84 protein-coding genes and 1 other RNA gene (1 of these 85 only partly in view) are annotated in these 96,382 nt (G+C 61.5%); 45 read left to right on the plus strand and 40 right to left on the minus strand.

The features are described from left to right. Window positions 1–5 carry the 5' end (the start) of a GNAT family N-acetyltransferase gene (locus G7025_RS01260; RefSeq protein ID WP_181076029.1) on the minus strand. The gene continues 1,120 nt to the left of window position 1, outside the view, so only the first 5 of its 1,125 coding nucleotides appear in the window; the start codon lies at window positions 3–5; the stop codon falls past the left edge of the window. Between the two features lie 283 nt (window positions 6–288). Here G7025_RS01260 and G7025_RS01265 point away from each other — a divergent pair, with 283 nt between their 5' ends. Beyond that, window positions 289–1,611 carry a putative porin gene (locus G7025_RS01265; protein ID WP_181076031.1) on the plus strand — a complete coding sequence of 441 codons (1,323 nt, stop codon included), beginning with the start codon at window positions 289–291 and terminating at the stop codon, window positions 1,609–1,611. 107 nt (window positions 1,612–1,718) lie between these two features. Here G7025_RS01265 and G7025_RS01270 read toward each other — a convergent pair whose 3' ends face one another. The 4 genes from G7025_RS01270 to hrpA all read right to left on the minus strand — a co-directional run bounded on the left by G7025_RS01270 (window position 1,719) and on the right by hrpA (window position 7,886). Further along, window positions 1,719–1,964, minus strand: coding sequence for an anti-sigma factor family protein (locus G7025_RS01270; protein ID WP_181076033.1), 246 nt, complete (start codon window positions 1,962–1,964; stop codon window positions 1,719–1,721). Beyond that, window positions 1,958–2,572 (minus strand): RNA polymerase sigma factor, encoded by a 615-nt coding sequence (locus tag G7025_RS01275; RefSeq protein ID WP_181076035.1) that lies wholly within the window; start codon window positions 2,570–2,572, stop codon window positions 1,958–1,960. Before G7025_RS01275 ends, G7025_RS01270 begins: the two co-directional genes overlap by 7 nt. A 17-nt stretch (window positions 2,573–2,589) precedes the next feature. Next, window positions 2,590–3,711: a beta-ketoacyl-ACP synthase III gene (locus G7025_RS01280; protein WP_181076037.1), complete on the minus strand. Its 1,122-nt coding sequence runs from the start codon at window positions 3,709–3,711 to the stop codon at window positions 2,590–2,592. A gap of 263 nt (window positions 3,712–3,974) precedes the next feature. Next, window positions 3,975–7,886: an ATP-dependent RNA helicase HrpA gene (gene hrpA / locus G7025_RS01285; protein ID WP_181076038.1), complete on the minus strand. Its 3,912-nt coding sequence runs from the start codon at window positions 7,884–7,886 to the stop codon at window positions 3,975–3,977. Here hrpA and G7025_RS01290 point away from each other — a divergent pair. Then, entirely contained in the window at window positions 7,836–8,582 is a 747-nt protein-coding gene (locus G7025_RS01290; RefSeq protein ID WP_181076040.1) for a hypothetical protein, read from the plus strand. The two genes, hrpA and G7025_RS01290, sit on opposite strands and share 51 nt — an antisense overlap. A gap of 91 nt (window positions 8,583–8,673) precedes the next feature. Here G7025_RS01290 and aceK read toward each other — a convergent pair whose 3' ends face one another. Beyond that, window positions 8,674–10,395, minus strand: coding sequence for a bifunctional isocitrate dehydrogenase kinase/phosphatase (gene aceK, locus G7025_RS01295; protein ID WP_181076042.1), 1,722 nt, complete (start codon window positions 10,393–10,395; stop codon window positions 8,674–8,676). A gap of 204 nt (window positions 10,396–10,599) precedes the next feature. On the opposite strand from aceK, the gene G7025_RS01300 reads away from it, so the two are divergent. The 3 genes from G7025_RS01300 (at window position 10,600) to G7025_RS01310 (ending at window position 13,993) form a co-directional block, all read left to right on the plus strand. Beyond that, entirely contained in the window at window positions 10,600–11,496 is an 897-nt protein-coding gene (locus G7025_RS01300) for a DMT family transporter (RefSeq protein WP_181076044.1), read from the plus strand. Between the two features lie 66 nt (window positions 11,497–11,562). Continuing rightward, window positions 11,563–12,354: a CPBP family intramembrane glutamic endopeptidase gene (locus G7025_RS01305; protein WP_181076045.1), complete on the plus strand. Its 792-nt coding sequence runs from the start codon at window positions 11,563–11,565 to the stop codon at window positions 12,352–12,354. A gap of 73 nt (window positions 12,355–12,427) precedes the next feature. Further along, the gene (locus tag G7025_RS01310) at window positions 12,428–13,993 is read left to right on the plus strand and encodes a methyl-accepting chemotaxis protein (RefSeq protein WP_181076047.1); all 1,566 of its coding nucleotides are present in this window, start codon (window positions 12,428–12,430) and stop codon (window positions 13,991–13,993) included. A gap of 80 nt (window positions 13,994–14,073) precedes the next feature. On the opposite strand, the gene G7025_RS01315 is transcribed toward G7025_RS01310, so the two are convergent. Then, complete coding sequence (locus tag G7025_RS01315; RefSeq protein ID WP_181076049.1) at window positions 14,074–14,766, minus strand: alpha/beta family hydrolase; 693 nt, start codon at window positions 14,764–14,766, stop codon at window positions 14,074–14,076. 78 nt (window positions 14,767–14,844) lie between these two features. Here G7025_RS01315 and ccoN (G7025_RS01320) point away from each other — a divergent pair, with 78 nt between their 5' ends. From ccoN (G7025_RS01320) to G7025_RS01405, 18 genes are all read left to right on the plus strand, one after another. Continuing rightward, entirely contained in the window at window positions 14,845–16,269 is a 1,425-nt protein-coding gene (ccoN, locus tag G7025_RS01320; RefSeq protein ID WP_181076051.1) for a cytochrome-c oxidase, cbb3-type subunit I, read from the plus strand. Between the two features lie 10 nt (window positions 16,270–16,279). Then, entirely contained in the window at window positions 16,280–16,888 is a 609-nt protein-coding gene (gene ccoO, locus G7025_RS01325) for a cytochrome-c oxidase, cbb3-type subunit II (RefSeq protein ID WP_181076053.1), read from the plus strand. Window positions 16,889–16,891: 3 nt separating this feature from the next. After that, entirely contained in the window at window positions 16,892–17,098 is a 207-nt protein-coding gene (locus G7025_RS01330; protein ID WP_003175459.1) for a cbb3-type cytochrome oxidase subunit 3, read from the plus strand. Then, on the plus strand, window positions 17,095–18,042 hold the full coding sequence (gene ccoP, locus G7025_RS01335) for a cytochrome-c oxidase, cbb3-type subunit III (RefSeq protein ID WP_181076055.1): 948 nt from the start codon (window positions 17,095–17,097) through the stop codon (window positions 18,040–18,042). The genes G7025_RS01330 and ccoP (G7025_RS01335) overlap by 4 nt, the downstream gene beginning before the upstream one ends. Before the next feature lie 370 nt (window positions 18,043–18,412). Further along, complete coding sequence (gene ccoN / locus G7025_RS01340; RefSeq protein WP_181076057.1) at window positions 18,413–19,855, plus strand: cytochrome-c oxidase, cbb3-type subunit I; 1,443 nt, start codon at window positions 18,413–18,415, stop codon at window positions 19,853–19,855. Beyond that, window positions 19,855–20,463 carry a cytochrome-c oxidase, cbb3-type subunit II gene (gene ccoO, locus G7025_RS01345; RefSeq protein WP_181076059.1) on the plus strand — a complete coding sequence of 203 codons (609 nt, stop codon included), beginning with the start codon at window positions 19,855–19,857 and terminating at the stop codon, window positions 20,461–20,463. The genes ccoN (G7025_RS01340) and ccoO (G7025_RS01345) overlap by 1 nt, the downstream gene beginning before the upstream one ends. 6 nt (window positions 20,464–20,469) lie before the next feature. After that, window positions 20,470–20,655, plus strand: a complete 186-nt coding sequence (locus G7025_RS01350) for a CcoQ/FixQ family Cbb3-type cytochrome c oxidase assembly chaperone (RefSeq protein ID WP_016775513.1) — start codon at window positions 20,470–20,472, stop codon at window positions 20,653–20,655. Continuing rightward, window positions 20,652–21,614 (plus strand): cytochrome-c oxidase, cbb3-type subunit III, encoded by a 963-nt coding sequence (ccoP, locus tag G7025_RS01355; RefSeq protein WP_181076061.1) that lies wholly within the window; start codon window positions 20,652–20,654, stop codon window positions 21,612–21,614. Before G7025_RS01350 ends, ccoP (G7025_RS01355) begins: the two co-directional genes overlap by 4 nt. A gap of 178 nt (window positions 21,615–21,792) precedes the next feature. After that, on the plus strand, window positions 21,793–22,047 hold the full coding sequence (locus G7025_RS01360) for a type II toxin-antitoxin system Phd/YefM family antitoxin (RefSeq protein ID WP_181076063.1): 255 nt from the start codon (window positions 21,793–21,795) through the stop codon (window positions 22,045–22,047). Then, window positions 22,047–22,457 carry a type II toxin-antitoxin system VapC family toxin gene (locus tag G7025_RS01365; protein ID WP_181076065.1) on the plus strand — a complete coding sequence of 137 codons (411 nt, stop codon included), beginning with the start codon at window positions 22,047–22,049 and terminating at the stop codon, window positions 22,455–22,457. The genes G7025_RS01360 and G7025_RS01365 overlap by 1 nt, the downstream gene beginning before the upstream one ends. A gap of 207 nt (window positions 22,458–22,664) precedes the next feature. Beyond that, the gene (ccoG, locus tag G7025_RS01370) at window positions 22,665–24,080 is read left to right on the plus strand and encodes a cytochrome c oxidase accessory protein CcoG (RefSeq protein WP_181076067.1); all 1,416 of its coding nucleotides are present in this window, start codon (window positions 22,665–22,667) and stop codon (window positions 24,078–24,080) included. Between the two features lie 30 nt (window positions 24,081–24,110). Continuing rightward, on the plus strand, window positions 24,111–24,650 hold the full coding sequence (locus G7025_RS01375; protein ID WP_181076069.1) for a FixH family protein: 540 nt from the start codon (window positions 24,111–24,113) through the stop codon (window positions 24,648–24,650). 128 nt (window positions 24,651–24,778) lie between these two features. Continuing rightward, window positions 24,779–27,229: a heavy metal translocating P-type ATPase gene (locus tag G7025_RS01380; RefSeq protein ID WP_181076071.1), complete on the plus strand. Its 2,451-nt coding sequence runs from the start codon at window positions 24,779–24,781 to the stop codon at window positions 27,227–27,229. Window positions 27,230–27,251: 22 nt separating this feature from the next. Beyond that, the gene (gene ccoS / locus G7025_RS01385; RefSeq protein WP_181076073.1) at window positions 27,252–27,470 is read left to right on the plus strand and encodes a cbb3-type cytochrome oxidase assembly protein CcoS; all 219 of its coding nucleotides are present in this window, start codon (window positions 27,252–27,254) and stop codon (window positions 27,468–27,470) included. Continuing rightward, window positions 27,463–28,146, plus strand: a complete 684-nt coding sequence (locus G7025_RS01390; RefSeq protein WP_181076075.1) for a sulfite exporter TauE/SafE family protein — start codon at window positions 27,463–27,465, stop codon at window positions 28,144–28,146. Before ccoS ends, G7025_RS01390 begins: the two co-directional genes overlap by 8 nt. Window positions 28,147–28,247: 101 nt before the next feature. Then, entirely contained in the window at window positions 28,248–29,630 is a 1,383-nt protein-coding gene (gene hemN / locus G7025_RS01395; RefSeq protein WP_181076077.1) for an oxygen-independent coproporphyrinogen III oxidase, read from the plus strand. A 129-nt stretch (window positions 29,631–29,759) separates the two neighbouring features. After that, entirely contained in the window at window positions 29,760–30,494 is a 735-nt protein-coding gene (gene fnr / locus G7025_RS01400; protein ID WP_181076079.1) for a fumarate/nitrate reduction transcriptional regulator Fnr, read from the plus strand. An 81-nt stretch (window positions 30,495–30,575) separates the two neighbouring features. Beyond that, a complete protein-coding gene (locus G7025_RS01405) occupies window positions 30,576–31,124 on the plus strand; it encodes an adenine phosphoribosyltransferase (protein ID WP_181076081.1) in 549 nt (182 codons plus the stop codon). Window positions 31,125–31,323: 199 nt separating this feature from the next. Here G7025_RS01405 and recR read toward each other — a convergent pair whose 3' ends face one another. The 4 genes from recR to dnaX form a co-directional block, all read right to left on the minus strand. Further along, a complete protein-coding gene (gene recR, locus G7025_RS01410; protein WP_014719453.1) occupies window positions 31,324–31,926 on the minus strand; it encodes a recombination mediator RecR in 603 nt (200 codons plus the stop codon). A gap of 66 nt (window positions 31,927–31,992) precedes the next feature. Continuing rightward, complete coding sequence (locus tag G7025_RS01415) at window positions 31,993–33,027, minus strand: NADP-dependent oxidoreductase (protein WP_181076083.1); 1,035 nt, start codon at window positions 33,025–33,027, stop codon at window positions 31,993–31,995. Window positions 33,028–33,159: 132 nt separating this feature from the next. Beyond that, the gene (locus tag G7025_RS01420; RefSeq protein WP_017527493.1) at window positions 33,160–33,498 is read right to left on the minus strand and encodes a YbaB/EbfC family nucleoid-associated protein; all 339 of its coding nucleotides are present in this window, start codon (window positions 33,496–33,498) and stop codon (window positions 33,160–33,162) included. A 44-nt stretch (window positions 33,499–33,542) separates the two neighbouring features. After that, window positions 33,543–35,588 carry a DNA polymerase III subunit gamma/tau gene (dnaX, locus tag G7025_RS01425; protein WP_181076085.1) on the minus strand — a complete coding sequence of 682 codons (2,046 nt, stop codon included), beginning with the start codon at window positions 35,586–35,588 and terminating at the stop codon, window positions 33,543–33,545. Window positions 35,589–35,721: 133 nt separating this feature from the next. On the opposite strand from dnaX, the gene G7025_RS01430 reads away from it, so the two are divergent. After that, on the plus strand, window positions 35,722–36,483 hold the full coding sequence (locus tag G7025_RS01430; protein WP_181076087.1) for a substrate-binding periplasmic protein: 762 nt from the start codon (window positions 35,722–35,724) through the stop codon (window positions 36,481–36,483). Window positions 36,484–36,537: 54 nt separating this feature from the next. Further along, entirely contained in the window at window positions 36,538–36,909 is a 372-nt protein-coding gene (locus G7025_RS01435; RefSeq protein WP_181076089.1) for a VOC family protein, read from the plus strand. Here the strand turns inward: G7025_RS01435 and G7025_RS01440 are convergent. Next, entirely contained in the window at window positions 36,883–37,782 is a 900-nt protein-coding gene (locus G7025_RS01440; RefSeq protein WP_181076091.1) for a DMT family transporter, read from the minus strand. The genes G7025_RS01435 and G7025_RS01440 overlap by 27 nt on opposite strands. A gap of 102 nt (window positions 37,783–37,884) precedes the next feature. On the opposite strand from G7025_RS01440, the gene G7025_RS01445 reads away from it, so the two are divergent. Together G7025_RS01445 and G7025_RS01450 are read left to right on the plus strand one after the other, a co-directional pair. After that, window positions 37,885–38,748, plus strand: a complete 864-nt coding sequence (locus G7025_RS01445; RefSeq protein ID WP_181076093.1) for a LysR family transcriptional regulator — start codon at window positions 37,885–37,887, stop codon at window positions 38,746–38,748. Between the two features lie 75 nt (window positions 38,749–38,823). Then, entirely contained in the window at window positions 38,824–39,735 is a 912-nt protein-coding gene (locus G7025_RS01450) for a DUF2167 domain-containing protein (protein ID WP_181076095.1), read from the plus strand. Window positions 39,736–39,793: 58 nt separating this feature from the next. Here the strand turns inward: G7025_RS01450 and G7025_RS01455 are convergent, their stop codons facing one another. The 10 genes from G7025_RS01455 to G7025_RS01500 all read right to left on the minus strand — a co-directional run bounded on the left by G7025_RS01455 (window position 39,794) and on the right by G7025_RS01500 (window position 53,488). Further along, a complete protein-coding gene (locus G7025_RS01455) occupies window positions 39,794–40,390 on the minus strand; it encodes a hypothetical protein (protein WP_181076097.1) in 597 nt (198 codons plus the stop codon). A 1-nt stretch (window position 40,391) separates the two neighbouring features. After that, a complete protein-coding gene (locus tag G7025_RS01460) occupies window positions 40,392–41,438 on the minus strand; it encodes an N-acetylmuramidase family protein (RefSeq protein ID WP_181076099.1) in 1,047 nt (348 codons plus the stop codon). 156 nt (window positions 41,439–41,594) lie between these two features. Continuing rightward, the gene (locus G7025_RS01465) at window positions 41,595–43,556 is read right to left on the minus strand and encodes a hypothetical protein (RefSeq protein WP_181076101.1); all 1,962 of its coding nucleotides are present in this window, start codon (window positions 43,554–43,556) and stop codon (window positions 41,595–41,597) included. Window positions 43,557–43,615: 59 nt separating this feature from the next. Beyond that, window positions 43,616–44,044 (minus strand): hypothetical protein, encoded by a 429-nt coding sequence (locus G7025_RS01470; protein WP_181076102.1) that lies wholly within the window; start codon window positions 44,042–44,044, stop codon window positions 43,616–43,618. 172 nt (window positions 44,045–44,216) lie between these two features. Continuing rightward, window positions 44,217–44,313: signal recognition particle sRNA small type (gene ffs / locus G7025_RS01475), an RNA gene on the minus strand. Between the two features lie 147 nt (window positions 44,314–44,460). Further along, a complete protein-coding gene (locus G7025_RS01480; RefSeq protein WP_181076104.1) occupies window positions 44,461–45,627 on the minus strand; it encodes a zinc-binding metallopeptidase family protein in 1,167 nt (388 codons plus the stop codon). 105 nt (window positions 45,628–45,732) lie between these two features. After that, a complete protein-coding gene (gene ligA, locus G7025_RS01485) occupies window positions 45,733–48,099 on the minus strand; it encodes an NAD-dependent DNA ligase LigA (RefSeq protein ID WP_181076106.1) in 2,367 nt (788 codons plus the stop codon). Between the two features lie 85 nt (window positions 48,100–48,184). Next, a complete protein-coding gene (zipA, locus tag G7025_RS01490; RefSeq protein WP_181076107.1) occupies window positions 48,185–49,045 on the minus strand; it encodes a cell division protein ZipA in 861 nt (286 codons plus the stop codon). Between the two features lie 292 nt (window positions 49,046–49,337). Further along, window positions 49,338–52,826 carry a chromosome segregation protein SMC gene (gene smc, locus G7025_RS01495; protein ID WP_181076109.1) on the minus strand — a complete coding sequence of 1,163 codons (3,489 nt, stop codon included), beginning with the start codon at window positions 52,824–52,826 and terminating at the stop codon, window positions 49,338–49,340. 2 nt (window positions 52,827–52,828) lie between these two features. Then, on the minus strand, window positions 52,829–53,488 hold the full coding sequence (locus tag G7025_RS01500) for a GntR family transcriptional regulator (RefSeq protein ID WP_181076111.1): 660 nt from the start codon (window positions 53,486–53,488) through the stop codon (window positions 52,829–52,831). Window positions 53,489–53,767: 279 nt separating this feature from the next. Here G7025_RS01500 and xdhA point away from each other — a divergent pair, with 279 nt between their 5' ends. From xdhA to guaD, 4 genes are all read left to right on the plus strand, one after another. Beyond that, window positions 53,768–55,216: a xanthine dehydrogenase small subunit gene (gene xdhA, locus G7025_RS01505; protein ID WP_181076113.1), complete on the plus strand. Its 1,449-nt coding sequence runs from the start codon at window positions 53,768–53,770 to the stop codon at window positions 55,214–55,216. Further along, complete coding sequence (gene xdhB / locus G7025_RS01510; RefSeq protein WP_181076115.1) at window positions 55,209–57,608, plus strand: xanthine dehydrogenase molybdopterin binding subunit; 2,400 nt, start codon at window positions 55,209–55,211, stop codon at window positions 57,606–57,608. The genes xdhA and xdhB overlap by 8 nt, the downstream gene beginning before the upstream one ends. A 117-nt stretch (window positions 57,609–57,725) precedes the next feature. Then, window positions 57,726–58,568, plus strand: a complete 843-nt coding sequence (gene xdhC / locus G7025_RS01515) for a xanthine dehydrogenase accessory protein XdhC (RefSeq protein WP_181076117.1) — start codon at window positions 57,726–57,728, stop codon at window positions 58,566–58,568. Between the two features lie 7 nt (window positions 58,569–58,575). After that, entirely contained in the window at window positions 58,576–59,880 is a 1,305-nt protein-coding gene (gene guaD / locus G7025_RS01520; RefSeq protein WP_181076119.1) for a guanine deaminase, read from the plus strand. Window positions 59,881–59,956: 76 nt separating this feature from the next. Here the strand turns inward: guaD and G7025_RS01525 are convergent, their stop codons facing one another. Next, window positions 59,957–60,721, minus strand: a complete 765-nt coding sequence (locus tag G7025_RS01525; RefSeq protein WP_016979279.1) for a GntR family transcriptional regulator — start codon at window positions 60,719–60,721, stop codon at window positions 59,957–59,959. Window positions 60,722–60,946: 225 nt separating this feature from the next. On the opposite strand from G7025_RS01525, the gene G7025_RS01530 reads away from it, so the two are divergent. Then, on the plus strand, window positions 60,947–62,134 hold the full coding sequence (locus tag G7025_RS01530; RefSeq protein WP_181076121.1) for a benzoate/H(+) symporter BenE family transporter: 1,188 nt from the start codon (window positions 60,947–60,949) through the stop codon (window positions 62,132–62,134). 102 nt (window positions 62,135–62,236) lie between these two features. On the opposite strand, the gene G7025_RS01535 is transcribed toward G7025_RS01530, so the two are convergent. Beyond that, the gene (locus tag G7025_RS01535; RefSeq protein ID WP_090400317.1) at window positions 62,237–62,581 is read right to left on the minus strand and encodes a YggL family protein; all 345 of its coding nucleotides are present in this window, start codon (window positions 62,579–62,581) and stop codon (window positions 62,237–62,239) included. A gap of 238 nt (window positions 62,582–62,819) precedes the next feature. Here G7025_RS01535 and dacB point away from each other — a divergent pair, with 238 nt between their 5' ends. Beyond that, entirely contained in the window at window positions 62,820–64,280 is a 1,461-nt protein-coding gene (gene dacB / locus G7025_RS01540; RefSeq protein WP_181076123.1) for a D-alanyl-D-alanine carboxypeptidase/D-alanyl-D-alanine endopeptidase, read from the plus strand. Between the two features lie 73 nt (window positions 64,281–64,353). Here the strand turns inward: dacB and G7025_RS01545 are convergent, their stop codons facing one another. Both G7025_RS01545 and rlmKL read right to left on the minus strand, forming a co-directional pair. Continuing rightward, window positions 64,354–66,741, minus strand: a complete 2,388-nt coding sequence (locus tag G7025_RS01545; RefSeq protein WP_181076125.1) for a sensor domain-containing diguanylate cyclase — start codon at window positions 66,739–66,741, stop codon at window positions 64,354–64,356. A gap of 142 nt (window positions 66,742–66,883) precedes the next feature. Continuing rightward, window positions 66,884–69,148: a bifunctional 23S rRNA (guanine(2069)-N(7))-methyltransferase RlmK/23S rRNA (guanine(2445)-N(2))-methyltransferase RlmL gene (gene rlmKL / locus G7025_RS01550; RefSeq protein ID WP_181076127.1), complete on the minus strand. Its 2,265-nt coding sequence runs from the start codon at window positions 69,146–69,148 to the stop codon at window positions 66,884–66,886. 530 nt (window positions 69,149–69,678) lie between these two features. On the opposite strand from rlmKL, the gene rmf reads away from it, so the two are divergent. Then, a complete protein-coding gene (gene rmf / locus G7025_RS01555; RefSeq protein WP_002553055.1) occupies window positions 69,679–69,894 on the plus strand; it encodes a ribosome modulation factor in 216 nt (71 codons plus the stop codon). Window positions 69,895–70,017: 123 nt separating this feature from the next. Here the strand turns inward: rmf and G7025_RS01560 are convergent, their stop codons facing one another. From G7025_RS01560 to sctC, 5 genes are all read right to left on the minus strand, one after another. Next, the gene (locus G7025_RS01560) at window positions 70,018–71,046 is read right to left on the minus strand and encodes a quinone-dependent dihydroorotate dehydrogenase (RefSeq protein ID WP_181076129.1); all 1,029 of its coding nucleotides are present in this window, start codon (window positions 71,044–71,046) and stop codon (window positions 70,018–70,020) included. Between the two features lie 90 nt (window positions 71,047–71,136). Further along, window positions 71,137–71,595: a transglycosylase SLT domain-containing protein gene (locus tag G7025_RS01565; protein ID WP_181076131.1), complete on the minus strand. Its 459-nt coding sequence runs from the start codon at window positions 71,593–71,595 to the stop codon at window positions 71,137–71,139. After that, window positions 71,588–71,977 (minus strand): winged helix-turn-helix domain-containing protein, encoded by a 390-nt coding sequence (locus G7025_RS01570; protein ID WP_181076133.1) that lies wholly within the window; start codon window positions 71,975–71,977, stop codon window positions 71,588–71,590. Before G7025_RS01570 ends, G7025_RS01565 begins: the two co-directional genes overlap by 8 nt. A 154-nt stretch (window positions 71,978–72,131) precedes the next feature. Further along, window positions 72,132–72,386, minus strand: coding sequence for a FliM/FliN family flagellar motor switch protein (locus tag G7025_RS01575; RefSeq protein ID WP_181076135.1), 255 nt, complete (start codon window positions 72,384–72,386; stop codon window positions 72,132–72,134). Continuing rightward, window positions 72,373–73,824 carry a type III secretion system outer membrane ring subunit SctC gene (gene sctC / locus G7025_RS01580; protein WP_375139318.1) on the minus strand — a complete coding sequence of 484 codons (1,452 nt, stop codon included), beginning with the start codon at window positions 73,822–73,824 and terminating at the stop codon, window positions 72,373–72,375. Before sctC ends, G7025_RS01575 begins: the two co-directional genes overlap by 14 nt. Before the next feature lie 246 nt (window positions 73,825–74,070). On the opposite strand from sctC, the gene G7025_RS01585 reads away from it, so the two are divergent. From G7025_RS01585 to cobA, 5 genes are all read left to right on the plus strand, one after another. Beyond that, complete coding sequence (locus G7025_RS01585) at window positions 74,071–75,297, plus strand: CmpA/NrtA family ABC transporter substrate-binding protein (protein ID WP_181076137.1); 1,227 nt, start codon at window positions 74,071–74,073, stop codon at window positions 75,295–75,297. 13 nt (window positions 75,298–75,310) lie between these two features. Next, entirely contained in the window at window positions 75,311–75,886 is a 576-nt protein-coding gene (locus G7025_RS01590; protein WP_181076139.1) for an ANTAR domain-containing response regulator, read from the plus strand. A gap of 208 nt (window positions 75,887–76,094) precedes the next feature. Continuing rightward, window positions 76,095–77,306 carry a nitrate/nitrite transporter gene (locus G7025_RS01595; RefSeq protein WP_181076141.1) on the plus strand — a complete coding sequence of 404 codons (1,212 nt, stop codon included), beginning with the start codon at window positions 76,095–76,097 and terminating at the stop codon, window positions 77,304–77,306. Then, window positions 77,306–78,976: a bifunctional protein-serine/threonine kinase/phosphatase gene (locus tag G7025_RS01600; RefSeq protein ID WP_181076143.1), complete on the plus strand. Its 1,671-nt coding sequence runs from the start codon at window positions 77,306–77,308 to the stop codon at window positions 78,974–78,976. The genes G7025_RS01595 and G7025_RS01600 overlap by 1 nt, the downstream gene beginning before the upstream one ends. 20 nt (window positions 78,977–78,996) lie before the next feature. Then, complete coding sequence (cobA, locus tag G7025_RS01605; RefSeq protein WP_181076144.1) at window positions 78,997–79,740, plus strand: uroporphyrinogen-III C-methyltransferase; 744 nt, start codon at window positions 78,997–78,999, stop codon at window positions 79,738–79,740. Between the two features lie 59 nt (window positions 79,741–79,799). Here cobA and G7025_RS01610 read toward each other — a convergent pair whose 3' ends face one another. The 8 genes from G7025_RS01610 to ppsA all read right to left on the minus strand — a co-directional run bounded on the left by G7025_RS01610 (window position 79,800) and on the right by ppsA (window position 87,898). Then, window positions 79,800–80,780 carry an OmpA family protein gene (locus G7025_RS01610; RefSeq protein WP_181076146.1) on the minus strand — a complete coding sequence of 327 codons (981 nt, stop codon included), beginning with the start codon at window positions 80,778–80,780 and terminating at the stop codon, window positions 79,800–79,802. A gap of 107 nt (window positions 80,781–80,887) precedes the next feature. Beyond that, window positions 80,888–81,478 carry an RNA polymerase sigma factor SigX gene (gene sigX, locus G7025_RS01615; protein WP_003193286.1) on the minus strand — a complete coding sequence of 197 codons (591 nt, stop codon included), beginning with the start codon at window positions 81,476–81,478 and terminating at the stop codon, window positions 80,888–80,890. An 87-nt stretch (window positions 81,479–81,565) separates the two neighbouring features. After that, window positions 81,566–82,390: a mechanosensitive ion channel family protein gene (locus G7025_RS01620; protein WP_181076148.1), complete on the minus strand. Its 825-nt coding sequence runs from the start codon at window positions 82,388–82,390 to the stop codon at window positions 81,566–81,568. Window positions 82,391–82,394: 4 nt separating this feature from the next. Next, on the minus strand, window positions 82,395–82,640 hold the full coding sequence (locus G7025_RS01625; protein WP_005790375.1) for a hypothetical protein: 246 nt from the start codon (window positions 82,638–82,640) through the stop codon (window positions 82,395–82,397). An 86-nt stretch (window positions 82,641–82,726) separates the two neighbouring features. Continuing rightward, window positions 82,727–83,722: a zinc transporter ZntB gene (locus G7025_RS01630; RefSeq protein WP_181076150.1), complete on the minus strand. Its 996-nt coding sequence runs from the start codon at window positions 83,720–83,722 to the stop codon at window positions 82,727–82,729. A gap of 25 nt (window positions 83,723–83,747) precedes the next feature. After that, window positions 83,748–84,239, minus strand: a complete 492-nt coding sequence (rraA, locus tag G7025_RS01635; protein WP_181076152.1) for a ribonuclease E activity regulator RraA — start codon at window positions 84,237–84,239, stop codon at window positions 83,748–83,750. A gap of 187 nt (window positions 84,240–84,426) precedes the next feature. After that, window positions 84,427–85,416, minus strand: a complete 990-nt coding sequence (locus G7025_RS01640; protein ID WP_181076154.1) for an alpha/beta fold hydrolase — start codon at window positions 85,414–85,416, stop codon at window positions 84,427–84,429. 106 nt (window positions 85,417–85,522) lie between these two features. Further along, window positions 85,523–87,898 carry a phosphoenolpyruvate synthase gene (ppsA, locus tag G7025_RS01645; protein WP_181076156.1) on the minus strand — a complete coding sequence of 792 codons (2,376 nt, stop codon included), beginning with the start codon at window positions 87,896–87,898 and terminating at the stop codon, window positions 85,523–85,525. Between the two features lie 177 nt (window positions 87,899–88,075). Between ppsA and ppsR the strand changes: the two genes are divergently transcribed. Beyond that, window positions 88,076–88,894 carry a posphoenolpyruvate synthetase regulatory kinase/phosphorylase PpsR gene (gene ppsR, locus G7025_RS01650; protein WP_003193298.1) on the plus strand — a complete coding sequence of 273 codons (819 nt, stop codon included), beginning with the start codon at window positions 88,076–88,078 and terminating at the stop codon, window positions 88,892–88,894. 97 nt (window positions 88,895–88,991) lie between these two features. Here the strand turns inward: ppsR and G7025_RS01655 are convergent, their stop codons facing one another. After that, on the minus strand, window positions 88,992–90,416 hold the full coding sequence (locus G7025_RS01655) for an aminotransferase-like domain-containing protein (RefSeq protein WP_181076158.1): 1,425 nt from the start codon (window positions 90,414–90,416) through the stop codon (window positions 88,992–88,994). A gap of 160 nt (window positions 90,417–90,576) precedes the next feature. Between G7025_RS01655 and G7025_RS01660 the strand changes: the two genes are divergently transcribed. Genes G7025_RS01660 through G7025_RS01680 form a run of 5 tightly spaced genes read left to right on the plus strand, consistent with a single transcriptional unit; the run spans window position 90,577 to window position 96,071 of the window. Next, a complete protein-coding gene (locus tag G7025_RS01660; RefSeq protein ID WP_181076180.1) occupies window positions 90,577–91,470 on the plus strand; it encodes a DMT family transporter in 894 nt (297 codons plus the stop codon). Window positions 91,471–91,508: 38 nt separating this feature from the next. Further along, window positions 91,509–93,371 (plus strand): molybdopterin-synthase adenylyltransferase MoeB, encoded by a 1,863-nt coding sequence (moeB, locus tag G7025_RS01665; RefSeq protein ID WP_181076159.1) that lies wholly within the window; start codon window positions 91,509–91,511, stop codon window positions 93,369–93,371. 24 nt (window positions 93,372–93,395) lie between these two features. Beyond that, window positions 93,396–94,310, plus strand: a complete 915-nt coding sequence (locus G7025_RS01670) for a PLP-dependent cysteine synthase family protein (protein ID WP_181076181.1) — start codon at window positions 93,396–93,398, stop codon at window positions 94,308–94,310. 37 nt (window positions 94,311–94,347) lie between these two features. Then, window positions 94,348–95,340, plus strand: coding sequence for a serine O-acetyltransferase (locus tag G7025_RS01675; protein ID WP_181076160.1), 993 nt, complete (start codon window positions 94,348–94,350; stop codon window positions 95,338–95,340). Between the two features lie 2 nt (window positions 95,341–95,342). Further along, complete coding sequence (locus G7025_RS01680) at window positions 95,343–96,071, plus strand: alanyl-tRNA editing protein (RefSeq protein ID WP_181076162.1); 729 nt, start codon at window positions 95,343–95,345, stop codon at window positions 96,069–96,071. The last annotated feature ends 311 nt before the right edge of the window (window positions 96,072–96,382 follow it).

Raw genomic sequence — 96,382 nt, forward strand, 5'->3', positions numbered from 1 at the left:
GGCATCGGCATCCTCACTACATCATGGCGTGAAAGCCTGGCGAGTATCGCCTATCGCCAGCATCGATACACGCCCGAATCGCCGGACAAGGCTCTAAACCGATAGTTCCGCGCTCGATTCATTTGTCATCGACATGACATCACTTTGCCACCGCTCCGTCATAAACCATCGCGATACTGACGCCTGTTTTTAGAGCACCTGGTTCTAGCAGGTGGTTACTTTTCCGTCCGTCATCGGTCGGTTGTGTCCTGGATGGTTTGCCATCCCTCCTCACTTTCGGAGATTGATATGCGTCTTGCTTCCACTAAAACTGCGGCGGTCCTGTGCGGCGGCCTGTTGCTGGCCCTGAGTGTTCCGGCCAGCGCCGCAGTCGACGCTAAATTGCTCGACATGCTCAAGGCCAACGGCCAGATCACCGCGGCGCAGTACACCGAACTGCAAACCGAGTTGGCCAAAGACCAGAAAGAACAGCAGATCGCACGGCAAGCTCAACAAGAGACCAACGAACAGATCGCGGCCACCGCCAAAAAGACCAACGATTTGAGCGTGTTCGATCAGAAGCTGGCGTGGGCAGCCAAGACGCAATTCAAGGGTGATGTGCGTTTCCGCCAGGAAACCATCAAGATCGACGGCGAGCCCAACAACGGTGGCCGCGACAAGGATCGTCAGCGTATCCGTGCCCGTCTGGGCGCCTACACCGAGATCAACCCGCAAGTGGACACCGGTATCCGTATCGCCACCGGCGGCGGCGACGACGCCCGCTCCACCAACCAGGATCAGGATGGCTACTTCGACAAGAAGTCGATCTGGCTGGACCTGGGCTACATCGACTACCACCCTGACCAGATCAAGAACCTGCACGTAATCGGCGGCAAGATGCTGCAACCGTGGGTCAATATGGGCGACGTGATCTGGGATAGCGACATCAACCCTGAAGGTTTGGCGCTGACCTACAAGTATCCTCTGGGCAGCAGCGCCGAGCTGTTCGGCAGCATCGGCAACTACAACCTCAAGGACAACGTCGACGGCGACGGCGTGCAGTTCCGTCACGACCTGCGCCTGACCGCCGGCCAGTTGGGCTCGCGTATCTCGCTCACCGACAACCTGAAACTGACCGTGGGCGGCAGCGTCTACGCGTACAAGAACGATGAAGACAGCCGCTGCACCACGACCACCACGCCGTGCGCGCTGGCGGTCAACGGTAACTCGGCCAACGAAGAGTTCCGCCTGTACGAAGGTTTCAGCCAACTGGACATCGGCGGACTGGCTGTACCGCTGTCGCTGTACGGTCAATACGTGAAAAACAACGACGCCTCCACCGATCAGGACACCGCCTGGCTGCTGGGTGCCAAGTCCAAGGTGTTCGGTTTCAACCTGGACTACAACTACCGCGACACCCAGCGTAACGCCGTGGTCGGCGCCTTCACCGACTCGGACTTCGCCAACGGCACCACCGGTTCACGCGGCCATAAGTTCAAAGTGGGCTACGACATCGACAAGAACTTCGCCGTCGGTGCCACCTACTTCCTGACCAAAGCGGATTTCTCCAGCCGTACCCAGCGCGACGCCGACACCAACACCCTGCAGTTGGATGCCGAAGCCAAGTTCTGAAGCTAAGCGTTGTACACCTTGGGCCAGGAAGGCCTGAGGTGGTTGTCACAGTCTGGCGTGGGCGGGGCGATCCCCATCATCCGTTCGGCTCACCCACGCGAGCCTGGTTATTTCCCGTCTTTCTGGTCTTTGCGCCGCTCGTCAGCGAGCCGCTGCGCCAAGGCATCCACATCCGTGACCGGCGCATCAGGCATGATTTTCAAGGTCGCCTGCATCAGGCGCATCTGCCGGATAAAGCGACGGCAGTTCGGGCAGAACATCAAATGATGACGCACCAGCAGGCGCTCGCGAAAGGTTAATTGCCCATCGAGATAGTCACTGGAACGCGCCACTTGTTCTTTACAGGTCAGCATTCGCCGGTTTCCTCAAAATGCTCCACCGTGGCGAAGACTTTAAGCCGTGCCCGATGCAACAGCACTCGCACATTGGAGAGCGAGAGGGACAGCAAATTACAGATCTCCTCCAATGCCAGGCCCTGACGCTCGCGCAACACCAGCACGCTGCTTTGCAGCTCGGACAAACTGAGCAACGTATGTTCCAGGCAGTCGCGCAGTTCGTCCTCCGTGAGTAAAGCCTCCGGTGTGTCCTGGTGCCAGGCGTAGGGGGCGACGGCCCAGTGACCGTCATCGGGGCTGAAACGGTCATCGCCGATGGTGCCATGGGGCGAGGGCAAATCGTCGAGCAGCACTTCCCGACGATTCTGCTTGTAGCGGCCCTTGGCGGCGTTGGCCGTAATGGTCAGCAACCAGGTCTTTAAGCTGGAGCGTCCTTCGAACTTGCCGAGGTTGCGCACCACCGCCAGCCAGGCGTCCTGCACGATTTCATCGGCGTGGCGCTGGCCGACGATGGCATACGCCACCGCCCGCATCGCACTTTGATAGGTGCTGACCAGCTCCTTATAGGCACGCTGCTCGCCCTTGAGCAGGCGCTCAAGCAGGTGAGCGTCGTCCGCGGCTGCCATAGATGACCTCGGTGTTATCAACGTTTGCGCAGAATGACACTGCCGATCGAATAACCCGCGCCAAACGAGCTGAGCACCGCGACGGAGCCCTTGGGCAAATCGTCCTGGTAGGTGTGAAAGGCAATCACGGAACCGGCCGAACTGGTATTGGCGTAGGTGTCGAGAATCACCGGCGCCTCTTCCACGGAGGCTTCACGGCCCAACAGTTTCTTCACGATCAGGTGGTTCATGCTCAGATTAGCCTGATGCAGCCAGAAGCGCTTCACATCCGCCACATTCAGTTGGTTTTCTTCCAGATGTACACCAATCAGCTCAGCGACCATCGGGCACACATCGCGGAACACCTTGCGACCTTCCTGCACGAACAGTTTGTCCGGCGCGCCGATGCCTTCAGGCGCCGCGCGATTGAGGAAGCCGAAGTTGTTGCGGATGTTATTGGAAAACTTGGTCAGCAATTTGGTGCTCACCACCTCGAACTGATGCTCGGACGTGGCCAGGTCGGCGCGCTCCAGGATCACCGCCGTGGCTGCATCACCGAAGATGAAGTGGCTGTCGCGGTCACGAAAGTTCAGGTGGCCGGTGCACACTTCCGGGTTGACCATCAGGATCGCCCGCGCCTGCCCCAGCTGGATGCTGTTGGCGGCGTTCTGGATGCCGAACGTGGCGGAGGAACAGGCTACGTTCATATCGAAACCGAAGCCCGCAATACCCAGGGCTTCCTGGACTTCGATGGCGATGGCCGGGTAAGCGCGCTGCAGGTTGGAGCAGGCGACGATCACGCCGTCGATGTCGGCGGCGGTCTTGCCGGCGCGCTGCAGAGCCTGTTCGGCGGCGCCGACGGCCATCTGGCAGAGCACCGACCACTCGTCGTTGCTGCGCTCGGGGAGGCTTGGGGCCATGCGCTGAGGATCGAGAATGCCGTCCTTGTCCATCACGAAGCGGCTCTTGATACCCGATGCTTTTTCGATAAAGGCCGCGCTGGATTCGGTCAGCGCCTGCACATCACCGCGCTCGATGGCCTCGGCGTTGTCGCGGTTGAACTGATGCACGTAGGTATTGAAAGACTGCACCAGCTCTTCGTTGGAGATGCTGTTGGCCGGGGTGTACAGGCCAGTGCCGCTGATGACGACGTTATGCACGGTCGTTCCTCTAAATCTGTCAGGCAGAAGATATTGGTACCGTCGTACCAAACTGTAAGTAGTCCGATTCCGCACTGCGGACACCAAACTGGCATCGCTTTATTCCATCGCGTCGCAGACTTTTGCGACGATCCCGGCATTTATAGCGGCGAAGTTTGCCACAAACCCAGGGATTTGGCGTCATCTGCCAGATGGTTTCACCATGAGAGGGGACACGCACCCTCTCATATATTGGTCTGCCTGCCTGGATAACGAGAAAGAGATCAGGCCTCGACCAGGCTCCACTGCTTGCTCAATCGCTTGTCGGAAATCGGCACCTTGGTTCCAAGCTGTTGGGCAAACAGTGACACGCGGTATTCCTCCAGCCACCAGCGGTACAGCTCAAGTTGCGGGTCGCGCTTGCCTTCCTGGGTGTGTTTGTTCAGGCGGTTCTGGTACTGCATCCACAGGCCGCTGAGTTCGCCGCTCCACACCCGGTCTTTCTGTACCTGGCTGGGCAGCTTCTCCAGGCGCAGCTCGATGGCCTTGAGGTAGCGCGGCAGTTCCTTGAACCATTGCGCCGGGGTTTCGCGCACGAAGCCTGGGTACACCAGGTTGCTCAATTGCTGCTTGATGTCATTCAAGGCCACCGCCTGGGCCAGGTCGATCTTGCCTTTGAAGCGCTTTTGCAGGCCATGCCAGAGCTTCAGCACCTCAAGGGTCAGGCGCGCCAGGCGCTCGGCGTGCTCGGTCCAGCCGCCGCGCTTGCGGTCGGCCAGCGCTGCCAGGCCGGCACCGTCACGCGGCAGGCTGGTTTCGCCTTCCAACACACAGGTGTCGAGGCTGGCCAGCAGGATGTCCTCGACCAGCGCGTCGACACGCCCCAGTTCACGGTACATCAGGCCCAACTCGGTAAGACCGGGCAATTTGCCGCGCAGGAATTTGGCCGGTTCCGCCAGTTGCTGCATCAGCAGGCGCTGCAACGCCCGACGGTGCTGGAATTCAGCCTCGGCGGCGGTCGAGAAGCGCCCTTCCTTGACCGTGCCATTCTCTTCCACCAGGGCCGGGTACACCGTCATCGACAGCCCGGCGATGTTTTGCTGGGTCTTCTCGGCCACCGCCGCAAACACCTTGGCCTCCACGGGTTGCTGGCTCTTCGCGGTCTGCGGCACGGCCAACGCGGCCTGGCTGGCTTCGGCGAAGCGTGCGGTCAGTTCGGCCAGGTCACGGCCCTCGCCTAGGAACTTGCCCTGACCGTCGACCACTTCCAGGTTCATCTTCAGGTGATTCTCCACCTGCTGCGCCGCCTCGGCCCAGGCTTCGTCGCTGACCCGAGCGCCGGTCATACGCAGCAGTTCGCGCCCCAGTGCCTGGGGCAATGAGCCCTGGCCGAATTCGATGCGCTGCAGCGCAGCCTTGACGAAGTCCGGCACTGGCACAAAGTTCTTGCGCAGGGCCTTGGGCAGGTTGCGCACCAGCGCGATGCACTTGGCTTCGATCATCCCGGGCACCAGCCACTCCAGGCGTTCGGCGGGCAACGCCGGCAACAGCGGCGCCGGCACGCGCAGGGTCACGCCGTCGCGCGGATGATTGGGTTCAAAGTGGTAACTCAAAGCCAGCGCCAGATCGCCCAGGTGCAGGGTGTCGGGATAATGCGCGGCGGTGACTTCACTGGCCTCGCGGGCCAGCACGTCCTCTTCGCGCATGATCAGCAATTGCGGGTCTTTCTGGCTGTTGATTCTGTACCAGCTGTCAAAGGTCGCAGTCTGGTGGATCTCCGCCGGCAAGCGCGCATCGTAGAAGGCGTACAGGGTTTCTTCGTCGGCCAGGATATCGCGGCGGCGGGCCTTGGCTTCCAGTTCGTCGAGCTGTTCCAGCAAGCGCTGGTTGGCGCTGAGGCACTTGGCGCGCGACTGAATCTCACCGCGCACCAGGCCTTCGCGGATAAACAATTGCCGAGAGACGACCGGGTCGACCGGCCCGTAATGCACCGGCCGGCGGCCGACCACGATCAGCCCGAACAGGGTGATCTGCTCAAACGCCACCACTTGGCCGCGCTTCTTCTCCCAATGCGGCTCGAAGTGGTTTTTCTTGATCAGGTGCCCGGCCAGCGGCTCGATCCAGTCGGCGTCGATCTTGGCCACCATGCGTGCATACAGCTTGGTGGTTTCCACCAGTTCGGCGGTCATCAGCCACTGCGGGCGCTTTTTGCCGATGCCCGAGGACGGGTGAATCCAGAAGCGTCGCTGACGCGCGCCCAGGTAATCGCCGTCCTCGGTTTTCTGGCCGATCTGGCTGAGCAGGCCGGACAGCACGGCCTTGTGCAGTTTGGGGTAGTCCGCCGGTTCTTTATTAAGGCTCAGCTGCATGTCGCGGCAAATCAGGCTCAACTGGCGATGAGAATCGCGCCATTCGCGCAGGCGCAGGTAGTTGAGGAAGTTCTTGCGACACCAGTTACGCAGCGGGCTGGCCGTCAGCTCCTGGCGCTGCTCTTCAAAACCGCGCCACAAATTCACCAACCCGGCGAAGTCCGAGTCCGGATCCTTCCACTGCGCGTGGGCCTGGTCGGCGGCCTGCTGGCGCTCCGGCGGCCGCTCGCGCGGGTCCTGGATCGACATGGCGCTGGCCACGATCAGCACTTCCTGCAGGCTGCCAAGCTTGGCCGCTTCCAGCAACATACGCCCCATGCGCGGGTCCACCGGCAGGCGCGCCAATTGCCGGCCGAGCGGCGTGAGCTGGCTGTTGCGGTCCACCGCCGACAATTCCTGCAGCAGGTTGAAACCGTCGCTGATGGCCTTGCCGTCCGGCGGTTCGATAAACGGGAAGTCGGTGATTTCGCCCAGGCGCAGGTGCAGCATCTGCAGGATCACGGCGGCGAGGTTGGTACGCAGGATCTCCGGGTCGGTAAATTCCGGGCGACCGTTAAAGTCCTCTTCGCTGTACAACCGCACACAGATACCCGGCTCAACCCGGCCGCAGCGACCTTTACGCTGGTTGGCGCTGGCCTGGGAAATCGCCTCGATCGGCAGGCGCTGCACCTTGGCGCGGTAGCTATAGCGGCTGATGCGCGCGGTGCCGCTGTCGATCACGTAGCGAATGCCCGGTACGGTCAGCGAAGTTTCCGCGACGTTGGTCGCCAGTACCACGCGCCGACCTGGATGTGACTGGAAAATCCGCTGCTGTTCGGCGGGCGACAGACGCGCGTACAGCGGCAGGATCTCGGTGTGCTTGAGTTGGGCCTTGCGCAGCATGTCGGCGGCGTCGCGAATTTCGCGCTCGCCCGGCAGGAACACCAGGACATCGCCGGGGCTGCGGCGCTCGCTGCGCTCATAGGCGGCGATTTCATCGAGGGTGGCGAGGATCGCCTGGTCCACGGTCAGGTCATCCTCGACGCGGTTGCCCTCCTCGTCCTGCTCCAGCGTCAGCGGGCGGTACCAGGTCTCCACCGGAAACGTGCGGCCCGACACTTCGACAATCGGCGCATCGTCGAAGTGCTTGGAAAAGCGCTCCAGATCGATGGTCGCCGAGGTGATGATGACTTTCAGGTCCGGGCGGCGCGGCAGCAGGGTCTTGAGGTAGCCGAGCAGGAAGTCGATGTTCAGGCTGCGTTCGTGGGCTTCGTCGACGATGATCGTGTCATAGCGTTCCAGGTAGCGGTCGTTCTGGGTTTCCGCCAGCAGAATGCCGTCGGTCATCAGTTTGATCAGCGTGTTGGCGTCGCTCTGGTCTTCGAAACGCACCTGGTAACCGACCAGCGCGCCCAGGGGCGTGGCCAGTTCTTCGGCAACGCGGCTGGCCACGCTGCGCGCAGCGATCCGGCGAGGCTGGGTGTGGCCGATCAAACCGTACTGGCCGCGACCGATCTCCAGGCAGATCTTCGGCAACTGGGTGGTCTTACCCGAACCGGTTTCGCCGGCGATGATCAGCACTTGATGCGCTTGCAGCGCGGCCTTGATCTCATCGCGCTTGGCGGCAATCGGCAGGCTGTCGTCATAGCGGATCACCGGCAGGCTGGCGCGCCGCGCTGTCACCTGGGCACAGGATGCCTGCATGCGCGCGACCCACTGCGCCAACTTTTCCTCGTCGGGTTTCTTGCGCAACTCAAGCAGTTGCCGACGCAAGCGGTGACGGTCGGCGAGCATGGCGTGATCGAGGTTTTTGAGCAGTTGGTCGATAGTGGGCGCTTGTTCAGTCATCAGGGCGGCAAGGGTCTTTTGGGTGAGGCAGGTGAGACCTGCGCAGCGTCGGTCGATGGAATGCGGGGGATTGTCGCAGATTTTGAGACGTCAGGAGATGTTGCATCACATTGCAATCCCTCGTGCCTGACCTGGCAGCGATTTTTACTACAGCTCCTTGTATTACTTTCGCACTACCCAAAAGCGGAAGTCCGATTTGATGGGTGGAATACGCAGGTTTCAATAGATTGCCGGGTATATCTGAATACCAAAACACTATCACTGAAAACGGAGCTTATTATGCCAATAGACCGTATGTCTTCCTCCCGCGACGGCGGCTATGGACACTCATTTGCGGTAAAGCACCAACGTACACCCGACAGCATGCCGCAAGGCGCATCGGCAGCCTCTTCCGGCTCGTGGAAGACAATTGAAACCTTAAAAAGTCTTCCCACCGACTTTCCCGCGACCAACTTCGATCGAAGCTCCGTTGATAGACCTATAGGTTTACTACAGAGAAAAATTGAACTGCAGGACAAGGGGCTTCCAACCAAAAATATTGACAACGCTTACAAGGAGTCGATGAACCAGCTCTATCAGGCAACTTCTAAAAGCCAGAGCACTTCGTCCAACGAAACCGACAGAAATCGTTTGAGCAACTGGAGTGACAAGCTGCTGGAAACTAACAAAAACACGCCCTTTCTGGCCAAAAAGTAAACTCGCCTCCTACTACCCTCAACTACTGGCAATTTTATAATTGCCGGTAGTTTGGGATAGCGCGCTCCAGAATTTGCTTAACGACCGTTGCTCAAGATATTTCTCCCCACCTGCGCCGGTACGGAAACACATCGATCACCTTGCCCGCGCGAATCGCCTCCTGCAGGCCTTTCCAGTAATCGGCGTTGTACAACTCGCCATGCAATTCATCGAACAGCTTGCGCTGGCCGGCGTCGGCGAACAGGAACGGCGGGAATTCTTCCGGGAACACATCCAGCGGACCGATGGAATACCAGGGTTCGCTGGCCATTTCGTCTTCGGGGGTGCGCGGCGCGGGTATGTGACGAAAGTTGGCCTCGGTGAGAAAGCAGATTTCGTCATAGTCGTAGAACACCACACGGCCATGGCGGGTGACGCCGAAGTTCTTGAGCAGCATGTCGCCGGGGAAGATGTTCGCGGCCGCCAACTGCTTGATGGCCAGGCCGTAGTCTTCCAGGGCTTCGCGCACCTGGGCATCGTTCGCGTTTTCCAGGTAAAGATTAAGCGGGGTCATGCGCCGTTCGGTCCAGCAGTGGCGGATCAGCACGGTGTCGCCCTCCACTTCGACGGTGTCGGCGGCGACCTCCAGCAGTTCGGCCAGACAGTCGGGGTCGAATTTGCTCAACGGAAAGCGAAAATCGGCGAACTCCTGGGTATCGGCCATGCGCCCGACGCGGTCGACGCTTTTTACCAGCCGATACTTCTCAATTACCGTGGCGCGGTTGACGTTCTTGGACGGCGAGAAACGGTCCTTGATAATTTTGAACACCGTATTGAAGCCCGGCAGGGTAAACACGCTCATCACCATGCCGCGCACGCCGGGAGCCATGATGAACTGATCGTCGGTGCTCGCCAGGTGGTTGATCAATGCGCGGTAGAACTCCGACTTGCCATGCTTGTAGAACCCGATCGAGGTGTACAGCTCGGCGATGTGCTTGCCGGGCAGGATGCGCTTTAAAAAACCGACGAACTCCGCCGGCACCGGCACATCCACCATGAAGTAGGAGCGGGTGAACGAGAAGATGATCGACACCTCGGCCTCGTCGGTGATCAATGCGTCGATGCGGATGCCCTGGCCTTCACGGTGCAGCAGCGGGATCACCAACGGCCATTGCTCGTCGCGGGTATAGATGCGCCCCACCAGGTAGGCCCCTTTATTGCGGTAGAGCACCGAGGAAAACAGCTCGACTTTGAGGTCCGGGTCTTTGCACACCCAATCCGGCAGGTTTTCCCGCAGTTGGGCTTCGAGCCTGCGCAAGTCGGCCGCCAGGTCGGCGTAGGGCTCGCTGAACCGGAAGTCCTCAACGATCTGCCCGAGCATCTCGCCAATCTGCCCGGCCGGCGCGTAGACGCGGGTTTGCGCCGCTCGTGCGCGCCGCAGGCTGGGCCGGGTGGTGTGGATAAACATGCAGCCGTCGCTGATCAAGTCATGGCTGAACAGGCCGCAGAAGATCGAGTTGTACCAGGTCTCGGACAACTCATCGTCGAAGCGCAGATCGATCAGGCCGATATAGGCGCTTTTCACCAGGGGCCACAGGTCGATGTCCAGCAGATCGCCGGCATCGAACGCGGCGCGCAGACGCGCGGTGACTTCACCGACCTTTTCTTCATACAGATTGATACGCGCCGCCGATGCCGCCTGGCCCAGCTGCCACTGGGCCTTTTCGAACCGCTCGCGGGCACCGTCGGTGATCCGCCGAAAATGTTCGCGGTAATCGTCGAAGCCTTCGAGGATCGTACGGGCGATGGCGAGGGCGGGCGTGGGTTGCGACATGCGGGAAACCTCGAACGGGCATCTGGAAGCCCTTGAGCTTAGCCAGTGCGCGAACCCAGGAGAAGAAGGTTTTTTGCGGCGCGGGTCCGCCCCATGCAAACCCTGCATCCGCCATGGAGCGGCTTTACCTCGCCCAGCAATCAGGGATTGTGTCAGGCAGGCCTCTGGGCAACACTCGCCGGCTTATTGGCGTAGGAGTTTTCCGTGAGACCTGTCGACACCCTGTACCTGCTGGGGCTGGCCGCTATCTGGGGCGCGAGCTTTCTGTTCATGCGCATCATCGCGCCGGAAATCGGTACGCTGCCGACTGCATTTTTTCGCGTGTCGATCGCCGCCGCCGGGCTGCTGGTGATGTTGGCCGCGATGCGCGTGAAATGGGATTTCCACGGCAAATTCTGGACTGTCCTGCTGCTGGGGGTGATCAATTCCGGGATCCCCGCGACGATGTACTCGGTGGCCGCCCAAGTCCTGCCGGCCGGCTATTCAGCGATTTTCAACGCCACTACGCCGCTGATGGGCGTATTGATTGGCGGCCTGTTTTTCAGCGAACGCCTGACCTTCTCGAAAATCGCCGGTGTGTGCCTGGGCCTGATGGGCGTGGCCGTGCTCACCCGCGCCGGGCCGATGGCATTCGACCTGCCCTTGCTGATGGGCGCCCTCGCCTGCCTGCTGGCCACCACTTGCTACGGTTTTGCCGGTTTCCTGGCACGCCGCTGGCTGGATCAACGCGGCGGCCTGGACAGCCGCCTCGCCGCCCTGGGCAGCATGCTCGGCGCTAGCTTGTTTCTGTTACCCCTTTTCGCCGTCAGCGCGGTGTATCAGCCTCCGGCCAGTTGGGGTGGCTGGCGGGTCTGGGTATCGTTGCTGGGCTTAGGGTTGGTGTGTACGGCGTTGGCCTACGTGCTGTACTTCCGCTTGCTGACGGCCATCGGTCCAGTGCGTTCGATGACCACCACGTTCCTGATCCCACCGTTCGGGGTGCTGTGGGGCGCGTTATTACTGGATGAACCCCTGTCGATGGCCCACCTGTATGGCGGGGTGTTGATTGCGGGCGCGTTGTGGCTGGTGCTGCGCGTAGGGAGGCGGGCCAAGACCTTGTAGCCAGGTTTCATGCGGGTTGCAGGGATGCTCGCTATAATGCCGCCCGTTTTTTTCAAGGATCTTCCCATGCTGACATTGCCCTGGCTGTACCTGGCACTGCTTTCCATCGGTTATGTAACAGCCCTGGCTTACGGCCAACTCGGCGCGCTGGCGGTTGTATCAGTCGCCCTGTTGTGGTTCGCCGGCTATGCCGTGCGCCGGCAACGCGCACCCTGGGCGCGCTACGTGGGCCATGGTTTGTTTATCGTAGTGGCGCTGGGCCTGGCGATGCACTGGCTGCCCGGTTTCTACAATGGTCGCGGGATCGACCCGCAGCGCTTCACCCCCGATGCGGTGCCGTTCTCGATGTACTTGAACCAGGACAAACCCCTCATCGGCTTCTGGCTGCTGCTGGCCTGCCCCTGGATCGTGGCCCGGCGTGCGTTGCGCCTGTCGATCTGCGTCACCGCCCTGGCCTTGACCCTGACCGCCATCGCGGCCCTGGGCGGCGCGGCCCTGCTCGGTGTCATCAGTTGGGCACCGAAATGGCCGGACCAGGCCTGGCTGTGGGTGCTCAATAACCTGCTGCTGGTCACGCTGGTGGAAGAAGCGCTGTTCCGTGGCTACATTCAAGGCGGCTTGAGCCAACGGTTCCAGCACCTGCCCTACGGCGATAACCTCGCACTGCTGCTGGCATCACTGTTGTTCGGCCTGGTGCATGTGGGCGCGGGGTGGCACTGGGTGCTGCTGGCGAGCATCGCCGGGGTCGGCTACGGCCTGGCTTTCCGGTTTGGCGCCCTGGGCGCGGCAATTGCCACGCATTTTGGCTTGAACCTGCTTCACTTCGGGTTGTTTACGTATCCGATGCTGGCCGGCTGATTGTTGCAAAAATAAGTTAAATAAACCTCCGTGCCGGTCGATACCCCCTGAAAGCCTTGCGGATTGAACAATCATGCGTAATAACCAACCCGTTACCCAGCGCGAACGTACCTTCCCCGCTCAGCAACGGTTGATCTCCACCACGGATGCCAAGGGCGTGATCACTTACTGTAACGACGCGTTTGTCGAAATCAGTGGGTTCAGCCGTGAAGAACTGCTGCGCGCCCCGCATAACCTGGTGCGTCACCCGGATGTACCGGCGGCTGTATTCGCGCACATGTGGTCGACGCTCAAACAAGGCTTGCCATGGATGGGCATTGTCAAGAATCGCTGCAAGACCGGTGATCACTACTGGGTTAACGCCTATGTAACGCCGGTCTTCGATGGCAACCAGGTGATCGGCTACGAATCGGTGCGGGTCAAACCCACCGCCGAGCAGATCCGCCGGGCCGAAGCGCTCTATCAACGCATCAACCAGGGCAAGTCGGCGATCCCACGTCGCGACAAATGGCTGCCGGTGCTGCAGGACTGGCTGCCGTTTATCCTGGTAAGCCAGTTGAGCTTTATGATCGGTGCGTGGCTCAACTCCCATTGGGGCTTCGCCCTGGCCGCCGCACTGTCGGTGCCGTTGGGCCTGCTGGGGCTGAGCTGGCAACAGCGTGGCCTCAAGCGCCTGCTGCGCCTGGCCGAGCAGACCACCTCCGACCCGTTGATCGCGCAGATGTACACCGACAGCCGTGGCGCCCAGGCGCGCCTGGAGATGTCGATTCTCAGCCAGGAGGCACGCTTGAGGACATGTCTGACGCGCTTGCAGGACACTGCCGAGCATCTCAACGACCAGGCGGCGCAATCCAACACCCTGGCGCACAACAGCTCCAGCAGCCTGGAACGCCAGCGTGTGGAAACCGAGCAGGTGGCCACCGCCGTCAACCAGATGGCCGCGACCACCCAGGAAGTCGCCAGCCATGTGCAACGTACTGCCGATGCCACGCAGGAAGCCAACCGCCTCACCGGTCGTGGCCGCGATATCGCCGGGGAAACCCGCGAGGCGATTCAGCGCTTGTCCACCGCCGTGGGCGAAACCGGCGTGACCGTGACCCAACTGGCCAAGGACAGCGACGAGATCGGTGGTGTGGTCGACGTGATCAAAGGCATTGCCGACCAGACCAACCTGCTGGCCCTGAACGCGGCCATCGAAGCGGCGCGCGCCGGGGAAATGGGTCGCGGCTTCGCAGTGGTGGCCGACGAGGTGCGTCAGCTGGCGCAACGCACCACCGAGTCCACCGGACAAATCCATGCGTTGATCGCCAAGCTGCAACAAACCGCCAGCGCGGCCGTGCAGACCATGGACGCCGGGCATCGCCAGGCCGAAGAAGGCGTGGCGCGGGTGATGGAAGCGGATCAGGCGCTGGTGGGTATCAGCGAGGCGGTGGCGCACATCACCGACATGACCAGCCAGATCGCCGCCGCGACCGAGGAGCAAAGCTCGGTGGCCGAAGAGATCAGCCGCAATATCAGCACGATTGCGCTGCTGGCCGATCAAACCTCGGAACAGGCACTGAACTCGGCGCAACTGAGTGAGGAGCTGACTCATACAGCTAACAGCCAGTATTCCTTGGTCGAGCGTTTCAACCGATAGACCGCTATCGGGGTGTAGAACCTTCCTGCATTTTGATTGTGAGTACATCAAGTGTGGGAGGGGGCTGCCCCCGATAAGCCTTAACAGGCACCGAGAAACCTGCCCACCCGCACCGCCGCAGCCTCCAGATGCTGCTCATGACTGAACCCGGAAGCCTTCAATGGCTTCAAGTCATGATCCCCCGCCACCAGCCACATCACCTCGATGCCCGGCGATAACGCATAACTCTCTACCGCGGCCCGATTGCCCAAGGCATCGCGCTCACCCTGCACGATCAACGTCGGCGTCTTCAGCTCGGCCAAATGTTCGACCCGGGGTTTCTGCGGTTTGCCTACCGCGTAGAACGGGTACCCCAGGCACACCAGTGCGTCGGCGCCCAACTCGTCGGCCAACAGGCTGGCCATGCGCCCGCCCATGGACTTGCCGCCAACAGCCACGGCCCCAGCGACATGACGTCGCACCTCGGTGTACACCTCGCGCCAGGCCTGCAGCAATGTCGGCGCCGGGTTTGGCGGGCGTTTTCCACCGTCGATGCGACGCTGGGCCATATACGGAAATTCGAAGCGCAACACGCTCACGCCATGCCCGGCGAGGCGTGCAGCCATGTCGTTCATGAAGGGTGAGTCCATCGGAGCGCCGGCGCCGTGGGCCAGGATCAGCGTCACCGGCCGCCCCGCCGCCGTGTTCGAGGCGACATCCCAGAGCCAGCCGCGTTCCCGCACACACTGCGCCCATTGATCCCCGTCAATACTGGCCTTGTGCTCTTTGCCCATGCTTGCCTCGCTATTCAGTCTGCCTATAACTCCAGCCCAAGTGCCGCTCTGCTTGGGTTGAACCGTGGATGGGGAACCATGAACACTACTTTAAGTACCGCCTATAACTACAAGGTGGTCCGCCAATTCGCCATTATGACGGTGGTGTGGGGCATCGTCGGCATGGGGCTCGGGGTTTTTCTCGCTGCCCAATTGGTCTGGCCTGCGCTCAACTTCGACTTGCCCTGGACCAGCTTCGGCCGCCTGCGCCCGCTGCATACCAACGCGGTGATCTTCGCGTTCGGTGGCTGTGCGCTGTTCGCCAGCTCCTTCTACTCCGTGCAGCGTACCTGCCAGACCCAGCTGTTCGCGCCGAAAATCGCTGCGTTCTGCTTCTGGGGCTGGCAACTGGTGATTCTGCTGGCCGCGATCAGCTTGCCGCTGGGCTACACCAGTTCCAAGGAATACGCCGAGCTGGAATGGCCGATCGACATTCTGATCACCATCGTCTGGGTGGCTTACGCCATCGTGTTCTTCGGCACGGTGATGAAGCGCAACACCAAGCACATCTACGTCGGCAACTGGTTCTTCGGTGCGTTCATCATCACCGTGGCGATCCTGCATATCGTCAACAACCTGGAAATCCCGGTCAGCCTGACCAAGTCCTATTCACTGTACGGCGGTGCGACGGATGCCATGGTGCAATGGTGGTACGGGCACAACGCAGTAGGCTTTTTCCTCACCGCCGGTTTCCTCGGCATGATGTATTACTTTGTGCCCAAGCAAGCCGAGCGTCCGGTGTATTCCTATCGCCTGTCGATCGTGCACTTCTGGGCATTGATCACCCTGTATATCTGGGCCGGTCCGCACCACCTGCACTACACCGCGCTGCCGGACTGGGCACAGTCGCTGGGCATGGTGATGTCCCTGGTCCTGCTGGCGCCAAGCTGGGGCGGCATGATCAACGGCATGATGACCCTCTCGGGCGCCTGGCATAAGTTGCGCAGCGACCCGATCCTGCGCTTTTTGGTGGTGTCCCTGGCGTTCTACGGCATGTCGACCTTCGAAGGGCCGATGATGGCAATCAAGACCGTCAACTCGCTCTCCCACTACACCGACTGGACCATCGGCCACGTACACGCCGGCGCCCTCGGCTGGGTGGCGATGATCTCCATCGGCGCGCTGTACCACATGATCCCGAAAGTCTTCGGTCGCGAGCAGATGTACAGCCTTGGCCTGATCAACGCGCACTTCTGGCTGGCCACCATCGGCACCGTGCTCTACATCGCCTCGATGTGGGTCAACGGCATCGCCCAGGGCCTGATGTGGCGTGCGATCAACGACGATGGCACCTTGACCTACTCCTTCGTCGAAACCCTGGTGGCCAGCCACCCAGGCTTCATCGTGCGGCTGGTGGGCGGTGCGGTATTCCTCAGCGGCATGTTGCTGATGGCTTACAACACTTGGCGCACCGTGCGTTCGGCACAGCCTGCCGAAGTTGCCACCGCCGCGCAGATGGCCTGAGGAGTCGATGATGAAACACGAAACGATTGAAAAAAACGTCGGCCTGCTGATGCTGCTGATGGTGCTTGCCGTAAGCATCGGCGGCCTGACCCAGATCGTCCCGCTGTTCTTCCAGGACGTGACCAACAAGCCGGTCGAAGGCATGAAGCCCTACACCGCGCTGCAGCTGGAAGGCCGCGACATCTACATCCGCGAAGGCTGCGTGCAGTGCCACTCGCAGATGATCCGCCCGTTCCGCGCCGAGACCGAACGCTACGGCCACTACTCGGTGGCCGGTGAAAGCGTGTGGGACCACCCGTTCCTGTGGGGCTCCAAGCGCACCGGGCCGGACCTGGCACGCGTCGGCGCGCGCTACTCGGACGACTGGCACCGTGCGCACTTGTACAACCCGCGCAACGTGGTGCCTGAGTCGAAAATGCCGGCCTACCCGTGGCTTGTCACGGCCCAGGTCGACAGCAGCCACACCGAGACCAAGTTGAACGTAATGCGCACCCTCGGCGTGCCATACACCGACGACGACATCAAGGGTGCCGTGGCCAGCCTCAAGGGCAAGACCGAGATGGACGCACTGGTGTCGTACCTGCAAGTGCTCGGCACTGCCATCAAGAGCAAGAGGTGAGCCATGGGATTTGAATTCGATGCGGGCACCATCCGCGGCCTTGGCACGCTGGTCGTCGCCATCGCTTTTATCGGCCTGTCGCTGTGGGTGTTCAACAATCGGCGCAATGCGGAGTTCGAGCAGGCGCGCCTGCTGCCGTTCGCCGATGAGCCCACCGCCACCCCATCCGACGCTCAAGAAGAGCCTGCAATAAGGAGCACTCGGCCATGACCCTGTTCTGGAGTACATGGATCTGCGTACTGACCCTCGGCAGCCTGATCGGGCTGACCTGGCTGCTGATCGGCACCCGCAAGGGCGAGACCAAGGGCAGTGTCGACCAGACCATGGGCCACGCCTTCGATGGCATCGAGGAATACGACAACCCGCTGCCCCAGTGGTGGTTCATGCTGTTCGCCGGCACCCTGGTGTTCGCGGTCGGCTACCTGATCCTCTACCCGGGCCTGGGCAATTGGAAAGGCGTGCTGCCGGGCTATGAAGACGGCTGGACCTCGGCCAAGGAGTGGGAGAAGGAGATGGCCAAGGCCGACACCAGGTTCGGGCCGATCTTCGCCAAATTCGCAGCGATGCCCGTGGAAGAAGTGGCCAAAGACCCACAGGCGCTGAAAATGGGCGGCCGCCTGTTCGCCTCCAACTGCGCGGTGTGCCACGGCTCGGACGCCAAGGGCGCGTATGGCTTCCCGAACCTGGCCGACAACCTGTGGCGCTGGGGCGGTTCGGCCGAGGCGATCAAGGCCACCATCATGAATGGCCGCCACGCAGCAATGCCGGCCTGGGGTGAAGTGCTGGGCGAGGACGGGGTGAAAAACGTCGCGGCCTATGTGCGTCATGACCTGGCCAAGTTGCCGCTGCCGGCCGACAGCGCCGCCGATCTGGCCGCCGGCCAGGCCACCTTCAATACCACCTGCGTCGCCTGTCACGGCCCGCAAGGCCACGGTGTGGAAGCCATGGGCGCGCCTAACCTGACCGAGCCCGGCGGCTTTATCTACGGCACCAGCCTGGCGCAACTGCAGCAGACTATCCGTCACGGCCGCCAAGGCCAGATGCCCGCCCAGGAAACCCTGCAGGGCAATGACAAGGTGCATTTGCTGGCGGCTTACGTGTACAGCCTGTCCCACAACGCTGATGGCGCAAAGCCAGAAAGCCAGGCGCAATAAGCGCTGACGGCCGCCCCTCCCGGGGCGGCCCTTTTTTTACCGGCGGCGGTTCCTGACCGAGCCGCGCGACCAAGTGTCGCACCCCTCTCAGGCAAACCTTTCCCCTCCTCCCATTCGGGTCTACGCTTGCTTGCACAGTGGACCGATCCTGGTGTGCGCGACGAGCAGCGTTGCGACCCGCAAATTTTCCTGTCCACTCGATCAGCTTTCGATTTCGGATTTTGTCCTTACGCTAAATATGGAAAGGGCGCAGAATCTGGCGTGGAACGCATTGATACAGGTCAGCCATTGCGTTGCAATGACCCCTCGCTTTCTACATACTTGCGGCCGATTTTTACCTATAAAAAAACCTAAACCGTGGAACCTTAGAATGAGCACAGCAATCAGTCCGACTGCTTATAACTATAAGGTAGTCCGCCAGTTCGCCATCATGACGGTGGTCTGGGGGATCCTTGGCATGGGGCTCGGGGTGTTCATCGCCTCGCAACTGGTCTGGCCGGAATTGAATTTCGACCTGCCCTGGACGACCTTCGGTCGCCTGCGCCCGCTGCACACCAACCTGGTGATCTTCGCCTTCGGCGGATGTGCATTGTTTGCCACCTCCTACTATGTCGTGCAGCGAACCTGCCAGACGCGACTGATCTCCGATAGCCTCGCCGCCTTCACCTTCTGGGGTTGGCAAGCGGTCATCATCGGCGCCATCGTCACCTTGCCGCTGGGTTACACCACCACCAAGGAATACGCCGAGCTGGAATGGCCGATCGCGATTTTGCTCGCCATCGTCTGGGTGACCTACGCAGTGGTGTTCTTCGGCACCATCGTCAAGCGCAAGACCAAGCATATCTATGTGGGCAACTGGTTCTACGGTGCCTTCATCCTGGTGACGGCGATGCTGCATATCGTCAACCACGCCTCGTTGCCGGTCAGCCTGTTCAAGTCCTACTCGGCCTACGCCGGTGCAACGGACGCGATGATCCAGTGGTGGTACGGCCACAATGCCGTAGGTTTCTTCCTGACCACCGGGTTCCTGGGGATGATGTACTACTTCGTGCCCAAACAGGCCGAACGCCCCATCTACTCCTATCGCCTGTCCATCGTGCACTTCTGGGCGCTGATCACCCTGTACATCTGGGCCGGCCCTCACCACCTGCACTACACCGCGCTGCCGGACTGGGCGCAGTCCTTGGGCATGGCCATGTCGATCATCCTGCTGGCGCCAAGCTGGGGCGGCATGATCAACGGCATGATGACCCTCTCGGGCGCCTGGCATAAGTTGCGCACCGATCCGATCCTGCGCTTTTTGGTGGTGTCGCTGGCGTTCTACGGCATGTCGACCTTCGAAGGGCCGATGATGGCGATCAAGACCGTCAACTCGCTCTCCCACTACACCGACTGGACCATCGGCCACGTACACGCCGGCGCCCTCGGCTGGGTGGCGATGATCTCCATCGGCGCGCTGTACCACATGATCCCCAAACTGTTCGGCCGCGTGCAGATGCACAGCGTCGGGCTGATCAATACGCACTTCTGGCTCGCCACCATCGGCACGGTGCTTTACATCGCTTCGATGTGGGTCAACGGCATCACCCAGGGCTTGATGTGGCGTGCGATCAACGATGACGGCACCCTCACCTACTCCTTCGTCGAAGCGCTGCAAGCCAGCCATCCGGGTTACATCGTCCGTGCCCTGGGCGGCGCGTTCTTTGCTACCGGCATGCTGTTCATGGCCTATAACGTCTGGCGCACCGTGCGTGCCTCCGACCCGGCCGAAGCCGAAGCCGCCGCCAAGATCGCCGTTGTGGGAGCCCACTGATGAAGCATGAAGTCGTCGAGAAGAATATCGGCCTGCTGGCCTTCTTCATGGTCATCGCCGTGAGTATCGGTGGGTTGACCCAAATCGTTCCGCTGTTCTTCCAGGACGTGACCAACAAACCGGTCGAAGGCATGAAGCCGCGCACCGCCCTAGAACTGGAAGGCCGCGACGTCTATATCGCCAACGGCTGCGTGGGCTGCCACTCGCAGATGATCCGCCCGTTCCGCGCCGAAACCGAACGCTACGGCCACTACTCGGTGGCCGGTGAAAGCGTGTGGGACCACCCGTTCCTGTGGGGCTCCAAGCGCACCGGCCCGGACCTGGCCCGTGTCGGCGGGCGTTACTCCGATGACTGGCACCGTGCGCACTTGTACAACCCGCGCAACGTAGTGCCTGAGTCGAAAATGCCGGCGTACCCGTTCCTCGTGGAAAACAAGCTCGACGGCAAGGACACCGCGAAGAAGATGGAAGTCCTGCGCACCCTGGGCGTGCCCTACACCGACGAAGACATCGCTGGTGCAGCCGCTGCGGTGAAGGGCAAGACCGAAATGGACGCATTGGTGGCCTACCTGCAGGGCCTGGGCACCATCATCAAAAGCAAACGGTGATTCTTCATGGATATCGGGATGATTCGCGGCCTGGGCACCGTTGTGGTGATGGTGGCCTTTATCGGCCTGGCGCTGTGGGTGTTCAGCCCCAAGCGCAAGTCGGAGTTTGACGACGCAACCATGCTGCCCTTTGCGGATGACCCCGAAGCCATCAAGCACGTCGAGCAAGCTTCTAGGAGTAACAAAGAATGACTACGTTCTGGAGTCTGTACGTCACAGTCCTCAGTCTGGGTACCATCTTCGCCCTGACCTGGCTGCTGCTGTCGACCCGCAAGGGCCAGCGCGCCGAGCAAACCGACGAAACCGTCGGCCACTCGTTCGATGGCATCGAGGAGTACGACAACCCGCTGCCCAAGTGGTGGTTCATGCTGTTCGTCGGCACCATCGTCTTTGCCCTCGGTTACCTGGTGCTTTACCCGGGCCTGGGCAACTGGAAAGGCCTGCTGCCGGGCTACAACTACCTCGACAACGACAAACAAACCCCTTTCGCCAACGGCCAGACCGGCTGGACCGGCGTACACGAATGGGAAAAGGAAATGGCCAGGTCGGATGCCAAGTTCGGGCCGATCTTCGCCAAATTCGCGTCGATGCCGATTGAAGAAGTCGCCAAAGACCCGCAAGCACTGAAAATGGGCGGCCGCCTGTTTGCCTCTAACTGCTCGGTGTGCCACGGCTCCGACGCCAAAGGCGCCTATGGCTTCCCCAACCTGACCGACGCCGACTGGCGCTGGGGCGGCGAACCCAACACCATCAAGGAAACCATCCTCAAAGGCCGCCACGCGGTGATGCCAGGCTGGGCCGAAGTGATCGGCGAACAAGGCGTGGCCGATGTGGCCGGCTTTGTGGTGACCAAACTCGACGGGCGCAAATTGCCTGAAGGCGCCAAGGCCGACGTGGCCAACGGTGAAAAACTCTTCGCCGCCAACTGCGTGGCCTGCCACGGCCCTGCCGGCAAAGGCACCCCCGCCATGGGCGCGCCCGACCTGACTCATCCCGGCGCGTTCATCTACGGTTCGAGCTTCGCTCAGTTGCAGCAAACCATCCGCTACGGCCGCCAGGGCCAGATGCCTGCACAGGAGCAACTGCAGGGCAACGACAAGGTGCACTTGCTCGCGGCGTATGTTTACAGCTTGTCACAGAAGCAGGATTAGAACTCAAGCCGCAAGCGACACGAGAAAAGCCCCGTACAGCGAACGCTGGCGGGGCTTTTCTCGTTCAAGATGCAGCGATAACTCAAACGACGCTCTACCCCTTGTGGCTTGCCGCTTGAAGCTTGCCACCGGAGAGTAGTAACGTAACTACATTCACCCCGACAAGTGGGAGGCCCCCATGACCATCACGACCATTTCCAGCCGCGAATTCAACCAAGACACAAGTGGTGCCAAAAAAGCCACCCGCCAAGGGCCGGTTTTTATCACCGATCGCGGCAAGCCTGCCCATGTACTGCTAAGCATTGAGGACTATCAGAAACTGACAGGGCTCAATGCCGACATCGTTGACCTGTTGGTGATGCCGGAAGCGGCAGAGATCGACTTCGAAACCGAACGTGCCGTGATCACTCATCGACCCGTGGACCTCTCTTGATGTATCTACTCGACACCAACGTCATTTCTGAACTTCGTAAACCCCAGGCTGATGCAAACGTGGTCGCCTGGGCCAAAAGTGTCATTGCTCCGCGTCTGTTTATTTCGGCAATCACCTTGAAAGAATTGGAAACCGGGGTCTTGCGTATGGAGCGGCGAGACCCGGCTCAGGGGAAAGTGTTGCGAACCTGGCTCAAGCGTCATGTGATACCCGCTTTCGATGCCAGAATTCTGCCGGTGGATGCAGCCGTCGCGCTGCGTTGTGCGCACCTGCATGTGCCGGACCAAGCGAACGAAAGCGATGCATTGATTGCCGCGACCGCTCTGGTCCATGGGCTCACAGTTGTCACGCGCAACGTCAGCGATTTCAAATCCAGCGGCGTTCCACTGATCAATCCGTGGGACGAATGACCGCCTAACCGATAGGAACCGTCCATACTTCCCAAGTCAATTGATCCAGATCATGTACACCATCAATTGATTTCCCCCAACGCGACCAAAGGTCGCACCCTTGACGTACCATCGGGGGCGTATCATTACGCTACTGCAACACCCCTAATTTGACCGCGGTTGGCACGTACTGGCCGAGGCAAATCTCCACCGCCGTGGGATGCAATGATGAGCGACCAAATACCGGTACATGACGTTACCCCGCCTGCCAAACATTCGAGCCAGACGGTCGATCTCTACGCCGCGCGCGAGAAAATCTACACCCGCGCCTTCACCGGCCTGTTCCGTAATCTGCGTATGCTCGGCGGTGCCGGACTGTTCCTGCTGTACTTCGGCACAGTGTGGCTGAACTGGGGCGGTCACCAGGCCGTATGGTGGAACCTGCCGGAACGTAAGTTCTTTATTTTTGGTGCCACCTTCTGGCCCCAGGATTTCATCCTGCTGTCGGGCATCCTGATCGTCGCCGCGTTCGGCCTGTTCTTTATCACCGTGTACGCCGGGCGTGTGTGGTGCGGCTATACCTGCCCGCAAAGCGTGTGGACGTGGATCTTCATGTGGTGCGAAAAAGTCACCGAAGGCGACCGCAACCAGCGCATCAAGCTCGACAAAGCGCCGATGAGCGCCAACAAATTCCTGCGCAAGTTCAGCAAGCACAGCCTGTGGCTGATCATCGGTTTCGTCACCGGCATGACCTTCGTGGGTTACTTCTCGCCGATCCGCGAATTGGTATTCGACTTCTTCACCGGCCAGGCTGATGGCTGGTCGTATTTCTGGGTGGGCTTCTTCACCCTGGCCACCTATGGCAATGCCGGCTGGCTGCGCGAGCAGGTGTGCATCTACATGTGCCCGTATGCGCGGTTCCAGAGCGTGATGTTCGACAAGGACACCCTGATCGTCTCCTACGACCCGCGCCGTGGCGAACTGCGTGGGCCGCGTAAAAAGGGTGCGGATTACAAGGCCCAGGGCCTGGGCGACTGCATCGACTGCACCATGTGCGTACAGGTCTGCCCGACCGGCATCGACATCCGTGACGGGCTGCAGATCGAATGCATCGGCTGCGCGGCGTGCATCGATGCCTGCGACAACATCATGGACAAGATGGAATACCCGCGCGGCCTGATCAGCTACACCACCGAACATAACCTGTCCGGTCAGAAGACCCACAAGCTGCGCCCTCGCCTGATCGGCTACGCACTGGTATTGCTGGCGATGATCAGCCTGCTGGTCACAGCGTTCTTCATGCGCTCGCTGGTGGGCTTCGACGTCAGCAAGGACCGCGTACTGTTTCGCGAAAACGCCGAAGGTCGCATCGAAAACGTCTACAGCCTGAAAATCATGAACAAAGACCAGCGCGACCATACCTACGTGCTCGATGCCGACGGCCTGCCGGACCTCAAGCTGCAGGGCCGACGCGAAATCAAGGTGGCCGCCGGGGATATCGTGAGCATGCCGGTGGAACTGTCGAGTGCGCCGGAACAGGTGCCGTCGAGCACCAACGAGGTGACGTTCATCCTCAAGGATGCCGATGACCCGAGCATTCACGTCGAAGCCAAGAGCCGATTCATCGGCCCCCAGGTTCGTTAACCAATACGCCGTTAGACAGAGAGCAGAACAATGCCCGCAGCCACTGCCGCAAGCCCTTGGTACAAGCACCTCTGGCCCTGGATCATCATCGGGATCCTCGCCTGCTCGGTGACCTTGACCTTGTCCATGGTGACGATCGCGGTGAACAACCCGGACAACCTGGTCAACGACAACTATTACGAGGCCGGCAAAGGCATCAATCGTTCGCTGGACCGCGAACGGCTGGCCCAGACCCTGCAACTGCGCGCCAAGCTGCACCTGGACGAACTGACCGGTGAGGTCGAGCTGAACCTCATCGGCTACAGCAACCCCAACACCCTGCAGTTGAGCCTGATTTCGCCGACCCAGCCGGAGAAAGACCGCAAGATCAACCTGACCCGCAGCGACAGCGAACCGGGCCGTTACCTGGGCCAGGTCACCGACAAGGTCGAAGGCCGCCGCTTCGTGGAATTACTCGGCACCGAGGGTGACCGGACCTGGCGCTTGTTTGAGGAGGAAGAGGTCAGCCACGACAAGGATTTGCTGTTGGGTGATGAGCCGTTGCAGGGCGCCGAAGACCTGAAGAAGTAACTTGATTGATCGTTCCCACGCTCCGTGTGGGAATGCAGCCCGTGACGCTCAGCGTCACAAAAGCGGACGCGGAGCGTCCAGCGAGGCGTTCCTACGCAAAGCGTGGGAACGATCTGCGGAACTAAGCCATGACCAGCCCAACCCCCTGCTACCACTGCGCCCTGCCCGTGCCGCCCGGCAGCCGGTTCACCGCCCGGATCCTCGGCGAGCGCCGCGAACTCTGCTGCCCCGGTTGCCAGGCGGTGGCCGAAGCGATTGTGGCCGGGGGCCTGGAAAGCTATTACCAGCATCGCAGCGAAGCCTCGGCCAACCCCGAAGCGCTGCCGGTGCAACTGGTAGAGGAGTTGGCGCTGTATGACCGCGCCGACGTGCAAAAACCCTTTGTGCGCCATGACGGCGAACTGGCCGAAACCACCCTGCTGATGGAAGGCATCAGTTGCGCGGCCTGTGGCTGGCTGATCGAAAAGCATCTGCGCAGCCTGCCCGCCGTGGCCGAGGCGCGACTGAACTTGTCCAACCATCGTTTACAGGTCCGCTGGGCCGATGGGCAGCTGCCGTTGAGCCAGGTGCTCGGCGAACTGCGCCATATCGGCTACGCCGCCCATCCGTATCAAGCGGACCGCGCCGCCGAACAACTGGCCAGCGAAAACCGCCTGGCCCTGCGCCAACTGGGTGTAGCCGGGTTGCTGTGGTTCCAGGCGATGATGGCAACCATGGCCACTTGGCCGGAATTCAATATTGATCTAAGCCCGGAGCTGCATGTGATCCTGCGCTGGGTGGCGATGTTTCTGACAACCCCCATTGTGTTCTACAGCTGCGCGCCGTTCTTCAAGGGGGCACTGCGCGACCTGCGTACCCGCCACCTGACCATGGACGTGTCGGTGTCCCTGGCCATTGGCGGGGCCTATCTGGCCGGAATCTGGACCGCGATCACCGGTGTCGGCGAGCTCTATTTCGATGCGGTGGGCATGTTCGCGCTGTTCCTGCTGGCCGGGCGCTACCTGGAGCGGCGAGCCCGCGAACGCACGGCTGCGGCCACTGCACAGTTGGTCAACCTGCTGCCCGCCTCATGCCTGCGCGTGCAAAGCGACGGCCAGAGCGAACGCATTCTGCTCAGCGAACTGGCCGTGGGCGATCGGGTCCACGTACAGCCGGGCGCGGTGCTGCCGGCGGACGGGGTGATCCTTGACGGTCAGTCCAGCATCGACGAATCGCTGTTGACCGGCGAGTACTTGCCGCAGGCGCGCCAGGTCGGCGATAGCGTCACCGCCGGCACCCTCAATGTCGAAGGCGCGTTGACCGTTGAAGTACGCGCCCTGGGCCACGACACCCGACTGTCCGCCATCGTGCGCCTGCTGGAGCGGGCCCAGGCCGAGAAGCCGCGCCTGGCCCGGATCGCCGACCGTGCCGCGCAATGGTTCCTGCTGGGCTCGTTGATCGCCGCCGCGTTGATCGGCATGCTGTGGTGGCAGCTGGATGCGTCGCGAGCCTTCTGGATCGTGCTGGCGATGCTGGTAGCGACTTGCCCGTGCGCGCTGTCCCTGGCCACCCCGACAGCCCTCACCGCCGCCACCGGCACCCTGCACAAACTCGGTCTGCTGCTGACCCGCGGCCATGTGCTGGAGGGCCTGAACCAGATCGATACGGTGATTTTCGACAAGACGGGCACCCTCACCGAGGGGCGCCTGGCGCTGCGCGCGATTCGTCCCTTGGGCACGCTGGACAGCGACGCCTGCCTGGGCCTGGCCGCCGCCCTGGAAAACCGTTCCGAACACCCGATCGCCCGTGCCTTCGGACGCGCGCCGCTGGCCGCCGACGAAGTGCTCAGCAGCCCCGGTCTCGGCCTGGAGGGGCGTGTGGGCGAACGCCTGCTGCGCATCGGCCAGCCGGGGTTCGTGTGCGAACTCAGCGGCTGCCCGCTGCCCGCCTCGCCGGACGCCGCCGGGCAATGGCTGTTGCTCGGCGACAGCCAAGGCCCCCTCGCCTGGTTCGTGCTCGACGACCGCCTGCGCAGCGATGCACCGGCCTTGCTGCAGGCTTGCCAGGCACGTGGCTGGCGCACTCTGCTGCTGTCGGGGGACAGCTCGCCGATGGTCGCCAGCGTCGCCCTTGAACTGGGTATCGACGAGGCCCACGGTGGCCTGCGTCCCGACGACAAGCTGCACGTACTGCAACGCCTGCATCAGGAAGGCCGCACCGTGCTGATGCTCGGCGATGGCGTCAACGATGTGCCGGTACTCGCCGCCGCCGATATCAGCGTGGCCATGGGCTCGGCCACCGACCTGGCCAAGACCAGCGCCGACGCGGTGCTGCTGTCCAACCGCCTGGACGCCTTGGTGCAGGCCTTCAGCCTGGCGCGGCGCACCCGACGGGTGATCATTGAAAACCTGGTATGGGCGGGTCTATACAATGGCCTTATGCTGCCGTTTGCCGCCTTGGGCTGGATCACGCCCATTTGGGCGGCAGTGGGCATGTCCCTCAGTTCGTTGACCGTGGTGCTCAACGCCCTGCGCCTGACTCGCGTGCCGAGCGCGCCGGCCGCAGGCGCCCCCCAAGTAACCCGCCCGCTGCCGGCATGAGCCGCGCGGGCATGGAGTGCAGATGCCAGCTTTATACGTGATGATTCCGGCGGCGCTGCTGTTAGTCGGCGTGGCCATTTACATCTTTTTCTGGGCCGTGGACAGCGGCCAGTACGACGACCTCGACGGCCCGGCTCACAGCGTGCTGTTCGACGACCAGGACCCCAACCACCTGGCCGCCATCGACGAAGCCAACGGCCCCGAGCAGGCGTCCAAGCCCCAGGACCCACCCCGTGTTTGAACTGGCGCCATTGCTGGTCTCCGCGCTGATCCTCGGCCTGCTCGGCGGCGGCCATTGCCTGGGCATGTGCGGCGGCCTGATGGGGGCGCTGACCCTGGCCATTCCCAAGCAACAGCGCAGCCGCCGCTTTCGTCTGCTGCTGGCGTACAACCTGGGGCGTGTGCTCAGTTACGCCTGCGCCGGGCTGTTGATCGGCATGGCCGGCTGGGCCGTAGCCAATAGCCCGGCGGCGATGATCTTACGGGTGCTGGCCGGCCTGCTGCTGATCGGCATGGGCCTGTACCTGGCCGGGTGGTGGAGCGGCCTGACCCGCATCGAACAGCTCGGTCGCGGCCTGTGGCGGCATATCCAGCCGGTTGCCAACCGGTTGCTGCCGGTGTCCAGCCTGCCTCGCGCGCTGCTGCTGGGCGCGCTGTGGGGCTGGTTGCCGTGCGGGTTGGTGTACAGCACTTTGCTGTGGGCGGCCAGCCAGGGTAATGCGCTGGACAGCGGCTTGCTGATGCTCGCGTTCGGCCTTGGCACCTGGCCGGTGTTGCTGGCCACCGGGCTGGCGGCGGAACGCGTCACCGCGCTCCTGCGCAAACGCAGCGTGCGCATGGCCGGCGGCATGCTGGTAATGCTCTTCGGCATCTGGACACTGCCCGGCCCCCATCAGCACTGGTTGATGGGCCACTAGACAACGTGTGGCATAGCGCCGCTCCCCGTTGATGCAAATCAAGGCGCCCTCCCCGGCCAGCCCCTAGACTCGGCCCACTAGCCTATCCGGGGGACGCCCGCATGCTCGACGCCATTCGTTGGGACACCGATCTGATTAACCGCTACGACCTGGCAGGGCCGCGCTACACGTCCTACCCAACCGCCGTGCAATTCGACAGCCAGGTCGGAACATTCGACCTGCTCCACGCCCTGCGTGACAGCCGCAAGGCCACGCGGCCACTGTCGCTGTACGTGCACGTGCCGTTCTGCGCGAACATTTGCTATTACTGCGCCTGCAACAAAGTCATCACCAAGGACCGTGGCCGCGCCCATGCCTACCTGCAGCGCCTGGAACAGGAGATTCAACTGGTGGCTTGCCACCTGGACCCCAGGCAGGCGGTGGAACAGTTGCACTTCGGCGGCGGCACCCCGACCTTCCTGAGTCACGACGAACTGCGCCAGGTGATGGCCTGCCTGCGCCAGCACTTCAACCTGCTGGACGATGACTCCGGCGACTATGGCATCGAGATCGACCCACGCGAAGCCGACTGGGCCACCATGGGCCTGCTGCGCGAACTGGGTTTCAACCGCGTAAGCATTGGCGTGCAGGACCTCGACCCCGAGGTTCAGCGCGCAGTGAACCGCCTGCAAAGCCTGGAAGAAACCCGCGCGGTGATCGACGCGGCGCGCACCCTGCAATTTCGCTCGATCAACATCGACCTGATCTACGGCCTGCCCAAACAGACGCCGATCAACTTCGCGCGTACCGTGGAGGAAGTCATCAAGCTGCAACCGGACCGTCTATCGGTGTTCAACTATGCGCACCTGCCGGAGCGTTTCATGCCCCAGCGGCGCATCAACGGCGACGACCTGCCCTCGCCGGCGCAAAAACTGCTGATGCTGCAGACCACCATCGAACAGCTGACCCAGGCCGGCTATCGTTACATCGGCATGGACCACTTCGCCCTGCCCGATGACGAGCTGGCCATCGCCCAGGAGGAAGGCCGGCTGCAGCGCAACTTCCAGGGCTATACCACACACGGTCATTGCGACCTGATCGGACTGGGCGTGTCGGCGATCAGCCAGATCGGCGACCTGTATTGCCAGAACGGCAGCGACCTCAACAGCTATCAGAACACCCTGGCCGGCGCGCAGTTGGCCACCAGTCGTGGCCTGGTGTGCACCACCGATGACCGCTTGCGGCGCGAAGTCATTCAGCAGTTGATCTGCAATTTCAGCCTGGCTTTCGAACCCGTCGAGCAGCGTTTCAACATCGATTTTCGCGGGTATTTCGCTGACCTCTGGCCTCAACTGGAGGCGATGGCCACGGATGGCCTGATCGTGCTCGACGAGCAGGGCATTCGCGTCCTTCCGGCCGGACGGCTGCTGGTGCGCTCGGTATGCATGGTGTTCGATGCCTATCTGGAGCATCAGAACCGGCAGCGGTTTTCGCGGGTGATCTGAAAGCCGAGCGACGCCGGGACGCTGCGCAGGTTGCTATACCATTGCTGCTTTTTTGTACAGGCTGGCCTGACTGCACCACAGTGCGTTACCCTTACGCATTATGTGTGTTTTCCCACAAGGATTTAAGAAATGTCTGAGCCAGTCAAACTGCGCGCTCACAGCCAGGCCCATTGCAAGGATTGCAGCCTGGCGCCCCTCTGCCTGCCACTTTCGCTGAATCTGGAAGACATGGATGCGCTGGACGACATCGTTAAACGCGGTCGCCCGCTGAAAAAAGGCGAGTTTCTGTTTCGCCAGGGTGACAAGTTCGATTCCGTCTATGCAGTACGTTCCGGCGCGTTGAAGACTTTCAGCCTGAGCGATGGCGGCGAGGAACAGATCACCGGCTTCCATCTGCCCAGTGAACTGGTGGGGCTGTCGGGCATGGACACCGAGATTCATCCGGTGTCGGCCCAGGCGCTGGAGACCACCTCAGTATGCGAAATCCCCTTTGAGCGCCTGGATGAGCTGGCTCTGCAATTGCCGCAACTGCGTCGCCAGTTGATGCGCGTGATGAGCCGCGAGATCCGTGACGACCAACAAATGATGCTGCTGTTGTCGAAAAAAACCGCCGACGAGCGCATCGCTACGTTCCTGGTCAACCTGTCGGCCCGTTTCCGTGCCCGTGGGTTCTCGGCCAACCAGTTCCGCCTGAGCATGTCGCGTAACGAAATCGGCAACTACCTGGGCCTGGCGGTAGAAACCGTGTCCCGCGTATTCACCCGTTTCCAGCAGAACGAATTGCTCGCCGCCGAAGGCAAGGAAGTGCACATCCTCGACCCGATCCAGCTGTGCGCGCTGGCCGGAGGCTCCCTGGAAGGTTGATGCAGACACCTGCGGCCGCGCCAATCGGCGAGGCCGCAGGTATACTTCGAGTCCGTTTTCCGCACCCAGGACTCTTCGACGATGACCTTCGACTCGTTCGACATCAAATCCCTGATCCGCCCCGTCATCGACTTCCCCAAGCCTGGGGTGATCTTCCGTGACATCACGCCGCTGTTCCAATCGCCCAAGGCCCTGCGCCTGGTGGCTGACAGCTTTGCCCAGCGCTACGTAGAGGCCGACTTCACCCATATCGGCGCGATGGACGCCCGTGGCTTTCTGATCGGTTCGATCATTGCCTACCAGTTGAACAAGCCGCTGATCCTGTTCCGCAAACAAGGCAAACTGCCGGCCGACGTGCTGGCCGAGGGTTACCAGACCGAATACGGCGAAGCCTTCCTGGAAGTGCACGCCGACAGCCTGTGCGAAGGCGACTCGGTGCTGATATTCGATGATCTGATCGCCACCGGCGGTACCTTGATCGCAGCGGCGAACCTGGTACGGCGCATGGGGGCCAAGGTCTTCGAAGCGGCGGCGATTATTGATTTGCCGGAGCTGGGCGGCTCGCAACGCTTGGAAGATATGGGGATTCCGGTTTTTTGCCTGACGCAGTTTGCGTTGACTGATCGTTAACGGTTGCTCGGACTGACGCCATCGGGGGCAAGCCCCCTCCCACCTTTGACAGTCATTGCCTGGGCTGGATCATACGGCGCAGCACCGCGTAGTTTGCGGCATTGCCAATCCATACTGTTCCCCCAGTACTAACTGAAAGAACCGTCTCAAAATGTGGGAGGGGGCTTGCCCCCGATAGCAGTGGGTCCTGCGGTGGTCTTTAGAGAGCGATCGGCTTGCGACCAGCGAACGAATGCGCCAGGGTGCCGCCGTCCACCAGTTCCAGCTCGCCACCCAACGGCACGCCGTGGGCGATACGCGAGGTGATCAGGCCTTTGTTGGTCAGCAGTTGCGCGATGTAATGCGCGGTCGCTTCGCCTTCCACCGTGGGGTTGGTGGCGAGGATGACTTCGGTAAAGGTGCCTTGTTCCTCGATGCGCGCCACCAGTTGCGGGATGCCGATGGCTTCTGGCCCCAGGCCGTCAAGCGGCGAAAGGTGGCCCTTGAGCACGAAGTAGCGTCCGCGATAGCCGGTCTGCTCCACCGCGTATACATCCATCGGCCCTTCCACCACGCACAGCAAGGTGTCGTCGCGGCGCGGGTCGGCGCATTGCGGGCAGAGTTCTTCTTCGGTGAGGGTGCGGCATTGGCGGCAATGGCCAACGCCTTCCATGGCCTGGCTCAGGGCCTGGGCCAGGCGAGTGCCGCCGCTGCGATCACGCTCCAGCAGTTGCAGCGCCATGCGCTGGGCGGTTTTCTGGCCGACGCCCGGCAACGTGCGCAGGGCGTCGATCAGTTGACGAATCAGGGGGCTGAAGCTCATGGGGCATGGGTCCGACAAAACGACGAGACGCGGTTTATACCCGCGCCCCGGATTAGCGTCAAATGATCAATCCTGCGCGACGCGCACCACCAGCTTGCCGAAGTTACGCCCTTCGAGCAGGCCGATAAAAGCTTCAGGCGCCTGTTCCAGGCCGTCGACCACGTCTTCGCGGAACTTGATCTTACCGTCGCGCACCCACGGCGCCATGGCGCTGAGGAATTCGGGCTGGCGGTCGCCGTAGTCGTCGAACACGATAAAGCCCTGGATACGCACGCGCTTGGTCAGCAATGTGCGTTGCAGGGCCGGCAAGCGGTCGGGGCCGCTGGGCGCTTCATGGGCGTTGTAACCGGCGATCAAGCCGCACAACGGCACCCGCGCCTTGGGGTTGAGCAGCGGCATCACTGCATCGAACACCTTGCCGCCGACGTTTTCGAAATAGATATCTACGCCATTGAAGCAGGCCTGAGCCAGCTCATCGGCGAAGTCCTCGCTTTTATGGTCGATACAGGCATCGAAGCCCAACTCATCCACCACATAGCGGCACTTTTGCGCGCCGCCGGCGACGCCGACCACACGCAAGCCCTTGAGCTTGGCCACCTGCCCCACCACCGAGCCCACCGCACCGGACGCTGCAGCCACCACTAGGGTTTCGCCGGCCTTTGGCTGGCCGATGTCCATCAAGCCCATATAGGCGGTCATGCCAGGCATGCCCAATACACCCAGGGCCATGGACGGGCTGGCCAGGCCATTAGGCACCGGTATCAGGTTGCTGCCATCGGAAATGCTGTGACTCTGCCAGCCAGTGGCACCGACCACCAGATCACCCACTTCAAATTTCGGATGACGCGACTGTTCGATACGGCTTACAGCGCCACCCGTCATTACCTCGTTTATTTCAACCGGTGCCGCGTAGGACGGTGCGTCACTCATCCGCCCGCGCATATAAGGATCGAGGGACAGGTAAAGCGTCTTAAGCAGCACCTGGCCGTCCGCCAGCTCCGGCAGGGTCACACGTTCCAGGCGGAAATTCTCCGGTGTCGGTGCGCCTTTAGGGCGCGAGACCAGAACAATTCGCTGGTTGAGTGTCGGTTCTTGAGGCATCAGAGGGCTCCTTATCGAATTCGTCGGTATAGGGTGCAGACCATCGATGCCGGGCCGGGGTTCGATCGGATCGGCATAAACAAAAATGCCAGGCGCGATGCCTGGCATTTGAGTCTAGCCAATGCCTGTGGATCAGAACGGCAGCTTCATGCCCGGCGGCAGTTGCATGCCGGCGGTCACACCGGACATTTTGTCCTGGCTGTTGGCTTCGATCTTGCGCACGGCGTCGTTCACGGCAGCCGCGAACAGATCTTCCAGCACCTCACGGTCATCATCGCTGACGCCTTCGAGCAGGCTCGGGTCAATGCTCACGCGCTTGATGTCATGGCGACCCGTCATCACCACGCTGACCATATCGCCACCGGCTTTACCGGTGACTTCGGCGTTGGCCAGTTCTTCCTGCATCTTGGCCATTTTTTCCTGCATCTGCTGGGCCTGCTTCATCAGGCCGGCCATGCCACCTTTCATCATGGGAATCACCTCAAAAGTACGTGGATCAAGTTAGTAGCCCGGTGTCATGACGCCTGAGGCACCGGGGCTTCGACAGGTTCAATAGTATCGTGGCGGACCACTGCGCCGAACTGTTGCATCATTTGCTGGATGAGCGGATCGGTGTGGATCGCTTCCTCGGCTTCCCGCTGGCGGTTCAGACGTCGGCGGGTCGCGGCCTGGGCCGGGGTTTCCTGCTCAGGCTTGATCAATTCGATGCTGATCGTCAACGGGCGACCGTGGTACTGGTTCAACGCGTCGTTCAGGCGACGCTGCTGGGTCGCGTTGAACAGGGCGCTGTGGGCCGGGTCCAGGTGCAGCGACCAATGGTCGCCCTCGATGGCGACCAGCGTGCAGTTGGCGGCGATGCTGCCGGTCATGCCGGAAATCGGCAATTTCGGGAACAGTTCCAGCCACTGCAGGGCCAGGCCGGTGGCCGGCGCCGCGGCGGGTTCCGGCTCGGGCTCCGGGGCCGGTTCGGCGGCGTGTTCGCTGGCCAACTCGTCCAGGTAGCTGTAGGCCGAATCCATGTCCGGTTCGATGTAATCTTCATCCAGCGGCGGCTCATCGTCGAGATCGATGCCCGGCGTGGCCGCTTCCACCTGTGCCACCGTTGGCTCGGGCACCGGCGCGCTGACCCACTCCGGCGCATCCGGCACTGCGCTGTCAGGCGTCGGCGTGGGCATCGGGGTCAGCTCGGGCTGCTCACCGAGGGTTTCCAGCACCGGCTCGACGGCGGGCTGCAGTTCGGGCTCGGGCTCGGCGTCCGCCGGCGCGTTCCACGGCAGGTCAACCTCCGCCACAGGCTCAGGGGGTTCAACCGCCACCGGTTCCACCACCGGCGCCGGCGCCGCTGGAGGCTCTACAAGCGCCGGCGCGGCAACGACTGGCGCGACCACGGCGACGCCAGCCACGGATTTGGCGGAATCAACTGTGGCCTGGCTGATCCCCACTGGCTTTAGCGGCTGTCTCGGTGCGTCCGCCGTATCGGCGGGCCGGAACGCCAGCATGCGCAACAGCACCATCTCGAACCCGCCGCGCGGGTCCGGCGCCAGGGGCAGGTCGCGACGGCCGATCAGGCCCATCTGGTAATAGAACTGCACGTCTTCGGCCGGCAATGCCTGGGCCAGCGCCAGCACGCGGTCGCGGTCGCCATGGCCGTTGTCGACCCCCTCGGGCAGCGCCTGGGCGATAGCCACGCGGTGCAGCACATTGAGAATTTCCGAGAGCACGCCGTTCCAGTCCGGGCCTTGCTCCGACAAATGGCGCACGGCTTCCAGCAATGCCTTGGCGTCACCGTCGATCAACGCGTGCAGCACGTCGAAGACCTGGCCGTGATCCAGCGTGCCGAGCATGGCACGCACATCGGCGGCCATGACCTTGCCTTCACCGAAGGCGATAGCCTGGTCAGTAAGGCTCATGGCATCACGCATCGAACCATCGGCCGCGCGGCCCAGCAGCCACAGCGCGTCGTCTTCGAACGGTACGTTCTCGACGCCCAGCACATGGGTCAAATGCTCGACCACGCGCTCGGGGGTCATGTTCTTCAGGGAGAACTGCAGGCAACGCGACAGAATAGTTGCAGGAAGTTTCTGCGGGTCAGTGGTCGCCAGGATGAATTTGACGTAGGGCGGCGGCTCTTCCAGGGTTTTCAACAAGGCGTTGAAGGAATGGCTGGAGAGCATGTGCACTTCGTCGATCAGGTAGACCTTGAAGCGGCCTCGGCTCGGCGCGTACTGCACGTTGTCCAGCAGCTCGCGGGTGTCTTCGACCTTGGTGCGGCTGGCGGCGTCGATCTCGATCAGGTCGACGAAACGTCCTTCGTCGATTTCCCGGCACACCGAACAGGTGCCGCAGGGCGTCGAGGTAATACCGGTTTCGCAGTTCAGGCACTTGGCGATGATCCGCGCAATGGTGGTCTTGCCGACCCCGCGGGTACCGGTGAACAGGTAGGCGTGGTGCAGCCGCTGGCTGTCCAAGGCATTGATCAGAGCCTTGAGCACATGGGTCTGGCCGACCATTTCGCGGAACGAGCGCGGGCGCCATTTACGTGCAAGAACCTGATAACTCATCGAAAACCGTCGCAACTGGGAAGCGGAAGCCGGTAATGCTAGCGGAGCAAGGGGGAAATTGCATCCGGCACGCTCGTCTAATCTGACTAAGCTCTGCTCACTGGCCCCCAATCGGTCTGAACCCGGAGAGTGTATGCGCGTAGTCCTGGGCGCTTTATGGATGATTACCACGGCCAGCCTGGCGGCGCCCGCCCCGCTGCGCTTTTCGGTTTCCGACAGCTGGGCGATGCCCATGGTGCAGCTGGAAAACGGCCAGCCTACCCAAGGGATTATGTATGACGTGATGGCGAGCCTGGCCAATCAGCTCGGCCAACCGGCCCGGTTCCAGGTGCTGGCACGCGCGCGCATCGCCACCGCCATGCTCCATGGCGATATTGATGTGCGCTGTTATGTCACCCAGGCCTGGCTGGATGACCTGCCGGGAGACTACGCCTGGAGCGTGCCGCTGATGATGCAGCGCAGTGTCCTGGTCAGTACGAGCGAGCAGCCGGTCACGCTGGCCGAGCTGGCGCCACAAGCCATCGGAACCGTGCTCAATTACCGCTACACCGGCCTGGCGGCACTGTTCGCCAGCGGCCGGCTGACCCGCGACGAGGCGCGCAGCGAGGAGCAGGTATTGCACAAACTCCTGGCCGGACGCTTTCAGTATGCGGTGATCAACGAGTGGACGGTGGACCGCTTCAATCAGACCCTGACGCCTGAGCACCGTCTGCACAAGGTCGCCGTGGTCGATGAGCTGAGTCTTGGCTGCATCGTGCGCAACGATCCGAACCTGCCGGTACAGCAGATCCTGCGTACATTGCTGCGTATGAAAGTGTCGGGAGAGATCGACGAAATCATCCAGCTGTATACCGGCCAGGTTCCAACGCAAGCGCACGCTCCTGACAAGAACTGACAGTGCGACCTTTTAGACTGGACCCATTCAATCGCCTGCCCTCAAGGAACCTGCATGTCTACCGTCGCTCATTATTTCCTGCTCTATGTCGACAGTCCGGCCACCAGCGCCAATTTCTACAGCCGGCTGCTCGACAAGCCACCCGTGGAACTGAACCCGACCTTTGCCCTGTTCATACTCGATAACGGCGTCAAGCTGGGGCTGTGGTCGCGGCACACAGTGGAACCGGCCGCCACGCTGACGGGCGGCGGCGCTGAAGTGGGGCTGTCACTGGCGGACAAAACCGCCGTGGACACCTTGCACGCGCAGTGGTCCGCACGTGGCGCCACGATCATCCAGTCACCGACGGCCGCGGACTTCGGCTACACCTTCGTCGCCCAGGACCTGGACGGCCACCGGTTACGCGCGTTTTGCCTGCACGACTAAGCGCCAGCGCCCCTCCAGACTGATGGCCGCCACGCTGGCCAGCACGATCAGCGCGCCGAGCACCACCCACGGCGTCACCTGCTCACCCAGCAGAGTGGCGGCCATCAGCATCGCCACTGGCGGAATCAGGTACATCGCCACCGCCGCGCGGCTGACCTCCACATGTTTCAACACATAGCCCCACGCCAGATAGGCCAGAGCGCTGGGGAAAATGCCCAGCACCAGCACCGCCAGGTTCTCTGTCACCGGTGCCCGCAGCACCGCCGCGGGCAGGTCCGGCAGGTTCACGCAGAGCATCAGGGTGCCCGCCCACACCATGTAGCACGCCATGGTCAGCGGGCTGTAGCGATGGGCGTAGTGTTTCTGAAGGGCGAAATACACACTCCAGGACAGCGCCGCCAGCAGGATCAGCACGCCGCGTGGGTCGATCTCGCCGATGCCCCGATCACCGCAGATCACCACCCCTACCCCGACCAGCCCCAATGACACACACACCCAACGCCACACACTCACCCGCTCCTTCAAAACCAAAAACGCGATCAGCACACTGAACAGCGGTGCCGACTGCGCCAATACGCTGGAAGCCGCCGCCGTGACCCATTGCTGTCCATAGTTGAGGGCTGTGTGGTGCAGGAACACGCCGAAGAACCCCAGCACCAGCAACCAGGGCACGTCCCGCCAGCGCGGTCGGCCGATGCCCAGTACCAGCGCCACCCCGGCCATAAACAGCGACGCGATCAAAAAGCGCAACAACGCCAGTTGACCAGGGCTGTAGCTATGCAGGCCGAGGTGCACGCCAATCGGCGAGTAGGCCCAGCAGAGGATCACGCTGGCGGTGACTAGCGTAAGCTTCAGGTGTGACGGGGTGTTCATCGAGAATGTCCAGAAACCGCGAAAGAAGGCTGTCAGTCTTGGCCGGGTCGCGGCGCAGGACAATTAAGCGTTTCTGACTTCTGAAATCACGGGAATTGAGCAATGGAACTGGCCCAACTGAAAATGGTGCGAGCCGTGGCGCAAACCGGCAGCGTGGCCCAGGCGGCGGTGCAACTGCATTGCGTACCGTCCAACATCACCACGCGCATCAAGCAGCTGGAGAGCGAACTGGGCACGCCGTTATTTATCCGCGCCGGACGCGGGCTGGCGATCAGCGCGGCGGGTGAGATTTTTCTCGACTATTGCGAGCGCATCCTGGCTCTGGTGGATGAGTCCAAACGGGCAGTGGATGCCACTGCCATCCCCCGTGGCACCTTGCGCATCGGCGCGGTGGAATCCAGCGCCAGCGGCCGTCTTCCGCCATTGCTGGCGGAGTATCACCGGCGTTACCCGCAGGTCAGCCTGGAACTGGTGACCGGCGCCTGGAGCCAATTACTCGACGACCTGCAACACCATCGCCTGGATGTGGCCCTGGTAGCTGCAGGCAGCCCGCGCGCCAAGCTCGAACACAGCGTGGTCTACCGCGAACGCTTGGTACTGGTCGCCAGCGCATGCAGCGCGCCGATCCAAGGCGCGCAGGACCTGGCGGGCCGCACCCTGCTGGTGTGGCCAACCGGTTGCCCCTATCGCGCGGCGCTGGAGAACTGGCTCAAACCCCATAACGTCACACCTAGCATCGCCAGCTACGCCAGTTGGGGCACGATTATCGGGTGCGTGAGCGCCGGCATCGGCGTGGCGTTGGCGCCGGAAGGCATTCTGGCTCGCTACGAGCAGGCCAGCCAGTTGACGTCCTACCGGTTCGCGGAGCTGCAGGCGGTGGACAATCTGCTGTTCTGGCACAAAGACACCCAGCGACATCTCGCGCGCGATGCCTTTGCCGCGCTGCTGCACGAGACGTTCGGTTGAGACTTATTTGAATGCCCCATAGCAGGTTTTTCAGTTATCCTTTCGCGAAATTAATTCAAATTGTAAGGGACTACCGTGAATTACCTCCGCTTATTACTCGCGGCGGCCGCTCTGAGCCTGCCCGCCCTCCCCGCCTTCGCCGCCGCCACGCCTGCTCCGGTCGAAGCCAGTGCCGCCGCCGAGCCGGCTGAAACCGCAGAACATTTCCTGGCCTCGCTCAAGAAAAAAACCGGTACGATCACCCTGCCCAGCGGTATCGCCACCCTGAAGCTCAACGACGAGTTCTACTACCTCGACCCGGCCGACACCGAGCGCCTGCTGACCGATGGCTGGGGCAACCCGCCGGGCTTCAAGACCCTGGGCATGATTGTGCCCAAAGCCGTCAGCCCGCTGTCCGAGCGCGGCTGGGGTGTGATCGTCAGCTACAAGGCCGATGGGCATATTTCCGACGAGGATGCGGCAAAAATCGACTACGCCGATCTGCTCAAACAGATGCAGGAAGAAGACGAAGCCGAGAACCAGGAGCGCCAGAAACAAGGCTACGCCGGCCTGCACCTGCTGGGCTGGGCCGAGCCGCCGCATTACGACGACACCACCCACAAAATGTACTGGGCCCGCGAACTGAAAGCCGACGACGCCGATCAGAACACCCTCAACTACAGCATCCGCGTGCTGGGCCGTGAAGGCGTGCTGGAACTCAACGCCGTCGCCGCCATGGCCGACCTGCCTACCATCAAGCAAGAGTTGCCCAAGGTGCTGGCCTTCACCAACTTCACCGATGGCAACCTGTACACCGACTTCAACCCCACCACCGACAAAATGGCCACCTATGGCCTGGCGGCGCTGGTGGCCGGCGGAATCGCCGCGAAGGCCGGGCTGTTCGCCAAGATCGGCATTTTCCTGCTGGCGGCGAAGAAGTTTCTGGTGATCGGCGTGGTGGCACTGCTCGCCGGTATCCGTAAGCTGTTCAGCCGCAACAAGGGCTGAAACCCGCACACAAAAACGCCGCCGCGTGCCCTGGCACACGGCGGCGTTTTTTTACGGCTCAGTTTTGCGCGGTGGGCGCGGCCAGACGGCTGTACTGGTCCTGACTGATCCAGCCGATGGACGAACGGCCCTCGGCGTTGACGAACTCGACCTGCGCCCAACCGTCCTTGTACGCCAGCACACCGACCACGTCACGCTTGGCGATGTACGGGCGCTTGGCGACCTTGGCACCGGGGGTTTTCTGCAGGTAAGCCTTGTCGGCGGACACCGTGACCAGGCCGATCCAGTTTTTGCTGGCGGTCTGGCTCAGGTCCAGGCCGGTGGCGATTTCCGGCATCAGCACGTTCAGGCAGCCGGGATGCTGGCGGCCCTGTTCCACGGTCAGGGTCACGCCATCGGCGGACGGTGCCACGCTGCCCGGATAAGCCTCCTGGCCCCAGGTCGTCAGCGCACCGGGCTTGCCCTGCAGGTAAAACGTGCAGCCCCGGGTGACGCCCTCGCCCATTTCTTCGGCGTAGTAACCTTCGACCTGCTTCTGCGGCGTAACCGCCAGCATCAGGCCCTCGTACTTGCCCGAATGCAAAGCGCTGCTGGCGGCCAATGCCGGCATTGCACAGCACAACGACAACACACCCATCGTCAGAAAACGCGTCATCCTATTTTTTCCCTTCAAGTTTTTCGTAGGCTTTCTTCATCAGGACATCGTAGTTGCCGTAGTCCTCGCCATTGTAGTTGCGCGCCATGCCGGTGAAATCCTTGGCCTTCATGGCTTTCATCAAGGCCGGGCTCTTGCTGCAGAAACCCAGGAAGGCTTTGAGTTGGTTGCCGGCATTCACTTTCAAGGCTGCCGCAAATTCAAACACCGTCTTGTAACCGCACGACGAAAAGTTGAACCCCATGATCTGGAACATGCCCCACGACGCCGACATCAAGGCCGCTTCCTGGTCCAGGGCAAACGCGGTGGCCATGGTTTCCCAGGCCTTGATCTGGTCCTTGTTATTGACCTGCCACTGCGGCCCGGCCTTTTTCACGTAGGGGTAAGACAGCAGCGGGTGCGCCTGGTCGTAGATGCGCTTGGTGTATTTGCGAAACAAGTGCCCTTCGAAGGCGATCACCGGCAACTTGGCCGGCCCGAACCCTGAACGCCCGCCCGATTCCACGGTGGCGAAGGCCTTGATGATGTTCACCGAAATGCCATTGCCCAACTGGGTGGCGGCGTTCTGGAAGTCTGTATCGGAGAGGGTCATGCCGCCGTCGCAGGTGGGCTGCAACATCAATTGGCGGTTGCGCCGCTCTGCCTCGATCATCGCGCGCATGCGGTCCAGGTACACATTGACCGTGGCGTGCACCGCGTCGCCCTGGTTATTGCCGAAGCCGTTGAGGAACGTTGGGATACGCAGGGTCGGCGAGGCCTTCACCGGCACCTTTACCGCTTCTTCGATCAGGCTGTTGAACGTGCGGCCGGTGGGGTCGATCACGCCGTCGGGGTGAGCATATTTGAGGTGACGGAACTGGTACTGGCTGATGCACTGCACCAACTGGCCGTCGCACTTGCCGTTTTCGGCCAGTGGAGCGCCCATCTTCGGAATGATCAGATTGAAGAGATACTGGATGCACTGCACATCGGCGGGCAAATTGCGGGCTTTACCGGGAGCACCCACCGAAGCGCTGATCAGACGGGGCAACCCTTGCAGGCTTTTCATCGGAGACATCCTTGTTGGTTAAAGAAGTGATGCCACTTCAATATCAATGCGTTGCCGTTGTCATATTCTGAAACATGCGGCTGGCGGAAACTAGCAAGGCGATTTTGGGTTGTCCAGAGGGGCGCTTGAAAGTTGTGAAACAACCGAACCAATTTTCTAATAACCATGAGTTTCACGGGTCTTCTGATACTTGTGGTAATCGATCCACTCGACCACATCGTAAGGCAGGTACAGCTGCCGCCTGGCTCTTGAAATCGCGATATACACCTCGCACAGTCGCTGGTCGAACGCATAGGCATCCTTGAATTTCACATTGGTCAGCAGTGCCGGGGTGAGCAGCACGCTGTCAAACTCCATGCCGCCGGCCTCCTGTGCAAGCATCAGCCGGCAGTACTTGTCAGGCTGGCCGCTCAACCGGTTCAGACGGGTCACATCGGCCACATTGAAGCCTTTCTCCAGCTCGTCCTCGACCCACAGGAACGCTTCGTCGAACTGGCCGGCCTCGCGCACCTGCTGCCAGTCGGCCAGGTCGCTGAAATAGGCGTGAGGGCCTTTGTCGGTGTGTTCGGTGCTGTAAAACTGCGGTTTGAACAGGGCAATGGCGCTGATCATGAAACGCTCCAGATCGCGCTGCGCTGCGCTGTCGAACACGCCGAACGGGCAATTGGCCTGCTGCAACTGGATTGCCCACTTCATGGTGTCCCAGTGGGACGCGGTCAACACGACGCAGCCTTCGGGCGGCACGAAACCCTGGGGGTAATGCTCGATGCCGACATCGGCGTCCCGCGCGCCTTCGAACGGAACCTTGCTCTTCTGCGAGTGCACGCTGATCAACGGGTTGACCAGGCGTTCGACATTGCGACCGGAACGCACCGAGTAGCTGATATCGGTGTGCCGGACTTCGCGTTTGCGCCGCACCATCACGCCTGTGGCCAGCTGGTATTCGTCGCCCAAGGTAATCAACACCTGACGGCCGCGCTCAATGATCTGCAGCAACGAGGCCGGGATGTCCTGGCTTTCATCGATCAACACATGGGTAAAGCGCGGTGGCACCTCGCAGCCCGCCAGGCTGGCGCGCTTGATCAACCACAGGGTGGCAAACTCGGTCTGGCTGACCCACTGCGGGTTGCGCTCCAGGTACGTCCAAACGCGGCTTGCGTATTCCAGCAAGACTTGGGCATCCAGGCTGCTCAAGGCGTGCTTGAAGTGGGGCAAGTGCCGGGCCGAGAGGCTGTGATGGCTGGAGGTGCAGTAGTTCTCAAGCACCTTGAGGCACACATTCAGCGTCGCTTGGCCATCGTGGCCGCGCCACCCCAGGATATCCAGGGCTTGGGACACCGCCTGTTTGCCGGGCAATCGGGCCGGCGTTTTGTCCGCGCCGGGGCGCCCCGCCTGCAACAGGGCCTTGGCAAAGGCGGCGAAGGTCGAACCGGCCTTGCCGTCCCGCGCCAGCCCCATGCGCTCGCGAAGCGTGGCGAGTTTGGCCCCGGTGCGCGCCAGGACCAGGGTTTTTTCCGGGCGCAGGCATTCCAGCAACGCGCCCAGCAGATGGCTCTTGCCGATACCGGCGTAACCCTGCACATGCAGGTCTTCATTGAGATTCGCGCGAAAGGTGCGCACCAGCTTGTCCTGGGCCGGGCTGAGCCAACGCTCACGGTGCCGGGGGGTGATCATCTGCTGGCTGAAGGGGTCGTTGCTGCGCCGCTGTCGGACTTTGAAGGTCACATCCCACTGGCCGTCGGCCAACAGGTAATCGCGCGCCGCGACTTCTTCAGGCAGTAACAGGCGCAGGTTGAGGTTTTTGAGCGCATTGATGCCGAAGTACAACTTGCGCGGGTCAAACAGGCGCCGCGCTTCGGACAGCAATGCCGGCGTGCCGGACGTCGGCGCGTTCACCACCCACCCCATCAACTTGACGAGCACACGCTCGGCGGCCGCGCCGTTGAGGTCCGTTTGCGCGGCCTGCGCCAGATTCTGAATGACCAGTATTGCGGCCAGCTCCGGGTCCGTCAGGCTGTCCAGGTGCGCGGCACCGTCGGCACCGAGCAAGGCGCTGCAGGTTTCGTCGGTGACCGGCAGGAAGACGGGGCTGGATAAGTCGAAGTGTTCCGGTTGCATACATCCTCGCGGCCAGGGGCCGAATGAGGTCAATCAAATGGATTCAGCGGTCAAGCTTGTCAGGCATCCTGACCGACGCCCACCTCGAATTGATAACCGCCCAGAGAGCCCGTCATGCCGCCGGGGTAACGCCGTGGTTCGGTGGACGCCGAAGCGCCGGCCACTTCAATCTGCCGTTGCAGTTCGTGAACGGCCATATCGAGCAAACGCTGCAGATCTTCGGCGCTGTGGGCAGACACGTTCAAGTGCAATTGATAGGTAGCGGTGACCGATGGAGGCTGATCGATGCTGGGCTCAGGGCTTGGCTCGGCGGTGCGGATAAACTGCGCAGCGCTCATGATTTGAGCGTGCTCCTCGTCCATCAGGTCCAACACTTTCGACAACGCCAGCGTTTGCTCCGGATGGGCCTGGATACGGTCCTTGATCTCCAGGCGCCGCATCTGCCATTCCCGCAGTTTTTCTCGAGTGAGGTCGTCAACTTTTTCCACTTACGCTGCCTCCGAATGCCAGGCAGTGAAGTATGCCACCGATCAAACGACGGGCTGACGTGAGTTTTCAACCGTCGCGACAATGCCACCATCGACTGCTCGAAGGCAGATGGTTCGCATACGTTTTTTTAAGATTTGGATAGACAACAAAGGAAGAGCGTTATGGAGGCAACCCCACCAGCCACACCCCGGCACACAATGTTCCCGCTGTGGCTGCTCCCTTCCGGGCCTGACCAGGTTAACGGGTAATCGTTGCGGGGGGACCGATGGGGTCACCATAACGACGCTGGCCTCTCGGCAAGCCGCGCCATTGTACCGATCTCATGGGAAGTTACAACCGTTGGTGACCGATTAAAAATATGAAGAGGTTCAAGCACTTGCCTTGACCACACGCTTTGCCCTCACACACGGGTTAATCACTGTGCCTGCAACACCTCGTCCGCACGCCCACCCTCCTCCTGGATCACCAGGTGGATAAAGTGCAGTTTGGCGATCACCGCCGGTGGCAGTACGAAGGGGTAGAAATCCGGCTGGCCCATGCTGCGCGAGAGTTCGTTCAGCATGCCGGCCAGTTCGATCCAGGCGTTGACGAACGAAAGAAATGCCGGACCGCCTGGGTGTTCAGGGTCGTAGAGGGTGGCGAGGGGGAACGGCTGATAATCCAGGTCCATCTCGCGGGCGCTCATGCCGAAGCCCAGGGCGGTGTCCACGGCGTCCATCATATGCAGGTAGTGCGCCCAGGTCTCGGCCCAGTCTTCCCACGGGTGCATGGTGGCGTAGGCGCTGACGCAGGTGTGTTGCCAGTCCGGTCGCGGCCCGTGCTGATAGTGCCGCTCGAGAGCATCGGCGTAGCTGGCGCGTTCGTCGCCGAATAATTGGCGAAAAGGTTCGAGCCAGTGGCTGTCGGCGATCAGGCGATCCCAATAGTAATGACCGACTTCATGGCGAAAGTGGCCGAGCAAGGTGCGGTAAGGCTCGTGCATCTGCACGCGGACTTGCTCGCGGTGGGCGTCATCGGCTTCTTTGATGTCCAGGGTGATCAGACCGTTGGCATGGCCGGTGGTGGGCGCGTTGCCCTGCAGGTCGATGCCGATAAAGTCGAAGGCCAGGCCGGTATCTTCGTCGACGCGCTTGGGCACCACTTGCAAGCCCAGGCTGATCAACTGCGCCACGAGGCGGCGCTTGGCGGTTTCCACTTTGCGCCAGCGCTCGTGGTTTTCCACGATGGACAGGTCCGGAATGGTGCGATTGAGGCTGCAGGCTACGCACAGCGGCGCGGTGCTGTGCGCCGGGATCAGCCAGTTGCAGGCCGCCGGCGTGTCGAGGTTGGCGCAGCGACGAAAAGCGCCGGCGTCGAGATTGCCGTCCTGCAGCCACGTTCCGGTCACGGGGCCGGGCTGCAGGGACGCCAGGCGACTCTGCTGCGGCTGATAACCCAGCAGCGCCGAGCAGGCCAGGCACTGACTGTTGCGAAAGAACAGCGCCTGGCCGCAACGGCATTGCCAGACCTTGCCGTTGCGCGAGGTATCGGCCATGAACGGTGCGGCAATGCGCGAACTGAGCTGCTCGAAATAGCGGAACATGGCGATCTCTCCCAGGGATGACCAAGACTAGATCATCGCGGACTCCGGATCGTTCCACTTGGCAGGCACGAGGTGCGCAGCGCAGCCCGCGCGCTGCTGACGCCGTCAGACAGATAAGTTGTGCCGGGCCAGGAAAGCGATAAATGCCTCTTCATCCAGTACTTTCAAACCGAGCTCGGTAGCCTTGGCCAGCTTGGAGCCGGCGCCGGGCCCCGCGACCACGCAGTGGGTCTTGGCCGAGACGGAGCCGGCCACCTTGGCGCCCAGGCTTTCCAGCTTGTCCTTGGCCACGTCGCGGCTCATCAGCTCCAGCGAGCCGGTCAGCACCCAGGTGTGGCCGGCTTCGGGCAACCCTTCGATGACTTTTTTCTCGCTGTGCCAGTGCATGCCGAAGTCCTTGAGCTGCTGCTCGATCGCCAGGGCGCGGCGCGCATTCTGCGGGTTATCGAAAAAGTCACGCACGGCCTTGGCCTGCTTCTCGGGCAATGCCTGGCGCATGTCCAGCCAGTCGGCCTGGATTACGCCGTCGAGGCTGCCGAATCTGTCCGCCAGTTTCTGCGCGGCGCCGGGACCGACGCTGGGCACATTGAGCTTGTCGAGCAACCCGCCGAGGGTGGCGCTGGCGGCGAATTCGGCGCTCAGATCGCCCTGCTCCTGCAACTGCAGGCCGCATTCGTCCGGCGACAGCAACGCGCCGATCACCTGTTGGTTGTGGCCGTCCTCAAAGAAACTGTGGATCTCATGCGCCACTTCCAGGCCCACGTCCGGCAAGTACGTGAGCACTTCCGGCAAAGCCTGTTGCACGCGCGCAAGGGAGGCCAGCGAGCGCGCCAGCACCTTGGCGGTCTCCTCGCCCACATCGGGAATACCCAAGGCGTAGATAAAGCGCGCCAGGGTCGGCGACTTGCTGTTTTCGATGGCGGCGATCAGCTTTTTGCTGGAGATATCGGCGAAGCCTTCCAGGTCGATGATCTGCTCGTACGTGAGCTTATAGAGGTCAGCTGGGGAACCGATGAGGTGTTCATCCACCAGTTGCTCAATGGTCTTGTCACCCAGGCCGTCGATGTCCATGGCGCGACGCGACACGAAGTGGATGATCGCCTGCTTGAGCTGCGCGCCGCAGGCCAGGCGCCCGACACAGCGGTACACCACGCCCTCGCTGACGGTTTCCTTGCCTTTGCTGCGCTTGACCAGTTGCGTGCGCTCCACATGGGAACCGCACACCGGGCAGCTTTCAGGGATCTGCACCGCGCGTGCGTGTTCCGGGCGGCGCTCGGTGACCACCGAAACCACCTGCGGGATGACATCGCCGGCGCGGCGGATTATCACGGTGTCGCCGATCATCAGGCCCAGTCGCGCCACTTCGTCCATGTTGTGCAAGGTGGCGTTGGCCACGGTTACACCAGCAACCTTGACCGGTTTCAAGCGCGCGACCGGCGTCACGGCGCCCGTGCGGCCGACCTGGAATTCCACATCGAGCAGTTCGGTCAGTTCTTCCATGGCCGGGAATTTGTGGGCGATGGCCCAGCGCGGTTCGCGGGCGCGAAAGCCCAGCTCGCGTTGGGAGGCAAGGCTGTTGACCTTGAACACCACACCGTCGATTTCATACGGCAGGCTGTTACGCCGCTCGCCGATGTCGCGGTAGTAGTCGAGGCATTCATGAATACCCTTGGCCAGTTTCAGCTCATGACTGATGGGCAGCCCCCACTGTTGCAATTGCTTGAGGTTGCCGATATGGGTGTCGCTGATATCGGCGGTGACCTGGCCGATGCCGTAGCAGCAGAACTCCAGCGGGCGGCTGGCGGTAATCTTCGAATCCAGCTGGCGCAGGCTGCCGGCGGCGGCGTTGCGCGGGTTGGCGAAGGTCTTGCCGCCCACTTCCAACTGCGACGCGTTGAGCCGCTCGAAACCGGCCTTGGACATGAACACTTCGCCGCGCACTTCCAGGGTCGCCGGCCAGCCGCTGCCGTGCAGCTTTAAAGGGATATTGCGCACGGTACGCACGTTGACGCTGATGTCTTCGCCGGTGGTGCCGTCGCCGCGGGTGGCACCGCGTATCAACTCGCCGTCCTGGTACAGCAGGCTGACCGCCAGCCCGTCGAGCTTCGGCTCGCAGCTGTATTCCACCGCCGCACCGCCGCCGAACAGATCGCCCACCGGCAGATCGAGGCCCTCGGTGACGCGGCGATCGAACTCAAGCATGGTGGCTTCATCGAACGCGTTGCCCAGGCTGAGCATCGGGATCTCATGCTTGACTTGAGTAAACGCCGACAACGCCGCGCTGCCGACCCGCTGCGTCGGAGAATCGCGCGTGACCAGCTCCGGGTGCTCGGCTTCGAGGGCCTTGAGCTCGTGGAACAGACGATCGTACTCGGCGTCCGGAATGCTCGGCTCGTCGAGAACGTGGTAGCGGTAGTTGTGCTGATCCAGTTCAGCGCGCAGTTCGAGGATGCGGGTGTGGGCGGCGGTCATGGTGTTCTCTCATAAAGCAAAAGAGCAGCCGAAGCTGCTCAAATGTTGGTGCGCTTATTCTAATGACAACGCTGGAAGCCAATCCTCAGCGTTTCTGTGTCAGGGCGCGACGCTCGAACTCGACGATACGCTGACGGTAGTGTTCGATGGTCTGGGCGGTCAGCACGCTGCGCTGGTCGTCCTTGAGCTCGCCGTTGAGCTCCTGAGACAGCTTGCGCGCTGCGGCCACCATCACGTCGAACGCTTGTTTGGGATGACGCGGGCCCGGCAGGCCGAGGAAAAAGCTTACCGCCGGCGTGCTGAACAGGTCGATATCGTCCAGATCAAAAGTACCCGGTTTGACCGCGTTGGCCATGGAGAACAGCACTTCGCCATTGCCGGCCATGCTTTCGTGGCGGTGGAAAATATCCATCTCGCCGAAGCGCAGGCCGCTTTCGAGGATGTTCTGCAACAATGCCGGGCCCTTGAAGCCGCCCGCATCGCGGCAAATAACACTGATCACCAGGACTTCTTCGGCGGCCGGCTGGTCGTTGACCGATTGGCGCGGCGCGTTCCTGCCGGTGTTTTCATCCGGGAAATCGTCGTCGCGACTGCTGAAACCGGGGCCTTCGTTTACGTCAAGATTCAAGTCGCCCTGTTGTGGCTCGGCCACCGGGTTGGCACGCTTGCCGCGTTTGGACGACGGCTCGCGGGCTTCACGCACCGGCGCACTCATCGACGGCAGGTCGTGCTCGTCCAACTGAGGCTCTTTATGGGTGTCCAGCACACGGGGCGGGCCCAGCAACTCGGCGCTGCCGTCATCGTCGGGCAAGTTGGACAGGTTGCGGTCCAGGCGGAATTTGAGCTTGCCCTTGCCACCGCGCATGCGGCGCCAGCCATCAAAAAGAATACCGGCAATGACAATAATGCCGATGACGATCAGCCACTCGCGCAGACCGATTTCCATGTAATCCCGTGCCTCTAATAAAAAATGCTGAAAAATAAGGGGTTTAGCACCGTGCAAACCGCTTTAAAACGTGGCGCCAACTCTATGTTCTGACTGACGTTTTGCCCACGCACACGAAAAATTGACATTAAACTAGCACGACCAAAGATAACTTTACACAGTTGGCGCGAAATGTGTCGAATTGCCAGCTTTCAGGCGTAGCAGGCAATCTCCTACAGCAGTCGCCAACTGTGACCCACAGGCCCTGAGCGACAAGCTTCAAGCTGACTCACTTGCCGCTTGAAGCTTGCCGTCAGGCGTCCACCATCGCCATCGCCTCTTCCACGTCCACCGCCACCAGGCGCGAACAACCCGGCTCGTGCATCGTCACCCCCATCAATTGATCAGCCATTTCCATGGCGATCTTGTTGTGGGTGATATAGATGAACTGCACGGTCTGGGACATCTCCTTGACCAGCCGCGCATAGCGCCCCACGTTCGCATCATCCAGCGGTGCATCCACTTCATCGAGCATGCAGAACGGCGCCGGGTTCAGCTTGAAGATGGCAAACACCAACGCCAACGCAGTCAGGGCTTTTTCGCCGCCGGAGAGCAAATGGATGGTGCTGTTCTTCTTCCCTGGCGGACGCGCCATGATCGTCACCCCTGTATCGAGTAGATCTTCGCCCGTCAGTTCCAAGTAGGCGCTGCCGCCACCGAAAACTTTTGGGAATAAGGCCTGTAAACCGCCATTAATCTGATCAAAGGTATCTTTGAAACGGTTGCGGGTTTCCTTGTCGATCTTGCGGATCACGTTTTCCAGGGTATCCAGTGCCTCCACCAGGTCGGCGTCCTGGGCATCCAGATAACGCTTGCGCTCGGACTGCTGCTGATATTCATCGATAGCGGCGAGGTTGATCGCGCCCAGGCGTTGAATCCGCGCGGCAATGCGTTCGAGTTCTTCTTCGGCGTCTTTCTCGTTGGCCTGGGCGGTCAAGGTATTGAGCACGCCGTGCAGGTCGTAGCCGTCTTCCAGCAATTGGTCCTGCAGGGTTTTGCGACGCACGGTGAGGGCCTGCCATTCCATGCGCTGTTGTTCGAGCTGGCCGCGGATCAACTGGGACTGCTGCTCGGCCTGGGTCCGGCGTTTTTCTGCGTCGCGCAATTCGCGGTCGGCATCTTCCAGGGCGATCTGCGCGGTCTTGAGCTCTTCGTCGACGGTCATGCGCTTGTCGAGCAACTCTTCGAGCTTGAGACGCAACTCTTCCAGCGGCGCTTCGCCCTCCTCCAGGTTGAGGCTCAGTTGCTCGCGCTTTTCGGTCAGGCGTTCGGACTGCATCTCCAGGCGCTCAAGAGCCTGGGCCGTGGACGCGTGCTGGGCCTTGAGCGAGCCCAGGCGCACGGCCAACTGATGGGCGTGGTCCTTGTGCTGGCGCGCTTCCTGGCGCACACGGTCGAGGCGCTCGCGCAGGCTGTCACGCTGGGCCAGCAGCAGTTCGCGCTGTTCGGTGTCCTGGGCCATGCTGTCGAGCGCCTCCTGCAAGTGCAGGCGCGCTTCGCCGATCTGTTCGTGCTCCAGGGCGCGTTGTTCGCCCATCTCGGCGACCTCTTCGTCGAGCCGGGTGCGGCGCAGGGTCAGTTGCTCGACCTTGGCCTTGCTCGCCGACAGTTGCGCCTTGAGTTCGCCTTGCTGGCGCGCTTCATCCTGCAACAGGCGACGCAGGTGTTCGCGGCCGGTCTCTTGCTGGCGCTGGGTGGCGCGCAGGGTTTGCAGTTCGGTTTCGAGACGTTCGAGGGTGGCTTCGCGTTCTTCGCGCTCGGCGCTCAGGCTGACGATTTCCTGGCCACGGGCCAGAACGCCGCTTTCCGCTTCGCTGGCGCGGCGCACACGCAGGAAGTGGCGGCCAACCCAGTAACCGTCACGGCTGATCAGGCTTTCGCCTGCCGCCAGCCCACCGCGCTGGGCCAGGGCCTGCTCCAGGGAGTCGACCGGCTTGACCTGGCCCAGCCACGGCGACAGATCAATCGCGGCCTCGACCTTATCCAGCAGGCTGCCCGGCACCCGTGCGCCATCGGCGGCGGGGCTGAGCAAACGCAGATCGCCCTGGGCAAACCCGGCGAGGTCGAAGCCGCCGAAATCGTCCACCAGCACGGCTTGCAGGTCGGCCCCCAACACGGTTTCAACGGCCAGCTCCCAACCGGCGTCGACTTTCAAACCTTCGGCCAGACGCGGGCGCTCAGCCAGGTGCTGGTCGCGCAGCCATTCGGCGGTGCCGGTGCCGGGGTCCAGCGCGGCTTGCTGCAGGGCCTCAAGGGATGCCAGACGTCCGTTAAGCCGCTGTAAATCGCCCTGAGCCTGCTGCTGCGCCTGGGTCGCCTGTTGCAATTGCTGGCGCAGTTGCTCCAGGCGCTCGACTTGCTGTTCTTCGCTGGCTTCCAGCTCCTCCAGCGTCATTTCGCTTTCGGCCAGTTGCTCGCTGAGGTCCATGATCGCCGCGTCTTCCGGGTCGGCGGCAAGCAGCACGCGCTCTTCCTGCAAGCGGCGCTGGCGCTCGGCCAGGCGTTCCATGCTGGTTTCCAGTTGCTGGATGCGCGACTGCTGCACCTCGGCCTGGCGGCGCGGTTCGGCCGATTGCAGGTTGAAGGCGTCCCACTGTTCCTGCCAGCCGTGCATGGTGGCTTCGGCTTCCTCCAGGGCAGCGGCGGCTTCTTCAGCGGCGGCGCTGGTGATCTCTTGCTCGGGGATGAGCATGTCCAGCTCTTCGCCGAGGGTCAGCAACAAGGTGCGGTCGTGGCCCAGGTGGGATTCGGTCTCCAGGCGCGCGCGCTCGGCTTCCTTCAGATCGTCCTGCAATTGGCGCAGACGCTGCTGGCCGTGCTGGATGCTCTGCTCCACGCGAGCAATATCGCCGCCCACGGAATAGAAGCGGCCCTGCACCAGATTGAAGCGCTCGGACAGATCGTGGTGCCCGTCGCGCAGGCGTTCGATGCTGGCGTCGGCGTTGCGCTGCTCGGCCACCAGCGCTTCGAAGCTGATTTCCTGGGTGCCGATGATGGCTTCGCGCTGGCCCACCTGATCGTTCAAGGCCTGCCAGCGCAGGGCCGACAGTTGCGCCTTGAGCTGGCGCTCTTCGCCCTTGTACTCCTGATACTTTTCGGCGGCCTGGGCCTGGCGGTGCAGGCGCTCCAACTGGCGCTCGAGCTCTTCGCGCAGGTCGGTCAGGCGGGCGAGGTTTTCGTGGGTGCGGCGGATGCGGTTTTCGGTCTCGCGACGGCGTTCCTTGTACTTGGAGATGCCGGCCGCTTCTTCGATGAAGTTGCGCAGGTCCTCGGGCTTGGCTTCGATCAGCTTGGAGATCATGCCCTGTTCGATGATCGAGTAGCTGCGCGGGCCGAGGCCAGTGCCGAGGAAGATATCGGTAATGTCGCGACGTCGGCACTTGGTGCCATTGAGGAAGTAGCTGTTCTGGCTGTCGCGCGTGACTTTGCGGCGGATGGAGATTTCCGCGTAGGCCGCGTATTCGCCGATCAGGGTGCCGTCGGAGTTGTCGAACACCAGCTCGATGCTGGCCTGGCTCACCGGCTTGCGGCTGGTGGAGCCGTTGAAGATGACGTCGGTCATCGACTCGCCGCGCAGGTTCTTGGCCGAGCTCTCGCCCATCACCCAGCGGACGGCGTCGATGATGTTCGACTTGCCGCAGCCATTGGGCCCCACCACCGCCGCCATGTTACTGGGGAAGTTCACCGTGGTCGGGTCGACGAAGGATTTGAACCCCGCCAGTTTGATGCACTTGAGCCGCACGTTCAGGCGTCCGTTAACGCAGCGATGACCAACGAGCAACTGCGCTGGCCGTAGGCCGACAGCACTTGGCGAATCTGCGGCAGGTCACGGGCCAGCACGGCGGCGAGCAGTTGCTCGAACAACGCCAGGTACTCGCTCATCTCGGCCTTGCGCTGGTCCAGCGCCAGGTAATAGGCGCGGTTCATCGCCGGTTGCAGGTTTTCGACGGTTTCCTGCAGGTACGGGTTGTTAGCGAAGGGGTACGCGGCGCGCATCACATTGAAGCTTTCTTCGACGAAGGCGCGGATATCCTGACGCTCGAAGTTGCTCACCAAACGCTGCTGGATCTGCACGAACGGCGCCATGTCGGCCTGGGTCTGCCAGCCCTGCGCCACTGCATTGCCGAGCAGGATGTACAACTCGCCCATCAACGTGCACAGGCTCTGCACCTTGTGTGCGGTGAGCTCGGTGACGTGAGCGCCACGGCGCGGCAGGATCGCGATCAGGTGCCGGCGTTCAAGGATCAGCAGGGCTTCGCGCACGGAGCCGCGGCTGACATTGAGTGCCAGCGTGACCTTCTGTTCCTGGATACGCTCCCCAGGCTTGAGATCGCCGCGAATGATACGTTCGGCGAGGTGGTGAGCGATCTGCTCGGCGAGACTGTCCGGCGCCTTGAACGTCATGGGTTTCCTTCAAAATCGTCTATCGATACAAGCGCGGCAGTGTAGCGCATTGGCCCGCTGATGGCGCTACGCCCACTGTCGCGAATTGGCATGAAATAAGCAGCTCTCCCCATCTACAAGCCGCCAAAAACGCCGGTTCCAGAAGACTGAACCATAATTGAATGGGTTGTGACCGCATTTTCTTGACCCTTAGGTCAGAAAACAATTGACCGAAAAGTCAGACATGACTAGATTCGGCCCACAGCGGTTAACAACAATAATGAGTCTGCGAGGCCTTCCGTGATCCAGTTTTTACTCAACCAGGAACTCCGTAGCGAGCACGCCCTGGACCCCAATCTGACCGTGCTCAATTATCTTCGCGAGCACCTGGGCAAACCCGGTACCAAGGAAGGCTGCGCCAGCGGCGACTGTGGTGCGTGCACCGTGGTGGTCGGCGAGTTGCACACCGATGATCAAGGCGTCGAGCACATTCGCTATCGCAGCCTCAATTCGTGCCTGACCTTTGTGTCGTCTTTGCACGGCAAGCAACTGATCAGCGTCGAGGACCTCAAGCACCAGGGCCAACTGCACAGCGTGCAGCAGGCCATGGTGGAGTGCCACGGCTCGCAATGCGGTTTTTGCACCCCCGGTTTCGTGATGTCGTTGTTCGCACTGCAAAAGAACAGCGACGCCCCCGACAGCGCCAAGGCCCACGAAGCGCTGGCCGGCAATCTGTGTCGCTGCACCGGTTACCGGCCGATTCTCGCCGCCGCCGAACAGGCCTGCAGCAACAAGCCCAAGGACCAGTTCGACAGCCGCCAGGCCGACACCATCGCGCGCCTCAAAAGCATCGCACCAACCCAGACCGGCGAACTCAACAGCGGCGACAAACGTTGCCTGGTGCCCCTGACCGTGGCCGACCTGGCCGACCTTTACGACGCCTATCCGCAAGCCCGTCTACTGGCCGGCGGCACCGACCTGGCGTTGGAGGTCACTCAGTTCCACCGCACGCTGCCGGTGATGATCTACGTCGGCAACATTGAAGAAATGAAGCGCATCGAGTCGTTCGACGACCGCCTGGAAATCGGCGCCGCCACCCCGCTCTCCGACTGCTACGCCGTATTGCACCAGGCATACCCGGACTTCGGCGATCTGCTGCACCGCTTCGCCTCCCTGCAGATCCGCAACCAGGGCACCCTGGGCGGCAATATCGGCAACGCCTCGCCGATCGGCGATTCGCCGCCGCTGCTGATCGCACTCGGCGCGCAGATCGTGCTGTGCAAAGGCAACACCCGGCGCACTCTGGCGCTGGAAGACTACTTCATCGATTACCGCGTCACCGCGCGCCAGGACAGCGAATTCATCGAGAAGATCATCGTGCCCAAGGGCCATACGCTGTTCCGCGCCTACAAGGTGTCCAAACGCCTGGATGACGATATTTCCGCCGTCTGCGCCGCTTTCAATCTGACCCTCGACAACGGTGTGGTCCAGACCGCCCGCGTGGCCTTCGGTGGCATGGCCGCCACGCCCAAACGCGCTCGACACTGCGAGGCCGTACTGGTGGGCGCCATCTGGAACGCCGCCACGGTCGAGAAAGCCTGCGCCGCCCTGGCCGAGGACTTCACGCCGCTGTCGGACTTCCGCGCCAGCAAGGAATACCGCCTGCTCAGCGCGCAGAACCTGCTGCGCAAATACTTTATCGAGCTGCAAACACCGCACATCGAGACTCGGGTGACCGCTTATGTCTAACCATCACGCCGTGGAAAAAACCCAGGCCGAGCTGGCCGAACTGTTCGCCCAGGACTTGACCAGCGGAGTCGGGCGCAGCGTCAAGCATGACAGCGCCGCCAAGCACGTCTCGGGCGAGGCGCAGTACATCGACGACCGCCTGGAATTCCCCAATCAGTTGCATGTGTACGCTCGCCTGTCCGAACGCGCCCACGCGCGCATCCTCAGCCTCGACACCGCGCCCTGCTACGCCTTCGATGGTGTGCGCATCGTCATCACCCATGAAGACGTGCCGGGCTTGAAAGACATCGGCCCGCTGCTGCCCGGCGACCCGCTGCTGGCCATCGACACCGTGCAGTTCGTCGGCCAGGTGGTGCTGGCCGTGGCCGCCCGCGACCTGGAGACCGCGCGCAAAGCGGCGATGGCGGCAGTGATCGAATACCAGGACCTGGAACCGGTGCTGGATGTGGTCGAGGCCTATCGCAACAAGCACTTCGTGCTCGACAGCCACACGCACCAGCGCGGTGATTCGGCGGGTGCATTGGCCACGGCCAAAAATCGCATACAGGGCACGCTGCATATCGGCGGCCAGGAACACTTCTACCTGGAAACCCAGATCTCCTCGGTGATGCCCACCGAAGACGGCGGCATGATCGTCTACTGCTCGACCCAGAACCCCACCGAAGTACAGAAGCTGGTGGCCGAAGTGCTGGACGTGTCGATGAACAAAATCGTCGTGGACATGCGCCGCATGGGCGGTGGCTTCGGCGGCAAGGAAACCCAGGCCGCCAGCCCGGCATGCCTGTGCGCGGTGATCGCGCACCTGACCGGCCAGCCGACCAAGATGCGCCTGCCGCGGGTCGAAGACATGCTGATGACCGGCAAACGTCACCCCTTCTATATCGAATACGACGTGGGCTTCGACGACAGCGGTCGTCTGCATGGCATCCAATTGGAACTGGCGGGCAACTGCGGCTGCTCGCCGGACCTGTCGAACTCGATTGTCGACCGCGCCATGTTCCACGCCGACAATGCCTATTACCTGGGCGACGCCACGGTCAACGGCCATCGCTGCAAGACCAACACTGCGTCCAATACCGCTTACCGGGGTTTCGGCGGCCCGCAAGGCATGGTTGCGATTGAGGAGGTGATGGACGCCATCGCCCGTCATCTGGCGCTGGACCCGCTGGCGGTGCGCAAGGCCAACTACTACGGCAAGACCGAGCGCAACGTCACCCACTACTACCAGACCGTCGAGCACAACCTGCTTGAGGAGATGACGGCCGAACTGGAAGCCAGCAGCCAATACGCCGAGCGCCGCGAAGCGGTTCGCCGCTACAACGCCCACAGCCCGATCCTGAAAAAAGGCCTGGCGCTGACCCCGGTCAAATTCGGCATTTCGTTTACCGCCAGTTTCCTCAACCAGGCCGGCGCGCTGATCCATGTCTACACCGACGGCAGCATCCACCTGAACCACGGCGGCACCGAGATGGGCCAGGGCTTGAACACCAAGGTCGCCCAAGTGGTGGCCGAAGTGTTCCAGGTCGGCATCGACCGCGTGCAGATCACCGCCACCAACACCGACAAGGTACCCAACACATCGCCGACCGCCGCTTCCAGCGGTGCCGACCTGAATGGCAAGGCCGCGCAGAATGCCGCCGAAACCATCAAGCAGCGCCTGGTGGAATTCGCCGCGCGCAAGTACGACGTCAGTGAAGCGGATGTGCAGTTTCACAACGGTCATGTGCGCGTGCGCGAGCAGATCCTGACCTTCGAGACGCTGATCCAACAGGCGTACTTCGCCCAGGTCTCGCTGTCGAGCACCGGGTTCTACAAGACCCCGAAAATCTTTTACGACCGCAGCCAATCGCGCGGCCGACCGTTCTATTACTACGCGTTTGGCGCGGCCTGCTGCGAAGTGCTCGTCGATACCCTGACCGGCGAATACAAGATGCTGCGCACGGACATCCTTCACGATGTGGGCGCTTCGCTGAACCCGGCCATCGACATCGGCCAGGTGGAAGGCGGTTTCATCCAGGGCATGGGCTGGCTGACCATGGAGGAACTGGTGTGGAACGACAAAGGCAAACTGATGACCAACGGCCCGGCCAGCTACAAGATCCCGGCGGTCGCCGACATGCCGCTGGACCTGCGGGTCACGTTGGTGGAAAACCGCAAGAACCCGGAAGACACGGTGTTCCACTCCAAGGCCGTGGGTGAACCGCCATTCATGCTCGGCATTGCCTCGTGGTGTGCGATCAAGGATGCGGTCGCAAGCCTTGCAGGTTATCGCCATCAGCCGAAGATCGACGCGCCGGCAACACCGGAGCGGGTGTTGTGGGGGTGTGAACAGATGCGCCAGTTGCAGGCGGCGACAGCCATTGAGACTGAAACCGAGATGGCTTCGCTCTAGATCGAGGTGCTGCCATCGGGGGCAAGCCCCCCTCCCACATAGTGATCTGCGAATGCTTTCAAATGTGGGAGGGGCTTGCCCCCGATAGCGGCCTGACAGACACCACAAGAGGTGACTATGAACAACTGGATCAGCGCCCTCGCCGACCTGCAGAACCAGGGCGAACCCTGCGTCCTGGTGACCATCATCGAAGAACTCGGCTCCACGCCCCGCAATGCCGGCTCCAAGATGGTCATCAGCGCCGCCCAGACCTTCGACACCATCGGCGGCGGGCACCTGGAATACAAAGCGATGCAGATCGCCCGCGAGATGCTTGCCCGTGGCCAGCAGAACACCCACCTGGAGCGCTTCAGCCTGGGCGCGAGCCTGGGCCAATGCTGCGGTGGCGTCACCGTGCTGCTGTTCGAACCCATGGGCCAGGTGCAGGCGCAGATTGCGGTGTTCGGCGCCGGCCATGTGGGCCGCGCGCTGGTGCCGTTGCTGGCGGGCCTGCCGTGCCGAGTGCGCTGGATCGATTCGCGCGAGCAGGAGTTTCCGCAACAGATCCCCGAGGGCGTGCGTAAAATCGTCAGCGAAGAACCGGTCGACGAAATCGCCGACTTGCCGGTGGGCAGTTACTGCATCGTCATGACCCACAATCACGCCCTCGACCTGGAACTCAGCGCGGCCTTGCTCAAACGCAACGATTTCGCCTACTTCGGCCTGATCGGCTCGCAGACCAAACGCGTCAAGTTCGAACACCGCCTGCGCGATCGCGGCTTCGACACCGCCCAACTGCAACGCATGCGCTGCCCCATGGGCCTCGCCGAGGTGAAGGGCAAATTACCGGTGGAGATCGCCATCTCCATCGCCGGCGAAATCATCGCCACCTATAACGCCAATTTCGGCCAGCACAACGCAAGCGCCGAACCCATTGCCAAACTGCTGCCGGTGTCACGCCGCAGCCAAGCTACCCATTGAGACCACCATGCCTTTGACTCGCAAAGCCTACCGCGCCGCCATCCTGCACAGCATCGCCGACCCCGCCGAGGTGGGGATCGAAGCCTCCTATGAGTATTTCGAAGACGGCCTGCTGGTGATCGACAACGGCCGCATCAGCGCCGTCGGGCACGCCGGCGACTTGCTGCCGACGCTGCCGGCCGATATCGACGTGACCCATTACCAGGACGCGTTGATCACCCCCGGCCTGATCGACACCCATATCCATTTGCCGCAGACCGGCATGGTTGGCGCTTATGGCGAACAGTTGCTGGATTGGCTCAACACGTACACCTTCCCCTGCGAAAGCCAATTCGCCGATAAGGCCCACGCCGAGCAAGTAGCGGATATTTTCATCAAGGAACTGCTGCGCAACGGCACCACCACCGCATTGGTGTTCGGCAGCGTGCACCCACAATCGGTGAACGCGTTTTTCGAAGCAGCCGAGAAGCTCGACCTGCGCATGATCGCCGGCAAGGTGATGATGGACCGCAACGCCCCGGATTATCTGACCGACACGCCCGAGTCCAGCTATCAGGACAGCAAAACCCTGATTGAGCGCTGGCACGGCAAAGGCCGCCTGCATTACGCGGTCACGCCACGCTTCGCCCCTACCAGCACGCCGGAGCAATTGACACTGGCCGGGCAGCTGCTGGGGGAATATCCGGATCTGTATATGCAGACCCACATCAGCGAGAACCTGCAGGAAGTGCAGTGGGTGAAAGAACTATTCCCGGAGCGCAGCGGCTACCTGGACGTGTACGACCATTACCAGCTGCTGGGCGAGCGCTCGGTGTTTGCCCACGGCGTGCACCTGTGCGACGACGAATGCGCACGGCTGGCGCAAACCGGCTCGGCAGTCGCCTTTTGCCCGACCTCGAACCTGTTCCTGGGCAGCGGCCTGTTCAACTTGCCGATGGCCGAGAAGCACAAACTGAACGTTGGCCTGGGCACCGATGTGGGAGGCGGCACCAGTTTCTCGCTGCTGCAAACCCTTAACGAAGCCTACAAGGTCATGCAGTTGCAGGGCGCGCGGTTGAGCCCGTTCAAATCGCTGTACCTGGCCACCCTGGGCGGTGCACGGGCGCTGCGCCTGGAAGACAAAATCGGCACGTTGCAGCCGGGCACGGACGCGGACTTCCTGGTGCTGGACTACAACGCCACACCACTGCTCAGCTACCGCCTGAAGCAGTCCAACAGCATCGACGAGACGTTATTTGTATTGATGACCCTGGGGGATGACCGGGCGGTGCTGCAGACCTATGCCGCCGGCCAACTGGTGCACCAGCGCTGATCTCGGCCACAGCACAAAAACAATGTGGGAGGGGGCTTGCCCCCTCCCACATTTTGTCCCTGGCACATCAGGAAAATTACAGCTTTATCGAGGAACGCCCAGGCTTTTTGGTCTGCAACAGATGCGAGAACACCGCATGCAGATCATCCGACGCGCTCTCTTCGTCGAGGTTGAGCTTGCTGTCGATGTGATCCATGTGATGCATCATCAGGTTCACCGCCAATACCGCGTCGCGGGCTTCGATCGCATCGATCAACTGCGTGTGTTCATCGTAGGAACAGTGGGAACGGTTACCGCTTTCGTACTGGGCGATAATCAGCGAGGTCTGGGACACCAGGCTGCGCTGGAAGCTGATCAGCGGTGCGTTCTTCGCCGCTTCGGCCAGCTTGAGGTGGAATTCGCCGGAGAGGCGGATACCGGCACCGCGATCGCCACGGGAAAAGCTGTCGCGCTCGTCGTTGACCATCTGGCGCAACTCGGCCAGTTGCTCGGCGGTGGCGTGCTGCACCGCCAATTCGGTAATCGCTCGCTCCACCAGCCGCCGGGCCAGGAACACTTGGCGCGCTTCTTCCACGCTCGGGCTGGCCACCACCGCGCCGCGATTGGGCCGCAGCAACACCACGCCTTCATGGGCCAGTCGCGACAGGGCGCGACGAATGATGGTGCGGCTTACGCCAAAGATTTCGCCCAGTGCCTCTTCGCTCAATTTAGTGCCGGGTGCCAGGCGTTGTTCAAGGATGGCCTCGAAAATATGCGCGTAGACGATATCGTCCTGGGTTCCGCTGCGACCGGCCTTGCCGGCACGCGGTTGTTTCTTGAGAGGTTGCAACTGTTCGTTCATGGGCACTCGGGTTTGGAGAACGGCGGCGAATTATCGGTAATACGGCAACAGCGGGTCGCTGGCAAGTATCCGCTAAAAACAGGGCACATTGTACACAACCCAATGAGCCAACACACTGTACGGCTGTTTGCGCCGCCGGCTGTATTGCAATGGGTATCAGCGTTTGAGTTTAGGCTTGAATCCGCACCTCCACCGGCCAAACCCAGGTAAAAGGAACACCTTTCCATGACCGAAGCCACCCAAGCGCGCCTGCGCCCGCTGGCGGACACTTCCCCATCGGCCGTTGTCGCCGGTTTTATCGCGATGATGACCGGCTACACCAGTTCTCTGGTACTGATGTTCCAGGCCGGGCAGGCCGCCGGATTGACTACGGCGCTGATCTCTTCATGGATCTGGGCGATCTCCATCGGCATGGCGGTGTGCAGCATCGGCCTGTCCCTGCGTTACCGCACGCCGATCACCATCGCCTGGTCCACTCCCGGCGCGGCGCTGTTGATCACCAGTCTGGGCGGCGTGAGCTACGGTGAAGCCATTGGCGCTTACATCACCTGTGCGGTGCTGGTGACGCTGTGCGGCTTGACCGGCAGCTTTGAAAAACTGGTCAAGCGTATTCCAGCGTCACTGGCGGCGGCGTTGCTGGCCGGCATTCTGTTCAAGATCGGCAGCGAGATTTTCGTCGCCGCCCAGCATCGCACCGGCCTGGTGCTGGGGATGTTCTTCACCTACCTGATCATCAAACGCCTGTCGCCGCGCTATGCCGTGCTCGCCGCGCTGATCATCGGCACCCTGCTGTCGGGGGCGATGGGGCTGCTGGACTTCAGCGGGTTTGAGTTGGAAGTCGCCACGCCGGTGTGGACCACGCCGCACTTCTCGCTGGCGGCCACCATCAGCATCGGCATTCCGCTGTTTGTGGTGGCGATGACCTCGCAGAACATGCCGGGCGTGGCGGTGTTACGCGCCGATGGCTACAACGTGCCGGCCTCGCCGCTGATCACCGCCACCGGCCTGGCCTCGTTGGTGCTGTCGCCGTTCGGCTCCCACGGCATCAACCTGGCGGCGATCAGCGCGGCCATCTGCACCGGGCCTCACGCCCACGAGGACCGTAACAAACGTTACACGGCGGCGGTCTGGTGCGGCGTGTTCTACGGCATCGCCGGTGTGTTCGGCGCGACATTGGCGGCGTTGTTCGCAGCGTTGCCCAAGGAACTGGTGCTGTCGATTGCGGCGTTGGCGTTGTTCGGCTCGATCATCAACGGCTTGAGCATTGCGATGAATGAACCCAGGGAGAGGGAAGCGGCGCTGATCACCTTCATGGTCACCGCGTCAGGCTTGACGCTGTTTTCCATCGGCTCGGCGTTCTGGGGGATTGTGGCGGGGGTGTTGACGCTGCTGATTCTGAATGGGCGGAGGTAGGGGTTAGCTGCAAGCTTCAAGCTTCAAGCTTCAAGCTTCAAGCTTCAAGCTTCAAGCTTCAAGCCACATGAGCTTGCGGCTTGAAGCTTGTAACTTACCGCTTCAATTCTTGGAATTGATCGGCTTTTCCGGATACCACACGTCCAGCAGCGGGCTGACTTCAGCCTTGGTCAGCTCGGAACGGGTTTTCAGCCAGGCTTCAACGGCAGCGCGCTGCTCTTCGGAAACCGAGCCACGCTTCTGCAGGCAAACCAGACCGTAGTCATCGCCGCCGACGTAGCCCAGACCGTTGGCTTCCATGGCTTCTTTGATGAATGCTTCGAGGAAAGCGTCGATAGCTTCTTCACTCAGGCCTTCTTTGAAGTCCAGGTTCAGTTCGAAACCCAGCTCTTGAAATTCATCAACGCACAGTTTTTTGCGCAGACGCTGGGAACGGTTAGTCGCCATTGGAACAGTCCTCTTAAGTAATAACGGCCGGCACTTTAGCAGTTTAAGGCGACGATTGCCCGACTCTCTGGGACAGGCGGCATTCTGCTGGAAAAAAAACGCCGATTTCCAGCTATCGTTCAGCTACAAATACGCCCGCCTTGGGGCATAATGCCGACACTTTCATGACCATTGAGGGATTTTTCTTATTGTCCCCTCGCCTTTTTCACCCTCCCTCAGCAGTAGGGTTTTACTCTTTATGATCAAATCTTTGCGTCCCCTGTTACTGGCCGGTTTTCTTTTGCCACTGGCCTTTTCCGTCACCGCCGCCCCGATCAATACCACCCTGCCGCCCAACGTCGCGCAGGCCCTGCAAAAAGCCAAACTGCAAAATACTGCGTTATCCCTGGTTATGCTGCCGCTCAACGGTCCGGGCACGCCGACCGTGTTCAACGCCGACGTGTCGGTGAACCCGGCCTCCACCATGAAGCTGGTCACCACCTACGCGGCCCTGGAAATGCTCGGCCCCAACCATCAGTGGAAAACCGAGTTCTACACCGACGGCACCCTCAGCGGTGGCGTATTGCATGGCAACCTGTACCTCAAGGGCGGGGGTGATCCCAAGCTGAACATGGAAAAACTCTGGTTGCTGATGCGCGATCTGCGCGCCAACGGTGTGCAGCAGGTTACCGGCGACCTGGTGCTGGACCGCGGCTTCTTTATTCCGCCGCAATTGCCGGAGTTCAACGACGATGGCAACGACGAAAACAAGCCATTCCTGGTCAAGCCCGATGCCTTGCTGGTCAACCTCAAGGCCTTGCGTTTCGTGACACGCAATGATGGCGGCCGGGTGCTGGTTTCGGTGGAGCCGCCGATTGCGAGCATTCGTATCGACAATCAGGTCAAGGTTTCCAACGCCAAGCAATGCACCGGGGATGTGCGCTACAACCCGGTGACCGCCGCCGATGGCAGCGTGACCGTGACCGTCAGTGGCCAACTGGCCGACGGCTGCAGTTCACAGACGTACCTGTCGCTGCTCGACCACGCCACCTATACCGCCGGCGCAGTGCGGGCAATCTGGAAGGAGCTGGGCGGCAGCATCCAGGGCCGCGATATCCAGGCGCAGGTGCCCAAGGATGCCAAGGTGCTGGCCCGCGCGTTCTCGCCGGACCTGGCGGAAATCATCCGCGACATCAACAAATACAGTAACAACACCATGGCCCAGCAGTTGTTCCTGAGTCTGGGCGCGCAGTTCCGCAATGATGCCGACGGCGACGATGCCAAGGCCGCGCAGCGCGTGGTGCGCCAGTGGCTGGCGAAAAAAGGCATCACCGCGCCGCACCTGGTGATGGAGAACGGCTCCGGCCTGTCGCGCGCCGAACGGGTCAGCGCCCGTGAAATGGCAGCCATGCTGCAGGCAGCCTGGAAGAGCCCGTATGCGGCGGAATACATCAGCTCGATGCCTATCGCCGGCACCGATGGCACCATGCGCAAGCGCTTGAAGACGACCGCCATGCGCGGCGAGGCGCACGTCAAGACGGGCACGTTGAACACCGTGCGCGCCATCGCCGGGTTCAGCCGTGACAACAACGGCAACACCTGGGTGGTGGTGGCGATCCTCAACGATCCCAAGCCATGGGGCGCTTCGTCGGTACTCGACCAGGTCCTGCTGGACCTGTACCGCCAGCCAAAACTGACGGCGGCGGCGCCGGTGCTCTAAAACAGCGTTAGCCTGAGGGGGGCTTGTTGCGGTGAACCATTAAGACAGGTGTAGACACCTCTGCCACATGCCTTCAAGCCCGCGCCCTCTCGGCCTCAACCCGGTCCCTGCCCGCCTGCTTGGCCACATACACCGCCGAGTCGGCGCGCAGCAGCAGCCCATCGACGCCTTCATCGCCCCGCCAGCTGGCCACACCAAAGCTGGCGGTGACAACGCCCACCGGATCCATCGGCGCGGTGCGCAACGACTGCCACAAATCCGTTGCCAGGGTGTAGGCCTGTTCGGCATCGGTGGTAGGGCACAGCACCATGAACTCCTCCCCGCCCAGACGGCAGAACACGTCGGTGCGGCGTAGACGCTGGCTGATGCGCGCGCATAACTCCTGCAGCACTGCGTCACCCACCGCATGGCCGTGCTTATCGTTGATGCGTTTGAAGTGATCGATATCCAGCATGATCACCGACAGTGCCCCGTGGGTTCGATTGAGCCTGGCGATTTCGGCGCGCAAGCGATCCTGGAAGTAGCGCCGGTTGTGAATACCGGTCAGCGAGTCGGTGATGGACAAGGCCCGCAACTCCTCCTCCACTCGTTTGAGATCGGAAATATCCGACACATACCCGTGCCACAGCGTACCGCCGCCAGGTAACTCTTCCGGGGTGGCCTCGCCGCGAATCCAGCGCAGGCCGCGTTGCGGCAGCAACACCCGGTACTCCTCGCGCCAATGGCTCAACTGCAGGGCCGACAAGCGCACCGAGGCGCGCACCCGCTCCACGTCCAGCGGATGGATGCGCTCGAATACGCGCTTGGCATCCTGCTGCAACAACCCGGTTTCGATTTCGTAGATATCGCGCATCCCGTCGCTGGCATAGATGAAGCGCCAATTGTCCTGAGGCTCCAGGGTGAACTGGAAGATGCCGCCGGGCACATGGGCACTGAGTTTTTTCAGCAGGCGATCCCGTGCAGCCAGTGCTTCGTAGGCGCGCTTCTGTTCGGTAACGTCCAGGTAGATCGCCAGGTGCCCCACCCACAAGCCATGGTCATCGAGCAGCACAGTGCCGAGCATATTCACGTTCAACGGGCTGCCGTCCTCGCGGATCAAAGTCCACTCGCGGGCTTCGTGCAGGCTGTCGGGGCTTTCGACCAGCATGGCCTGGCTCGCGGGGATGCGCTTACCCAAGGCCACGCCCAACTTGGCGGAACGCATTTCCAGCTCCGTCGCCAGGTGCAGGCTCTCCAGGGTCAGCTTGCCCACCACCTGATCGGCGGCAAAACCGAGCATCTTTTCAGCGCCGGCGTTGAAGGTATTGATGACACCGCGCAGGTCGGTGGCAATGATCGCGACCTGGGTGGCCGCGTTCAGCACACTGCGCAATTGGCCGTGTGCGCCGCGCAGCTCCTGCTCGCGCAGACGCAACTGCACAGTGCGCTGCTCCACCAGCTTCAAGGCACGCTGGCGTTGGCTCACGAGCACGTAGAGCAAGGCGCTGAGCAACAGGCTGAGCAAGCCGCCCATGATCAGGATGGCGCTCAACGAGGAATGGTTGGCCAGTTCGAACACTTTGCTCGGGCGCAGGGTCAGGGCATAGACATGATCGCCCAGGGTCAGACGACGGGCCCCGACGAGAGGGCTGTCGGCCACGACATTGTTCGATTCATACAGGACGCGTTGTTGCACATCGGATGTATCCACAATCTGCATGACGAGGTTGTCGCGTGGCGACTTGGGCAAGCCGTCGGCCACCAACTGGCGCATGCTGATCACCGCCATCACATAGCCGTAGGGTGGGTCGTTGCCCGCCTGGTTGCTTACCGGCGCTACCAGCAAAACCCCGGCGGCATACGCCGGCTCCACCCCCACCAGTTGCATGGGCTGCGACACCGCCAGCCTGCCACTTTTTTGCGCGCGCTCAAGGGTCGCGCGCCGCAGCGGCTGGGCGAGCAGATCAAAACCCAGCGGTGAACCCAACAGGCTCTGGGTCTGGCTGTAGAGCACCGGCACGTATTCATCGCGTTGCGGCGCCGGGGCCAACTCGCCCGCCGTGTTCAATTCACGGATAACAAAGTCCACACCGCGATCGTGGGAGACCTGGCGTTCGAACTCGCTGCGCTGCTCGCGAAACACCCGCGGCGCCCAGGCGTAGGCGCGGGCGCGCAGCAGCAAGGGCTGGGTGAACCCGTCGAATTCTTCGCGAGACACTTGCTGGGAATTGATAAAGAAACGCCGCAGGCTGTTAAGGCGCTGCTCCTGATCCTCGAAACGCTCCTGCAGGCGGGTATAGCGTTCGTTGACCAGCAATTGAAAGCGTTGGCGCACCTGCTGCTGATACAGGTCGTGAGTGGCCCAGGCGACGATACCCGTCAAGGTGCAACCGGCCAACAGCACCACCAATGCCACCAGCCAAGCCGACGCCTGCTCACTGATAAAGCCTAGGATTTTCGGGCGAACGGCTTGCAACGGCATAGGCAACACTCACAACGCCAGCGTGCGGGGGGGGGTGTCACTTTGGCTAGGCCTTAAGTTATAGCTATCGGCCCATGGTTTGACCAGCGCAAAAAAGCCGCAAGCCCTGAATATCCTGGCTTGCGGCTTTTTTGTGCAACCGTCAGCGGGCGGTGATTTTCCAGGCCCGGTGGATCTTGGCATTGCGCGCAAAATCCGGGTCGATGGTCTTGTCGCTGATTTCCTCGACCGCGTAGCGTTCGCTGAGGTTGTCTTCCAGCTGGAACTTGCGGAAGTTGTTGGAGAAGTACAACACGCCGCCCGGCGCCAGACGGGCCATGGCCAGGTCCAGCAACTGCACGTGGTCGCGCTGCACGTCGAAGATGCCTTCCATGCGCTTGGAGTTGGAGAAGGTCGGCGGGTCGATGAAGATCAGGTCGAATTCATCGCGACTGGCTTCCAGCCACGCCATCACATCGCCCTGCTCCAGGCGGTTCTTGTCGGAGAAACCGTTGAGGGAGAAATTGCGGCGCGCCCAGTCCAGATAAGTCTTGGACAGGTCGACACTGGTGGTGCTGCGCGCACCGCCCTTGGCGGCGTGCACACTGGCGGTGGCGGTGTAGCAATACAGGTTGAGGAAGCGCTTACCGGCCGCTTCCTTCTGAATCCGCATGCGCATCGGGCGGTGGTCGAGAAACAGGCCGGTGTCCAGGTAATCGGTGAGGTTGACCAGCAGCTTTACGCCACCTTCGCTGACCTCGGTGAACTTGCCCTGGGCGCTCTGGCGCTCGTACTGCTTGGTGCCGCTCTGACGCTCGCGACGCTTGACCACCACGCGGCTCTTATCGATATTCAGCGCCTGGGGAATGGCCGCCAGGGCATCGAACATGCGCGCGGAGGCTTTTTCCGGGTCGATGGACTTCGGCGCGGCGTACTCCTGCACGTGCACCCAATCGTGGTACAGGTCGATGGCCATGGAGTATTCCGGCATGTCGGCGTCGTACACACGGTAGCAATCCACGCCTTCGCGCTTGGCCCACTTGCCCAGCAACTTAAGGTTCTTTTGCAGGCGATTGGCGAACATCTGCCCGCCTTCGCTCAAGCGCGCCTGTTCGACCACGGGGGCCGGGGCCGGCTTGATCGGGTTGCCGTTCTTGTTGTACTGGCGCTCTTGCGGTTCGGTCGGCGCCTGGTCGTACGCGGCTTGCTCGCGTTCGGCCTGGCGCTGCTCCGGGGTGCGGCGCTCGCCGGTGACGAACTGGTCGGGGTTGACCTTGATCAGCAGCAACTTGCACGGCAAGGCGCCGTTCCAGAATGAGTACTGTTTGTGGCTGCGGATACCCATGCGCTTGCCCAGGTCCGGTGCGCCGGTGAACACCGCCGCCTCCCAACCCATGCACGCCTGGCGCAGGCGTTCGCCGAGGTTCTGGTAGAGGTACAACAGGCTGGCTTCGTCACCCAGGCGCTCGCCATAGGGCGGGTTGCAGATCACCAGGCCTTTCTGGTTCTGGTCCGGGCGCGGTTCGAAGGTGCCGACTTCGCCCTGGTACACCTTGATCCAGTGGCTCAGGCCGGCGCGCTCGATATTGTTGCGCGCGGGCTGGATCAGCCGCGGGTCGGCTTCGTAGCCTCGTATCCACAGCGGCGTTTTGTTCATGCCGATCGCGGCGCGCTCGGTGGCCTCGGCGTGCAGTTTTTTCCACAACGCCGGAACGTGGCCGAGCCAGGTGGTAAAGCCCCACAGTTCACGGTTGAGGTTGGGCGCCATGTCGGCGGCAATCATCGCGCCTTCCACCAGGAAGGTCCCCACGCCGCACATCGGGTCGGTCAGCGCGCCGCCTTCGGCAGCGATGCGTGGCCAGCCGGCCCGGATCAGGATGGCGGCGGCCAGGTTTTCCTTCAGCGGCGCCGCGCCCTGCTGCAGGCGATAACCGCGCTGGTGCAGACTGTGGCCGGAGAGGTCGAGGGACAGGATCGCTTCGCCACGGTCCAGGCGCAGATGGATGCGCAGGTCCGGGTTGATCTTGTCGATGGACGGGCGTTCGCCGGTTGGGGTGCGCAGTTTATCGACAATCGCATCCTTGACCTTCAGCGCGCCGAAATGGGTGTTGTCGATGCCCGAGCCGTGACCGCTGAATTCCACCGCGAGGGTGCCATCGGAAACCATGTGATCGGCCCACTCGATATCCAGCACGCCGTGGTACAGGTCTTCGGCATCCTTCATGGGGAAGCGCTTGAGCACCAGCAGCACGCGGTTGGCCAGGCGCGACCAGAGGCATAGGCGGTAGGCGGTTTCCATGTCGGCCATGCCGCGCACGGCCGAGGTGTGCTCGCGGGCTTCCTCAAGGCCAAGCCCGACGGCTTCCTCGATCAGCAGGCCTTCGAGGCCCTTGGGGCAAGTGAGGAAGAGTTCAAAACGGTCCGACATGGGGCATTCCAGGCTTTTCAGCAATAAATGAACGGGCGACGCATCGCCGGCTCGGTTTTCAATCAAGCACTTTTCTTGAAGAGTGCTCGCGTGGCACGAATGTGCCGTCCCACCCCGTCTGCCAGGCCTTGGGCCTTTATCGACGGGGCAGATAAAGATGTGCAGCAACAAAAAGAAATATTCCGACCCTTCGTCGAATAATAACCGACTGCAACAGACGGTCATTCTTACTTAAGGATTAAACCTTTCCTCTATGCGGGGTGCATCATAGCTGGCTTTGCCAGACAAATGGGGCGTAAAGCCATCCCAGCTTATGGCTATAGCATCGTTATCGTTACGTGCTTATGACAAAACGATCATTGAATCCATGTGACCTATTGGTTAGAACTCAACACAGGTTGGCGCCGTAACGACGCCGACACATCGGCTCGCCACGCCGGCAGCGAGCCCACCAACGGCAGAAAAACTCTGCCCGGCCTCAGACGAGGCCGAAGGATATCAAGACAGTCAACAAGTGAGGGAAACACCCTATGAGAAGACTTAAGCGTGATCCGTTGGAAAGAGCGTTTTTACGCGGATATCAATATGGCGTTCATGGCAAATCCCGTGAGCTTTGCCCATTTACTCTACCGTCGGTACGCCAAGCCTGGATCAACGGCTGGCGAGAAGGACGCGGCGACAACTGGGACGGTATGACTGGCACTGCGGGAATCCACAGACTCAACGAACTTCACGCCGTCGGCTAATCAGGGCACTTAATTCCGACACATCACCTTTGAAGCAGTAACGACTTACCATGCACGCCCCATCCGGGCGGCGGGCTTCGGCCCAGGGGGCTCCTTGAAGGAGCCCTTTTTTATGGGCGGCTCTCAGGCCTTCTTCGGCAGCGCGGCGATCGCATCCACGGACTCGCGAATCAAGGCCGGGCCTTTGTAGATAAAACCGGAGTACAGCTGCACAAGGCTCGCGCCCGCTGCGATCTTCTCGGCGGCGTGCCGGCCTTCGGTGATGCCGCCCACGGCGATGATCGGCAAGCGCCCGGCCAGCTCCGCCGCCAGTACCTTGACGATATGAGTGCTCTTGTCCCGCACCGGCGCGCCCGACAGGCCACCGGCCTCATCACCGTGGGCCAGGCCTTCGACGCCGACCCGGCTGAGCGTGGTGTTGGTGGCGATCACCGCGTCCATTCCGGAATCCATCAGGGCCTGGGCCACCAGCACGGTTTCTTCGTCGCTCATGTCCGGTGCGATCTTGATCGCCAGCGGCACCCGCTTGCCGTGACGCACAGCCAAGTCTTCCTGACGCTGGCGCAGGGCTTCGAGCAATTGCTTGAGGGAGTCACCGAACTGCAGGCTACGCAGGCCCGGCGTGTTCGGCGAGCTGACATTGACGGTGATATAGCTGGCGTGGGCGTAAACCTTGTCCAGGCAGATCAGGTAGTCATCGACCGCACGCTCGACCGGCGTGTCGAAATTCTTGCCGATATTGATACCGAGAATGCCGTTGTACCTGGCGGCCTGAACCCGGGCCAGCAGGTGATCGACGCCCAGGTTGTTGAAGCCCATGCGATTGATGATCGCCTCGGCTTCCGGCAGGCGGAAGATGCGGGGCTTGGGGTTGCCCGGCTGCGGTCGCGGCGTCACCGTGCCGATCTCGACAAAGCCGAAGCCGAGCTGGGCGAAGCCATCGATGGCCGCGCCGTTCTTGTCCAGGCCGGCAGCCAGTCCGACCGGGTTGGGAAAGTCCAGCCCCATCACCGAGACCGGCATTTTCGCCGCAGCCTTGCAGACCAGGCCATTGAGTCCCAGGCGGCCACCGGCACCGATCAGGTCGAGAGACAGATCGTGGGAAGTTTCCGGGGAAAGTTTGAACAACAGCTGGCGGGCCAGGTTATACATGGGCGGGCTAGACTCGGATGGCGGCGAAAGGTGGCGGCGATTATAGCCGGGGTGACGGTGCGCAGGCGAGGCGTGCCGCGCCAAACGACATCAACGCTGCATGACCAGGGCCTCATACCGTGCCCAGATTTTTTCCGCATAGCGCCTGCGCAACGCATCACGTTCCGGACCCGCACCCGGCCCCACGTTATAGGAACCCACCGCCGTCCAGTTGTAGCCGAAACGCTGGATAAACTCGGCAAGGATCGACGCCCCGACCTCTACCGACAAGCACGGCTCGCTCAACAACCGCTGCTCGGTAATCCCCAGCGCGAGCAGGCGCGGCAAATGGCTGCTGTTGATTTGCATCAGGCCGATATCCCAAGTGCCGTTGCCATTGGCGCGGTTGATCGCCCCCGCTTGATAACCCGACTCGACGGCCGCGATGGCCTGCAGCAACTCCGGCTCGATATCGTAACGGCTGGCGACCTCTTCCCAGCAATACGCCTGTGCTTGACGACTGCCGAATAACAGCCCCAACAACAATACCGTGGCCCAGCACCTACCCATGGTTGACCCGGCCGCAGGCCGAACACACCTGCTCCTTATGCCCCTGACCGCCGCGCTGGACCCTCACCGGACACGTGAAGCGGTAACCGCGGCCATAGATCGTCTTGATAAACGCTTTGTCGACACCCAAATGCTTGCGCAACGAATAGATGCAGCGCGTCAGCGATTCCTCGGCCACTTCGCCCTTGGGCCAGGCCAGCTCCAACAGGCGATCCTTGGTCATCAACACACCACCGGAAGCCAGCAGCAGCCGCAGGACATGCCCCTCCTTGGGCGGTAACTGAACATCACCGCCCTCTCCGCTCAAGCGCCCATCGGCGTGCAGCGTCCAACACGCAAAGACCAGGGAAACCGTCGCCAACTCATCATTCACGACGACCATATCTACCTCGGCATCCGACAACTGACATTGAAGTCCTTATTCCTTGACTGGCGTTTGCGCCGCTACAGCGACTATAAAAACCCGTCCGGCAACTCACGTTAGGAAAAAGCGCATAGATACAGCGTTTTCCGGAACAGCCCTGTAAGGCGTTTCTTCAGCGAACCCCACCAGGCGCCCACTCCTGATACACCTCGTGCAGTTCAACCCCAAGGCGGTCTTCCAACTGCACCAGTTCACCCAACGCCAGCAACTGGCCGTTCACCCGAACCTCGACGCAGTGAATGACCGCGGGCGCCAACGGCAATACCTTGCCCGGCGCAAAGGCGGCCAGGCGCCTGCGGCTGATCAACTGTTCCTGCAGAAGAATTTCCAGATGCATGACTGAACGCCTTATTTCACGGGAACACATCGCGACCCGGCCGCACAAACGCACGTTGCACGCGCTCATACTGCGCCGCGGTCAATGGCGGCGGCCCACCTGCGGCGGCCGCCCCTCTTTCCTCGCCTGCGACGGCGCGCGCCTGAATCACAAACAGGCGCACCTCACCCGAGGGCGCCGAGGCCCGCCCGCGATCTCTCTCACGCGAGTCACGCGGGAACGCCGCCAACCACAGACGCTTGCCGTGGGGCACACGAACCACGCTGCTGACCCCGATCCGCGCAACCGCGTCCGGTTTGCTGCCGCGCCGCTGGTCATTGATCGGTCGAGCGTCCTCGATCTCCAGCAGCATCTCGATCTCATTGGCCTCGGCGAAGCGCGGCAGCACACTGACCTGGGTCGCATAAGGCACCGGCTTCCATCCGGCGGCATCGTCGGCGAGGGGCGGCAAATGGAACGTGCGGTTGTCGTTGAACACTGCCGGCACATTTTCCTGCGTGAGGATCACCGGCAGCGCCACCATCTTGGCGCGCCGACGGCGCTCCAGCACGGCAAGCCGGGCCATCAAGCGGTTATCCTCCAGGGGTTCCATCACAGCGCTGGTCGAGGCCTCGCTGTTGTCGGCCCAGGCCGGCCGTAATGTGCTCAATGCGTCGCGGCCCACATCGACCAGCCACAGCGAGACCTCGATGGCTCGCTTGGGCGTGTCCAGCTCCGTCACCAGTTGCTCGATGAACCGTACCTGCGCAGGGTTGCCTTTGATCAGCAGACTGTTGGTGTCCGCATAGGCGATCACCACGAGCGCCTTGTCGGCAAGCACGCCCTTGCGCTCACCCGCCAGCAGGGTCTCGATCGTCGACGCGATCCCCGCTACCCGGAGCGTGCGTTCACCCATTGTGTATTCACGGTCCGCGACATGGGTGTTGAGTACCTGGACGACGCCAAAAGCCTGGTTACCCACGCGTAGATCCGCGCGCTGACGGTCCATCAGTTGCGCCAGGCGCAGCACCTGGTCCACGTAGTTGGGCGGGCCGGACACATAAAATGTCCGCCCCCCGCTGGCACGCAAGGGGTAGCGCGTTTCATCCAGCCCCGAGCGGCGCATGAGGCTGCGGAACCTGTCGATTGAAAGATGCCGCAATGCCACCGCCGAGCTTTTCGCTTCAGTAGCGTCATAGACATGGATCGCCTGCCCGTCGCCGTACCAGATCAGGCCCTGCTGCTGCGCCAGCCTCTCCAGGCTCTGCTGCGGCGCTGCCAAATCAAGCACACCACTCAAGCGCTTACGTGCCACCTCGCGGCTCACGACAATCGGCAGGCCCATGGGCACCGACAAGGCAGTGAACACGGTATGCAGGCTCTCATCCAGTGCCTGGTAGCTTTCGCCCCAGGCCATGCCATGGCCCAGCCACAGGACGGCACACAACAGCCAGCGGCATAGCGGGGTTTGGAGGAAGGCAGCGGGCACGGTAGGGGCTCCCGGGAGCTGGCGAAAGAAGCGGCCATACTGAGAGGCCACCTCTTTTCAATCTTGATGAAAAGTTGACGGCCGAGTCCCTTTCCCACCCGTGGCATGTGCCTTGCTAATGGACTCAGTATCAAAGCGCGCGCCAATGGCGGAGCGGGCTTACGGACAAAGGCGTCGTTACCCGCAATGGCCGGCATCGCCATCTGAGGGAACGGCGCTTTTTTTTGAAAGAAAAGGTAGGTGTGGATGAACGATTCGGTGGGCAACCGCCCGATAAGCGACGCGCTGGCGTGGGTCAGCGGCAGCGACGCTCCGGAAAAGAGCAGCCTCGACCTGGGGTTCATGGCCCTGAGCGATTGCGCCTCGCTGGTAGTAGCGGCGACCCAGGGTTTTGCACAACCCTACGGCTTGACCCTTAACCTCAAGCGCCAGTCATCCTGGGCCAACCTGCGGGACAAGCTGGTCAGCGGCGAATTGGATGCCGCCCATAGCCTGTATGGCTTGATCTACGCCGTGCACCTGGGCATCGGCGGCGTGGCGCCCACCGACATGGCGGTGCTGATGGGCCTGAACCAGAATGGCCAGAGCATCAACCTGTCGCGCGGCCTGCAGCAACAAGGGGTGGTCACTCCTGAGGCGCTGGAGCGCCACGTGCACCAAAGCCGCACAAAACTGACCTTCGCTCAGACATTTCCCACCGGCACCCATGCCATGTGGTTGTACTACTGGCTGGCGAGCCAGGGCATTCATCCATTACAGGACGTCGAAAGCGTGGTAGTGCCGCCACCGCAGATGGTTGCGCATCTGCAAGCGGGACGCATCGATGGCTTTTGCGTGGGCGAGCCCTGGGCTGCCAGCGCCGTCGCCCAGGATCAAGGCTTCACACTGGCCACCAGCCAGGCGATCTGGCCGGATCACCCTGAAAAGGTACTGGGCTGCACCCAAGCCTTCGTCGACCATTACCCCAATACAGCGCGCGTCTTGGTGATGGCCATTCTGGAAGCCAGCCGCTTTATCGAACAGAATCGCGAAAACCGACGCTCTACCGCGCAGCTGCTCAGCGGCGGCGATTACCTCGATGCGCCCCTCGAGTGCATCGAGCCGCGTCTGCTGGGGACCTACGACGATGGCCTGGGCCACCACTGGCAGGACCCCCACGGTCTGCGCTTTTTTGCCGAGGGCAGGGTCAATCTGCCCTACCTCTGCGACGGCATGTGGTTCATGACCCAATTTCGCCGCTGGGGGCTGCTGCGCGAAGACCCGGACTACCTGGGCGTGGCGCGCCAGGTCCAGCAACTGGCGCTCTATCGCCAGGCGGCCGCGGCACTGGGCATTACCGCCGGGGATCGGGACATGCGCAGCAGCCAGTTGATCGACGGCAAGGTCTGGGACGGTTCGGACCCGGCGGGTTACGCGCGCAGCTTCCGCCTGCACGCCCTGGTCGGCGACGCCAACCGCCAAGCCTTGCGCTGACAGGAGAAAGGCCATGCTGCGAATCCTGTTGATCAACGACACCCCACGCAAGGTCGGGCGCCTGCGCACCGCGCTGATCGAGGCCGGTTTCGAGGTGATCGACGAGTCGGGCCTGATCATCGACCTGCCGGCGCGCGTCGAAACAGTGCGCCCGGACGTGATCCTGATCGATACCGAGTCACCGGGGCGGGATGTGATGGAGCAAGTGGTGCTGGTGAGTCGCGATCAACCGCGACCCATTGTGATGTTTACCGACGAACACGACCCGACGGTGATGCGCCAGGCCATCAAGTCCGGCGTCAGCGCCTATATCGTCGAGGGCATCCAGGCCCAGCGTCTGCAACCGATCCTCGACGTGGCCATGGCCCGCTTCGAAAGCGACCAGGCCTTGCGCGCCCAGTTGCAGGCACGCGACCAGCAACTGGCCGAGCGCAAGCGCATCGAGCTGGCCAAGGGCATGCTGATGAAAATGAAAGGCTGCAATGAAGAAGAGGCCTACACCCTGATGCGCCGCCAGGCCATGAGCCGCCAGCAGAAACTGATCCAGGTGGCGGAGCAGATCATCGCCATGAGCGAGCTGTTGGGCTGATCTGGCTCAGCTTTTGCTAATCAAGCATTACAGGTAACCAACGGCGGTTGCCCCTCCACGACAAAGACGTCGCACATCCGGTTTGCTCTCGCGAACCCGGTGGCGGCGTTTTTTCGTTTTGGCCCCCTGCATGGGGCCGGTGGGGCGGCCGTTGCGGCTGTTCCATCACCCGGCCTTTTTACAACACTCCCAACCGTTGAGGTGCGTGATGAAATCAAGCTTCTGGAAATCCGGGCACACCCCGACCCTGTTTGCCGCGTTCCTGTATTTCGACCTGAGCTTTATGGTCTGGTATCTGCTGGGACCGCTGGCGGTGCAGATCGCCGCCGACTTGCAGTTGACCACCCAGCAGCGCGGCCTGATGGTCGCGACGCCGATCCTGGCCGGCGCGGTACTGCGTTTTCTGATGGGGATGCTGGCCGACAGGCTGTCGCCCAAAACCGCCGGGATGATCGGCCAGGTGATCGTGATTGTCGCGCTGTTCGGTGCCTGGAAGCTGGGGATACACAGTTACGAACAGGCCCTGGTGCTGGGGCTGTTTCTTGGCATGGCCGGCGCGTCCTTCGCCGTGGCACTGCCCCTGGCGTCCCAGTGGTACCCCGCCGAGCACCAGGGCAAGGCCATGGGGATTGCCGGAGCCGGTAACTCGGGCACGGTGTTCGCCGCGCTGCTGGCGCCGGTTCTCGCCGCAGCGTTTGGCTGGAGCAACGTCTTTGGCTTCGCATTAATCCCGCTGATCGTCACGCTCGTGGTCTTCGCCTGGCTGGCGCGCAATGCCCCTGAACGCCCGAAAGCCAAATCCATGGCTGACTATTTCAAGGCCCTGGGCGACCGTGACAGCTGGTGGTTCATGTTCTTCTACAGCGTGACGTTCGGCGGTTTTATCGGCCTGGCCAGCGCCCTGCCCGGCTACTTCAACGACCAATACCGCCTCAGCCCCGTAACCGCCGGCTATTACACCGCCGCGTGCGTGTTCGGTGGCAGCCTGATGCGTCCGCTGGGCGGCGCCCTTGCCGACCGGTTCGGCGGCATCCGCACCCTGCTGGGCATGTACAGCGTCGCGGCCATCTGCATCGCCGCAGTGGGCTTCAACCTGCCCAGTTCCTACGCGGCGCTGGCGCTTTTCGTCTGCACCATGCTCGGTCTCGGTGCGGGCAACGGGGCCGTATTCCAGTTGGTTCCGCAGCGCTTTCGCCGGGAAATCGGCGTAATGACCGGCCTGATCGGCATGGCCGGCGGCATCGGTGGCTTCGCTTTGGCAGCCGGCATGGGCGCAATCAAGCAAAGCACCGGCAGCTATCAACTGGCTCTGTGGCTGTTTGCCAGCCTGGCCGTGCTGGCGTGGTTCGGGCTGCATGGGGTCAAGCGTCGCTGGAGAACCACCTGGGGTTCTGCAGCCGTGACGGCTGCGCGCGTCTGATGAGCCTGCGACTGAGCGTCGCCCAAGCCAGCGCCATCGGTCCACGCATGGAAAACCAGGATGCGCTGCGGGTGGTCACGCCCGCGGCGGAACTGGCGGCCAGCAAAGGCTACCTGTGCGCGATGGCCGACGGCGTCAGCCAATGCGCCGATGGCGGATTGGCCGCGCGCTCGACCCTGCAGGCCCTGGCGATTGACTACTACGCCACGCCACAAACCTGGAGCGTGGCCCAGTCGCTGGAACGGCTGCTGCTGGCGCAGAATCGCTGGTTGCAGGCTAACGGCGGTGGCCAGCCGCTGCTGACCACCCTCAGCGCCCTGGTGTTTCGCGGTCAACGCTTCACCCTGGCGCATGTCGGCGACTGTCGGGCTTATCGCTGGCTGGATGGCGTGTTGCAGCGCATCAGCGAAGATCACGTATGGGAACAGCCAGGCATGCAGCACGTGCTCAAGCGTGCGCTGGGCCTGGACCAGCACCTGGTGGTGGATTTTCTCGATGGCCAGTTGCGCGAGGGTGAATGTTTTCTGCTGCTCAGCGACGGCGTATGGGCAACGCTGGGCGATCACAGTATCCAGGCGATCCTGCGTGAACAGGCCGACCTGGACCTGGCGGTGACCACCCTGGTCAACGCGGCCCATCTGGGCGGCAGCCAGGACAACGCCAGCGCTGTGCTGGTCCGCGTGGATGCACTCGGTGCGGCCACCCTGGGCGACGCACTGGTGCAGTTGCAGCAATGGCCGCTGCCGCCGCTATTAAAAATCGGCCAACACTTTGAAGGCTGGCAGGTGGATGCCGTACTGGCGCAAAGCCGACAATCCTTGCTCTACCGGGTACGCGATACCCAGCAGCAACCGTGGCTGCTGAAAACCCTGCCCTTGAACCGCGAGGACGACAGCGACGCCGCCCAGGCGTTGCTGGCCGAGGAGTGGTTTCTGCGCCGGGTGGCCGGGCGCGCGTTCCCGCAGGTGCATGCCGCTGGTAGTCGGCAGCATCTGTATTACGTCATGCGCGAGTATCCCGGGCGAACCCTTGCGGCCCTGTTCCAGCAGCAAGGTCCCCTGCCTCTGGCGCAATGGCAATCGATTGCCGAGCGCTTGCTGCGGGCGGTGGGCCTGCTGCACCGCAGGCAGATCCTGCACCGCGATATCAAGCCGGAGAACCTGTTGCTGGGGGACGACGGTGAGTTGCGCGTGCTGGATTTCGGCTTGGCCTACTGCCCGGGCCTGTCGGAGGACCATGCTCATGCGTTGCCGGGTACACCGAGCTTTATCGCACCCGAGGCTTTCAACGGCGAGAGTCCTACCGCCCAGCAAGATTTATACGGCGTTGGCGTCACCTTGTACTACCTGCTGACCGGGCACTATCCCTACGGCGAAATCGAAGCTTTCCAGCGCCCCAGATTCACTCAGCCCATCAGCGCCAACCGTTATCGTCCTGACCTGCCGGAGTGGCTGGCATTGAGCCTGGAACGGGCCGTGGCCGCGCAGCCGGCGCAACGCTATGAAACCGCCGAAGAATGGCTGCTGGCATTAGAGCAGGCTGACCGACGGGAGTTGAGTATTCGTCCCAGACCTTTGCTGGAGCGCGAACCGCTGAAGGTATGGCGTAGCGTGGCGCTGCTATCGGTGCTGATTAATCTGGTGCTTCTGTATGCACTCTTTCACAGCTGACCATCTCTGAGGGCAACTCTATGAACGCAAAAGTCTGGCTGGTGGGCGCAGGCCCCGGCGATCCGGAGCTGTTGACCCTCAAGGCGGTCCGAGCCCTGCATGCCGCCGATGTGGTGTTGATCGATGACCTGGTCAACCCGGCTGTGCTGGAACATTGCGCCATGGCGCGCGTCATCACAGTGGGCAAACGCGGCGGCTGCCGCTCCACGCCACAGGATTTTATCCATCGCCTCATGTTGCGCTATGCGCGCCAGGGCAAATGCGTGGTGCGCCTCAAGGGCGGTGATCCGTGCATTTTCGGGCGGGGCGGCGAAGAGGCGCTATGGTTGCGCGAGCGAGGCGTTGAGGTGGAGTTGGTCAACGGGATTACCGCGGGCCTGGCAGGCGCGACGAATTGCTCGATTGCGCTGACGCTGCGCGGTGTAAGCCGTGGCGTAACGCTGGTCACTGCGCACACCCAGGACGACAGTCGTCTGAACTGGCGGGCACTGGCCGAAGGCGGCACCACACTGGTGGTGTACATGGGCGTGGCCAAACTGGAAGAGATCCGCCAGCAACTGCTCGACGGCGGGATGGCAGCCGACATGCCAGTGGCGATGATCGAAAATGCCTCGCTGCCCCAACAGCGCGAGTGTCGCAGCACGTTGTCACGCCTGTACGAGGATGCCCAGGCATTCGCGCTGAAAAGCCCGGCAATCCTGGTAATCGGCCGCGTTGCCGCCGGCGACCAGGCCGCGTCTGTCGCGACCGTCGCCAGTGCCTGAGATTAAATGGCAGGCGAAAAAAAACCCGGCCTGAGCCGGGTTTTTTCTACAACTCAGTATTACTGAGCGGTAGCTTCAACCGACGCTTCTACGCGACGGTTAACAGCACGACCAGCTTCAGTTGCGTTGTCAGCAACTGGGCGGGATTCGCCGTAACCTACAGCAGTTACACGGCTAGGAGCCACGCCGTCTTTAACCAGGACTTGCTTAACAGCGTCAGCACGACGCTGGGACAGCTTCTGGTTGTAAGCGTCTGGACCTACGGAGTCAGTGTGACCAGCTACTTCTACGTTAGTAGATGGGTACTGAGCCATGAAGTCGGCCAGGTTTTTCACGTCGCCGTAGCTGTTAGGCTTAACAACGGCCTTGTCGAAGTCGAACTTCACGTCCAGCTCAACACGAACAACCTGAGCAACTGGAGCTTCTGGCTCTGGAGTTGGCTCTGGAGCTGGTGCTGGGGTAGGAGCTGGAGCAGCTGCGCCAGCGTTACCGCCGAAGTTTACGCCCAGGCCGACCAGTGCGGAGTAGTCCCACTTGCCGTTGTCCAGACCGTAGTCAGCTTCAACACCGGCACGAGCGTACAGGTTGTTGGTGAAGTAGTACTTAACGCCGGTACCGACAGTGGCGAAAGTGGTCTGATCGCGACCGCTGTGACCGTCAGCCTGTACGTTGGTACGGCTCTGGTGACCGAAACCGCCTTCTACGTATGGACGCAGGGAGTCGACGCCAGCTTGACCGAAGTGATACTGGGCAACCAGGCTGCCGGTATCGCCTTTGATTTTCTGGCTACCAGTACCGTCGTTCGAACGGGTGTGGTTGGTCTTGTCGTAGGACAGGTTCAAGGACAGGTCGTCGGTCAGGAAGTAACCGATGCGAGCGCCAGGATTGAAGCCGTCTTCGATGTGCTTGACGCTATCGTTGTACTGCTTCTTGTAGAACAGCTCGCCTTCAACTGCGCCTTGGCCTTGTGCCAGAACGCCGAAAGAAGTAGCGGCAATAAGAGAACCAATGGCCAAGCCCAAGGTGTTTTTCAGTTTCATCCGTTAAATCCCCATCTGGTGATTGTAAAGCAGTCCCACAAACCGGGGGACAACTCGGCGACAAGTCTAACAGAACTTGCCTACACGTAAGAGATATTTGCTACGCACTAAGTTTCAGTCTCGCCCGCAAATTTCTCACGTAATTTATCAAGAGCACGCTTGTAACGCATTTTTGTAGCACTCAAACCCATGTGCATGATGTCGGCGATTTCCTGGAACTCCAGCTCTGCGACAAATCGTAGCACCAGAATTTCCCGGTCAATCGGGTTCACATGCACCAGCCAGCGATCGAGTCCGCCCTTCTCCTCGGGTGCCGGCGCCTTTTCTTCAGACGCCTCCTCAAGGGGGTCCAGACTCAAAGCGTCCATCAAGCGACGCTTTCGCCGTTCCTTCCGATACTGCGTGATGCACTCGTTGTACGTGATGCTGTACAGCCAGGTCTTGAACTTCGATTTGCCCTCGAAGTTCTTGAGGCCGTAAAGCACCTTGAGCATCACTTCCTGACAGACATCGTCCGCATCTCTATCGTTCCCCAAATACCTTGAACAAACGTTGAACAGAGTGCGTTGATATCTGCGCATTAATTCTTCGTACGCGCGTGTTACGTGAAACAGCTCCGTATGCGAGCGCGCGACCAGCTCCTCATCAGAGAGCTCACGGGGGTCATAGCGCGTAGACAGCGTTTGGGCTTTATTCAAAACAAGTCGTGCCGACAGTCAGGTCAATGTCCGCTGCTGCCCGGTCACCCGGGTTCGCGGCGGCGTACATTAGCAGGGTTTGCCGGTTTAGCGGCTACTGACCTGCTGCTCGAGAAGAATCCGGTTCGACAACGACACCAGGTCGCCGTCGTCGGTCAGCACTGTCGTCTTGACGGTACCGATCTCCTCGATTTGCCCTTCGACCTCGCCCACACGCACCTGTTGCCCTACCTGGTACAACTCGCGCACGTAGATTCCCGCAAGAATCTGGCCGGCAATTTCCCGGCTTCCTAACCCCATGGCCAGCGCAACGGCCAGACCAACGGTAATCAAAACAATCACAATCACGTGGTTAAGCAGGTCGGTTTTGACCTCCAACTGGCTGATCGCGACCGAAATACTGATGATGATCACCAGCCCCTGAGCAATTCGCCCGAGGCCGGCGGCATAGTCCAACCCCACGCCTTCGGCGGCGCCGCGCACCAGCCCATTGGCCAGTTGCGCCAGCAATACGCCTACCAGCAACACCAGCGCGCCGCCGAAAACCTTCGGCAAATACAGCGCAAGCATGTCGAGCGTAGCTGAAACTCGCTCAAGTCCAAGGGACTGGGCCGCAGAAACCAGAAAAATCAACAGAACGAACCAGTAGACGATCTTGCCCACCAGCGTAGAAATCGGCACTTGCAGCCCGGCGCGCCCCAGCAGCTTGGTCAGGCCGGTGCCGGCCATCAAACGGTCCAGGCCCAGCTTTGCCAGCAGTTTGGACAACAGGGTGTCCAGCAGCTTGGCCACCACAAAGCCCAGCAGTACCAGGACCAGCGCCCCAAACAGGTTGGGAATGAAATTCGCCACCTTGGTCCACAATGCGGTCATCGCAGTAACCAGGCTCTGAGTCCAGAGATCAAGTTCCATAGTTTCAATCAGCCTTATCAGCAGTGCGAGCAAGAGGTTTACGCCGGGAAACCGGTGACACATGGGCCGAACCGTTGTTCAGCGCCATCATCAATGCCGGCAGCCAACGACCCAACAACCCGAACAGATCCCCCGCCCCTACCTGACGGTTGGCGGTTTTCAGCACGCGACCCAGGCACGCATCATCGTCGCGGTTGGACGGCGAAGCATTGAGCATGTCACGCAAAGACTGTTCGAACGGATCGTGCATAAAGACCTCTCGCAAGTGATTTAAAAGACGAGGGTAAATTTCATCGGGTCACATAAGACCCTTCCTACGTTCAGCTCATATTCAGCTCAAACCCAGCGCAATCGTCGAAACAGCCACCATTGCCCGAGTGCCACAGTGACCATCAGCAGGCACGCAATCATGAATCCGTAGGGGCTGGCCGAGAACGGGATACCCCCAACATTTATGCCCAGCAGGCCAGTCAGGAAACTCATCGGCAGGAAGATCCCGGTGATGATCCCGAAGCGGTACATGGTGCGGTTCATGCGCACGCTCAAGCGCCGGTCTTCGGCCTCCAGCACAAGCCCCACGCGCTCCCGGGTCAATTCGAGCTCTTCCAGGTAGCGGGTCAGGCTGTTGTTCAATTCGTTCCAGTAGTCGGCATCGTCGTCACAAAACCAGGGCAATTTAATCCGCGTGAGCTGGGCAAAAATATCTCGCTGCGGGGCGAGAAAACGCTTGAGCCCGGCTGCGCGCCGACGGATCTGCAAAATGCTGCCGTGCTCCGGAGTATACCGTTCGTCGGTATCGAGTTTTTCTTCTTCGGTATCGACGATTTCAGACAAATCCGTGACCAGGTCCTGCACTTTATTGGTCAGGTACTGCGCCATATAAAGGATGAGTTCGGACGCAGTGCGCGGCCCCTTGCCATCCGACAACTGCACCAGCAGCTCATCGGTAGCGCGCAGCGGGCGCAGACGCAGGGAAATCACGCGGTTGGCGGCGGCGAAAATACGCACCGAAACCATGTCCTCCGGCTCGGCGCCCGGATTGAGGTTGACCCCACGCAGAAACAGCAGCAACTGCGAATCCGGCAGCGGCAACAAGCGCGGCCGGGTGTTCTCTTCCAGCAGCAGGTCACAGGCGAATTCACTCAGGCCACTGGATTTGCGCAACCAGGTCTGGGTTTGCGGATGACTGCGATCCCAATGCAGCCACAGGCTTTCCTGAGGCTGCAGTTGCAGGTCATCAAGCTCAGTCCGGGCAATCGAACGCGCACCGCCTTTACCGTCCAGCACCAGGGCATGCACCAGCCCCCATTGCGCGTTTTCTTCCTCGAACATCCTCACCCCAGTCGGCTATTGCAGTTTATTCAGGCATTTTCAGCGGGCTGGGCGACACGATCACGCCGTTATTGTCGGCATAGATGTATTCGCCCGGGCGGAAGGTCACGCCGGCAAAGGTGACCACGACATTCAGATCGCCAATGCCGCGCTTATCCGTTTTCATCGGGTGACTGGCCAAAGCCTGCACGCCAAGATCGGTCTGGGCGATGACGTCGACATCGCGGATGCAACCGTAGATCACCATCCCTTCCCAGCCATTTTTCGCGGCTTTCTCGGCAATCATGTCACCCAGCAGCGCGCGGCGCAGCGAACCACCACCGTCGACCACCAGCACCTTGCCGGCGCCCGGCTGGTCGGCCTGTTCCTTGACCAGCGAGTTATCTTCGAAGCACTTGATGGTGACAATCTCGCCGCCAAAGGAATCTCGGCCACCGAAATTGCTGAACATCGGCTCGACCACCTGCACCAATTCGGGGTAGGCGTCGCACAGGTCGGGGGTCACGTAATGGTTCATCGAAAAATTCCTTTCTGCCAAAGAAGTGTCTTTCAAGGAAGTACCGGGCGAAACGGGTGAGAAACATCCCACTGGTATCGCTGCAACGCAATAGCCTCTACGCGACTGAATATGACCAGAAGCGTTTGGCGCGTCATATCTTAGCCGCAACCTCACAGGAGCGAAACGCCCTTGGCAGAGCGCTGCGTCAAACCGCCGCGAGGGCCTGCGCCGGCACACCGAACAACGGTGTGATGGGGTCTTTCAACCACTGTTCCACCAAAGGCCAGACCTCGACCTGGGCAGCCTTGCTCACCAGCATCTCGACATGCCCGAAATCATCGGTAAATCCGTGCCTGCGCCCCAGGCACAGGTACTGGCGATGCTCAGTGCCGACCTGCTCGAACAACTTGCGGCAGGCCCAGTCCGGGTCTTGATGGTCACCCGCCGCACTCACCGCCAACAACGGCACGTCGACGTCCGCCAAGCCCTTCCACCAATCACGCTCGGCATCGCCGAAACGCCCGAACAACCCGTGCCAGCGCATGGTTTCAATCAATACCCCCACCGGCTCATCTTCAGGCCCGCGTTTGAAACGCGCACCGGACACCTCGGCCATTCGCTTGAGAATAAAGCGCCCGCCCCACTCCACCGGGGGAATTTTCAACGGCCAGTAGTTGCGACTGACCTGACAGCCAAATAACGCGACCGAAGCCACCGCCGGGGCGCCTAAATACTGGCCCCCCAGCGCCGCCGCCAGGGTCGTGCCGCCCAGGGAGTGTCCGATCCAGTGCGGGATCTGCGCGCTTTGCTCACGCACGAACGCACCGATGGCTGGCAAGTCGTACCGCGCATAATCTGCCACCCGGTTGCACGCATAGGCCTGATTGCGCTTAGACAAACCATGGCCGCGCATTTCCGGAATCCACACGTCAAAGCCTCGCCGCGCCAGATAGGCGCCCAGGCCTATGCCTTTGGGCGAATACCAGAAGCGTCGATTGGAAAAACTGCCGTGCAACAAAATTACCGGGGTGCCCCGGTTTTCCGGGACATCGGCCAGGCCCAGACGGGTCACGGCCAACTCGACGGTACCGTCGGGGCTATTGCCGGGTTTGAGGCGATACACATCTTCACTCAGGTCGCCACGACGCTCAGCGCTGATCAGGGCGACAGGAAACAGATTGCTGCTGCTTTGCATAATGCTCTTGCACAAAAAAGGGCGGCGTCCACACGGATTCCCGCCCTGTACAGATAAGAATGCCGGTCAACCTTCACGGTTGACCGACACTTTTGACGGATCGCCCTCAGGCGGACGCTTGGCCTTCCGCCAGGAAGAACCAGGTTTCCAGCACCGAATCGGGGTTCAGCGAAACGCTTTCGATACCTTGCTCCATCAGCCATTTGGCCAGGTCAGGGTGGTCCGAAGGGCCCTGGCCGCAGATGCCGATGTACTTGCCGGCCTTATTACAGGCCTGGATGGCATTGGCCAGCAACTTCTTGACCGCCGGGTTACGCTCGTCGAACAAGTGCGCGATGATCCCGGAGTCACGATCCAGGCCCAGGGTCAGCTGGGTCAGGTCGTTGGAGCCAATGGAGAAACCATCGAAGAACTCCAGGAACTCTTCGGCCAGGATCGCATTGGATGGCAGCTCGCACATCATGATCACGCGCAGCCCGTTTTCACCACGGGACAGACCGTTTTCAGCCAGCAGATCCACTACCTGGCTCGCTTCACCCAGGGTGCGGACGAACGGCACCATGATCTCGACGTTGGTCAGGCCCATCTCATTGCGCACGCGCTTGAGGGCACGGCATTCGAGCTCGAAGCAATCACGGAACGCTTCGCTGATGTAGCGCGAGGCACCCCGGAAGCCCAGCATCGGGTTTTCTTCTTCCGGCTCGTAGAGCTTGCCGCCGATCAGGTTGGCGTATTCGTTGGACTTGAAGTCCGACAGACGCACGATGACTTTTTTCGGGTAGAACGCCGCCGCCAGGGTGCTGATGCCTTCCACCAGCTTCTCAACGTAGAAACCAACCGGGTCGTTGTAGCCGGCGATGCGCTTGTCGACGCTTTCCTTGATATCCAGCGGCAGGCCGTCGTAGTTCAGCAGCGCCTTGGGGTGCACGCCGATCATGCGGTTGATGATGAACTCCAGGCGAGCCAGGCCTACACCGGCGTTCGGCAATTGCGCGAAGTCAAAGGCGCGGTCCGGGTTGCCGACGTTCATCATGATCTTGAACGGCAGGTCCGGCATGGCGTCGATGGAGTTCTGCTTGATATCGAAGCCCAGTTCGCCTTCGAAGATGAAACCGGTGTCGCCTTCGGCACAGGAAACGGTCACGCCCTGGCCGTCCTTAAGCAGTTGCGTGGCATTACCGCACCCTACCACCGCAGGAATCCCCAGCTCACGGGCAATGATCGCCGCGTGGCAGGTACGCCCGCCACGGTTGGTGACAATGGCACTGGCGCGTTTCATCACCGGTTCCCAGTCCGGGTCGGTCATGTCGGAAACCAGCACGTCGCCTGGCTGAACCTTGTCCATCTCGGACACGTCCTTGATGATCCGCACCTTGCCGGCACCGATGCGCTGCCCGATGGCGCGACCTTCCACCAGCACGGTGCCGGTTTCTTTGAGCAGGTAACGCTCCATGACGTTGGCGGAGGTACGGCTCTTCACGGTTTCCGGGCGCGCCTGAACGATATACAGCTTGCCGTCGTCACCGTCCTTGGCCCACTCGATGTCCATCGGGCACTTGTAGTGCTTCTCGATGATCATCGCTTGTTTGGCCAGTTCGCTGACTTCAGCGTCGGTCAGGCAGAAACGCGCGCGCTCGGCCTTGTCGACTTCAACGGTTTTTACCGAGCGACCGGCCTTGGCCTCGTCGCCGTAAATCATCTTGATGGCCTTGCTGCCCAGGTTGCGACGCAGGATGGCCGGGCGACCCGCTTCGAGGGTGCCTTTGTGTACGTAGAATTCGTCGGGGTTGACCGCGCCTTGTACGACGGTTTCGCCCAGGCCGTAGGCGCCGGTGATAAACACCACGTCACGGAAGCCGGATTCGGTATCGAGGGTGAACATCACGCCGGCGGTGCCGGTTTCCGAACGCACCATGCGCTGTACGCCGGCAGACAGGGCCACCAGTTTGTGGTCGAAACCCTGGTGCACACGGTAGGAAATCGCGCGATCGTTGAACAGCGAGGCAAACACTTCCTTGGCCGCGCGGATCACGTTTTCCACGCCGCGAATATTCAGGAAGGTTTCCTGCTGGCCGGCGAAGGAAGCGTCGGGCAGGTCTTCGGCGGTGGCCGACGAGCGCACGGCAACGGCCATGTCCGGGTTGCCCGCCGACAAGGTGGCAAACGCCGCGCGGATTTCTTCGTTGAGCTTTTCGGGGAACTCGGCTTCCATGATCCACTGGCGGATCTGGGCACCGGTCCTGGCCAGGGCATTGACGTCGTCGACATCCAGGGCATCCAGCGCGGCGTGGATCTGAGCATTGAGGCCGCTCAGTTCGAGGAAATCGCGGTAAGCCTGGGCCGTGGTGGCGAAACCACCCGGCACCGAGACACCAGCGCCTGCAAGATTACTGATCATCTCGCCGAGGGATGCGTTCTTGCCCCCCACATGCTCTACATCATGGACGCCGAGCTTATCGAGGGAAACTACGTACTCTACCAAGGTGATCTCTCCACTAACTGTGTTGGAAAAGCTCAGGACGCCGACTGCTCGTAGGAGCGTTCGCCAGCGTTTGTGGCCTGGACCTGGAAAATAAGTGAGAATGCGTCCCTCTGTGGGACGGCAAAATCGCGCCTATCATATCCAAGATTCGTCATCAGCTTAAGGCCCAGGGCTCAAATGAAACGATCTGCTTTCTTTATCTCCGACGGCACCGGCATCACAGCCGAAACCCTGGGCCAAAGCCTGCTCGCGCAGTTCGAAAACATTACCTTCGCCAAATTCACGCGACCCTATATCGACAGCGTGGATAAAGCGCGGGCCATGGTACAACAAATCAATCTGGCGGCTGAAAAAGACGGTTTTCGGCCGATCATTTTCGACACCATCGTCAATCAGGACATTCGTGAGATCCTCGCCACTTCGAATGGTTTCATGATCGACATCTTCTCCACGTTCCTGGCGCCACTGGAACAGGAGTTGAGCGAACATTCCTCTTATTCGGTAGGAAAGTCCCATTCCATTGGGCATAACTCCAATTACATGGAGCGCATCGAAGCGGTGAACTTCGCCCTCGACAACGACGACGGCGCCCGCACCCATTACTACGACAAGGCCGACCTGATTCTGGTGGGGGTGTCCCGCTGCGGCAAAACGCCGACCTGTTTATATATGGCCATGCAATTCGGTATCCGTGCGGCCAATTACCCGCTGACCGAAGACGATATGGAGCACCTCACCCTGCCCGCGGCCCTGCGCGCCCATTCGCACAAACTGTTCGGCCTGACCATCGACCCGGACCGCCTTACCGCGATCCGTAACGAGCGCAAGCCCAACAGCCGCTACTCCAGCTACGCCCAATGCGAATTTGAAGTGCGCGAAGTGGAAAACCTGTTCCGCCGCGAGAATATTGCGCACATCAATTCCACGCATTTTTCGGTGGAAGAGATTTCGGCCAAGATTCTGGTGGAGAAAGGTGTGGAACGAAGGTTTAAGTAAGGCAAACTCAAGCCGCAAGCCGCAAGCTGCAAGCTGCAAGCTAAAGCCACTCCGCTCTCGTCTTGCAGCTTGCAGCTTGCAGCTTGCACCTCAAACCTTACAACTGAAACCTCCCCCCACCCTGTCCCAAAGCCGTCGCCAACGCGTCGAATCCCGCCCTCAGCAGCTGATCGTCTCCCGACGTGTTGCAGATGCTTGCACGAATAAACTGCGGCACCGCCGTCTGCCCCACGGCAAAGGCTTCGGCGGTGGCGATCAGGTAATTATTCTGCTTGAGCTCCGCCTCGATTTCCGACGCGCGCCAAGGCTCCGGCACTTCGATCCAGAAGTGCGGGCTGTTGAGGTGTGTGCGGTATTGAAGGCCCGCCAACAAGTCGCGCACCAATGCCTTGCGCCGGCTGATTTCGCTGATCTGCTGGCTGAGCAGGTACTGCGCCGTGCCGTTCTCGATCCACTGCGTGGCCAGTTCCAGAGTCACCGGCGTGGCCATCCAGCAGGTTGAACGCAACGCCGCCGAGATGCGGCTGACCAACGCCGGCGGTGCGTGCACATAGCCCACCCGCAGGCCCGCCGAGACGGCCTTGCTCAGGCTGCTGATTAAAATCGTACGTTCGGGGGCGAAAAAACTCAGCGGCGGTGGCCGGTCTTCCACCAGTACACCGTGGGCCTCGTCTTCAAGGATCAACAGGTTGTGTTCCCGGCATACTTTGACCAGCGTTTCACGCCGCGCCACCGACAGCACCGCGGTGGTCGGGTTCTGAATCGTCGGCGTGCAGTACAGCGCCGAAATACGGTGATTCCGACAGACTTCATCCAGCGCGCTCGGCAACAGACCCTCTTCATCCATTTCCAGCCCGATCAGGCGGATGCCAAGCATCCGCGCGGCGGTGATCAGCCCGGGATAGGTCAGCTGTTCGGTGACCACCGTGTCCCCTGCGCGCAGCAACGCCATCATCGCGCAGAGCAACCCATGCTGGCCGCCATTGACGCAGATGACCTGTTCGGGAATCGGATGAAAATCGCGCTGCACCAGCCACTGCGCGCCCGCGTCGCGATAGCGCGGCAGGCCGGCATCCGGCGTGTAGGCGCTGATGTCCTGCAAAAACTTGGCATTGGTCGCCAGGGTCTGGAAGCTCTGGGCCAGGAAGGCAGTCTCCTGCCCCGGAATATGCATGTTGCGACTCATGTCGAAGTACTGGCGCGGCTCTTCGCTGACATTGCGAAACCCTTCATCGCGCTGACGTTCCATCCCCCGCTTGCGCACAAACGTGCCGTCGCCCACGCGCGCCACTACCAGCCCGAGGCGCTCCAGTTCGCCGTAGGCCCGGCTGATGGTGCCGATGGTTACACCCAGGTTGTCGGAAAGCACCCGATGGGGCGGCAGTTTTCGTCCAGGTTCAATCAAGCCTTCAAGGATGCCGCGCTCCATCACATCGGACAGGCGCTTGTACTTGACGCCCTGCCCGTTGGACAACCCCTCACGCATAATTGACACCATGTCAATATTTGTTTTGACAGCCATCTTTAGCCCTAATAGTGTGCTTTTACGGGTTCAATCGCCGATTTTAACAACTCATTACAAGTTCAATATAGAGTTCAATTCTGGCTCAGGGAAGCAATAAACGATGCCAATGTCCGCCGTCCTCGAAAACACCGCGAAAACAAAAACGCAAAAACAGTGGGTGGCCGGACTGGTCACCAGCGTGTTGTTCCTGATCGTGTGCCTGAGCTGGGGCACGACCTGGCTGGGCATCAAGATCGCCGTGGAAAGCGTGCCGCCGCTGACCTCAGCCGGGCTGCGCTTTCTGATCGCCTTCCCACTGTTCCTGTGCTTTGCCCTGGCCCGACGCGAGCCGATCCTGTTTCCCCGCGAGAGTCGCTGGTTCTTTGTCTTCGTGACGTTGTCGTATTTCAGCGTTCCCTACTACCTGCTCAATTACGGCGAGATGCACGTATCGTCCGGCCTTACCGCCCTGTTATTCAGCTGCATGCCGGTATTCATTCTGATTTTTTCCGCGCTGTTCCTTCGCGAGCGCATCTACTTTTCCCAGGTGGTCGGCATCGGCATCGGTTTCGGCAGCCTCTACATGATCATCAGGAGCCAGGGCCTGCACCTGGACCACGCCGAATTCCTGGGCGTATTGGCGATTTTGACCGCTGCGATCATGCATGCCCTGTGCTACGTCATCACCAAGCTCAAAGGCAGCGCCATCAGCGTAATCAGCTACAACACCCTGCCCATCGGGATTGCCGGGCTGATGCTGTTCATCGCCGGCCTGTTCGTTGAAACACCGAGTTTCGACGCCATCACCCTGCGCTCATGGAGCGCGTTGCTCTACCTGGGGCTGGTGGCCTCGGTGGGCGGATTTATCGTGTACTTCATGCTGCTCAAGCGCCTGAGCCCGATCATCCTGTCGTTCGTGTTCATCATTTTCCCGGTATTCGCGGTCATCATCGGCGCCTGGTATGAAGGCGTGCCGATCTCCCATGACTTGATGCTCTACTCGGCGATCCTGCTGGCCGGCTTTGCAATCACCAAACTGCCGATTGAAAAACTGCTGGCCAAGAAAAATTGACCCGCCCGACCCAACCACCCCAGCAACGCGAGAGAAACATGGAAGTGCTCCGCCCCGATGCCCTGGAACAGATCTACGCCCACGCCAGCCGCAGTTATCCCGAAGAATGCTGTGGTTTTGTCTTCGCCGACGGCAGTGTGTACCTGGGCAGCAATATCCAGAATGAACTGCACCGCAAGGACCCCGAGATGTACCCGCGCAGCGCGGCCGATGGCTACACCTTCTCGGTGGCCGACACGCTGCTGCTGAACAAGGCGTTTCGCAGCGACAACCCGGTAGTGGTGATCTACCACTCGCACCCGGATGTCGGTGCCTATTTCAGCGACGAAGACCAGGACAAGGCGCTGTTCATGGGCGAGCCGATCTACCCGGTCAGCTACCTGGTAGTCGACGTTCGCCAGGGCCAGGCCCTGGGCTCCAAGTTGTTTGCCTGGGACGGCAAGCATTTCGCCGCACAACCTTTCAACGACCTGCACACGGAGTTGTCCATGAACGCTGTCTCTTTCCCCGACATTCTGGTTCGCGTGGCCAAGCTACCGGAATCGACCCTCGAGGGCGCCGGATCGACATTGCGCGAAGTCATTGAAAACCTCTGCAACAGCCACCCGCAATTGCGCCCGCATCTGTTCCACGAAAAGAACAACCAGCTCAAGGAACACTTCCTGTTCACCGCCGAAGACGAATTGATCGCGGCCGACGACCTGCTGCCCGAAAAGGCCAGCATCGAAGTGCTGCTCGCCACCTCCGGCGGCATCGACCTCGACACCTTGAGCAATGAAGAAGTGCAGCGCTACGTGCGTCACATCACCCTGCCCGGCGTCGGTCGCGAAGGCCAGTTGAGCCTCAAGAAAGCCAAGGTGCTGATCATCGGCACCGGCGGCCTTGGCTCGCCGATCAGCCTGTACCTGGCGGCGGCCGGCGTCGGCACCCTGGGACTGGTGGATTTCGATGTGGTGGAGAGCAGCAACCTGCAACGCCAGATCGTGCATGGCAACAGCACCCTGGGCCTGCCCAAGGTCGAGTCCGCCAGACGGCGCCTGCAGGACCTCAATCGCCATATCCGCATCAACGCGCACGACACCGCGCTGACCGCCGACAATGCCCTTGAGCTGGTGGGTGCCTACGACCTGGTGATCGACGGCACCGACAATTTCGACACGCGCTACCTGGTCAACGACGCCTGCGTACAGCTGGGCAAGCCCTTGGTATATGGCGCCATTTACCGCTTCGACGGTCAGATCAGCGTGCTCAACTACCAAGGTGGGCCGTGTTATCGCTGCCTGTTCCCAAGCGCCCCGCCCGCCGAACTGGCGCCCAATTGCAGCGCCGGCGGTGTGATCGGCGTGTTGCCCGGCGTGGTCGGGATGATCCAGGCCACCGAGGCGATCAAACTGCTGATCGGCCTTGGCGAACCGTTATCCGGCCGCCTGATGCGTTTCGATGCCCTGGCGATGAAATTCAGCGAAATCCGCTTCAAGCGTCGCGCCGATTGCCCGTGCTGCTCGGAACTGCGCCACAGCGAAACCGTGGCGCCAGCCGTGTGCGCCGATGCCGTGCCACGCCAACCCGCACTGGCCGAGGAACGCTACATCCAGCCGCAAGGGCTCAAACAGGTCATCGAACACCCCAGCAGCGCCGACGTGCTGCTGGACGTACGCGATGCCAGCGAACTGGAGGTGTGCAAACTGCCGGGCGTGGTGCATATCCCCCTGGCCGAGCTGGACGGGCAACTCGATCGCCTCAGCCGCGATAACACCCATTACCTGATCTGCTACGCCGGCAGCCGCGCCGAGCAGGCCGCCAGCACGTTGCTGGCGGCGGGCTTTGTCAACACCAAAGTCCTGCGAGGCGGCATGAAACACTGGGTTCGCGACGTCGAACCCGACATGCCTTTGTACTGATCACCCGCCATGGGCTCCTACCTGATGTTGCATAACTCTATTCTCGACGCCATTGGCCAGACGCCCATCGTGCGCCTGGCGCAGTTTTCCGAAGACCTTGGTATCGAGGTCTACGCCAAGCTCGAATCCCTCAATCCCGGCGGCAGCCACAAGGCGCGCATCGCCTTGGGCATGATCCTCGACGCCGAGCGCCGCGGCGTACTGATCCGCGACTCCGGGCAAACGATCATCGAACCCAGCGGCGGTAATACCGGTATCGGTCTGGTGATGGCCGGCAACGTGCTCGGCTACAAAGTGGTGCTGGTGATCCCCGACAATTACAGCCCGGAAAAACAGAAATTGCTGCGCCTGTATGGAGCCAAGGTAGTGCTGTCGGACAGCCGCCTCGGTAACAATTCCCACGGTGAGAAGTGCATGGAACTGCAGCTGGAAAACCCCAGCTACGTGATGCTCAACCAGCAACGCAACGGCGCCAACCCGCAGACCCACCGCGATACCACGGCACGGGAAATCATCCGTGCCTTCGGCGACCGCCGCGTGGACTATTTCGTCAGCGGCATCGGCACCGGCGGGCATATCACCGGGATCGGTGAAACGCTGAAGACCACCTGGCCGGCCATCCGGGTGATGGGCGTGGAACCGGAGGAATGCGACCTGTTGCAAAACCGGCACGCGCCGCACCACATCCAGGGCCTGTCGATCGGGCTGATTCCCAGCATCCTCAATCTGGATGTGATCGACGGCATGCTCAAGGTGTCGCACCAGGACTGTCTCGACATGATGAAGCGCATCATGCGCACCGATGCCATCAGCCTGGGCCTGTCCTCCGCCGCCAATATGGTGGCCATTGCCAGGCTCGCCCCCGAACTGCCGCCCGAAACGGTGGTGTTGACCATGGTCTACGACAATGCCGACAGCTACCTGCCCAATTTCGAATAACCGGTTTTTCAATGATCCAGAACGCGGGGGTGCCTCCATGGGTGGCTTTATCGATATGCAACATCTGCACGATGAGTTGCTCACCCATCTCATCAAGACCCTCACGCCCGCGCAGATGAAGCAGCTGGAACCCCATCTGGCGCCGCTGATCCAGAACGCCGCCCAGGCGGTGGCCGAAGACTTGATCGCGTACGCCTACCGCGACCCGGCCTCCCGAGGGCGTGGTGAGCTGATCCTGGAGTCCTACGCGTCATTCAAGGCCGTGCTGTATTACCGCCTCGCCCACCTGGTGTGGAATTTCCCCGACCGCATCAACGGCGTCTTCTCGCGTATCGCTTTGAAGCTCAGCAACCAGGGCAAGGTGTTGTCCGGCGCCGAGATACACCCGGCAGCCCGCATCGGAAGGCGTTTCGTGCTGGACCACGGCTACGGCACGGTGATCGGCGAAACCTGCGAGATCGGCAATGACTGCTACATCCTCTGCGGCGTAACCCTGGGCGCCCGGGGCATCGCCAATAACCCCGACGGCAAGCGCCATCCGCGTCTGGGCAACAATGTCGAGGTTGGCTCCGGCGCCCGTGTGCTCGGCTATGTGCAGATCGGCGACAACGTATTTATCAGCCCGTCCTGCGTGATTACCCAAGACGTGCCCGCCGGCACCAAGGTAAAGGTGGTCAACCAGATCCAGTTGCAAAAGAACGATGAGTCGGACCACAGCCAGTACCTCGGTGCCTTTGCCCTGGACGAACGCCTGCACGTGGTGGGCGAGATCACGGCCAGCCACAAGGTCACGGTACTGGACGCCGACTTCCACCCGCTGCCGGGGTTGATGCTCGAGCCCACCGTGAAGGAGCGCCACCACCTGCAATTTCGCCTGCACCGGCTAGAGCCCGCCAGCCACCTGCCGCGCCTGCCGCTGAACCTGAAGGTCTGCGGGCCGGAATTTGAAATCACCCTGCTCTCCCCCCCTGGCTTGAGCGCAATGGTGCGCCACCTGTTGCAAGCCAGCCCATCGATCGTCGGAGGTTGAACATGTCCGTGCACACCATGGAAACCCTGGCGCTGTTCGACAGCGCGCCCTATCAGAACGCCTTCAGCGCCCGGGTGATTGCCGTCAGCGAACACGGCATCGCCCTGGAGCACACCTTGTTCTACCCCACAGGCGGCGGCCAACCGGGCGACACCGGGCATATCACTCTGCCCGACGGAACCCGAGTGGCGGTGACGGGCACGGTGCGCGACCCGGTGCTGCGCTCGATCATCTGGCATCAGGTCGAGCAGTGCCCCGAGCAATTGACCGCCGGCGTACAGGTGGACGCCGGCCTCGACTGGGAGCGGCGTTACCAGCACATGAAGATGCACACCTGCCTGCACTTGCTGTGCTCGCTTATCGACGCGCCGGTGACCGGCTGCAGCATCAGCGCCGATAAGGGTCGCCTGGATTTCGACCTGCCGGAAATGACTCTCGACAAAGATAGCATCACCCGTGACCTCAACGCCTTGATCGAACAGGCGCATCCGGTCAAGACGCTGTCGATGCCAGCCTCGGAATACGCCACCCTGCTGCAGATCACTCGCACCCAGGCCGTCGCACCACCGGTAGTGCAGGGTTCGGTGCGCGTGATTGAAATCGCTGGGATCGATATCCAGCCATGCGGCGGCACCCACGTGCTCAACACCGAGGAAATCGGCCGTGTGTTCTGCGAAAAGATCGAAAAAAAGAGCAAGCACAACCGCCGGGTGATCCTGCGGTTCGAGTGAATGCCCTTCAAATATGGGAAGGGGTTGTGGTGAGCAGGCTATGGTGGTGAGCAGCCTTGTTGTGGTGAGCAGGCTTGCCCTGCGCTGGGTCGCGAAGCGGCCCCAAACCCAGACACCTCGGTGTGTCAGCTAAACCACTTCGCCTCAAATGGGGCTGCTTCGCAGCCCAACGCGGGACAAGCCCGCTCACCACAGAGTTATTTCAACCTTTGAAACGTGTGTAGATATCTATGGCTATCGGGGCCAAATGCACCGAGTCGCCGGATGGCGCGGTGTTGCTGAGTTAGGTGTTTGGATGTAGCGAGTGGTGA

This window comes from Pseudomonas lurida, from assembly GCF_013522705.1.
GTDB classification, from domain to species: Bacteria; Pseudomonadota; Gammaproteobacteria; order Pseudomonadales; family Pseudomonadaceae; genus Aquipseudomonas; species Aquipseudomonas quebecensis.

Coding starts and splice junctions, on each gene's coding strand:
- G7025_RS01275 (WP_181076035.1), bottom strand. CDS start 2,572: ATGGCAGCCGCGGACGACGCTCACCTGCTTGAGCGCCTGCTCAAGGGC.
- ccoS (WP_181076073.1), top strand. CDS start 27,252: ATGCCAGCTTTATACGTGATGATTCCGGCGGCGCTGCTGTTAGTCGGC.
- G7025_RS01415 (WP_181076083.1), bottom strand. CDS start 33,027: ATGCCTCAAGAACCGACACTCAACCAGCGAATTGTTCTGGTCTCGCGC.
- G7025_RS01670 (WP_181076181.1), top strand. CDS start 93,396: ATGTTGCATAACTCTATTCTCGACGCCATTGGCCAGACGCCCATCGTG.
- G7025_RS01460 (WP_181076099.1), bottom strand. CDS start 41,438: ATGAAAAGCCTGCAAGGGTTGCCCCGTCTGATCAGCGCTTCGGTGGGT.
- G7025_RS01465 (WP_181076101.1), bottom strand. CDS start 43,556: ATGCAACCGGAACACTTCGACTTATCCAGCCCCGTCTTCCTGCCGGTC.
- G7025_RS01600 (WP_181076143.1), top strand. CDS start 77,306: ATGAGCCTGCGACTGAGCGTCGCCCAAGCCAGCGCCATCGGTCCACGC.
- G7025_RS01380 (WP_181076071.1), top strand. CDS start 24,779: ATGACCAGCCCAACCCCCTGCTACCACTGCGCCCTGCCCGTGCCGCCC.
- recR (WP_014719453.1), bottom strand. CDS start 31,926: ATGAGCTTCAGCCCCCTGATTCGTCAACTGATCGACGCCCTGCGCACG.
- G7025_RS01265 (WP_181076031.1), top strand. CDS start 289: ATGCGTCTTGCTTCCACTAAAACTGCGGCGGTCCTGTGCGGCGGCCTG.
- ccoN (WP_181076057.1), top strand. CDS start 18,413: ATGAGCACAGCAATCAGTCCGACTGCTTATAACTATAAGGTAGTCCGC.
- G7025_RS01310 (WP_181076047.1), top strand. CDS start 12,428: ATGCGTAATAACCAACCCGTTACCCAGCGCGAACGTACCTTCCCCGCT.
- G7025_RS01595 (WP_181076141.1), top strand. CDS start 76,095: ATGAAATCAAGCTTCTGGAAATCCGGGCACACCCCGACCCTGTTTGCC.
- cobA (WP_181076144.1), top strand. CDS start 78,997: ATGAACGCAAAAGTCTGGCTGGTGGGCGCAGGCCCCGGCGATCCGGAG.
- G7025_RS01330 (WP_003175459.1), top strand. CDS start 16,892: ATGGGATTTGAATTCGATGCGGGCACCATCCGCGGCCTTGGCACGCTG.
- G7025_RS01575 (WP_181076135.1), bottom strand. CDS start 72,386: ATGTGTTCCCGTGAAATAAGGCGTTCAGTCATGCATCTGGAAATTCTT.
- G7025_RS01535 (WP_090400317.1), bottom strand. CDS start 62,581: ATGGCGACTAACCGTTCCCAGCGTCTGCGCAAAAAACTGTGCGTTGAT.
- ccoO (WP_181076053.1), top strand. CDS start 16,280: ATGAAACACGAAACGATTGAAAAAAACGTCGGCCTGCTGATGCTGCTG.
- G7025_RS01545 (WP_181076125.1), bottom strand. CDS start 66,741: ATGCCGTTGCAAGCCGTTCGCCCGAAAATCCTAGGCTTTATCAGTGAG.
- dacB (WP_181076123.1), top strand. CDS start 62,820: ATGATCAAATCTTTGCGTCCCCTGTTACTGGCCGGTTTTCTTTTGCCA.
- ppsR (WP_003193298.1), top strand. CDS start 88,076: ATGAAACGATCTGCTTTCTTTATCTCCGACGGCACCGGCATCACAGCC.
- G7025_RS01420 (WP_017527493.1), bottom strand. CDS start 33,498: ATGATGAAAGGTGGCATGGCCGGCCTGATGAAGCAGGCCCAGCAGATG.
- G7025_RS01675 (WP_181076160.1), top strand. CDS start 94,348: ATGGGTGGCTTTATCGATATGCAACATCTGCACGATGAGTTGCTCACC.
- G7025_RS01590 (WP_181076139.1), top strand. CDS start 75,311: ATGCTGCGAATCCTGTTGATCAACGACACCCCACGCAAGGTCGGGCGC.
- G7025_RS01560 (WP_181076129.1), bottom strand. CDS start 71,046: ATGTATAACCTGGCCCGCCAGCTGTTGTTCAAACTTTCCCCGGAAACT.
- xdhB (WP_181076115.1), top strand. CDS start 55,209: ATGTCTAACCATCACGCCGTGGAAAAAACCCAGGCCGAGCTGGCCGAA.
- G7025_RS01270 (WP_181076033.1), bottom strand. CDS start 1,964: ATGCTGACCTGTAAAGAACAAGTGGCGCGTTCCAGTGACTATCTCGAT.
- G7025_RS01430 (WP_181076087.1), top strand. CDS start 35,722: ATGCGCGTAGTCCTGGGCGCTTTATGGATGATTACCACGGCCAGCCTG.
- fnr (WP_181076079.1), top strand. CDS start 29,760: ATGTCTGAGCCAGTCAAACTGCGCGCTCACAGCCAGGCCCATTGCAAG.
- G7025_RS01525 (WP_016979279.1), bottom strand. CDS start 60,721: ATGAACGAACAGTTGCAACCTCTCAAGAAACAACCGCGTGCCGGCAAG.
- G7025_RS01625 (WP_005790375.1), bottom strand. CDS start 82,640: ATGCACGATCCGTTCGAACAGTCTTTGCGTGACATGCTCAATGCTTCG.
- G7025_RS01445 (WP_181076093.1), top strand. CDS start 37,885: ATGGAACTGGCCCAACTGAAAATGGTGCGAGCCGTGGCGCAAACCGGC.
- G7025_RS01630 (WP_181076150.1), bottom strand. CDS start 83,722: ATGTTCGAGGAAGAAAACGCGCAATGGGGGCTGGTGCATGCCCTGGTG.
- ccoP (WP_181076055.1), top strand. CDS start 17,095: ATGACCCTGTTCTGGAGTACATGGATCTGCGTACTGACCCTCGGCAGC.
- G7025_RS01585 (WP_181076137.1), top strand. CDS start 74,071: ATGAACGATTCGGTGGGCAACCGCCCGATAAGCGACGCGCTGGCGTGG.
- G7025_RS01365 (WP_181076065.1), top strand. CDS start 22,047: ATGTATCTACTCGACACCAACGTCATTTCTGAACTTCGTAAACCCCAG.
- ccoO (WP_181076059.1), top strand. CDS start 19,855: ATGAAGCATGAAGTCGTCGAGAAGAATATCGGCCTGCTGGCCTTCTTC.
- xdhC (WP_181076117.1), top strand. CDS start 57,726: ATGAACAACTGGATCAGCGCCCTCGCCGACCTGCAGAACCAGGGCGAA.
- G7025_RS01655 (WP_181076158.1), bottom strand. CDS start 90,416: ATGGCTGTCAAAACAAATATTGACATGGTGTCAATTATGCGTGAGGGG.
- G7025_RS01610 (WP_181076146.1), bottom strand. CDS start 80,780: ATGAAACTGAAAAACACCTTGGGCTTGGCCATTGGTTCTCTTATTGCC.
- ccoG (WP_181076067.1), top strand. CDS start 22,665: ATGAGCGACCAAATACCGGTACATGACGTTACCCCGCCTGCCAAACAT.
- dnaX (WP_181076085.1), bottom strand. CDS start 35,588: ATGAGTTATCAGGTTCTTGCACGTAAATGGCGCCCGCGCTCGTTCCGC.
- G7025_RS01440 (WP_181076091.1), bottom strand. CDS start 37,782: ATGAACACCCCGTCACACCTGAAGCTTACGCTAGTCACCGCCAGCGTG.
- G7025_RS01305 (WP_181076045.1), top strand. CDS start 11,563: ATGCTGACATTGCCCTGGCTGTACCTGGCACTGCTTTCCATCGGTTAT.
- hrpA (WP_181076038.1), bottom strand. CDS start 7,886: ATGACTGAACAAGCGCCCACTATCGACCAACTGCTCAAAAACCTCGAT.
- G7025_RS01360 (WP_181076063.1), top strand. CDS start 21,793: ATGACCATCACGACCATTTCCAGCCGCGAATTCAACCAAGACACAAGT.
- G7025_RS01315 (WP_181076049.1), bottom strand. CDS start 14,766: ATGGGCAAAGAGCACAAGGCCAGTATTGACGGGGATCAATGGGCGCAG.
- G7025_RS01530 (WP_181076121.1), top strand. CDS start 60,947: ATGACCGAAGCCACCCAAGCGCGCCTGCGCCCGCTGGCGGACACTTCC.
- ccoN (WP_181076051.1), top strand. CDS start 14,845: ATGAACACTACTTTAAGTACCGCCTATAACTACAAGGTGGTCCGCCAA.
- rmf (WP_002553055.1), top strand. CDS start 69,679: ATGAGAAGACTTAAGCGTGATCCGTTGGAAAGAGCGTTTTTACGCGGA.
- zipA (WP_181076107.1), bottom strand. CDS start 49,045: ATGGAAATCGGTCTGCGCGAGTGGCTGATCGTCATCGGCATTATTGTC.
- G7025_RS01565 (WP_181076131.1), bottom strand. CDS start 71,595: ATGGGTAGGTGCTGGGCCACGGTATTGTTGTTGGGGCTGTTATTCGGC.
- ccoP (WP_181076061.1), top strand. CDS start 20,652: ATGACTACGTTCTGGAGTCTGTACGTCACAGTCCTCAGTCTGGGTACC.
- G7025_RS01500 (WP_181076111.1), bottom strand. CDS start 53,488: ATGACGTTCAAGGCGCCGGACAGTCTCGCCGAGCAGATCGCTCACCAC.
- G7025_RS01405 (WP_181076081.1), top strand. CDS start 30,576: ATGACCTTCGACTCGTTCGACATCAAATCCCTGATCCGCCCCGTCATC.
- moeB (WP_181076159.1), top strand. CDS start 91,509: ATGGAAGTGCTCCGCCCCGATGCCCTGGAACAGATCTACGCCCACGCC.
- G7025_RS01480 (WP_181076104.1), bottom strand. CDS start 45,627: ATGTTCCGCTATTTCGAGCAGCTCAGTTCGCGCATTGCCGCACCGTTC.
- G7025_RS01350 (WP_016775513.1), top strand. CDS start 20,470: ATGGATATCGGGATGATTCGCGGCCTGGGCACCGTTGTGGTGATGGTG.
- rlmKL (WP_181076127.1), bottom strand. CDS start 69,148: ATGTCGGACCGTTTTGAACTCTTCCTCACTTGCCCCAAGGGCCTCGAA.
- rraA (WP_181076152.1), bottom strand. CDS start 84,239: ATGAACCATTACGTGACCCCCGACCTGTGCGACGCCTACCCCGAATTG.
- aceK (WP_181076042.1), bottom strand. CDS start 10,395: ATGTCGCAACCCACGCCCGCCCTCGCCATCGCCCGTACGATCCTCGAA.
- G7025_RS01375 (WP_181076069.1), top strand. CDS start 24,111: ATGCCCGCAGCCACTGCCGCAAGCCCTTGGTACAAGCACCTCTGGCCC.
- hemN (WP_181076077.1), top strand. CDS start 28,248: ATGCTCGACGCCATTCGTTGGGACACCGATCTGATTAACCGCTACGAC.
- G7025_RS01570 (WP_181076133.1), bottom strand. CDS start 71,977: ATGGTCGTCGTGAATGATGAGTTGGCGACGGTTTCCCTGGTCTTTGCG.
- G7025_RS01620 (WP_181076148.1), bottom strand. CDS start 82,390: ATGGAACTTGATCTCTGGACTCAGAGCCTGGTTACTGCGATGACCGCA.
- G7025_RS01680 (WP_181076162.1), top strand. CDS start 95,343: ATGTCCGTGCACACCATGGAAACCCTGGCGCTGTTCGACAGCGCGCCC.
- G7025_RS01640 (WP_181076154.1), bottom strand. CDS start 85,416: ATGCAAAGCAGCAGCAATCTGTTTCCTGTCGCCCTGATCAGCGCTGAG.
- guaD (WP_181076119.1), top strand. CDS start 58,576: ATGCCTTTGACTCGCAAAGCCTACCGCGCCGCCATCCTGCACAGCATC.
- G7025_RS01455 (WP_181076097.1), bottom strand. CDS start 40,390: ATGACGCGTTTTCTGACGATGGGTGTGTTGTCGTTGTGCTGTGCAATG.
- ligA (WP_181076106.1), bottom strand. CDS start 48,099: ATGACCGCCGCCCACACCCGCATCCTCGAACTGCGCGCTGAACTGGAT.
- G7025_RS01435 (WP_181076089.1), top strand. CDS start 36,538: ATGTCTACCGTCGCTCATTATTTCCTGCTCTATGTCGACAGTCCGGCC.